The sequence below is a fragment of the Pseudorhodoferax sp. Leaf267 genome (assembly GCF_001422405.1).
In the GTDB taxonomy this organism is placed as follows: Bacteria; Pseudomonadota; Gammaproteobacteria; order Burkholderiales; family Burkholderiaceae_C; genus Pseudorhodoferax.
The window spans coordinates 111138-224299 of record NZ_LMMV01000025.1 but is presented as its reverse complement, the minus strand read 5'-3'; the positions used below and the strand labels follow the sequence as shown (position 1 = coordinate 224299).

The 113162-nt window shown below is 68.7% G+C and carries 102 protein-coding genes, 1 tRNA gene and 9 pseudogenes (2 of these 112 cut by a window edge); 48 read left to right on the top strand and 64 right to left on the bottom strand.

Annotated features, from left to right (window positions below; translation table 11 throughout):
• From ASF43_RS26195 to ASF43_RS26180, 4 genes are all read right to left on the bottom strand, one after another.
• Window positions 1-844: the 5' portion of a type II secretion system F family protein gene (locus tag ASF43_RS26195; RefSeq protein WP_056188013.1), read on the bottom strand. The gene continues 362 nt to the left of window position 1, outside the view; 844 of the gene's 1206 nt are visible here — the first part of the coding sequence; its start codon is at window positions 842-844; its stop codon lies off the left edge, out of view.
• A 16-nt stretch (window positions 845-860) separates the two neighbouring features.
• Entirely contained in the window at window positions 861-1328 is a 468-nt protein-coding gene (gene gspG / locus ASF43_RS26190; protein WP_056188010.1) for a type II secretion system major pseudopilin GspG, read from the bottom strand.
• A gap of 151 nt (window positions 1329-1479) precedes the next feature.
• Window positions 1480-3576, bottom strand: a complete 2097-nt coding sequence (locus tag ASF43_RS26185; RefSeq protein WP_056188006.1) for a TonB-dependent receptor — start codon at window positions 3574-3576, stop codon at window positions 1480-1482.
• Window positions 3577-3615: 39 nt separating this feature from the next.
• Window positions 3616-4404, bottom strand: a complete 789-nt coding sequence (locus ASF43_RS26180) for an IclR family transcriptional regulator (protein ID WP_056188003.1) — start codon at window positions 4402-4404, stop codon at window positions 3616-3618.
• Between the two features lie 116 nt (window positions 4405-4520).
• Between ASF43_RS26180 and ASF43_RS26175 the strand changes: the two genes are divergently transcribed.
• Genes ASF43_RS26175 through ASF43_RS26155 form a run of 5 tightly spaced genes read left to right on the top strand, consistent with a single transcriptional unit; the run spans window position 4521 to window position 9959 of the window.
• Window positions 4521-5528, top strand: a complete 1008-nt coding sequence (locus ASF43_RS26175; RefSeq protein ID WP_082498183.1) for a TRAP transporter substrate-binding protein — start codon at window positions 4521-4523, stop codon at window positions 5526-5528.
• A 31-nt stretch (window positions 5529-5559) separates the two neighbouring features.
• Window positions 5560-6003 (top strand): type II 3-dehydroquinate dehydratase, encoded by a 444-nt coding sequence (locus ASF43_RS26170; RefSeq protein WP_056188000.1) that lies wholly within the window; start codon window positions 5560-5562, stop codon window positions 6001-6003.
• Window positions 6004-6008: 5 nt separating this feature from the next.
• Entirely contained in the window at window positions 6009-6572 is a 564-nt protein-coding gene (locus ASF43_RS26165; protein ID WP_056187997.1) for a TRAP transporter small permease, read from the top strand.
• Window positions 6569-7849, top strand: a complete 1281-nt coding sequence (locus ASF43_RS26160; protein WP_056187994.1) for a TRAP transporter large permease — start codon at window positions 6569-6571, stop codon at window positions 7847-7849. Before ASF43_RS26165 ends, ASF43_RS26160 begins: the two co-directional genes overlap by 4 nt.
• A 34-nt stretch (window positions 7850-7883) precedes the next feature.
• Window positions 7884-9959, top strand: coding sequence for a hypothetical protein (locus ASF43_RS26155; RefSeq protein WP_056187991.1), 2076 nt, complete (start codon window positions 7884-7886; stop codon window positions 9957-9959).
• 28 nt (window positions 9960-9987) lie between these two features.
• Here the strand turns inward: ASF43_RS26155 and ASF43_RS26150 are convergent, their stop codons facing one another.
• The 5 genes from ASF43_RS26150 to ASF43_RS26130 form a co-directional block, all read right to left on the bottom strand.
• Entirely contained in the window at window positions 9988-12948 is a 2961-nt protein-coding gene (locus ASF43_RS26150; RefSeq protein ID WP_056187988.1) for an AAA family ATPase, read from the bottom strand.
• Between the two features lie 81 nt (window positions 12949-13029).
• On the bottom strand, window positions 13030-14013 hold the full coding sequence (locus ASF43_RS26145) for an MDR family oxidoreductase (RefSeq protein ID WP_056187985.1): 984 nt from the start codon (window positions 14011-14013) through the stop codon (window positions 13030-13032).
• Between the two features lie 50 nt (window positions 14014-14063).
• Window positions 14064-16028 carry a TRAP transporter large permease subunit gene (locus tag ASF43_RS26140; protein WP_056187982.1) on the bottom strand — a complete coding sequence of 655 codons (1965 nt, stop codon included), beginning with the start codon at window positions 16026-16028 and terminating at the stop codon, window positions 14064-14066.
• Complete coding sequence (locus ASF43_RS26135) at window positions 16025-16645, bottom strand: TRAP transporter small permease subunit (protein WP_056187979.1); 621 nt, start codon at window positions 16643-16645, stop codon at window positions 16025-16027. Before ASF43_RS26135 ends, ASF43_RS26140 begins: the two co-directional genes overlap by 4 nt.
• 86 nt (window positions 16646-16731) lie before the next feature.
• Entirely contained in the window at window positions 16732-17853 is a 1122-nt protein-coding gene (locus ASF43_RS26130) for a TRAP transporter substrate-binding protein (RefSeq protein WP_056187977.1), read from the bottom strand.
• Window positions 17854-17993: 140 nt separating this feature from the next.
• Here ASF43_RS26130 and ASF43_RS32360 point away from each other — a divergent pair.
• From ASF43_RS32360 to ASF43_RS26120, 3 genes and pseudogenes are all read left to right on the top strand, one after another.
• Window positions 17994-18716, top strand: a pseudogene (locus ASF43_RS32360) (MBL fold metallo-hydrolase); the annotation flags it as partial.
• 18 nt (window positions 18717-18734) lie between these two features.
• Window positions 18735-19106, top strand: coding sequence for a rhodanese-like domain-containing protein (locus ASF43_RS31870; RefSeq protein WP_369803351.1), 372 nt, complete (start codon window positions 18735-18737; stop codon window positions 19104-19106).
• A 16-nt stretch (window positions 19107-19122) separates the two neighbouring features.
• The gene (locus ASF43_RS26120) at window positions 19123-19413 is read left to right on the top strand and encodes a DUF2277 domain-containing protein (RefSeq protein WP_056187971.1); all 291 of its coding nucleotides are present in this window, start codon (window positions 19123-19125) and stop codon (window positions 19411-19413) included.
• Window positions 19414-19435: 22 nt separating this feature from the next.
• On the opposite strand, the gene ASF43_RS26115 is transcribed toward ASF43_RS26120, so the two are convergent.
• On the bottom strand, window positions 19436-20419 hold the full coding sequence (locus tag ASF43_RS26115; protein ID WP_162241857.1) for a response regulator: 984 nt from the start codon (window positions 20417-20419) through the stop codon (window positions 19436-19438).
• A 56-nt stretch (window positions 20420-20475) separates the two neighbouring features.
• Here ASF43_RS26115 and ASF43_RS26110 point away from each other — a divergent pair, with 56 nt between their 5' ends.
• Window positions 20476-21162, top strand: a complete 687-nt coding sequence (locus ASF43_RS26110) for a helix-turn-helix transcriptional regulator (protein ID WP_056187965.1) — start codon at window positions 20476-20478, stop codon at window positions 21160-21162.
• A gap of 9 nt (window positions 21163-21171) precedes the next feature.
• Here the strand turns inward: ASF43_RS26110 and ASF43_RS26105 are convergent, their stop codons facing one another.
• On the bottom strand, window positions 21172-22605 hold the full coding sequence (locus ASF43_RS26105; protein WP_056187963.1) for an amidase: 1434 nt from the start codon (window positions 22603-22605) through the stop codon (window positions 21172-21174).
• A 48-nt stretch (window positions 22606-22653) separates the two neighbouring features.
• On the opposite strand from ASF43_RS26105, the gene ASF43_RS26100 reads away from it, so the two are divergent.
• Genes ASF43_RS26100 through ASF43_RS26070 form a run of 7 tightly spaced genes read left to right on the top strand, consistent with a single transcriptional unit; the run spans window position 22654 to window position 31442 of the window.
• Window positions 22654-24231: an ABC transporter substrate-binding protein gene (locus ASF43_RS26100; RefSeq protein WP_056187961.1), complete on the top strand. Its 1578-nt coding sequence runs from the start codon at window positions 22654-22656 to the stop codon at window positions 24229-24231.
• On the top strand, window positions 24231-25184 hold the full coding sequence (locus ASF43_RS26095; protein WP_056187958.1) for an ABC transporter permease: 954 nt from the start codon (window positions 24231-24233) through the stop codon (window positions 25182-25184). Before ASF43_RS26100 ends, ASF43_RS26095 begins: the two co-directional genes overlap by 1 nt.
• Window positions 25184-26050, top strand: coding sequence for an ABC transporter permease (locus ASF43_RS26090; RefSeq protein WP_056187955.1), 867 nt, complete (start codon window positions 25184-25186; stop codon window positions 26048-26050). The genes ASF43_RS26095 and ASF43_RS26090 overlap by 1 nt, the downstream gene beginning before the upstream one ends.
• Complete coding sequence (locus ASF43_RS26085; RefSeq protein ID WP_056187952.1) at window positions 26047-27651, top strand: ABC transporter ATP-binding protein; 1605 nt, start codon at window positions 26047-26049, stop codon at window positions 27649-27651. Before ASF43_RS26090 ends, ASF43_RS26085 begins: the two co-directional genes overlap by 4 nt.
• Before the next feature lie 37 nt (window positions 27652-27688).
• Window positions 27689-29176, top strand: a complete 1488-nt coding sequence (locus tag ASF43_RS26080) for a M81 family metallopeptidase (RefSeq protein ID WP_056187949.1) — start codon at window positions 27689-27691, stop codon at window positions 29174-29176.
• Window positions 29177-29186: 10 nt separating this feature from the next.
• Window positions 29187-30614, top strand: a complete 1428-nt coding sequence (locus tag ASF43_RS26075; protein ID WP_056187946.1) for an amidase — start codon at window positions 29187-29189, stop codon at window positions 30612-30614.
• Window positions 30615-30674: 60 nt separating this feature from the next.
• Window positions 30675-31442: a type III pantothenate kinase gene (locus tag ASF43_RS26070; RefSeq protein WP_056187944.1), complete on the top strand. Its 768-nt coding sequence runs from the start codon at window positions 30675-30677 to the stop codon at window positions 31440-31442.
• A gap of 3 nt (window positions 31443-31445) precedes the next feature.
• Here ASF43_RS26070 and ASF43_RS26065 read toward each other — a convergent pair whose 3' ends face one another.
• Window positions 31446-32534, bottom strand: coding sequence for a M14 family metallopeptidase (locus ASF43_RS26065; protein ID WP_056188582.1), 1089 nt, complete (start codon window positions 32532-32534; stop codon window positions 31446-31448).
• Window positions 32531-33727 (bottom strand): M20 aminoacylase family protein, encoded by a 1197-nt coding sequence (locus ASF43_RS26060; protein WP_056187941.1) that lies wholly within the window; start codon window positions 33725-33727, stop codon window positions 32531-32533. The genes ASF43_RS26065 and ASF43_RS26060 overlap by 4 nt, the downstream gene beginning before the upstream one ends.
• Before the next feature lie 68 nt (window positions 33728-33795).
• On the opposite strand from ASF43_RS26060, the gene argE reads away from it, so the two are divergent.
• Together argE and ASF43_RS26050 are read left to right on the top strand one after the other, a co-directional pair.
• Entirely contained in the window at window positions 33796-34953 is a 1158-nt protein-coding gene (argE, locus tag ASF43_RS26055; protein ID WP_056187939.1) for an acetylornithine deacetylase, read from the top strand.
• A gap of 4 nt (window positions 34954-34957) precedes the next feature.
• On the top strand, window positions 34958-37057 hold the full coding sequence (locus ASF43_RS26050) for a molybdopterin-dependent oxidoreductase (RefSeq protein WP_235578369.1): 2100 nt from the start codon (window positions 34958-34960) through the stop codon (window positions 37055-37057).
• Here the strand turns inward: ASF43_RS26050 and ASF43_RS26045 are convergent.
• Window positions 36961-40407 (bottom strand): EAL domain-containing protein, encoded by a 3447-nt coding sequence (locus ASF43_RS26045; RefSeq protein WP_056187936.1) that lies wholly within the window; start codon window positions 40405-40407, stop codon window positions 36961-36963. The genes ASF43_RS26050 and ASF43_RS26045 overlap by 97 nt on opposite strands.
• A 252-nt stretch (window positions 40408-40659) precedes the next feature.
• On the opposite strand from ASF43_RS26045, the gene tssA reads away from it, so the two are divergent.
• Complete coding sequence (tssA, locus tag ASF43_RS26040) at window positions 40660-41700, top strand: type VI secretion system protein TssA (protein ID WP_056187934.1); 1041 nt, start codon at window positions 40660-40662, stop codon at window positions 41698-41700.
• A gap of 10 nt (window positions 41701-41710) precedes the next feature.
• Here tssA and ASF43_RS26035 read toward each other — a convergent pair whose 3' ends face one another.
• From ASF43_RS26035 to ASF43_RS31865, 6 genes are read right to left on the bottom strand one after another with little or no spacing between them, the layout of a single operon-like run.
• Entirely contained in the window at window positions 41711-42553 is an 843-nt protein-coding gene (locus tag ASF43_RS26035) for an OmpA family protein (protein WP_056188580.1), read from the bottom strand.
• 5 nt (window positions 42554-42558) lie between these two features.
• A complete protein-coding gene (gene tagF, locus ASF43_RS26030) occupies window positions 42559-43542 on the bottom strand; it encodes a type VI secretion system-associated protein TagF (RefSeq protein ID WP_056187930.1) in 984 nt (327 codons plus the stop codon).
• 7 nt (window positions 43543-43549) lie between these two features.
• On the bottom strand, window positions 43550-47515 hold the full coding sequence (tssM, locus tag ASF43_RS26025) for a type VI secretion system membrane subunit TssM (RefSeq protein ID WP_056187927.1): 3966 nt from the start codon (window positions 47513-47515) through the stop codon (window positions 43550-43552).
• The gene (locus ASF43_RS26020; RefSeq protein ID WP_056187924.1) at window positions 47512-49014 is read right to left on the bottom strand and encodes a hypothetical protein; all 1503 of its coding nucleotides are present in this window, start codon (window positions 49012-49014) and stop codon (window positions 47512-47514) included. Before ASF43_RS26020 ends, tssM begins: the two co-directional genes overlap by 4 nt.
• A 54-nt stretch (window positions 49015-49068) precedes the next feature.
• Window positions 49069-49335 (bottom strand): PAAR domain-containing protein, encoded by a 267-nt coding sequence (locus ASF43_RS26015; protein WP_056187920.1) that lies wholly within the window; start codon window positions 49333-49335, stop codon window positions 49069-49071.
• Window positions 49336-49381: 46 nt separating this feature from the next.
• Window positions 49382-49579, bottom strand: coding sequence for a M15 family metallopeptidase (locus ASF43_RS31865; RefSeq protein WP_369803336.1), 198 nt, complete (start codon window positions 49577-49579; stop codon window positions 49382-49384).
• Here ASF43_RS31865 and tssF point away from each other — a divergent pair.
• From tssF to ASF43_RS31855, 10 genes and pseudogenes are all read left to right on the top strand, one after another.
• The gene (gene tssF, locus ASF43_RS26010; protein WP_369803335.1) at window positions 49499-51007 is read left to right on the top strand and encodes a type VI secretion system baseplate subunit TssF; all 1509 of its coding nucleotides are present in this window, start codon (window positions 49499-49501) and stop codon (window positions 51005-51007) included. The two genes, ASF43_RS31865 and tssF, sit on opposite strands and share 81 nt — an antisense overlap.
• A complete protein-coding gene (gene tssG, locus ASF43_RS26005; protein ID WP_056187917.1) occupies window positions 50971-52080 on the top strand; it encodes a type VI secretion system baseplate subunit TssG in 1110 nt (369 codons plus the stop codon). Before tssF ends, tssG begins: the two co-directional genes overlap by 37 nt.
• Before the next feature lie 46 nt (window positions 52081-52126).
• Window positions 52127-52423, top strand: a pseudogene (locus ASF43_RS32355) (Clp protease N-terminal domain-containing protein); the annotation flags it as partial.
• 2 nt (window positions 52424-52425) lie between these two features.
• Window positions 52426-53079 (top strand): annotated as a pseudogene (locus tag ASF43_RS25995) (AAA family ATPase); the annotation flags it as partial.
• A 305-nt stretch (window positions 53080-53384) separates the two neighbouring features.
• Window positions 53385-53756 (top strand): annotated as a pseudogene (locus ASF43_RS31010) (AAA family ATPase); the annotation flags it as partial.
• Between the two features lie 341 nt (window positions 53757-54097).
• Window positions 54098-54529: pseudogene (locus ASF43_RS25985) on the top strand (integrase core domain-containing protein); the annotation flags it as partial.
• A gap of 368 nt (window positions 54530-54897) precedes the next feature.
• Window positions 54898-54989, top strand: a pseudogene (tnpB, locus tag ASF43_RS32350) (IS66 family insertion sequence element accessory protein TnpB); the annotation flags it as partial.
• 143 nt (window positions 54990-55132) lie between these two features.
• A complete protein-coding gene (tnpB, locus tag ASF43_RS32345; RefSeq protein WP_369803350.1) occupies window positions 55133-55291 on the top strand; it encodes an IS66 family insertion sequence element accessory protein TnpB in 159 nt (52 codons plus the stop codon).
• A gap of 68 nt (window positions 55292-55359) precedes the next feature.
• A pseudogene (locus ASF43_RS25975) lies at window positions 55360-56829 on the top strand (IS66 family transposase); the annotation flags it as partial.
• Window positions 56830-56917: 88 nt separating this feature from the next.
• A pseudogene (locus tag ASF43_RS31855) lies at window positions 56918-57100 on the top strand (transposase domain-containing protein); the annotation flags it as partial.
• Between the two features lie 999 nt (window positions 57101-58099).
• On the opposite strand, the gene ASF43_RS25965 reads toward ASF43_RS31855, so the two are convergent.
• From ASF43_RS25965 to ASF43_RS25850, 26 genes and pseudogenes are all read right to left on the bottom strand, one after another.
• Window positions 58100-58176, bottom strand: a tRNA-Met gene (locus tag ASF43_RS25965).
• A 24-nt stretch (window positions 58177-58200) separates the two neighbouring features.
• On the bottom strand, window positions 58201-58599 hold the full coding sequence (gene rplQ / locus ASF43_RS25960) for a 50S ribosomal protein L17 (protein WP_056187907.1): 399 nt from the start codon (window positions 58597-58599) through the stop codon (window positions 58201-58203).
• 85 nt (window positions 58600-58684) lie between these two features.
• Complete coding sequence (gene rpoA / locus ASF43_RS25955; RefSeq protein WP_056187904.1) at window positions 58685-59674, bottom strand: DNA-directed RNA polymerase subunit alpha; 990 nt, start codon at window positions 59672-59674, stop codon at window positions 58685-58687.
• A gap of 105 nt (window positions 59675-59779) precedes the next feature.
• Window positions 59780-60403 (bottom strand): 30S ribosomal protein S4, encoded by a 624-nt coding sequence (gene rpsD, locus ASF43_RS25950; RefSeq protein WP_056187901.1) that lies wholly within the window; start codon window positions 60401-60403, stop codon window positions 59780-59782.
• Window positions 60404-60496: 93 nt separating this feature from the next.
• Window positions 60497-60901 carry a 30S ribosomal protein S11 gene (rpsK, locus tag ASF43_RS25945; RefSeq protein ID WP_056187900.1) on the bottom strand — a complete coding sequence of 135 codons (405 nt, stop codon included), beginning with the start codon at window positions 60899-60901 and terminating at the stop codon, window positions 60497-60499.
• A gap of 18 nt (window positions 60902-60919) precedes the next feature.
• Window positions 60920-61285, bottom strand: a complete 366-nt coding sequence (rpsM, locus tag ASF43_RS25940; protein WP_056187897.1) for a 30S ribosomal protein S13 — start codon at window positions 61283-61285, stop codon at window positions 60920-60922.
• A 22-nt stretch (window positions 61286-61307) separates the two neighbouring features.
• Window positions 61308-61421: a 50S ribosomal protein L36 gene (gene rpmJ, locus ASF43_RS30185; protein ID WP_082498177.1), complete on the bottom strand. Its 114-nt coding sequence runs from the start codon at window positions 61419-61421 to the stop codon at window positions 61308-61310.
• 60 nt (window positions 61422-61481) lie between these two features.
• On the bottom strand, window positions 61482-62792 hold the full coding sequence (gene secY / locus ASF43_RS25935; protein WP_056187894.1) for a preprotein translocase subunit SecY: 1311 nt from the start codon (window positions 62790-62792) through the stop codon (window positions 61482-61484).
• A 27-nt stretch (window positions 62793-62819) separates the two neighbouring features.
• On the bottom strand, window positions 62820-63251 hold the full coding sequence (gene rplO, locus ASF43_RS25930) for a 50S ribosomal protein L15 (RefSeq protein WP_056188571.1): 432 nt from the start codon (window positions 63249-63251) through the stop codon (window positions 62820-62822).
• Between the two features lie 10 nt (window positions 63252-63261).
• Window positions 63262-63444 carry a 50S ribosomal protein L30 gene (gene rpmD / locus ASF43_RS25925; protein WP_056187892.1) on the bottom strand — a complete coding sequence of 61 codons (183 nt, stop codon included), beginning with the start codon at window positions 63442-63444 and terminating at the stop codon, window positions 63262-63264.
• A 13-nt stretch (window positions 63445-63457) separates the two neighbouring features.
• Window positions 63458-63982, bottom strand: a complete 525-nt coding sequence (rpsE, locus tag ASF43_RS25920) for a 30S ribosomal protein S5 (RefSeq protein WP_056187888.1) — start codon at window positions 63980-63982, stop codon at window positions 63458-63460.
• 17 nt (window positions 63983-63999) lie between these two features.
• Window positions 64000-64365, bottom strand: a complete 366-nt coding sequence (gene rplR, locus ASF43_RS25915) for a 50S ribosomal protein L18 (protein ID WP_056187885.1) — start codon at window positions 64363-64365, stop codon at window positions 64000-64002.
• Window positions 64366-64376: 11 nt separating this feature from the next.
• Window positions 64377-64910 carry a 50S ribosomal protein L6 gene (gene rplF / locus ASF43_RS25910; RefSeq protein ID WP_056187883.1) on the bottom strand — a complete coding sequence of 178 codons (534 nt, stop codon included), beginning with the start codon at window positions 64908-64910 and terminating at the stop codon, window positions 64377-64379.
• Between the two features lie 25 nt (window positions 64911-64935).
• Window positions 64936-65331, bottom strand: a complete 396-nt coding sequence (rpsH, locus tag ASF43_RS25905; protein ID WP_056187881.1) for a 30S ribosomal protein S8 — start codon at window positions 65329-65331, stop codon at window positions 64936-64938.
• Window positions 65332-65349: 18 nt separating this feature from the next.
• Window positions 65350-65655 carry a 30S ribosomal protein S14 gene (gene rpsN, locus ASF43_RS25900; protein ID WP_056187878.1) on the bottom strand — a complete coding sequence of 102 codons (306 nt, stop codon included), beginning with the start codon at window positions 65653-65655 and terminating at the stop codon, window positions 65350-65352.
• An 8-nt stretch (window positions 65656-65663) separates the two neighbouring features.
• Window positions 65664-66203: a 50S ribosomal protein L5 gene (gene rplE, locus ASF43_RS25895; protein WP_056188569.1), complete on the bottom strand. Its 540-nt coding sequence runs from the start codon at window positions 66201-66203 to the stop codon at window positions 65664-65666.
• A 2-nt stretch (window positions 66204-66205) separates the two neighbouring features.
• A complete protein-coding gene (gene rplX, locus ASF43_RS25890) occupies window positions 66206-66529 on the bottom strand; it encodes a 50S ribosomal protein L24 (protein WP_056187875.1) in 324 nt (107 codons plus the stop codon).
• 9 nt (window positions 66530-66538) lie between these two features.
• The gene (rplN, locus tag ASF43_RS25885; RefSeq protein WP_056187872.1) at window positions 66539-66907 is read right to left on the bottom strand and encodes a 50S ribosomal protein L14; all 369 of its coding nucleotides are present in this window, start codon (window positions 66905-66907) and stop codon (window positions 66539-66541) included.
• A 186-nt stretch (window positions 66908-67093) separates the two neighbouring features.
• A complete protein-coding gene (locus ASF43_RS32340) occupies window positions 67094-67450 on the bottom strand; it encodes a glycerol-3-phosphate dehydrogenase C-terminal domain-containing protein (protein WP_369803349.1) in 357 nt (118 codons plus the stop codon).
• Window positions 67451-67567: 117 nt separating this feature from the next.
• Window positions 67568-68674, bottom strand: a pseudogene (locus ASF43_RS25880) (FAD-dependent oxidoreductase); the annotation flags it as partial.
• A gap of 103 nt (window positions 68675-68777) precedes the next feature.
• Entirely contained in the window at window positions 68778-70508 is a 1731-nt protein-coding gene (locus tag ASF43_RS25875; protein WP_056187867.1) for an ABC transporter substrate-binding protein, read from the bottom strand.
• Between the two features lie 76 nt (window positions 70509-70584).
• Window positions 70585-70893, bottom strand: a complete 309-nt coding sequence (locus ASF43_RS25870) for a DUF2160 domain-containing protein (protein WP_056187864.1) — start codon at window positions 70891-70893, stop codon at window positions 70585-70587.
• Window positions 70894-70895: 2 nt separating this feature from the next.
• Window positions 70896-71708, bottom strand: coding sequence for a carbohydrate ABC transporter permease (locus tag ASF43_RS25865; RefSeq protein ID WP_056187862.1), 813 nt, complete (start codon window positions 71706-71708; stop codon window positions 70896-70898).
• Window positions 71701-72588: a carbohydrate ABC transporter permease gene (locus ASF43_RS25860; RefSeq protein WP_056187858.1), complete on the bottom strand. Its 888-nt coding sequence runs from the start codon at window positions 72586-72588 to the stop codon at window positions 71701-71703. The genes ASF43_RS25865 and ASF43_RS25860 overlap by 8 nt, the downstream gene beginning before the upstream one ends.
• The gene (locus ASF43_RS25855; protein WP_056187855.1) at window positions 72585-73664 is read right to left on the bottom strand and encodes an ABC transporter ATP-binding protein; all 1080 of its coding nucleotides are present in this window, start codon (window positions 73662-73664) and stop codon (window positions 72585-72587) included. Before ASF43_RS25855 ends, ASF43_RS25860 begins: the two co-directional genes overlap by 4 nt.
• Window positions 73664-74740, bottom strand: a complete 1077-nt coding sequence (locus ASF43_RS25850) for an ABC transporter ATP-binding protein (RefSeq protein ID WP_056187852.1) — start codon at window positions 74738-74740, stop codon at window positions 73664-73666. The genes ASF43_RS25855 and ASF43_RS25850 overlap by 1 nt, the downstream gene beginning before the upstream one ends.
• Before the next feature lie 166 nt (window positions 74741-74906).
• On the opposite strand from ASF43_RS25850, the gene ASF43_RS25845 reads away from it, so the two are divergent.
• The 5 genes from ASF43_RS25845 (at window position 74907) to proC (ending at window position 80268) form a co-directional block, all read left to right on the top strand.
• Window positions 74907-75671 (top strand): DeoR/GlpR family DNA-binding transcription regulator, encoded by a 765-nt coding sequence (locus ASF43_RS25845; protein ID WP_056187850.1) that lies wholly within the window; start codon window positions 74907-74909, stop codon window positions 75669-75671.
• Between the two features lie 13 nt (window positions 75672-75684).
• Entirely contained in the window at window positions 75685-77178 is a 1494-nt protein-coding gene (gene glpK / locus ASF43_RS25840; protein ID WP_056187847.1) for a glycerol kinase GlpK, read from the top strand.
• Window positions 77179-77319: 141 nt separating this feature from the next.
• Window positions 77320-78210 (top strand): FxDxF family PEP-CTERM protein, encoded by an 891-nt coding sequence (locus tag ASF43_RS25835; protein WP_156373525.1) that lies wholly within the window; start codon window positions 77320-77322, stop codon window positions 78208-78210.
• Window positions 78211-78313: 103 nt separating this feature from the next.
• Window positions 78314-79444, top strand: coding sequence for an esterase-like activity of phytase family protein (locus ASF43_RS25830; RefSeq protein WP_056187841.1), 1131 nt, complete (start codon window positions 78314-78316; stop codon window positions 79442-79444).
• Window positions 79441-80268 (top strand): pyrroline-5-carboxylate reductase, encoded by an 828-nt coding sequence (gene proC / locus ASF43_RS25825; RefSeq protein WP_056187838.1) that lies wholly within the window; start codon window positions 79441-79443, stop codon window positions 80266-80268. The genes ASF43_RS25830 and proC overlap by 4 nt, the downstream gene beginning before the upstream one ends.
• On the opposite strand, the gene ASF43_RS25820 is transcribed toward proC, so the two are convergent.
• Genes ASF43_RS25820 through ASF43_RS25810 form a run of 3 tightly spaced genes read right to left on the bottom strand, consistent with a single transcriptional unit; the run spans window position 80269 to window position 83794 of the window.
• Window positions 80269-81066: a VOC family protein gene (locus ASF43_RS25820; protein ID WP_056187834.1), complete on the bottom strand. Its 798-nt coding sequence runs from the start codon at window positions 81064-81066 to the stop codon at window positions 80269-80271. It lies immediately after the preceding gene.
• Window positions 81066-82064 carry a tripartite tricarboxylate transporter substrate binding protein gene (locus ASF43_RS25815; RefSeq protein WP_056187831.1) on the bottom strand — a complete coding sequence of 333 codons (999 nt, stop codon included), beginning with the start codon at window positions 82062-82064 and terminating at the stop codon, window positions 81066-81068. The genes ASF43_RS25820 and ASF43_RS25815 overlap by 1 nt, the downstream gene beginning before the upstream one ends.
• A 35-nt stretch (window positions 82065-82099) precedes the next feature.
• Complete coding sequence (locus ASF43_RS25810) at window positions 82100-83794, bottom strand: thiamine pyrophosphate-binding protein (protein ID WP_156373524.1); 1695 nt, start codon at window positions 83792-83794, stop codon at window positions 82100-82102.
• Between the two features lie 53 nt (window positions 83795-83847).
• Here ASF43_RS25810 and ASF43_RS25805 point away from each other — a divergent pair, with 53 nt between their 5' ends.
• The 5 genes from ASF43_RS25805 to ASF43_RS25795 all read left to right on the top strand — a co-directional run bounded on the left by ASF43_RS25805 (window position 83848) and on the right by ASF43_RS25795 (window position 88292).
• The gene (locus ASF43_RS25805; protein WP_056188556.1) at window positions 83848-84543 is read left to right on the top strand and encodes a GntR family transcriptional regulator; all 696 of its coding nucleotides are present in this window, start codon (window positions 83848-83850) and stop codon (window positions 84541-84543) included.
• A 131-nt stretch (window positions 84544-84674) separates the two neighbouring features.
• On the top strand, window positions 84675-86222 hold the full coding sequence (locus ASF43_RS25800; protein ID WP_056187828.1) for a Fic family protein: 1548 nt from the start codon (window positions 84675-84677) through the stop codon (window positions 86220-86222).
• A gap of 220 nt (window positions 86223-86442) precedes the next feature.
• Complete coding sequence (locus tag ASF43_RS32070; protein WP_255358163.1) at window positions 86443-86565, top strand: hypothetical protein; 123 nt, start codon at window positions 86443-86445, stop codon at window positions 86563-86565.
• 499 nt (window positions 86566-87064) lie between these two features.
• Entirely contained in the window at window positions 87065-87703 is a 639-nt protein-coding gene (locus ASF43_RS31005) for a DUF5343 domain-containing protein (protein WP_156373523.1), read from the top strand.
• Entirely contained in the window at window positions 87696-88292 is a 597-nt protein-coding gene (locus ASF43_RS25795; RefSeq protein WP_056187825.1) for a Swt1 family HEPN domain-containing protein, read from the top strand. The genes ASF43_RS31005 and ASF43_RS25795 overlap by 8 nt, the downstream gene beginning before the upstream one ends.
• Before the next feature lie 68 nt (window positions 88293-88360).
• Here the strand turns inward: ASF43_RS25795 and ubiA are convergent, their stop codons facing one another.
• The 5 genes from ubiA to ASF43_RS25770 form a co-directional block, all read right to left on the bottom strand.
• A complete protein-coding gene (ubiA, locus tag ASF43_RS25790) occupies window positions 88361-89278 on the bottom strand; it encodes a 4-hydroxybenzoate octaprenyltransferase (RefSeq protein WP_056187822.1) in 918 nt (305 codons plus the stop codon).
• A 4-nt stretch (window positions 89279-89282) separates the two neighbouring features.
• Window positions 89283-89792, bottom strand: a complete 510-nt coding sequence (locus ASF43_RS25785) for a Dps family protein (RefSeq protein WP_056187820.1) — start codon at window positions 89790-89792, stop codon at window positions 89283-89285.
• Between the two features lie 108 nt (window positions 89793-89900).
• Complete coding sequence (locus tag ASF43_RS25780; protein WP_056187817.1) at window positions 89901-90857, bottom strand: LysR substrate-binding domain-containing protein; 957 nt, start codon at window positions 90855-90857, stop codon at window positions 89901-89903.
• Between the two features lie 22 nt (window positions 90858-90879).
• Window positions 90880-92955: an ATP-dependent DNA helicase RecG gene (gene recG / locus ASF43_RS25775; RefSeq protein WP_056187815.1), complete on the bottom strand. Its 2076-nt coding sequence runs from the start codon at window positions 92953-92955 to the stop codon at window positions 90880-90882.
• A gap of 68 nt (window positions 92956-93023) precedes the next feature.
• On the bottom strand, window positions 93024-94001 hold the full coding sequence (locus tag ASF43_RS25770) for a TIGR01777 family oxidoreductase (protein WP_056187812.1): 978 nt from the start codon (window positions 93999-94001) through the stop codon (window positions 93024-93026).
• A 70-nt stretch (window positions 94002-94071) separates the two neighbouring features.
• On the opposite strand from ASF43_RS25770, the gene queA reads away from it, so the two are divergent.
• The 5 genes from queA to ASF43_RS25745 all read left to right on the top strand — a co-directional run bounded on the left by queA (window position 94072) and on the right by ASF43_RS25745 (window position 98105).
• A complete protein-coding gene (gene queA / locus ASF43_RS25765; protein WP_056187808.1) occupies window positions 94072-95139 on the top strand; it encodes a tRNA preQ1(34) S-adenosylmethionine ribosyltransferase-isomerase QueA in 1068 nt (355 codons plus the stop codon).
• A gap of 10 nt (window positions 95140-95149) precedes the next feature.
• On the top strand, window positions 95150-95365 hold the full coding sequence (locus tag ASF43_RS25760) for an AbrB/MazE/SpoVT family DNA-binding domain-containing protein (protein ID WP_056187805.1): 216 nt from the start codon (window positions 95150-95152) through the stop codon (window positions 95363-95365).
• Complete coding sequence (locus ASF43_RS25755) at window positions 95362-95760, top strand: type II toxin-antitoxin system VapC family toxin (RefSeq protein WP_235578366.1); 399 nt, start codon at window positions 95362-95364, stop codon at window positions 95758-95760. The genes ASF43_RS25760 and ASF43_RS25755 overlap by 4 nt, the downstream gene beginning before the upstream one ends.
• Window positions 95760-96923, top strand: coding sequence for a tRNA guanosine(34) transglycosylase Tgt (tgt, locus tag ASF43_RS25750; RefSeq protein WP_056187802.1), 1164 nt, complete (start codon window positions 95760-95762; stop codon window positions 96921-96923). The genes ASF43_RS25755 and tgt overlap by 1 nt, the downstream gene beginning before the upstream one ends.
• A gap of 105 nt (window positions 96924-97028) precedes the next feature.
• Entirely contained in the window at window positions 97029-98105 is a 1077-nt protein-coding gene (locus ASF43_RS25745) for an AI-2E family transporter (protein ID WP_056187799.1), read from the top strand.
• Between the two features lie 14 nt (window positions 98106-98119).
• On the opposite strand, the gene ASF43_RS25740 is transcribed toward ASF43_RS25745, so the two are convergent.
• The 5 genes from ASF43_RS25740 to ASF43_RS25720 all read right to left on the bottom strand — a co-directional run bounded on the left by ASF43_RS25740 (window position 98120) and on the right by ASF43_RS25720 (window position 103105).
• Window positions 98120-98506, bottom strand: a complete 387-nt coding sequence (locus ASF43_RS25740) for a DUF3597 domain-containing protein (RefSeq protein ID WP_056187797.1) — start codon at window positions 98504-98506, stop codon at window positions 98120-98122.
• 154 nt (window positions 98507-98660) lie between these two features.
• Window positions 98661-99710, bottom strand: coding sequence for a zinc ribbon domain-containing protein (locus tag ASF43_RS25735; protein ID WP_056187794.1), 1050 nt, complete (start codon window positions 99708-99710; stop codon window positions 98661-98663).
• A gap of 12 nt (window positions 99711-99722) precedes the next feature.
• Entirely contained in the window at window positions 99723-100529 is an 807-nt protein-coding gene (locus ASF43_RS25730; protein ID WP_056187791.1) for a DUF2145 domain-containing protein, read from the bottom strand.
• Window positions 100529-101017, bottom strand: a complete 489-nt coding sequence (locus tag ASF43_RS25725) for a hypothetical protein (protein ID WP_056187788.1) — start codon at window positions 101015-101017, stop codon at window positions 100529-100531. Before ASF43_RS25725 ends, ASF43_RS25730 begins: the two co-directional genes overlap by 1 nt.
• A 159-nt stretch (window positions 101018-101176) precedes the next feature.
• The gene (locus ASF43_RS25720) at window positions 101177-103105 is read right to left on the bottom strand and encodes an MFS transporter (RefSeq protein WP_056187784.1); all 1929 of its coding nucleotides are present in this window, start codon (window positions 103103-103105) and stop codon (window positions 101177-101179) included.
• Between the two features lie 139 nt (window positions 103106-103244).
• Between ASF43_RS25720 and ASF43_RS25715 the strand changes: the two genes are divergently transcribed.
• Complete coding sequence (locus tag ASF43_RS25715) at window positions 103245-103976, top strand: helix-turn-helix transcriptional regulator (protein WP_056187781.1); 732 nt, start codon at window positions 103245-103247, stop codon at window positions 103974-103976.
• Window positions 103977-103979: 3 nt separating this feature from the next.
• Here the strand turns inward: ASF43_RS25715 and ASF43_RS25710 are convergent, their stop codons facing one another.
• From ASF43_RS25710 to ASF43_RS25690, 5 genes are all read right to left on the bottom strand, one after another.
• Window positions 103980-106820 (bottom strand): DUF11 domain-containing protein, encoded by a 2841-nt coding sequence (locus ASF43_RS25710; protein WP_056187778.1) that lies wholly within the window; start codon window positions 106818-106820, stop codon window positions 103980-103982.
• Between the two features lie 334 nt (window positions 106821-107154).
• Complete coding sequence (locus ASF43_RS25705) at window positions 107155-108423, bottom strand: FIST N-terminal domain-containing protein (RefSeq protein ID WP_056187775.1); 1269 nt, start codon at window positions 108421-108423, stop codon at window positions 107155-107157.
• Between the two features lie 73 nt (window positions 108424-108496).
• On the bottom strand, window positions 108497-109171 hold the full coding sequence (locus tag ASF43_RS25700) for a PhaM family polyhydroxyalkanoate granule multifunctional regulatory protein (RefSeq protein WP_056187772.1): 675 nt from the start codon (window positions 109169-109171) through the stop codon (window positions 108497-108499).
• 69 nt (window positions 109172-109240) lie between these two features.
• Window positions 109241-109741, bottom strand: a complete 501-nt coding sequence (locus tag ASF43_RS25695) for a copper chaperone PCu(A)C (RefSeq protein ID WP_056187769.1) — start codon at window positions 109739-109741, stop codon at window positions 109241-109243.
• Window positions 109742-109963: 222 nt separating this feature from the next.
• On the bottom strand, window positions 109964-110977 hold the full coding sequence (locus tag ASF43_RS25690; protein ID WP_056187768.1) for a fumarylacetoacetate hydrolase family protein: 1014 nt from the start codon (window positions 110975-110977) through the stop codon (window positions 109964-109966).
• 93 nt (window positions 110978-111070) lie between these two features.
• On the opposite strand from ASF43_RS25690, the gene ASF43_RS25685 reads away from it, so the two are divergent.
• The 3 genes from ASF43_RS25685 to ASF43_RS25675 form a co-directional block, all read left to right on the top strand.
• Window positions 111071-112210, top strand: a complete 1140-nt coding sequence (locus tag ASF43_RS25685) for a DUF3108 domain-containing protein (protein ID WP_235578365.1) — start codon at window positions 111071-111073, stop codon at window positions 112208-112210.
• A 121-nt stretch (window positions 112211-112331) separates the two neighbouring features.
• Window positions 112332-112664 carry a DUF3567 domain-containing protein gene (locus ASF43_RS25680; protein WP_056187763.1) on the top strand — a complete coding sequence of 111 codons (333 nt, stop codon included), beginning with the start codon at window positions 112332-112334 and terminating at the stop codon, window positions 112662-112664.
• A 72-nt stretch (window positions 112665-112736) separates the two neighbouring features.
• A protein-coding gene (locus ASF43_RS25675; protein WP_056188552.1) for a ChaN family lipoprotein crosses the window boundary here: on the top strand, window positions 112737-113162 show its 5' portion. Its footprint extends 396 nt past the window's final position; the window shows 426 of its 822 coding nt (coding positions 1-426); the start codon lies at window positions 112737-112739; its stop codon lies off the right edge, out of view.

The following is a 113162-nucleotide window of genomic DNA, read 5'->3' as shown; positions in this document are numbered from 1 at the left end:
CGCCGCGCAGCAGCATGCCCAGCGAGCGGTAGAAGCGGGCCAGGTGGTAGGTGGCCAGGCGCGAGCCGATGCTCGGGATCCGCGTGAGCAGCGTGACGACGCGCGGCAGCAGGCGGCGCGCCGTGGCGATGGCCAGCACGGTGGCTGCGACCCCCACCGCACCGATGGCCGCGCCATGCTGCTGCACGCCCTGCCCCCACTGCAGCAGCAGGCGCGACATCCACGGCAGATCGCGGCCCGACTCGGCATAGATGGCCGAAAAGCGCGGCACCACGTAGCCCAGCAGGAACAGGATCACGAGGCCGCCCAGCACCAGCAGCGCGGCCGGGTAGATGGAGGCGGAGACGACCTTCTTGCGCACCAGGTCCAGCCGCTCGTGGTAGTCCACATAGCGGGCCAGCGACTCGACCAGGTCACCGCTGCGCTCCGAGGCGCGCACGGTCGTCACGTACAGCACCGGGAACGCCTGCGGCAGCGACTCCAGCACGCGCGAGAACGACTGGCCCTCGAACATGCGCGCGCGCATGGTGGCCAGCACGGGGCGCACGTCGGCGCGGGTTTCCTTCTCCAGCAGCGTGTCCAGCGTCTCGGGCAGCGACAGGCCGGCCTGCAGCAAGGCCATCAGCTCATGCGTGAACTGCAGCAGCGGAAAGCGCGCGGCGCGCCGGCCCAGTCGCAGGCCGCCCAGGCCACCGAAACCGCCGAAGCCGCGCCGGGGCTGGGCCGACATCACGGCCAGGCCCTGCTCGCGTGCGCGCAATGCGGCGCCGGCAGCGTCGTCGGCCTCCACCACCAGGCGCACCACGCCTTGGCTGGACCGGAAACCTCGCACGTCGAAGCGCATGGGGGGCCGCCGCGCCCTACCAGCTGGTCACGTCGGCGGCGTCGCCCGTGCCGCCGGCCTGGCCGTCCTTGCCATGCGAATACAGGTCGAACTCGCCATGCGTGCCGGGGGATTTGTAGAGGTAGGGCCGGCCCCAGGGGTCGGCCGGCACGCCCTTTTGCAGGTAGGGGCCGTCCCACTTGGCCACGCCGGCCGGGCGGGCCGTCAGCGCGGCCAGGCCCTGGTCATCGGTGGGGTAGTGGCCGACGTCCAGCCGGTAGGTGTTGAGCGCGCTGGTGAGCGCAGAGATCTGGGCCTGGGCGGCGCGCACCTCGGACTTGCCGACCTGCGAGAAGTAGCGCGGCGCCACGTAAGCCGCCAGCAGCCCGATGATGACCATGACGACCAGCAGTTCGAGCAGCGTGAAGCCGGCGGCGCGCCGGCCGTTGCACCCTGTCGACCGCGCGCGAACCTGCCCGCCCTGGCATGGGCCACTTGCCTGCATCCCTGTCTCCTTGAACTTGCTTCACGGACATGACAACGATGCCCAGCGAAGTTCATCATATGCTTTGTGGAAACTTATTCCAATAAGGAAAAGTTTCTAGAAAGCGTTTCCTAGGGCAAATCCCTAGGCCCGCCGCCAGGGTGGCGCGGGGCTAGAACGCGCGGCTGGCTGACAGGCCGGCGAGCCAGGTGCGGCCGGGGGCGGGCTCGAAGAAGCGGGCATTGCCCTCGTTCACGATGACCGAGCCGGCGTAGCGCTTGTCCAGCAGGTTGTCGCTGCGCACGAAGCCTTCGAGCTGCCAGCCCACGAGCTGTGTCGCGTAGCCCACGTAGGCCGAGGCCACGCCCTGGCCGGCCGCCGCGTCGCTGTTGGCATCGTTCACATAGACGCGGCTCAGCGCGCGCCACTCCACGCCGCCGCGCCAGCCCTGGGGCGGCTGCCAGCCGGCGCTGGCGAAGACGCTGTTCTTGGCCAGGCCCGGGATGCGCGCGCCCGCAGCCACGCCTTCGCCGTAGCGCGCGTCCAGTGCCGTGTAGGCGACGCGGGTGCGCAGGTGCTTGTAGAAGTCCTGCGACCAGGCCAGCTCCAGGCCGTTGCGGCGCGTGCGGCCGGCGTTCTGGAAGGTGGTGCGGCCGCCGGAATTGGTCAGCGTCGTGATCTCGTCTTCGGTGTTGGTGCGGAACACCGCGGCCGTCCATTCGCCGAAGCCCGCGCTGCGCGACTTCAGGCCGAACTCGAAGCTCTTGCTGCGCGCGGCCTGCAGGCCGAAGTTCAGCCCTGTCTGGCCGCCCGGGCGGTACGAGAGTTCGTTGAGCGTGGGCGTCTCGAAGCCCTTGCCGGCCGAGGCGTAGACACGCAGGCCCTCGGCGATCGCGAAGCTGGCGCCCAGCACGGGCAGCGTGGCGCCGTAACGCGCTTCGCCGCTGTCGTCGGGGTTGGCGCCTGCGATGTAGCGGTCGCGCGAATCGAAGTCGATGCGGCTGTGGCGCAGGCCGGCGTTCAGCGTCCAGCGCTGCGTGGGGTGCCACTCGGCCTGCAGGTACTGGTCGAAGCTGGTGACGCGGTTGCGCTCGTCGCGCCGCAGGGCGCCCTGCACGCCCAGCTGGCTGCCCACGAAGTTCTGGTAGCCGCGGCGGTCTTCGTGCAGGCCGTCGTAGGTCAGGCCGGCGACCACGGTCAACGGCGCGCTGGCCAGCTGCGTGCGCCAGGTCCAGCGCAGGTCGGCACCGGCGTAGTCGCGGTCCAGTTCGATCATGCCGCCGGGGTGCGTGGGGCTGTTCTGCGGGCCGACGGGGATGGCCTGGTACTGCGTCGTGCCGCGCTGGCCGCCATACAGGCTGGCCTGCAGCGCATGGGCTTCGCTGAAGTAGTGCTCGTAGACCAGGCCGGCCTGGGTCTGGTCCATGTTCTTGCGCGTGTTGAAGTTCAGCGCGGCCGGGTCGACGCCGCGCGGGTTGGCCTCGTACTGCGCGCGGTTCAGGCCCAGCGGGTCCTGCGCCTTCGGCAGCACCACCCGGTTCGCCACCAGCGTCAGCTTGCCGTCCTCGTGCGGGCGCAGCGTGAGCTTGGCGTTGGCGATGGTGCGCCGCGTCTCGCTGTGCTCGCGGTAGCCGTCGGTGCGGAACTGGCTAGCCGACAGCACGTAGCCCACGCCGCTGTCGTTCACGCCGCTGTTGCCGCTGGCCTTCAGGCCATAGCGCAGCAGGCCGTCGCTGCCGGCAGCGGTGCCGAGCGTGAGGCGCGGCGCGCCGCGCCCCTCCTCGGTGAACACCTGCAGCACGCCGCCCGACGAATTGCCGTAGAGCGCCGAGAACGGGCCGCGCAGCACCTCGATGCGCTCGGCCGACGCCAGGTCCACATGCGAGATCTGGCCCTGGCCGTCGGGCAGCGTGGCGGGGATGCCGTCCACGTACAGCCGCACGCCGCGGATGCCGAAGGTGGCGCGCGCGCCGAAGCCGCGCACCGAGACCTGCACGTCCTGCGCGTAGTTCTGCCGGTCGCGCGCCTGCAGGCCGGGCACGGCGCCCAGGGCCTCGGAGATGTTGACCTGGGCGCGGCCGCGCCGCATGTCCTCGCCCTCGATGCGGTCCACGGAGGCCGGCACGTCCAGCGCCTGGGCTTCCGTACGGGTGGCGGTGACGACCACGGCGCCCAGCGCGGCGGGCGCCGCATCCTGTGCCGAGGCGGCCCAGGGTGCGCCGCACAGGGCCAGCATGGACGAGGAAACGAGGCGCAGCGTCAGGGTCATCTTGCATGTCTCCGGATCAGGGGTGGGGCAGGCCCGGGCTCATGCCAGCGGCCGGCGCACGAAGATCGGCGATGCCGTGCTGGCCAGCGCGAGCTCTTGTGCGGCCGCCAGCAAATGCGGGCCGAGCTGGAGCATACGTTCTTCCCCGAGCCGCACCGACGGTCCGGCGATGGTGATCACGCCGATGGTGGCTTCGCCGCGACGCCGCACGGGCGCGGCCATGGCGCCCATGCCCGGCGCATACATCTCCTGGATCATCGCGAAGCCGCGCGCGCGGTCGTCCTGCAGGATCTGCACCATGGCCTTCCAGCCCGTGGGCGCGCCCGGCCCGTAGTCGCGCGGCTGGCCGAAGCCCTGCCTGACGACCAGCTCCAGCGCGCGCTCATCGTCCAGCGTCATGAGCCAGGCATGGCCACCGGCGCTGCACGACAGGCGCACGTCGATGCCCATGTCGGGGTCGTAGCGCAGGCCGAACCTGGCGCCCTGGGCCTTGGCGACGAAGGTCAGCCGGTCGCCGTCGACGATGGCCAGGCGCACCAGCTCGCCGCTGTCCTCGGCCAGCCGGTCGATCACGGGCTGGGCGATGTCCACGATGCCCGAGCCGCCCAGATAGCTCAGCCCCATTGCGGCCAGCTTGGTGGTCAGCGCATAGTCGCCGTGGTCGCGCATCTGGCGCACGTAGCCGCACCGGGCCAGCTCGGTCAGCAGCCGGTGGCAGGCCGACAGCGGCAGCGCGAGATCGGCCGCGATGGCCGACAGGGTCATGCCCTCGGGCCGCGCGGCCAGGTACTCGAGCAGGGTGAGCGAACGTTCCAGGGTGCTTGCCATGCGGCGGATTGTGTCCGCGCCGAAACGCTTTATTGGAAGGGTTTTCCTTAATGGAAACATTTTCCTGAAACCGTAGGATCAGCCCTACTTTCTCACCACCTCCCAAGGACACCACCGTGAAATTCGCCCTCCGCTCCGTGCTCGCCTGCGCCGTGCTCGCCCTGTCCGGCACCGCCGTCCTGGCCCAGGACATCCAGGAACGCACCATCAAGTTCGGCCACCTGAACAACGCCGACCATGCCGTGAGCTTCGGCGTGAAGCGCTTCGCCGAGCTGCTGGCCGCCAAGAGCGGCGGCAAGCTCAAGGTCAACGAGTTCCCGGCCAACCAGCTCGGCAACGAGATGCAGCAGCAGTCGGCGCTGCAGGGCGGCGTGCAGGAAATGTCGGCCCCGGCCACGACCTCGCTGGCCGGCATCGTCAAGGAATTCGGCCTGATCGACTTCCCGTTCGCCGTCTCCACCTTCGACCAGGCCGACGCGCTGCTCGACGGCCCGCTGGGCCAGGCGCTGATCGCCAAGCTGCCCGAGAAGGGCCTGGTCGCGCTGGGCTACTGGGACCTGGGCTTTCGCAACGTGACCAACAGCAAGCGCGCCATCACCAAGCCCGAAGACCTGGACGGCCTGAAGCTGCGCGTGATCCCGAACCCGGTGTTCCTGGAATCGTTCAAGGCCTTCAAGGCCAACCCCGTGCCCATGCCTTTCGCCGAGCTGTACGGCGCGCTGGAAGCCAAGGCCGTGGACGGCCAGGAAAACCCGTTCGCGGTGATCCTGTCGAACAAGTTCTTCGAGGTGAACAAGTTCGTGAGCGCCACCAACCATGTCTACGCGGCCAACATCGTGCTGGTCAGCAAGCGCTTTTGGGACAAGCTGTCGCCCACCGAGCAAAAGATCATGCACGAGGCCGCCAACGAAGCGCGTGGCTACCAGCGCTCGGTGAGTCGCGCGGCCGCGCAAAAGGCCGTGGGCGATCTGCAGGCCAAGGGCATGCAATACAACGAGGTCGCGCCCGCCGAACAGGCCCGCATGCGCGCCATCGTCAAGCCCGTGACCGACAAATTCGCCGCCAGCTATGACGCCGGGATCGTGAAGCTGTACAACGACGAACTTGCCAAGGTGCGCAAGTGATCGGCAGCCCCACGAACAGGCGAACAACACCATGAAGATTCTTGTCCTGCACGGCCCCAACCTGAACCTGTTCGGCCGCCGTGAACCGCACATCTACGGCACGACCACGCTGGCGCAGATCAACGAGCAGATCGCCGCACTCGCGAGCGAGCTGCAGGTGCAAGTGGAGACGCTGCAGTCCAACCACGAGGGCGCGCTGATCGACTTCCTGCACGCCCACATCGACACCGCCGCCGGTGCGCTCGTGAACCCGGCCGGGCTCACACAGCACGGCGTGCCGCTGCACGACGCCATCAAGGCCATGCCGTTCCCGGTGCTGGAAGTGCACATGTCCAACATCGCCGCGCGCGAAGCCTGGCGTGCGCACTCCATCATCTCGCCGGCCGTCAAGGGCACGATCCAGGGCCTGGGCCCGCAGTCCTACCTGCTGGGCCTGCGCGGCGTGGTCGCGCTGGCGCAGGCCGCCAAGGGCTGAACCCCGTGAACCGCATGATCGACGGGCTCTGCAAAGGGCTCGAGGGGATGATCGCGCTCGCGCTGGCGCTGATGGTGCTGCTGGTGTTCGGCAACGTGGTGCTGCGCTACGGGTTCAACACGGGCATCACGGTGTCCGAAGAGGTGTCGCGCTGGCTGTTCATCTGGGCCACCTTCCTGGGCGCCGTGGTGGCGCTGCGCGAACACGGCCACCTGGGCGTGGACATGGTGGTCAACCGGCTGCCGGCCTGGGGCAAGCGCCTGTGCCTGGTCGCCGGCCATGCGCTCATGCTGTTCATCGTGGCCCTGCTGTTCCAGGGCAGCCTGGAGCAGACCAAGATCAACTGGGACGTGACCGCGCCGACCACCGGCTGGTCCATGGCCTGGGTGGCCGGCGCCGGCCTGGTGTTCTCGGTGCTGGCCGGTGGCCTCTTGCTGCGCGACCTGCTCCGCGCGCTGAGCGGCCGCCTGCGCGACGACGAGCTCGTCATGGTGCAGGAATCCGAAGAAGCCACGCAGATGCGCCAGGTGCTGGCCGATGCCAGCGCCGGCAGGGAGCTCGTGCGATGACCTTGATCGTCTTCGTCGGTGCCCTGCTGGGCACCATGGCCATGGGCATCCCGATCGCGTTCGCGCTGCTGGGCTCGGGCGTGGCGCTGATGTGGCACCTGGACCTGTTCGATTCGCAGATCCTGGCGCAGAACCTGGTGGGCGGTGCCGACAGCTTCCCGCTGCTGGCCGTGCCCTTCTTCATGCTGGCCGGCGAGGTCATGAACGTGGGGGGGCTGTCGCGCCGCATCGTGAACCTGGCGCTGGCGCTGGTCGGCCATGTGAAGGGCGGGCTGGGCTATGTGGCCATCATGGCCGGCTGCCTGCTGTCGGCCCTGTCGGGCTCGGCCGTGGCCGATGCCGCCGCGCTCACCGCGCTGCTGCTGCCCATGATGGTGCAGGCCGGCCACGACAAGACGCGCGCCAGCGGGCTGATCGCCTCCATCGGCGTGATCGGGCCGGTGATCCCGCCCTCGATCGGGCTCGTGATTTTCGGCGTGGCGGCCAACGTGTCGATCTCCAAGCTGTTCCTGGCCGCCATCGTGCCGGGCCTGCTGATCGGCGGCGCGCTGTGGATCACCTGGGCCTGGCTGGTGCGGCGCGAGGCCATCGTGCCGCCGCCGCGCAAGCCCATGGCCGAGGTGCTGCGCACCGCGCGCGAGGCCACTTGGGCGCTGCTGCTGCCGGTCATCATCCTGGTGGGGCTGCGCATGGGCGTGTTCACGCCGACGGAAGCCGGTGTGGTGGCGGCGGTCTACGCGCTGTTCGTGGCCACCGTCATCTACGGCGAGCTCAAGCCCGCGCAGCTGTACGGCGTGTTCGTGGCATCGGCCAAGACCAGCGCGGTGGTGATGTTCCTCATCGCCGCGGCCATGGTGAGCGCCTGGCTCATCACGGTGGCGAACCTGCCAGCCGCGGTGATCGAGCTGCTCAAGCCCTTCCTGGACAGCCCCATCCTGCTGATGTTCGCGATCATGGTGCTGGTGATGCTGGTGGGAACGGCCATGGACATGACGCCGACCATCCTGATCCTGACGCCGGTGCTGATGCCGGTGGTGCAGGCGGCCGGCATCGACCCGGTGTACTTCGGCGTGATGTTCATCATCAACAACTCCATTGGCCTGGTGACGCCGCCGGTGGGCACGGTGCTGAACGTGGTGGCCGGCGTGGCGCGCATGCGCATGGACGAGGTCACGCGCGGCGTGCTGCCGTTCATGGTGGCCGAGTTCGCCATCATGTTCGTGATGGTGGCGTTCCCGGCGCTGGTGACAGTGCCGGCGCGCTGGCTCGCCGGCTAGTTTGCAGATTCGATCTACAACACAGGAGACAAGCATGGGAAAGCGTGAACACCAGGAAACGACGCAGGTGGCAGCCACCGGGGTGATGGCACAGGACATGTCCCGCAGGGCCTTCACCCGGGTCTTCGGCCTGCAGGCCGTGCTGCTGTCGTCGCTCTCGCTCGCGGCCTGCGGCGGCAGCGACGACGAGCCACCGGTGGAGCCGCCGGTGCAGCCGCCCGCGCCAACCGCGACGCCCATCGCCGACGCGCCCCTGCAGCCAGCCACCATCGGCAGCTACCAGCGCAAGAACGGCTACTTCAACTGGTCCGTGGCCGTGGGCGATGCCAGCCGCGACATCGAGGTCTACATCCCCGCGGGCGCGCGCCAGCGCGAATACTGGATCACCATCGCCGTGCCCGACGGCGTGCGCGCCAACGAGTTCCTGGCCAAGGCCGGCTGGTTCGGCATCGCGGACGAGAACACCGTCTGCCTGCTGATCCTCAAGCCGGGCAGCGCGGGCGCCTGGGGCGACGTGGCAGCGGAATCGGCCTATGTCGCCGCCGCGATGGCCACGCTGGCCAGCAGCGGCACGCACTACTCGGCCTTCCTGTACCACTACGCCGTGGGCTACGGTGCGGGTGCGGCACCGCTGCAGCTGCATGCCGCCAGGACGCCGCTGTCCATGATCAGCCAGGCCTATGTCGAGGCCAAGGCCGACGCGGCCTACAGCGCGCTGCTGTCCGCGGCCGGCAACACCCAGGTCGGCCAGACGCTGCAACCGGTGCACATGGACTTCGCCGGCGCCGTGGACATCGCCGGCAACCCGGTCACGCAGCAGCGCACGTTCGCGGCGCAGTACCACCGCGACGTGCCCATCCCGACCTGGTTCGTCGGCACGACCGCGCCCGCGCTGCTGTCGTACTGGGCCGGCGTGAACGATGCCGACGTGCTGCCGCTGGCGGACAGCGACTTCGGCCAGGTCTTCCGGCAGAACAAGGAGCTGTCCAACGCCATCGCCACGGCCGGCACGGACGTGCGCTCGCAGGTGGCGGTGGGCGCGGCCGGCGCCGACGTGGCCAGCCCGCAGGTGGCCCGCAACATCTACCGCTTCCTCACGCAGTACAGCGGCTACGACAACAACTCCGTCTACGGGCACTTCATCACCCGGCGCCTGGACTACAAGCAGGCAATCGCCAGCCGCAACATGGTCGTCAAGGACCATGCCTGGAGCGGCAGCCCGAACCAGCAGACCTACATCGTCTATGTGCCCGAGAGCGTCAAGCGGGCCTACAGCGCGACCAGGCCCGCGCCCGTCGTGTTCGCCACGCATGGTGCGGGGCAGACGGCGTTCGTGTTCTTCGAAGCCACCGACATCAAGCAGGCGGCCGAGCGCTACGGCTTCGTGGCCGTGACCTACGACACCACCACCACGCCCTACCTGACCGACCTGGTGCAACGGGTGAAGCCCGACATCGAGGGCCTGGGCGTGGGCATGGATGCGAGCCGCCTGTACGTCTACGGCCATTCCGCCGGCGGCGGCGCGACCACCGGCTTCGCGCGCGACGAGACGCTGGTGGCCACCTTCGCTGCGTTCGGCATCACCTCGGGCACCTTCCCCGCGGCCACCGCGACCGCGTCGAACAAGCTCGTGCCCGTCTACGCCATCTACGGCGAATACGACTACTGGCCGATGAAGGTCGGGCCGCTCGCCGCGGGGGACTTCCGCGGCTCGCAGGGCGGCCAGTTCGCGTTGAGCGCCAACGTGCAGAACTACTGGCTGAACCGCCTGATCGGGCGAACGCTGGCCGAGGAGATGGCAGCGCCCACCTATGCCTTGACCGATGGCATCGGCGCCAGCCTCGTGCCGCAGAACACCCCCATCACGCTGCTGGTCAACCCCAGCGCCACGGTGAACCGCTACAGGACCTTCCGCTGGAGCCGTGCCGGGGTGCCCTTGTTCGTGTGGGGCCAGAACTTCGGCCGCGGCCACAACATGATCCCGGCCGACCTGAACAAGATCTGGGAGGAGTGGTTCAGCAAGTGGCAAAGGGGCACGGCCGCCGGCACGCTGCTGTACTGGCCCGACGGGGTGGGAACGGGCGCGGCGGTGACGGTGCCGCAGGCCTGAACGTCCGGCGCCGGGCCTGCGCGCGCGCTCAGCGCCCGGCGTTCAGCAGCGAGCGCACCGGCAGGGTGACCTGCATGGCGTCGAGCGCCTGGCGGCCCGCGTCGAGAAGCGCGCCGCCGTCGCCACCCAGCATCTGCAGCGCGCGGCCATGCGCCATGCGGTTCAGCGCGGCCTCGCGCGCCGAGCCGCGCACGCTGGAAGAATGCACGGCGCGCGCCATCCAGCGCTCCACGCCCTTGGGGTTCGCATCGTGCGCCGACAGGATGGCCATGGCACGGCAGACGATGGCCTCGCCCATGCGCTCGCCCTGGCGCGCGCGGCCCAGCACATGGGCCACCAGCGGGCGTGCCTGCTCCCACTGGCCCTCGGCCATCAGCGCCTCGGCCAGCCAGCCGAAGATCAGCGAGGTGAACATGCGGCCCTTGCGGCCGGCGATCCAGCGCACGGCGTCGCCCATGCGCTTGAGGCCCTCGGCGTCGCCACTGGCGCACCAGTCCACGAAGCCCTGCGTGGCGCGGCTGATGGCCACCAGGTACAGCGCGCCGGTGTTCTCGGCCAGGCGCACGCTGTCGGCGGCGATGTGGCGCGCCTCCTCCCAGCGGCCCTGCCAGATGCAGGCCACGGTGATCCAGTCGCGCACCGAGCTGCCCATGGGGTGCATGGAGTCGCCCAGCAAGGCCAGCGCCTCGTCGAAGCAGCCTTGCGCGTCGGCGAAGGCGCCCCGGTCGGCCAGCGCGCTGCCCTTGCAGGCCAGCGCATAGCACGAGCCGATGGGCAGGCCACGGCCGCGGCCGCCGGCGGCGCGGCGCCGCTTGGCCTCAAGCGCCGCGTCGATGCGCGCGATGGCCTCGTCGTATGCACAGGCGCCGACCAGGATCTCGCCCAGCGAGGCCTCGACCTGCGAGGCCAGAGGCGCGTGGCCGGCCTGCTCGGCCAGGCGCAGCGCCAGCCGCGCGCGGCCGGCGGCCTCGTCGAAGCGGCCGAAGCCGTACAGCAGGTAGGCCAGCCAGTGCGTGCACTCGGCCTGGCGCGCGAGGTCGCCCTCCTGCGTGGCCATGGCCACGGCGCGCTCCAGCAGGCTGGCGTCGTTGCCCAGGGCCAGCGGGTCGAAGATCGAGGCCATGGCGAAGCGGCAGGCCAGGTCGCACCACTGCAACCGCTGCTGCGAGCCCATCGGCTGCAGCTGCTCCAGCGCATGCATGGCCTGGCGGTAGTGGTTGCGCGCCAGGTCCATCGAGAACGCGGCCAGCGCCTCGTGGCCGGCCAGCTCGGCGAAGCGCGCGGCGTCGGCGAAGTCGCCGGCGCCCGCGCAGTGGTAGGCCAGCACGCCGGGCGCGGTGCGCTCGGTCTGGTGCGCCTGCAGCGCGCGGCGCGCGCGTCGGTGCAGGGCCTGGCGCAGCGACAGGCTCACATGCTCGTAGACCGCGTCGCGCGTGAGCCCGTGCTTGAAGCGCAGCGCACCCGCGTGGGCAGACGGGTACAGGAAGTCGGCATCGGCCAGCGCCTGGCGCTGGTCTTCGTCGAGCGCCGCGCCCAGCACCTCCTGCAGCAGCCACTCCGGCAACTCGTTGCCGACAACGGCAGCGGCCTGCACCACCAGGCCCAGCTCGGGCGCGAGCTGGTCCATGCGCGAGGCGACGAGCAGCTTCAGGCCCGCGTCGGGCGAGGTGCCGCGGCCCTCCAGCTGCTGCCACAGCCGCAGCGCCGAGGTGGAGTTGCACAGCTCCTCGACCAGCAGCGGCACGCCGCCCGCGTATTGGTGCAGCTTGGAGACCAGCAGCGGGTCGGACGAGCCCAGCAGGTGTTCGACGGCGCGCGCGGTTTGCGCCAGCTCCCAGGGCTCGATGCGCAGCTGCAGGCCTGCGGGCATGCAGCTGCCGCCATCGGCCGCGGGCCGCGCGGCCAGCAGCAGGCGCGGGCCTTGGGGGATGTCGAGCAGGGCTTGCAGCAGCCGGCGGCTGGCGTCGTCGGCCCACTGCCAGTCGTCCACGATCAGCAACAGGCGCCGCGCGGCGGTCATGGCGGCCAGTGCATCGCGCAGCGATTCGGGGCTGGGCCGGGCCAGGGCGGCCTCGGCGGCGGCGCGGCCGGCCGTGTCGCTGGCCAGCAGCGCGCCGTGCAGCATCTCCACGAACGGCTGCAGCGGCTCAGCCTGGCGGTAGCCCACGCACAGGCCGGACAGCACGCGCCAGCCGGCCGCCGCCGCGCTTTCCATGACCTCGTGCAGCAGCCGCGTCTTGCCCATGCCGGCCGAGGCCGTGACCACGGCCACGCGCTCGCCGTCCATCGAGGTGGCGTTCATGAAGTCCTGCAGCGCGGGCAGCGCGGGGCAGGTGATGAGCGGCGTGAGCCCGCGCATGGCCGTGCCCTCGAAGCGGTGCGTGCTGTCGGCGCGCGAGACCACGTGCGCCACGGCCGTCGGCCCGGCGCCATGCTCGGCCAGGTCGTCCTTGACCATGGGCAGGTGCCGGCTCTCCAGCACGAACAGGCTGTCGTGCGGCTTGAGCGAGCCGGTGGTCACGAGGATGTCGCCAGGCCGCGCCAGCTTCTCCAGCGTGCCGGCGATGTTGGGCGCCTCGCCCATGATGTTGAGCAGGCCCTGGGCCGCGTTGCCGCTGCGCACCAGCGCCACGCCGGTGTGCACGCCCGAGCGCGCCTGCAGCCGTGGCAGGCCGGCCCGGGCCAGCTCGGCGTGGATGTACAGCGCGGCATCGACCGCGTTGACCACGTCGCGCTCGCCCGCGCGCGGGTGGCCGAACAGCACCATGGCGCCGTCGCCCTGCATGCGCGAGACCAAGCCGTGGTAGCGCTGCGCGGCCTCCTGCCACACGGCCTCGATGCGCGCGAACAGCTCGCCGTAGTCCTCCATCTCCATCTGCCGGCTCAGCTGGGTGGAGCCGCAGATGTCGGTGAACAGCACGGTCAGCGTCTTGCGCTGCCAGGCCGGCGCGGGCGTGGCGACCTCAGGAGGGCTGGACTCGGTGTGCACGGGTGGGCTGCGGGTGTGCGCTGATGCTGCATTGCACCACCGATGCCCGCATGCAGGCAAGCCGGCCGCCGCGCCGCAGCCTCAGCGGTTCACATCGACCACCAGCCGCCCGCGCACACGCCCTGCCAGGATGTCGGTGCCAGCCTGCACCGCCTGCTCCAGCGTGATCTCGCGCGTGAGCGCCTCCAGCTTCGCCAGGTCCAGGTCGCGCGCGAGCCGCTCCCAGGCCGGCATGCGCACCGAGGGCTTGGCCATCACGCTGTCGATGCCATAGAGCGTGATGCCGCGCAGAATGAAGGGCGCGACCGAGCCCGGAAAGTCCAGGCCCTGGGCCAGCCCGCAGGCCGTGACCGCGCCGCCGTAGCGCGTGCCGGCGCAGGCATTGGCCAGCGTGTGGCTGCCCACCGAATCGACGACGCCGGCCCAGCGCTCCTTGCCCAGGGGCTTGCCGGGGGCCGACAGCTCGGCGCGGTCGATCACCTCGGCAGCGCCCAGCGCCTTCAGGTGCTCGGCCTCTTCGATACGGCCCGTGGACGCCACGACGCGGTGGCCCATGCCGGCCAGCAGGGTGATCGCCACGCTGCCCACGCCGCCGTTGGCACCGGTCACGAGGATGTCGCCCGCGCCGGGCAGCAGGCCGTGGCGCTCCAGCGCCAGCACGCTGAGCATGGCCGTGTAGCCAGCCGTGCCGATGGCCATGGCCTGGCGCGTGGTCAGCCCATCGGGCAGCGGCACCAGCCAGTCGGCCTTCACGCGCGCCTTCTGCGCCAGGCCGCCCGAATGCGATTCGCCCACGCCCCAGCCGTTCAGCACCACGCGGTCGCCGGGCTTGAAGCGGGGGTCTTCGCTGGCCTCGACCACGCCTGCGAAGTCGATGCCCGCATGCAGCGGGAAGCTGCGCAACACGGGCGACTTGCCGGTGATGGCCAGGCCGTCCTTGTAGTTGACGGTGGACCACTCCACGCGCACCAGAACATCGCCGGCAGGCAATGCGCTGTCGTCCACCGTCTGCACGCCGGCACGGTAGCCGGCTGCGTCCTTCTCGATCACCAAAGCCTTGAACATGGGAATGCCCTCCTGCGGGGCATTCTTGCAGCAAGCCGCTCGCCCTGATGTCACCGCGCGTACAGCAGCTGCGGCAGCCACAGGCCGATGGCCGGCCAGGTGTAGAGCAGGACGATGGCCAGAATCTGGATGCCCATGAACGGGATCATGCCCAGGAAGATCTGGTTCAGCGTCACGTGCGGCGGCGCCACCCCCTTCAGGTAGAAGGCAGACATCGCCACCGGCGGCGAGAGGAATGCGGTCTGCAGGTTCAGCGCCACCAGCAGGCCGAAGAACAGCGGGTCCACGCCGAAGTGGTCCAGCAGCGGGATGAAGATGGGCATGAAGATCACGATGATCTCGGTCCACTCCAGCGGCCAGCCCAACAGGAAGATCACCACCTGCGACAGCACCATGAACTCGATCTTGGACAGGTTCATGGACAGCACCCAGCGCTCGATCAGCTCCTGCCCGCCCAGCAGCGCGAACGCCGCCGAGAAGATGGCCGAGCCCACGAAGAGCCAGCACACCATGGCCGTTGTCTTGGCCGTCAGGTACACAGACTCCTTGAGCACGCCCATGTTCAGCCGCTTGTAGGCCGCCGCCAGCAGGAAGCCGCCCAGCGCGCCCATGGCCGCAGCTTCTGTCGGTGTGGTCAGGCCGAACACGATGGAGCCCAGCACCGACAGGATCAGCACCAGCAGCGGGAAGAACGAGGCCAGCAGCATCTTGAAGATTTCAAGACGGGCAAAGCTCAGGAACACATAGAACAGCGCGACGAGAACGCCCAGCACACCGAACACCACCCACCACCAGGTGGGCGCGGGCTGTCGCGCCGGCGCGTCGCCCTCGGCCACGGCGGCGGCCGATGCAGCGGCAGCAGGCTCGGCCACGGCAGGATCAGGCTCGGTAGCGGCGGGCTGCGCGCCCGCAGGCTCCTGCACGCCTTCGGACGGGGGCTCCTGCAGCCCACCCGATTCCGACGGCGGCTCTTGCAGGCCACCAGAGGGCGGCTCCTGCAAACCACCCTCGGACGGCGCGCGGTTGCTGCCCGTGGCACCGATCTCCTGGATGTCGTATTGCGCCTGGACTTCCACCGTGGTCGCAGCGCGCCAGCTGCTGGTGGCCAGCAGCAGAAACAGCAGGCCCGGAAGCAGCACGATGCCGAGCTGGCGCAGCACATGGCCCAGCGGCACGTCGGCATTGCGCTGGCCCTTGAGCGCGTTCACCAGGCGCATGGGCGCGTAGTGCCCGGTCTCCGCCGGCAGCGCGCGCGTGCGCGGCGGCAGGTCCACGCGCCGCTCTTCGGCCGACAGCGGCGGCGCCCAGTGCGGCTTGATCTTGGCCATCAGGATCACGTAGAGCACATAAAGCCCGGCCAGCATGAGCCCCGGGAAGAAAGCGCCCGCGTACAGCTGCACCACCGACACACCGGCCGTGGCACCGTACAGGATCAGCAGCACCGAGGGCGGGATCAGGATGCCCAGACAGCCGCCTGCCGTGATGGCCCCCGCGGCCATGGACGTGTTGTAGCCGGCGCGCAGCATGGCCGGCAGCGCCAGCAGGCCCATCAGCGTGACCACCGCACCGACGATGCCGGTCGCCGTCGCGAAGATGGCGCAGGTGACCAGCGTCGCCACGGCCAGCGAGCCCGGGATGCGCGCCATGGCCAGGTGCATGCTCTTGAACAGCTTCTCGATCAGGTTGGCGCGCTCGACCAGGTAGCCCATGAACACGAACAGCGGGATCGCGATGAGCACGTCGTTGGCCATGCTCTTGTAGGCGGCCTGCACCATCAGGTCCAGCGTGCGCGTGATGTCGCCGTCGTAGGCCAGCCAGGTGAAGATCATGCCCATGCCCATCAGCGTGAACGCCGTGGGAAAGCCCAGCATGATGGCGATGACGACCAGCGACAGCATCAGCAGGCCCTGGTGCCCGTGCGTGATCTTGTCCACGCCCAGCAACATCCAGACGATGGCCACCAGCACGGCGGCCATGATGGAGAAGCCGAACCACAGTTCCTTGCGCATCTTCATCGTGCACCTTCCTTGGCGGCGATCTGGCGGTCCAGGGCTTCGATGTCGCTGTCCTTCACGTGCACCATCTCCTTGAGTTTCTCGACGTCCACTTCCTGCACGTCATCACCGCGCCGCGGCCAGGCGCCGGTCTGCAGGCAGATCACGCAGCGCGCGATCTCGGCCAGGCCCTGCAGCAGCAGCGCCGCACCAGCCGCCGGGATCACGAACTTGAACGGGTACAGCGGCAGCGGTGTCGCCGAGAAGGTCTGCTCGCGGATCGCCATGGATTCCTGCGCATAGGTCCAGCCGGCCCAGGTCATGGCGACCACGCCGGGCAGAAAGAAGATGATGTACAGCGTGAGGTCCACGCAGGCCTGCGCGCGCGGGCTGAAGAAGCCGTACAGCACGTCGCCGCGCACATGGCCGCCCTTGGCCAGCGTGTAGGCGCCAGCCAGCATGAACAGCGTGCCGTACAGCATGATCTGCGCGTCCAGCACCCAGGCATGGGGCGTGTTCAAGGCGTAGCGTGAGAACACCTCCCAGCTGATCAGCAGCGTGAGGCCGACGACGGCCCAGGCCGCGGTCTTTCCGATGAAGGTCGAGATGGCATCGATCGCGAGCAGGAGCTTTTGCATGGGCGGCTTGAAGGCTTGGGCAGGAATCGGAACGACAAGGGCGCCGCACCGGGCGCCCTTGCCAGCGAGCAGGCTTCAGGCCCGCATCAGCCGCCCTTCTTCGCCGCGAAGTAGTGGTTGTAGGCCATCTTGAAATCGACGGTGTAGTCGTTCTGCCACTGGCCGGCGCGCTGCGCGAAGGCGCGCTGCGAGTCCATGACCTTCTTGAACATCGGGTTCTCCTTGGACTTGGCGGCAACCGTCTTGTCCCAGGAGGCGAGCTGCGCCCGCAGGATCGCGTCGGGCGTCTTGTAGAACTTGATGCCCTGCTTCTTGAGCTCTTCGTAGTCCTTGGAGTTGCGCTCGATGGCCTTCCAGCTCATGTCGGCGCTGGCGGCCTGTACGCCGTAGTCGATGATGGCTTTGAGCTCGGGCGGCAGCGCGTTGAGCTTGGTCTTGTTGAACAGCACCTCGAACTGCTCACCGCACTGGTGGAAGCTTTGCAGCATGCAGTTCTTGGCCACGTCGGGAAAGCCCAGCACGCGGTCACTCGACGCATTGTTGAACTCGGCCGCGTCGATCAGGCCGCGATCCAGCGCGGGCACGATCTCGCCGCCGGGCAGCGGGTTCACGGCGGCGCCCATGTCGGTGAACACGTCGACCGCCAGGCCCACGGTGCGGAACTTCAAGCCCTTCATGTCGTCGACCTTGGACACGGGCTTCTTGAACCAGCCCAGCGGCTGCGTGGGCATGGGGCCGTACAGGTACGAGGTGACGTCCAGGTTCAGGCTCTTGTAGATCTCCTCGATGAGCGCCTTGCCGCCACCGTAGTTGTGCCAAGCCAGGATCATGTTGGCGTCCATGCCGTAGCCCGGGCCGGAGCCCCACAGCGCCAGCGCCGAGTTCTTGCCGTACCAGTAGGCCACCACGCCGTGGCCGCCGTCCAGCGTGCCTTTGGCCACCGCGTCGAGGAGCTGAAACGCGGGCACCACCGAGCCGGCCGGCAAGACCTCGATCTTCAAGCGGCTGCCGGCCATGTCGTTGATCTTCTTGGCTAGGTCCTGCGCGTACTCGTGGAAGATGTCCTTGGCCGGCCAGGTGCTCTGGAAACGCAGCGTGGTGGTCTGCGCGTGGCTGACCATGGGGACCGACATGGCGCCGGCGGCGACCGCGGCGCCCTTGAGCAGGCTGCGGCGGCGGGAAGTGGCGGTGGGCTTGGTCTCGCTCATCAGGTGGTCTCCAGCGGTTGTAACAAAGGTCGGCGCATGTTGGGTCATATGACAACTTGGGCCAACCGGAATGTCCCCGACAGGGATAACCACTACGAAACTACACTGAGATGCGACCCGTTCCAGCGAGCCCCTGCACCATGCAACCCATCCAGCTTTTCGACCCCGCTTCCAGCACCTACACCTACATGCTCGTCGACGAGGCCACGCGCAGCGCCGTGCTGATCGACCCCGTGGACCAGCAGCTCGCGCGCGACCTCGCCGTGCTGAAGGCGCGTGGCCTGCAACTGGCCTGGACCATCGAGACCCACGCCCATGCCGACCACATCACGAGCGCCGGCCTGCTCGCCGAGCACGCGGGCGCCAGGACCGCCGCGCCGGCCGGCTGCGGCATCGCGACGGCGGCCGTGCAGCTCGCGCATGGCGACACGCTGGCCTTCGGCCACGAGACGCTGCAGGTGCTGCACACGCCGGGGCACACGGCCGGCAGCATGTGCTACCTGTGGCGCGGCCAGGTGTTCACGGGCGACACGCTGCTCATCGGCGGCTGCGGCCGCACCGACTTCCAGTCCGGCAGCGCCGAGGCGCTGTACCACAGCATCACGCAGGTGCTCTTCGCACTGCCGGACGACACCGTCGTCTGGCCCGGCCACGACTACCAGGGCCGCCAGCGCTCCACCATCGGCGAGGAAAAACGCAGCAACCCGCGCATCGCCGGCAAGAGCCTGGCCGAATTCGTGGCCACCATGCAGGCGCTGGACCTGCCGCACCCCAAGCGCATCGACGAGGCCGTGCCGGCCAACCTGCAATCGGGCCTCGGGCAGACGCCGGCGCCGACCGGCGACGCGCAGCCGCGGCCTGCGCAGGGCTATGCCGGCGACGTGACGGCCGAGCTAGCGCACCGCTGGTGGCAGGCCGGCGAGGCCGTGCTGGTCGACGTGCGCACCGATGCCGAACGCGAGTGGGTGGGCTTCGTGCCCGGCGCGCTGGCCGTGGCCTGGAAGCAATGGCCGGGCATGGCCATGAATGAAGACTTCGACAGTGCGTTGCGCGCGGCCGTGCCCGAAGGCGGCAAGGTGCTGCTGCTGTGCCGCAGCGGCGTGCGCTCGGTGGCCGCGGCCAGGCGCGCGACGGAACTGGGCATCGAGGCCTACAACATCCTGGAAGGCTTCGAGGGCGACCCGGACGGCGAGGCGCACCGCAACCGCAAGGGCGGCTGGCGCTACCGTGGCCTGCCCTGGCGCCAAAACTGAGCGGGGGGCTGACGCCATGTGCCGCAGCATCAAGACGCTGTTCAACTTCGAGCCGCCCGCCACCGAGCTGGAGATCCGCGCCGCGGCCTTGCAGTTCGTGCGCAAGCTCAGCGGCTTCAGCGTACCGTCCAAGGCCAACGAGGCGGCGTTCGATCAGGCGGTCGAGGCCATCACGGCATCGGCAGCCGACCTGATGGCGGCGCTGGTCACCACGGCCGAGCCCAAGAGCCGCGACGAGGAGGCGGCCAAGGCGCGTGCGCGCTCGCAGATCCGCTTCGGCACGGCGAGCAGCAAGCCAGGCGGCTGAACGGCGCCCCGGCTGCCGGCGCTCAGCGGCGCACGGCGCGCGCCGGCTGCTGCGCGAGCCAGGCCGCGTAGCTGGTCGCCACGTCCGGCACCAGCGCGGCGTCGATCGGGAAGTAGGCGCCCAGCAGCGCATCGTCTCCGATCGCGAACGCCGGGCGCAGCTGCGGCAGGTCGTCACGGCCCAGGGCCTGGCGCAGTTCCAGGTCGATCAGCTGGCGGCCGCTGCGGATCTCCTGCAATGTGGCCGCGTCGGTGCCCACGGTCTCGGCCAGGGCTTCGAGCTCCTCCAGGCCGTCGACGGGCTCCAGTTGCAGCCAGCCCACGGCACCGTCGGCCGTGCGCCCGAGCACGCCGAACGGGTCGCCCAGCACCACGTGTTCGACCAGCCCGTGCGCCGCGATCTGCGCCTGCAAGGCATGGGCCACGGCAGGCGCGCGCAACTGCGCATGCTGGACCGGGTTCAGCGTGGCGCGCCAGATCTGCGAACCGCGCGCGCTGGCGTTGGACGGCATGCTGCGCAGCACGCTCAGCAGGCGCTCGGCCACGTCGGCCGCCTGCTTGGGCAGGAACTGGTCGATCAAGGCCCGGTTGAAAGCCTGCACCGCGATCTGCTCGTCGGCCTGGCCGGTCAGCAGCACGCGCAGGCCCGGCCAGTCGCTGAGCTCGGCCAGCACCTGCAGGCCGTTCATGTCGGGCATGGAATAGTCGGCGACGCAGGCATGCGTCATCGCGTAGCGGCTGTGCGCATGCCCGGCCCAGTACTGCAGCACCTGTGGCACCAGCGGCGTGGCGCCCTGGCGCCAGCGGTCGATGATCTGCTGCTGCGTCCAGGCGTCGGCCTCCCACTGCGCCGACTCAGGCTGCAGCTGGGCCAGGCAATCGCCAGCGCGCACGAACAGCCGCACGTGCCAGGCGTCGGGCAACATCAGCGACAACATCTGCAGGTAGTCGGCGTCGTCGTCGAGGAATGCGATGCTGCCAGGGCAGTGAAACAGCGAGAGACTCATGGCGTGCGGGTGATCATCAACGAAGGCCAGTGGTATTGTCATGGCAGGGTTTCCCCATGTCGCCACGTTTACCTGCTAGAACTTACAGCGCCTCGCTGATCGACCTCATGGGCGACTGGTTTCGCTCACTCGCGCACGCCGGTGTGCGCGGCCTCGTCGTGCTGGGCCCCGACCTGTTCGGCGGCGCGCAGGACCGGCTGGTGCTGGCCGCGCACCCGCTCGATGCCCAACCCGCGGCCTATGCGCTGGCCGGCAGCCGCGATTTCGGCGAGAACTGGAAGCGCTCGGGCGCGCCTGCCGTCGCCTGGCAGCGGCTGGGCACGCCGCCGCCGGGGGTGCACGACGCGCACGACGCGCTGTGGCGCGCCCCCTGGCTGGCGCGCGGCGCACAGAGCGTGGTGCGCGTGGGCTTCGGCCTGCCGGCCGGGCGCAGCTTCGAGTGCTTCGTGTTCACGCAGGCGGCTCTGGAGCACGGCGACCAGGCCGCGGCCCTGGGCTGGTCGACGCTGGGCATCTGGCCCGCGTTGAAGAGCGCACTGGTCGCCGCCTACAGCCCGCTGACGCCGCGCGAACTGCAGTGCCTGGTGCTGGCCTTCGACGGGCTCACGGCCCGCGCCAGCGCCGAACGCATGGCCTGCACCGAGCGCACGGTGAACTTCCACCTGGCCAATGCCATGGCCAAGCTCAAGGCGGACAACAAGATCACCGCCATCCAGCGGGCCTGCTGGCTGGGCGTGATCTAGCGCTTCTGTTCAGGCCGTCCCGGGCCGGCGCTGCAGCAGGGGCTGCACGGCAGCTTCGTACAGCGCAGCCAGGCGCAGCAGGCCGGCGTCGTCGCGCGGCCGGCCGATCAGCTGCAGGCCCATGGGCAGGCCGCGCGTATCGAAGCCGGCCGGCACGCTGATGGCCGGCAGGCCGGCAAAGGTGGCGTAGATCACGACCTCCATCCAGCGGTGGTAAGTGTCCATCGTGCGGCCGGCGATCTCGGCGGGCCAGCGCAGGCTGGCGTCAAACGGCCAGACCTGGGCCACGGGCAGGGCCAGGAAGTCGTGGTGCGCGAACAGGGTCAGCAGGTGCTGGTAGAACGCGCTGCGCCGCGCGCTGGCGGCGGCGAACTGGGCGCCGGTGAGGCTGGCGGCCTGGTCGTGTTCCCACAGCGCCTCGGGCTTGATCTTCGCGCGGTTCGCCGGCTGCACAACGAAGGGCGCGATGCGCGCGGCCACCAGCGCGCGGCGCCAGACGAGCCAGGCGTCCCACACGGGTTCGGGCGGCGTGCCGAGCGCGGTGGGCTCGACGGCGCAGCCCAGGGACTGCAAGGTCTTCAGCGCTTGCTGGCACACATCCAGGATGCCGCTCTCCATCGGCAGGTAGCCACCCAGGTCGCCGAGCCAGCCGATGCGCACGGTGCGCGCATCCAGCCCGCCCAGTCCCTCGGCGAAGCGCGCGCCATCGTCCAGCGACAGCGGCACGCGCGGGTCGTAGCCGGCCTGCGTGTCCAGCATGCGGGCCAGGTCGCGCACGGTGCGCGCCATCGGGCCTTCGGTGCCGAGCTGCGCGGTCCACACGTCCTGGGCCGGCCACATGGGCACGCGGCCCTGGCTGGGGCGCAGGCCGAAGATGTGGTTCCAGCCCGCCGGGTTGCGCAGGCTGCCCATGAAGTCGCTGCCGTCGGCCACGGCCACCAGGCGCAGCGCCAGCGCCACCGCCGCGCCGCCGCTGCTGCCGCCGGCCGAGCGCGTGGGGTCGTACGCGTTGCGCGTGGTGCCGAACACCTCGTTGAAGGTGTGCGAGCCCAGCCCGAACTCGGGCGTGTTGGTCTTGCCGATCACGATGGCGCCGGCGCCGCGGATGCGCTGCACCATGAGCCCGTCTTCCTTGGGCACGAAGTTCTGCAGTAGCGGCGACCCCAAGGTGGTGGCGATGCCGGCCGTGGCCGACAGGTCCTTGATGGCCTGCGGGATGCCGTGCAGCCAGCCCCGGGACTGGCCACGCGCGAGCAGCGCGTCGTGTGCATCGGCTTCGGCCAGCAGCGCGTTTGCGTCGCGCAGGCTCACGATGGCGTTGAACTTCGGGTTCAGCGCGTCGATGCGGGTCAGCGTGGCCTGCATGACTTCGCGGCATGAAATCTGCTTGGCGTGGATGGCCTGCGACAGCCCTGTCGCATCGAAAGATTCGGTGATGTCCATCCAGGCTTTATATTGCAGCCGCTTTCAAACCCCAGCAGGAGTTGCCCGATGAAACGTCGTTCCCTGTTCGCGATCGCATCCCTGGCCGCCGCGCTGCTCGCGCCGCTGGCCGCCCAGGCCCAGGCCAGCACGCTGCGTGTGGTACCCCACGCCAACGTGACCATCCTGGACCCGATCTGGACCACGGCCTTCGTCACGCGCAACCACGGCTACATGATCTACGACACCTTGTTCGGCACCGACGCGGCCGGCAAGGTCAAGCCGCAGATGGTCGACAAGTGGTCCCTGTCCAAGGACAGCCTGACCTGGACCTTCACGCTGCGCGACGGCCTGGAATTCCACGACGGCAAGCCCGTCACCAGCGAAGACGTGGTCGCCTCGCTCAAGCGCTGGGCCAGCCGCGACAGCTTCGGCGGCGTGCTGGCGCGCAGCGTGGACAGCTACGCCACGCCCGACGCCAAGACCTTCACGATCAAGCTCAAGGCCCCGTTCGGCGTGATGCTGGAGGCGCTGGGCAAGCCCTCGTCCAACGTGCCCTTCATCATGCCGGCGCGCATCGCCGCCACGCCGGGCGCCGAGCAGATCAAGGAGCACATCGGCTCGGGCCCGTTCAAGTTCGTGCCGGCCGAGTACAAGCCCGGTGAGCGGCTGGTCTACGTGAAGAACGAGAAGTACAAGCCGCGCGCCGAGGCGCCCGATGGCACGGCCGGCGGCAAGCCGGTGTTCATCGACCGCGTGGAATGGGTGGTGATCCGCGACCCGCAGACGCAGTTCAATGCGCTGCTGGCCGGCGAGGTCGACATCATCGAGCAGCCCACCTTCGAGCAGTACGCCTCGCTGAAGGCGGCCAAGGACATCAAGCTCGTGGACGCGCAGCCCGACGGCCTGCAGTACATCCTGCGCTTCAACCACCTGCACCCGCCGTTCGACAACGTGAAGATCCGCCAGGCCGCGATGGTGGCGCTGGGGCAGGAGGCCTTCCTCAAGACCCAGGTCGGCGCGCCCGGCATGTACCGCTTCTGCAAAAGCATGTTCCCGTGCGGCACGCCGTTCGCGAGCGACGCGACGGGGCCGCTGTTCACGGGCGCGGCCAACCCCAAGAAGTCGCAGGAGATGCTCAAGGAAGCCGGCTACAACGGCACGCCCGTGCTGCTGATGCGCCCGACCGACCTGGCCTCGATCAGCAAGCTGCCGCTGGTGGCCAAGCAGCAGTTGGAGGCCGGTGGCTTCAAGGTCGACATGCAGCAGATGGACTGGGCCACGCTGGTGGCACGCCGCGCCAAGAAGGACGCGCCCTCGGCCGGCGGCTGGAACGCCTTCCTCACGGCCTGGACGGCGGGCGACATCCTGAACCCGCTGACCATGGCCATGATGAACGCGGCCGGCGACAAGGGCTGGTTCGGCTGGCAGGACGACGCGCAGATCGAGGAGCTCAAGGTCAAGTTCTCGCAGGCCGGCACCGACGCCGACAAGAAGAAGCTGGCGGAGCAGCTGCAGCTGCGCGCGTTCGAGACCGCCACGCATGTGCCGCTGGGCCAGTACAACAACCCGGCGGCCGTGCGCAGCAACGTGAGCGGCATCGTGCCCGGCGGCGCGCAGGTCTACTGGAACATCAAGAAGAACTGATGCTGCGCTTCCTGGCCCAGCGGCTGGCCGCCATCGTGCCGGTCCTGCTGGTCGTCGCCGTCATCGTGTTCCTGATCCTGCGGCTCACGCCGGGCGACCCGGCGGCCGTGATCGCGGGCAACAACGCGACTAACGACGACATCGACCGCATCCGCGAACAGCTGGGCCTGGCCAAGCCGCTGCTGGCGCAGTTCTGGATCTGGGTCTCGGGCGTGCTGCAGGGCGACCTGGGCTATTCGTTCTACCTCAACAAGCCCGTCACCGAACTCATCGGCCAGCGCATCGAGCCCACGCTGTCGCTGGCAGCCGGCACGCTGCTGCTGTCGGTGCTCATCGCCGTGCCGCTGGGCGCGCTGGCCGCCTGGCGCATGGGCGGCTGGCTGGACCGCATCCTTTCGGGCTTCTCGGTCGCGGGCTTTTCCATCCCGGTGTTCGTGGTCGGCTACGTGCTGATCTACGTGTTCGCCATCGAGCTGCAATGGCTGCCGGTGCAGGGCTACCGCCGGCTGTTCGGCCCCTCGTCGCAGGGCGTGGGCGCCTGGGCCCTGCAGCTCGTGCTGCCCTGGGTCACGCTGTCCACCATCTACGTGGCGCTGATCGCGCGCATCACGCGGGCCAGCGTGTCCGAGGCGCTGACCGAGGACTACATCCGCACCGCGCGCGCCAAGGGCCTCCGAGAGAGCGCCGTGCTGGTGCGCCATGCACTGGCCAATGCGGCCGTGCCGATCACCACCGTGATCGGCATCGGCGTGGCGCTATTGATCGGCGGCGTGGTCGTGACCGAGACCGTGTTCGCGATTCCGGGCCTGGGCTCGCTGACGGTGGACGCGGTGCTGAACCGCGACTTCCCGGTGATCCAGGGCGTGGTGCTGTTCTTCAGCGTGCTGTATGTGCTGGTCAACCTGATGGTGGACCTGTCGTACCTCGCACTCGACCCGCGGATCCGCTATTGATGTTGAAAAAGCTCTGGCGCAACAGCGCGTTCCGCTTCGGCATCCTGGTCCTGCTGGCCCTGCTGGCACTGGCCCTGGCAGCGCCGCTGCTGGGCACGGTCGACCCCTCGGCCATGGACTCTGCCCACATCAACACCGTGCGCGGCACGCGCGGCGAGTTCGCGCTGCTGGACGGCAGCAGCGTGGCCCACACCTTCTGGATGGGCGCTGACAACTTCGGCCGCGACATCTACAGCCGCGTGCTGTATGGCACGCGCACCTCGCTGCTGGTGGCCGCCTTCACGGCCGCGCTGGCGATTGGCCTGGGCGCCGTGCTGGGCATGCTGGCCGGCTACTTCCGCGCGGTCGACATGCTGCTCATGCGCGTGATGGACGGGCTCATGGCGATCCCGGCCATCTTGCTGGCCATCGCGCTCGTGGCCGCGCTGGGCGCGCAGCTGTGGACGGTGGTCGTGGCCATCGCCATCCCCGAAGTGCCGCGCGTCACGCGGCTGGTGCGCGCGCTGGTGCTGACCTTGCGCGAGGAGCCCTTCGTCGAGGCCGCCCGCGCACTCGCCACGCCCACGCCGCTGGTGCTGGCGCGCCACATCCTGCCCAACGCGCTGGCGCCGCTGATCGTGCAGGGCACCTTCATCGCCGCCTCGGCCGTGCTGACCGAGGCCATCCTGTCCTTCCTGGGCCTTGGGTTGCCGGCCGACATCCCGACCTGGGGCAACATCATGGCCGAGGGCCGCGTGCAGTTCACGCAGTACCCGGGCAACGTGCTGTTCCCTGCGCTGTTCCTGGTGCCGACGGTGCTGGCCATCAACCTCCTGGGTGATGGGCTGCGCGACGTGCTCGACCCGAAGTTTGCGAAGCGCATATGACCGCACCCGTGCTGCAGATCGAGAACCTGCGCGTGGCCTTGCCCGGCGGCGGCGACCGCGCGTTCGCGGTGCAGGACGTGAGCCTGTCCATCGCACCCGGCCGCACGCTGTGCGTGGTGGGCGAGTCGGGCTCGGGCAAGTCGGTCATGGCCACCGCCGTGATGGGCCTGCTGCCGCGCGAGCTGAAAGCCGTGGCCGGCCGCATCGTGCTGCAGGGCGAGTCGCTGCAGGGCGCCTCGGCCCTGCGCCTGCGCCAGTTGCGCGGCAAGGCCATGGGCATGGTGTTCCAGGAGCCGATGACGGCGCTGAACCCCGTGATGCGCTGCGGCGACCAGGTGGACGAGCTGCTGCGCGCGCACACAAACTGGCCGGCCGCGCAGCGCCAGCAGGAGGTGCTGCGCATCTTCGAACGCGTGCGCCTGCCCGAGCCGCCGCGCATGCTGCGCAGCTTTCCGCACCAGCTCTCGGGCGGCCAGCGCCAGCGCATCGTGATTGCGATGGCCATGATCCTGAAGCCCGCGCTGTTGATCTGCGACGAGCCCACGACGGCGCTGGACGTGACGACGCAGAAGGAGATCCTGAAGCTCATCGCCGAGCTGCAGGCCGCCGAAGACCTTGCCAGCGCCGTGCTGTTCATCACGCACGACATGGGCGTGGTGGCCGAGATCGCCGACGAGGTGCTGGTCATGCACCAGGGCCGCTGCGTGGAGATGGGCGCGGTTGATGCCGTGCTGCGCGCACCGAAGGCCGACTACACGCGCATGCTGCTCGACGCCGTGCCCAGCATGACGCCGCCCGCACCGCGGCCCGAGGCCACCGGCCCCGCCCTGCTCGCCGCGCAGGCGCTGGACAAGACCTACCAGAGCCGCAACTGGATGGGCCAGCGCCGCGAGACGCATGCGCTGCGCGAGGCCGCGCTGGCCGTGCGCGCGGGCGAGACGCTGGGCATCGTCGGCGAGTCGGGCTCGGGCAAGTCCACGCTGGCGCGCTGCCTGATCCGGCTGATCGACCCCAGCGCGGGCAGCATCCGCTGGGGCGATGCCGAGGTGGCGCACCTTGCCGAATCGCGCCTGCGCCCGCTGCGCAACCGCGTGCAGGTGGTGTTCCAGGACCCGAACCGCTCGCTGAACCCGCGCCGCACCGTGGGCGAGTCCATCGTCGAAGGCGCGATGAACCTGGGCCTGGCGCGCGCCGCCGCGCTGGCGCTGGCCGAAGACCTGATGGACAAGGTGCGCCTGCCGCGCGAGGGCCTCAACCGCTACCCGAGCCAGTTCTCGGGTGGCCAGCGCCAGCGCATCGCGATCGCGCGGGCGCTGGCCTGCAAGCCCCACGTGCTGGTGGCCGACGAGGCCGTGAGCGCGCTGGACGTGAGCGTGCAGGCGCAGATCCTCGCGCTGCTGCGTGACATCCGCGACGAGCTGGGCCTTGGCGTGCTGTTCATCACGCACGACCTGCGCGTGGCCGCGCAGCTGTGCGACCGCGTGATCGTGATGCACCAGGGCCGCATCGTCGAGCAAGGTGCGACGGCGGCGCTGTACGCCGACCCGCAACACGACTACACCCGCACCCTGCTGCAGGCCGCGCCCGCCGGCATCCGCTAAGCGGCCAGTACCGGGCAGTGGCTACCATGCGCCCACCATGAACATCCTCGTCGCCGGCTACCAGCACGAAACCAACACCTTCGCCCCGACCCTGGCGGACTGGGCGGCCTTCAACCGCGGCGACACCTTCCCGGCCTATGTGCACGGGCAGGCGATGCTGGACCAGCTGCGCGGCGTGAACATCCCATTGGGCGGCTTCATCGACGCGGCCGCCACGCGCGGCTGGCGGCTGGTGCCCAGCTGCTGGGCCGGCGCCATCCCTTCCTCTTTCGTGACGCAGGACGCCTTCGAGCGCATCGCCGGCAGCATCCTGGCCGACGTGCGGCGCGGCGGCTTCGACGCGGTCTACCTGGACCTGCACGGCGCGGCCGTGGCCGAGCATGCGGCCGACAGCGAGGGCGAGCTGATCGCGCGCATCCGCGCCATCGTTGGCCCCGGCCTGCCCATCGTCGCCAGCCTGGACCTACATGCCAATGTCACGCAGCGCATGTTGCGCGAGGCCGATGCGCTGGTGGCCTACCGCAGCTATCCGCATGTGGACATCGCGGCCACGGGCGAGCTGGCGGCCGAGCTGCTGGCGCGCCGCGTGCACGCCGGCCGGCGCGAGCCGATGCGCGCGCAGCGCCTGCCGTTCCTGATCCCGCTCAACGCGCAGAGCACCTGGATGGAGCCGGCCAAGAGCCTGTACGACGCGCTCGTGGCCATCGACCGGCGCCACGGCACCGTCAGCAGCTTCTGCATGGGCTTCCCGGCCGCCGACTTCGACGAATGCGCGCCCATGGTCTGGAGCCACGGCGCCGCCGCGGCGGCCGCCACGGCCGAGTTGTTCGCGCTGGTGTCGCAGCCCGCGCAGTGGCAGCCCGACTACCTGGACGCGGCCGACGCCGTGGCCCAGGCCCTGGTGCTGGCCGCGCATGCCGAGCGCCCCGTGGTGCTGGCCGACACGCAGGACAACCCCGGCGCCGGCGGCGACAGCAACACCACCGGCCTGCTGCACGCGCTGCTGCAGCAGGGCGCAGGCAAGCGCCACCCGGGCCGCGTGGCGCTGGGGCTGATGTTCGACGAGGCCGCCGCCGCGCGCGCGCATGCGGCCGGCATCGGCGCCACGCTGGAACTGGCGCTCGGCACAGCCGTGCCCACCTTCACGGGCCAGCCCAGCGACCCGCCCGTGCAAGGCCGCTACACGGTGCGCGCGCTGGCCGATGGCCGCGTCACGCTCAAGGGCGCGATGATGACCGGCGTGGCGCTCACGCTGGGGCCCAGCGCACTGCTGGAGATCGAGGGTGTGCTGGTGGCCGTGGTCAGCGGCAAGATGCAGCTGCTGGACCGCGAGCTGCTGGCCATGCTGGGCGTGCGCGCCGAGGCCATGAAGATCATCGTCGTGAAAAGCTCCAACCATTTCCGCGCCGACTTCACGCCGATCGCCAGCCGCATCCTCGTGGCCAAGGCGGCCGGGCCGATGGCGGCCGACCCGGGCGACCTGCCCTGGAAGCATCTGAACCCCGGCGTTCGTCCCCGACCCTGAAGGAGGCCCCATGTCCACCCACCGCACCGACCAGCACGCCCTTGCCGACTGCACCGCGCACGAGCTCGTGCAGCTCTACCGTACCGGCCAGGCCTCGCCGCTGGAGGCGGCCAGCGCCGTCTTCGCGCGCATGGACCGCGTGGACAGCAAGCTCAAGGCCTTCTGCCGCATGGACCCGGAGGGCGCCGCCCAGGCGGCCAAGGCCAGCACCCAGCGCTGGCAGCAGGGCACGCCCATCGGCCCGCTGGACGGCGTGCCGGTGTCGATCAAGGACATCATCCTGACCAAGGGCCTGCCCACGCTGCGCGGCAGCCGCACCGTGGACCCCAACCAGGCCTGGGACGTGGACGCACCCGTGACGGCGCGCCTGCGCGCGGCCGGCGCCGTGATCCTGGGCAAGACCAGCACGCCCGAGTTCGGCTGCAAGGGCGAGACCAATTCGCTGCTGACCGGCATCACGCGCAACCCCTGGAACCCGGCCAAGACGCCAGGCGGCTCCTCGGGTGGCGCGGCGGCGGCCGTGGCGGCGGGCATGGGACCGATTGCCATCGGCACGGACGGCGCGGGCTCGGTGCGCATCCCCGCCGCCTTCTGCGGCAACTTCGGCTTGAAGCCCAGCTTCGGCCGCGTGCCCGCCTACCCGCTGTCGCCGTTCGGCACGGTGGCGCACCTGGGGCCGCACACCATGAGCGTGATGGACGCGGCCACGGTCATGAACTGCATCAAGCAGCCCGACGCGCGCGACTGGACCGCCCTGCCCTACGACGCACGCGACTACCTGGTGGGCCTCGCCGACGGCGTGCGCGGCCTGCGCGTGGCCTGGTCGCCCACGCTGGGCTATGCCAAGGACGTGCACCCCGAGGTGGCCGCCGCGACGCGCTGCGCCGCCGAGGCCTTCGTGGAACTCGGCGCGCGTGTGGAGCAGGTGGACCATCTGTTCGATGACCCGCTGGACATCACCACCGGGCTGTGGTTCCTGGGCGCCTGGCAGGTCTGGAACCAGCTCACGCCCGCGCAGCAGGCGTTGACCGACCCGGACTTCGCGGCCGAGGCGCAGCTCGGTGCGCGCCTGTCCGCGCTGGACGTGCAGCAGCTGCACCTGCGACGCGGCGCGCTCGGCTCGCTGATGCGCCAGTTCATGGGCGGCTACGACTTGCTGCTGACACCCGCGGTGTCGGTGCCGGCCTTCGACGCCAAGCCGGCCGGCCACACGCCCATGGACGCGCAGGCCATGCTGGGCTGGTCGCCGTTCAGCTACCCGTTCAACCTCACGCAGCAACCGGCCTGCACCATCCCTTGCGGCCTCACGCAGGGTGGCCTGCCGATCGGCCTGCAGATCGTCGGCCCGATGTTCGGCGACGCGCTGGTGCTGCGTGCCGCGCGGGCCTACGAGAGCATGCGGCCGATCGCGCGGCCCGACCTGAACCCGCTGCTGTAGACACGCACCCATAATGCCGGCCGGAGACAGCACAGTGCGTGCAGCACGGAGGAGACAAGCGTGACCTTTCTGGCGATCGACATCGGCAACACCCGGCTCAAGTGGGCGCAATACGACGCACCGCGGCCCGGCGCGCAGCTCATCGCCCATGGCGCTGAATTCCTGGAAAACATCGACAAGCTGGCCGACGGCAGCTGGGCTGCGCTGCAAGAGCCGCAGCAGATGCTGGGCTGCCAGGTCGCGGGCGATGCGCTCAAGCGCCGCACCGAAGAGCAGATGGAGCTGTGGGCCGTGAACCCGCAATGGGTGGTCTCCAACAGCGAAGAGGCCGGTCTGCGCAACGGCTACGAGCACCCCACGCGCCTGGGCGCGGACCGCTGGGTGGCCATGGTCGGCGCACGCCACCGCGTGCTGCGGCGCGACGGTCCGCGGCCCATGGTGGTGGTGATGGTGGGCACGGCCGTGACGGTGGAAGCCGTGGACGCCGAGGGCACCTTCCTGGGTGGGCTGATCCTGCCGGGCCACGGCATCATGCTGCGCGCGCTGGAATCCGGTACGGCCGGGCTGCACGTGCCCACGGGCGACGTGTGCGACTTCCCCACCAACACCAGCGACGCGCTCACCAGCGGCGGCACCTACGCCATCGCCGGCGCGGTCGAGCGCATGGTGCAGCACCTGCAGACCCGGTGCGGCGAGGAGCCGGCCTGCATCATGACCGGCGGCGCCGGCTGGAAGATGGCGCCGCACATGACCCGTTCGTTCGAGCTGGTGGACAACCTGCTGTTCGACGGGCTCCTTGAGCTGGGCCAGGCCCGCTTCGGGGGCTGAGCTTCAGCCCGCCGCCAGGCCATCCACGGCCTGGAACATCGCCTGCCGCGCCTGGCTGATGACCTGCCCCTTCCACGCGTCGGTGTCGGTGTAGAACGCCGCCAGCATCTGGGCGTGGATCTGCTCGGCCAGCGCAGCCGGGGCCTCGGGGTGCCCGTGCAACCAGTGGTCGGCGCGCAGGGCGCCCATCACGTCCCCGAACGGCACGGTGCCGTATTCCAGCGCCAGGCCGGTGTACTCGGCCTGTGGGCATTCGTCGTAGACGGCCTGGAAGGCCATGCCGGTCAGCAGGGCAGAGGTCGACGAGCCGTCGTAAATGGAGGTCACGCCCGCGCCCCACCAGGCGCGTGCGCGCTGCAGCGCGGCGGCGTCGTCACGGCAGGCGAAGATGCGCTCGCCGATGCCGCTGGGGCCCAGGCCGGTGTGCAGGTCGATCCAGCCCAGCCGCCGCGCACGGCCGGCGTGGCGGCGCAGCACCTGGCGCCAGGCGCCGTTGCTCCAGGTCGGCGCGGTGCCGCCGAAGAACAGGCCGTCGGCAAACGCATGCTGGCCGCGGCTGACGGCGGCCTGCAGCGCACTGGCGCCGTGGCGCGCGATGTAGGCCGCGATGGCGGCGTCGTTCTGCGCGGTCGGCGGCCACTGCGCGGGCAGCATCAGCGCGTGCACCTCGGCGTAGGCGCCATTGGCCGGCAGCGGCTGCGTGAAGTCCTGGAAGTTGCGGTTCAGGTCCACGTTCTCCTGCGTGACGCGGCGCGTGAACGAGAAGCCGTGCGGGTTCAGCGCGTGCACGTAGAGCACGGTGACGCCAGCCGCGCGGGCCTTGTCGCGCCATTCGTCGTCGTGCAGCGCGAACACCTGCACGCCGCTGCCGCAGTGGCCTTCGACACCGTGGCAGGCGCTGGTGACGATGAGCAGGCGCTCGGCGTCGGTCGGGCCATCGCGCGCGATGTCCATGGCCAGCGCCTCGCCCTGGCGCCCCGGCAGCGGGTGCGGCAACGATTCGATGGCCATGCCGGCGCGCGCCGCGCCTTCGAGGAACTTGGTGCGCGCCTCGCCGTAGCGTGACGAAAACGCCTGGACGACGCCGATCATGCGGCGGGCTTGGCCAGCCATTCCTCGGCCAGGCGCACCCAGTAGGTGCCACCCAGCGGGATCAGGTCGTCGTTGAAGTCGTAGCTGGGGTTGTGGATGGTGCAGGGGCCGCCGCCATGGCCGATGTCGCGGTGCGCGCCGTCGCCGTTGCCGATGAAGCAATAGGCGCCGGGCTTGGCCTGCAGCATGTAGGCGAAGTCTTCGGCGCCCATGGTGGGCTCCTGCACGCGCACGTTGTCTTCACCCACGATGCTGGCCATGACGTCGCGCGCGAAGGTGGTCTCCGCCGGGTGGTTGACGGTGGGCGGGTAGTTGCGCACGAACTCGAACTCGCAGGTGGCGTCGAACGCGGCGCAGATGTTCTCGGCGATCTGCTGCATGCGCGCCTCGATCAGGTCCAGCACCTCCAGCGTGAAGGTGCGCACCGTGCCCTGCAGCTCGCAGCTGTCGGGCACCACGTTGGTGGCCTCGCCGGCATGGATCATGGTGACCGAGATCACGCCCGCATCCACAGGCTTCTTGTTGCGGCTGATGATGGTCTGGAAGCCCTGCACCATCTGGCAGGCGATGGGCACCGGGTCGATGCCGTTGTGCGGCAGCGCGGCGTGGCCGCCCTTGCCGCGGATGGTGATCTTGAACTCGTTGCTAGACGCCATGACCGGTCCCGTGCTGAGTGCGAAGCTGCCCACCGGCAGGCCGGGCCAGTTGTGCATGCCGAACACGGCCTCCATGGGGAACTGCTCGAACAGCCCGTCCTTGATCATCTCGCGCGCGCCGCCGCCGCCCTCCTCGGCGGGCTGGAAGATCAGGTAGACCGTGCCGTCGAAGTTGCGGTGCTTCGCGAAATGCTGCGCCGCGGCCAGCAGCATGGCGGTGTGGCCGTCGTGGCCGCAGGCGTGCATCTTGCCGGCGTGCTGGCTGGCATGGGCGAAGGTGTTGAACTCCTGCATGGGCAGCGCGTCGATGTCGGCACGCAGGCCGATCGCGCGGCTCGACGTGCCGTTCTTGACGATGCCGACCACGCCGGTCGTGCCCATGCCGCGGTGCACGGGGATGCCCCAGGCCGTGAGCTGCGCGGCGACGACGTCGGCCGTGCGGACCTCTTCGAAGCACAGCTCGGGGTGGGCATGGATGTCGCGGCGGATGGCGGCGATGCCGGCCGCCTGGCCAACGATGGAGTCGATGATCTTCATGAGGGGAATCCTGTGCGGGGGGTGCCGGAAACAGTGCAGTCTAGCGAGGATGGCAGGACAATGCCCGCATGCTTTCCACATCTGCCCTGCAGCTGGCCCAGACCCTGGTGCAGCTGGACACCGTCAGCCGCAACTCCAACCTGGAGCTGATCCACCTGGCCCGCGATCTGCTCGCCCGCATCGGCGTGAAGAGCCGCCTGACGTGGAACGCCGACAAGACCAAGGCCAATCTGTTCGCCACGTTGGGCGAGCACAAGCCGGCCGGCGTGATCCTGTCGGGCCACACCGACACCGTGCCCTGGGACGGGCAGGACTGGTCGGTGGACCCGCTGTCCGCCACGGTGCAGGGTGGCCGGCTGTACGGCCGCGGCTCGGCCGACATGAAGTCCTTCATCGCGATCGCGCTGGCCCAGGCCGAGCACCTGGCGCATAGCGCGGCGCCGTTCGCCGTGCACCTGGCCCTGAGCTACGACGAGGAAGTGGGCTGCTTCGGCGCACGCGAGCTGATCGCCGACCTGCGCGACGCCGGCATCGCGCCGCTGGCGTGCATCGTGGGCGAGCCCACGGGCATGGTGCCGGCCATCGCGCACAAGGGCGTGTACCGCTACAAGTGCTGCGTGCGCGGCAAGGAGGCGCATTCGTCGCTCACGCCGCAGTCGGTCAACGCGATCGAGATGGCGGCGCGCATGGTCGCCGGCCTGCGTGACATGGCCGAGGGCTTCGAGCGCAACGAGCCGCGCTACGAGGGCTTCGACGTGCCGTTCTCCACAGCCAGCGTGGGCCAGTTCCATGGCGGCATCGCCGACAACGTGGTGCCGCGCGACGCGGAGTTCCGTTATGAGTTCCGCGACCTGCCGACGGCCGACGCGCGCGCCATGCAGCAGCGCATGCGCGACCACGCACGGGCGCTGGAGCCGGCCATGCAACGCGTGGCGCCCGAGACCGGCTTCAGCTTCGAGACCATCTGCGAGGTGCCGAGCTTCCTGGGCTCGGCCGACGACGCCGTCACGCGGCTGGCGCTGCGCCTGGCGCGCGAGCAGCGCACGACGCTGGTGGCGTTCGGTACCGAGGCCGGGTTGTTCAAGAACGCCGGCATCCCGACCGTGGTCTGCGGCCCGGGCAGCATCGAGCAGGCGCACCAGCCCGACGAGTACGTGAGCCTGGACCAGCTGGCGCGCTGCGAGGAATTCATCCGCGGCCTGGCCTCGACCCATGCACTCGACTGACACCATGCAAGCCATCCAGGTTCGCGGCGCCTGCCCGCACGACTGCCCCGACACCTGCGCGCTGCTGACGACCGTGGTCGACGGCGTGGCGACCAAGGTGCAGGGCAACCCTGACCATGCGCACACGGGCGGCGTGCTGTGCACCAAGGTGTCGCGCTACACAGAGCGCAGCTACCACCCCGACCGCTTGCTGCAGCCGCTCAGGCGCAGCGGCCCCAAGGGCGCGGGCCAGTTCACGCCCGTGAGCTGGGACGAGGCGCTGGACGAGATCGCCGCGCGGCTGGCGCCGATCGCCGCGCGTGAGCCTGAGGCCATCCTGCCCTACAGCTACGCCGGCACCATGGGCCTGGTGCAGGGCGAGAGCATCGCGGCGCGCTTCTTCCATACGCTGGGCGCCTCGCTGCTGGACCGCACCATCTGCGCGTCGGCCGGTGCCGAGGGCCTGACGCAGACGCTGGGCAGCAAGGTCGGCATGAAGGTGGAGTTCTTCGCCGAGTCGAAATTGATCCTGATCTGGGGCAGCAACGCGATCGCGAGCAGCCTGCATTTCTGGCGCTACGCACAGCAGGCCAAGCGCGATGGCGCGCGGCTGGTCTGCATCGACCCGCGCCGCACCGAGACGGCCGACAAATGCCATGAGCACATCGCGCTGCGCCCGGGCACGGACGCCGCGCTGGCGCTGGCGCTGATGCACGAGCTGGTGGTGCACGACTGGCTGGACCACGACTACCTGCGCGCGCACACGCTGGGCTGGGAGGCGATGCGCGCACGCGCGCTGGAGTGGCCGCCCGCGCGCGCGGCCGAGGTCTGCGGCATTGCGGTGGAGCAGATCGAGCGCCTGGCGCGCGACTACGGCGCCTGCCGCCACGGCCATGGCGGGCCGGCGGCGATCCGGCTCAACTACGGCATGCAGCGCGCCCGCGGCGGCGGCAATGCCACGCGCGCTGTGGCCAGCCTGCCCGCGCTGATCGGCGCCTGGCGCCATCGCGGCGGCGGCATGCTGCTGAGCAGCTCGGGCCAGTTCCCGGTCGACCGCGCGGCGCTGCAGCGCCCCGACCTGCTGGCCGGGCGGCGCCCGCGCACCATCAACATGAGCACCATCGGCGATGCGCTGCTGGACGAGGGCGCGCCGAAGATCGAGGCCGTCATCGTCTACAACAGCAACCCGGTGGCGGTGGCGCCCGAGTCGGCCAAGGTGGTGCGGGGCTTTGCGCGCGAGGACCTGTTCACCGTGGTGCTGGAGCATTTCCAGACCGACACGGCGGACTACGCGGACTTCATCCTGCCGGCGACGACGCAGCTGGAGCACTGGGACATCCACGGCACCTACGGCCACACCGACGTGATGCTGAACCGCCCGGCGATCGCGCCGCTGGGGCAGGCGCGGCCGAACACGCAGATCTTTCGCGACCTGGCGCGGCGCATGGGGCTTCCCGACGCCTCGTTCGCGGACGACGACGAGGCGCTGTGCCGCATGGCCTTCGGCGCGCGCGTGGACTTCGGCCGGTTGCTGCGCGACGGCTTCGCGCCGCTGGCCATCGACGATGCGCCGTTCGCGCACGGCGGCTTTCCGACCCCCTCGGGCCGCTGCGAGTTTTTCAGCGCGCGGCTGGCCGCGCAGGGGCTGGACGGTCTGCCGCAGCACCTGCCGAACCACGAGGCCATCGGCAGCAGCGCGCTGTATCCGCTGGCCATGATCTCGCCGCCGGCGCGCAACTTCCTGAACTCCAGCTTCGTGAACGTAACCAGCCTGCGCGCGATCGAGGGTGAGCAGCTGCTGGAGATCCACCCCGACGACGCTGCAGCGCGCGGCATCGCGGACGGCGGTATCGTGCGCGTGTTCAACGCGCGCGGCGCCTACCGCTGCCGCGCCGTGGTGTCCACGCGGGCGCGCATCGGCGTCGTGCACGGGCTGGGCATCTGGTGGCGCAAGCTGGGGCTGGACGGGCGCAACGTGAACGAGCTGACCAGCCAGGCCCTCACCGACATGGGCCGCGCGCCGACCTTCTACGACTGCCTGGTCGAGGTGTCGCCGGACGTGGGCGCGGGCGGCGACAGCAGTGCGACGATGCCGTCTTCCGGCAGCGGTAGGCTGAACAGGTAACCCTGGTAGGCGCGGCAGCCGGCCTGCAGCAGGAAGTCGCGCTGCGCCGCGGTTTCCACGCCCTCGGCCATGACCTGCAGGTTCAGCGTGGCGGCCAGTCCGATGATGGTGCGCACGATGGCGCTGTCGTTGGCGTCCTCGACCACGTCGCGCACGAACGATTGGTCGATCTTGAGCTGGTCCAGCGGCAGCCGCTGCAGGTAGCGCAGCGACGAGTAGCCTGTGCCGAAATCGTCCAGCGCGAAGCCCAGGCCATGGGCTCGCAGCGCGGCCATCTTGGCGGCGGTGGTGTCGATGTCTTCGACCAGCAGGCTTTCCGTCAGCTCCAGCTTCAGCAGGCGCGCGTCGGCACGCGTGCGGCCCAGCACGCTGCCGACCTGGGCCACGAAGTCCGGGTGGCGGAACTGCCGCGGGCTGACGTTGACGGCCATGGTCAGTGCCGCGGTCTCGGGGCGGTCGGCCCAGCGCGCGAGCTGGAAACACGCTTCGCGCAGCACCCAGCGGCCCAGCTGCAGGATGAGGCCGGTGTCCTCGGCCAGCGGCACGAACTCGGACGGTGCGATCGCGCCTCGCTGCGGGTGCTGCCAGCGCACCAGGGCTTCCACGCCGGTGACGCGGCCCTCTGCATCGACCTGGGGCTGGTAGTGCAGCGACAGCCCGTCGTGCGCCAGCGCCAGCCGCAAGTCGGCCTCCAGGGCGGCACGCGCGGAGACGGCGGCTTGCAGGTCGGGGTCGAAGAAGCGCAAGGTGTTGCGGCCAGCGGCCTTGGCCTGGTACATGGCGATGTCGGCCTGCTTGAGTAGCTCGCCGATGCTGCAGCCCTGTCCCTTGAACGGCGCGATGCCGATGCTGGACGTGGACACATGCTCGTTGCCGGCCAGCTGGTAGGGCGCGCTCAGCGCCGTGAGGATCTTCTCCCCCACGTGCCGGGCCTGCATGGCCACGTCGCGGTCGTGGGTGCCGAGGTCTTCCAGCATGACCACGAACTCGTCGCCCCCCAGCCGCGCCACGGTGTCGATCTCGCGCACGCAATGCGACAGGCGGTAGGCGACCTGCTCGAGCAGCAGGTCGCCCATGTCGTGACCGAGCGTGTCGTTGAGCATCTTGAAGTTGTCCAAGTCGATGAACAACAGCGCGCCGCCGCGGCCGGTGCGGTGCCCGGCCGCCAAGGCCTGCTGCAGGCGGTCCATCAGCAGCAGGCGGTTCGGTAGTTGCGTCAGCGGATCGTAGAAGGCCAGTTGCTGGATCTCACGCTCGGCCTGCTTGCGCTCGGTGATGTCGGTGTGGATGGCGAGCACGGATTCAGGCTGGCCCTGCTCGTCCCGGACCAGCGTCCAGCGCGCGCCGACTGTGAAGGTCGAGCCGTCGCGGCGCATCTGGACCAGCTCGCCGCTCCATTCGCCGTGCGCGCGCACAGCCTGCGCGGCGTGCTCGAACGCTTCGAGCTCGCCGTACAGCTGGGTCACGCGGAACTCGCCGTCGACCTCGGTGCTGCGCCAGCCGTACAGCCGCTCGGCGCCCTGGTTCCAAAAGCGCACGCGGTGGTCCATGCCGTGCACGACGATGGCGTCCTGCGCCAGGTCCAGCAGCGAGGCCTGGTGGCGCAGCCGGCGGTCCTTGTCCTGGCGCTCGATCTCGGAGGCCGCGCGCGCGGCGAAGATCTGCAAGGTGGAATTGACCACGTCCACATGGGCCGGGCGTGCATCGAACAGCGTGATGAGCACGCCCAGCAACTGGCCGGCCGAATCGTCCAGGCGTACGCCGGCATAGGCCACGGGCCTGAATTCGCCGAGCACGCGCGCCATGGCCGGCGACGGCGCGGCCACCGCGGGCCGGTACCAGCTGGTCCTGGACAGCAGCATCTCGGCCGGCGTGCCGGCCAGCGGCAGCATGAAGTTGCCGACCGACTGGCCGTCCACCACCACGGCGATGGTCTGCACCATGGCCGGGTCCTGGCTGTTGATGCGGCCGATGAACGCCGCGCGCGCGCCGACCGCCTGCGTCATGTGGTGCACGAGCTGCAGGAAGAACGCATCGCCCGTGGCCGCCGACACGGCCACGGCCACCTGCAGCACGGCAGCGTGCAGGCTGCGCTGCTGCTGCTGGGCGCGCAGGTTGCCGATGCCGAAGGCGAGGTTGTTCGCCAGCTCCTGCAGCAAAGCGATCTCGTCGTTGCCGATCTGCACCACGTCGGGCGCGTACAGGTAGAAGAAGCCGAAGGTGCGCTCCTTGTCGCGCAGCGGCAGGCAGGCCACGCCACGAAAGCCGCTGGCCAGGGAGTCCTGCAGCCATGGGGCGAACGACGGGTCCTTAGCGATGTCCTCGACGATCACGAGCTCGCCGCTGCGGACGGTGCGGGCCGCCGGGCCCTGGCCATTGGGGCCGTTCTCGTCCCAGGACATCGCGATGCCCTTCATGAAGTTCGCGTCGTCGCCGGCATGCGCGACCACGTCGATGCTCTTGTCCGCGTCGTCGTGCGCATAGCCGACCCAGGCCATGGCGTAGCCCCCGATCTCCACCGACACGCGGCAGACGCCACGCAGCAGCATGCTCTCGGACTCGGCCCGGATCAGCGTCTCGTTGCAGGCGCTGAGCATGCGCTGCGCGCGGCTCAGGCGCGCGAGTTCGCGGTCGGCCTGCAGGCGCAGCGTGACGTCCGTCATGCCGCCGACCATGCGCCGCACCACGCCCTTGCCGTCGCGGATCAGGAAGCCGCGGCTGCTGACCTGGGCGTAGCTGCCGTCCAGGCGCTGCAGGCGGAAGTCGTCGGCCCAGTTCTCGGCGCTGCCGGCCAGGGCGGCGCCCAGGCGCTGGCGCACACGATCACGCTCCTCGGGGTGGACATGCTCGATCCATGCCTGGCCGCCGCCGAACCAGCCTACGGGGTGGCCGCCCAACAGGGCATGGACGCCCTCGCTCCACCACACGGTGCTGGCGACCAGGTCCCAATCCCAGACCGCGTCCGCCATGGCGCGGATCAGGTGGCGCAAGCGCTCGTCGCTCTGGCGCAGCGCGTCGGATGCCTGCTTGCGCCTGGACACGTCGCGAAAGCGCAGTTCCAGCCCATCGTCGCCCAGCGGCCGCGCATGCAGCTCGATCCATAGCTTCAGATGGACGGCGTAGGCCTCGAAAGCGACGCTGCAGCGTTCCTGCAGGGCCCAGGCGCATTCCGTGGCGAAGACCGATTCCTCCGGCTCGCCGAAGGCGGCGTGCACGGGCTTGCCAGCCAGCGAGGCGACCGAGCGCTGCAACAGCCGCGCAGCCTGCGCGTTGGCGTCCAGCACACAGCCGGCACGGTCCAATGCCATGCAGGCATCTGCCGGTGTCACGCCGATCTGTCCGAACGTCATGGGGGGCCTTGTTCCCTCGGGACCGCCGGTCGCAAGCCGGCCGGCTTTGCGCGCCTGATGTCGACGCATGCGGCTGCGAGTGTAGAGCGGTGTGTCGGCGCGACGGCCGTGGTCCTGATGCTTAGTCACGCTCCCGCTACCGCGTTTCTAATGGAAGCGACTGTGCACAAAAACCATGACTGCATACGATGCCTGCTGATACGCTTGCCGACTTCGCTGGCGCCGTGCGCCACACTTCGACGACAACGCCGTATGCACACCGACCACGACCTTCTATTCCGCCTGTTCGACGGCGATCACCCCTGCGGCCCCGACATGAGTTTCTCGGTCGAGTTCGACACCCTGCGCGAATTGCGGCGAGAGGACGACCCTTCGCTCAACCAGGGCGAGTGGGTGACCGAGCTCAAGCGGGCCGACTGGCCTGGCGTGCTGGCTGCCTGCGAGACGCTGCTGCGCGAGCGCTCGAAGGATCTGCGGGTGGCTGGCTGGTACACCGAGGCGGCCACCCGCCTGCGTGGCTATGCAGGGCTCGCCGATGGCCTCGCGCTGTACGCCGGCCTGGTCCGCGTCGCCTGGGACGGCGTGCATCCGCAGCTGGACGAAGACGACCACGAGTTGCGCATCGGCAGCATCGTCTGGCTGTTGTCGCTGGTGCAGCAGATGAGCGATCGGGTGCCGGTGCTACACGACGGCGTTCTGCGCTTCAGCTTGGCCGACCTGGAAATGATCCGCCAGCGCCTCCCGTCGGGCGACGAGACGGCCCAAGGCCAGTCCACACCCCAGGAGCTGCAACGCGTGCAGCGCAAGACGCCCACGGCCAGTGTCGCGGCTGTGCTGGCCGACGCCCGGCGCGCGTCGCTGGCGCTGGAGCAGCTGCAGGCCGAGGTCGACGCGCGCCTGGGCATGGACGGCCCGGGTTTCGTGGCGGCGCGCGAGGCGCTTGCCGATGCGGTACGGGCGCTGGAACGGCTGCTGCGCGACATGGGTGGCAGCAGCGCGGTGCCGGCAGCAGAGGCGTCCACCCCGGCAGCGGGCGCACAGCCGACGGTGACGACGCACGGCGCTGCACTTGGCGATCGTGCGCAGGCGCTGGCGCAGTTGCGCGAGGTGGCGGAATTCTTTCGCCGTACCGAGCCGCACAGCCCCGTAGCCTACCTGGCCGAGCGGGCCGCAAGCTGGGGCGAGATGCCGCTGCACATCTGGCTGCGTACCGTGATGCAGAGCAATGCCACGCTGGCGCAACTGGAAGAGCTGTTGGGTGTAGCGCCCGCGTCCGCGGACGCGGGGCACTGACCACGCCGCGCTACTGGCCGACGCGCAATTCGATGCGCCGGTTGCGCGCGCGGCCTTCAGGCGTTTCGTTGCTCGCCACGGGGCGGTCCGGCCCCACGCCCGACGTGCTGAAGGCCGATGCCTGCATGCCCTTGCCCACCAGATAGGTCTTCACGCGGTCGGCGCGCGCAGCAGACAGCGCGACGTTGGTCGAGCGTGCCCCCTGCGCGTCGGTGTGGCCAATGATCTCGAAACTGCGGCCGGACAGCTGGCTCAGCACGGGAACGAGCTGGTCCAGCGCCAGTTGGCCGCTGGGCGTGAGATCGCTGCTGCCGGCCTCGAATTCAATGGTGCGGCTGGCCAGGGCCGAATCCACCTGTTCCTGCCCGGCGGCCGCCACGCGCAGGCCATTGCGCACGGTGTAGGTCGGGTTGTTGATCTGGGTGGACAGCGTGCTCACGAGTTGCTGCCGGACGGCTTCGTTCGCCACCTCGCCCTTGATCTCCACCAGATTGCCCTGGATGGCGATCTGCCCGTGGCGCACTTGCTTGAGCTCGGGTGAGAGCATGCGCTGAACCTTCTCGGCCCAGCCCGGCGGCGCCACCAGGTTGGCAACGCCGAGCTGGTCGACCACGCGATCGGCCCCGTACAGCTCGCGTACGCGGGCCAGGATGGCCTGGCGCGCGCCCTCGTCGGGCACCGTGCCAGCGACGACGACCATGCCGGGGCGCGGTGCCGGCATGGCCGCACCCGTGCCACGCGCCGGCACTGCCTGGGCCGCAGCGGCCAGCGGCGCCGCGACGAGCACGGCGGCGATCAGTCGGCGGCGCAGCGCAAGCGTGCGGGGGGCCGCCAGGGCACTGGGGATGGTCATCGACATCAGCTCCCGAGGAAAACTTCTTTGAAAGTGGACATGGCCTGGCGCAACGACAGGTTGCTCTGCGCCAGATAGGTGGACAGCTTGTGCACGGCATAGTCCTGGCCGAGGTGGTCTTCGACCCACTCTGCCTCGCGGATGTCGATGTAAATCTCACGGCTGACCTGCGGGTCCAGCAGCGCATGCAACGTGCGCGGCGACGCTCCGTCGAAGCCGAGCAAGGCCACGGGGGCCTCGCCGCGCCGGGGCTCGGGCAATAGCAGCACCAACTCGAAATCGGCACGGGCGACGAAGCCGCTCAGCAGGTCCAGCCAGAGCGAAGCCACCAGCGGGAGGTATAGGGGGTCGGCCGGCAGTGGCAGCATCAGGCCCTTGGCCAGCGATCGCGCGCCACTGGTGGGCAAGGGTTGCAGCAGCAGGCCCAGGCCCAGCATGAGTTGGCGGATGTCCAGCGCGTGGCCGGCCTGCGCCAGCATCGAGGCCAGCCCCGAGACGGTCTGCATCTCCAGAAAGTCGCGCAGGCTGGCCTGGTAAGCACTGGCCGCACTGTCCACCTCGATCTCGGCGGCCGCCAGTTCCGCCAAGACAGCGGTAGCGTCCGGCGCGGCATGTGCACGCTGCGCCGCCTCGGCAAGGCGCGACCAGCCGCGCCCCAGGGCCAGGGGACAGCAGGAGAGAAATCCCAGCGGCTCGGCAACCTCCAGCCGCGCCGCGGTGATGAAGGGAAAACGCCGGCCGGACGCATCGTGGCTGACCATCAGGTAGCCGACGAGCCCCAGCGTCTTGCGCGGTCCCAGGATGGCCAGGCGCGCAGCGCCAGCCTGGTCGTACAACTCCTTCCAGCGCGGGTCGACCGTCAGCGCTTCGACGCCGGCAGACAGCCAGCGGTCCAGCGTGTCGATCAGGCCTGGTGCGTGGGCGCTGCGCACGAAATCACCGCGCGACGGGAGTTTGCCGAAGTGGACCATGCGTTCGGAGGTCAGCATGGCGTTCTCACGGACGACGGGGCGAGCCGGGCTCGGAGACAGCAGAGGCGGCGCCGGCCGGCGCCGTACGGACCGGGGCTGGTCGGGCCGCGCCGGAGGCACTGGAGGGACTGACCGGCCCAGCTGCGATCTGGCTGGCGCCCTGGACGGGCGCGTCGGAGCCGACCACCAGCGCTGGCAACGCGACGCCACGCAGTCGGTTGCCGGCCACCGCCACCGCAGAGGATGCGCCCCCTGGAGCGACGCCGGTTCTCGGCGCTTCACCAGGCAAGCGCAGCACCTTCAACACCAAGGCCACGCGGTGCGCGCCCTTGGTCCAGGCCAGTTCGATGTTGCCATCGGGCAGCTTGCGACTTTGCGCGCTCTCGAACAAGCGGGTCAGCCCATTCGCGCCGGGTTCGTTCACCAGCTCGACACTGTGGCCCTCGTTGGTCACGCCATGCAGGGACGCTCCGGCCACCCCGCTGGGATTGGGCCAGACCATCTGCATCCACTCCGGCGCCGTGTTGCGGTAGCGCAGGCGCTGGCCATCGATCACCAGCGTGTACTCGGCAAAGCCGGGCGCGCCCTGGGGCTGCACCTGGAACACGGTTTGGTCGGCCACTGCGGCACCGGCTGACGGCCCCGCGGCGCCGGCGCCACCGCTCCCTGCGGCGACCGCTGCGGCATTGGAGCCTTCCAGCGGACTGACCCAGACGCCGAAGCCCTGGGTGAACTCGGACCGCAGGCGAATGCCGATGTCGGCCCAACGCCGCGCTTCGACCGTGTCGCCACGCCGCACGACCAGCGGGCCCAGAGTCTCGCCGGCGTACTTGGCCACCGCGCCATCAGGCCCGAAGACCTTGGCAATCTCGGAGGGGCCGGCTTCCACGCGGGATGCGGCATCGAACGGAAACTTGCTGGCCAGCGTGCGCTGGAACGGGTCGCCCACCTGCGCGACCCAGATGCGGTTCAACTCGATCTCGGCCGGCGGTACGGCCACCGTCATGGCCTGGATCAGAGGACGCACCAGCAAGGGCCGCAGCGCGGCCTTGGCGCTGTCGGTCATGCCGACCAGCATGCGCTCGTCGACATAGCGCAGCGTCTCGGTCAGCTCGGAATCACCGCCTTCGAGGGTCTTGGCGATCAAGGCGCGCGCTCCAGGCCCTGGATCGCCCTGGTTCTTGATCTGGTTGAAGCGCGTGCGCACCTTGGCAAGCGATTGCAGGTACTCGATGACAGGAGGCGCACTGTTGTCCTGCGTCATCATGAGCTGCGCCAGCGGCGCGAACTCGCGGCCGATGGGCCCCAGCGGGATCAAGGCCTTGTCGGCGGACAGCTTGAGGTTCACGTCCACGCGCGCTGGGCCCATGCGCAGCAGGCGCTGTTTGATCCACTCCAGCACGCCTTGCTGTGTGGTGGCGAGCCGGCTGTTGAGCAACGATGGGTTGTCCCAGGATGTCTGGTCGAACAGCTTTTGCAACAGCTTGCGGATGGGCGACTGCTGCGCGTCGCCCAGCCTGTTGAGGCGCTCCACCGCCACATCGAAACTGCTGAACTCGCCGACTGCAACGCCTTGCATGAAGCGCTGCCACTCGGCCACATATTCGGTCTTGTACTGGTCGGTGAGCTTCTTGCGGATCTGCTCAGGGCTGCCTTCCAGCGTGATGTCGTCGGTGGCCCGGGTCTTCAGCACCCAGTCCACACTCTGCATCTCGTTGCTGGCCGCGTCCTTGAAGGCCTGCTCGATGTAGCCGTCCCAGGCTTCGCGCGTGAACGGCCCGGACACGGCGTGGCTTCCGGTCAATGTACCCTTGTCCGCGTCGGCCAGCAGGCCGGCCACGGTGATGGGGCCATAGCGAGTGGCGGCGCGCGCCTTCACGTTGGCATAGACCCGCTCGATGCCGCGCATGCCCTTGACCATCTCGCGCAGGTTCTCGCGCGTCTGGTCGACCAGCGCAAACTGGGTGGACAGCAGTGGGAAGGCCGGATCGCCCACGTTGCTGGTGACGAAGCTGATCAGGTTTTCCGCACTGCGGATCATCTGCTCGCGTGGCATGGTGCCCCGGTTGTCGTCCAGCCAGCCTCGCCAAAAACGCGTGATCTGGTCGGTCAAATGGTTCGGCTCGAGCCGCTCGCGGTCCGCCAGCATCAGGTAGGTCTTGAGCGCGTTGTAGGCCTCGGCCGAATCTTCCGGTGAAGCGTCGACGAAACGCGCGCCCGACAAGGTGCGCCGCGTGCCACTGTCTGCGGACAGCGCTCCCGACCCGGGCGTGCGCGCCATGGGCTTGAGGCGGTCCGGGTGGGCATTGACCTCGCCCAGATAACCCTCGATCGTCTGCACCACTGGCTGCAGCATTACCTGGCGCACACCGTTGAAGTACTCCTCGCGCAGGCGGCGCTCGATCTCGTCTCCCTGGTACAGCCCGAGAGACAGACCCACTGGCGGCGCTGAGCGGTGCTTCGTCAGCTGGACGATGCGGTCCTGCAGCAGTTCCAGCGCTTCCAGCCGCGATGCCAGGTCGCTGCGCTCGGCCTGCAGCTTGACCGCGTAGTCGAGGTCGGCCTGCACGCTGCGCATCAGCTGGCGATTGCCGAGGTAGGCCCAGCTCCAGCCGCCCAGGGCCACGGCCAGGGTCAGCACGCCGACACCCAGCGCTGCGGCACGCCATTGAAGCTTGCGTCTGCTCGCGTACTGCTTGACCAGGTTGCGATCGGCGAAGACCACCTTGCCGAACAGGTCGCGCAGGAAAAAGCCAGCTTCGGAGACCGCCTTGCCAATGCCGTCCTCCCCGCCTGCGGCATGTAGGCCGAAGTGCTGTGCGATCTGCGCGCTGGCCAGGCTGGTCGATGCGCCCTGCTGGACGGCACTCGTGAAATAGAAGCCGCGGAACACCGGGCGGAACTGGTAAGGGTTCTCTTCGAACAACGTGGCCACGAAGGCGCGCAGTGCAGGCTTGACCGCCGCAAATTCCAGCGGGAAGGCCAACACCGCTGGCGCCAGGGGCTGGCCGCGTGCCAGTGACATGCGCGCCAGCGACAGCTCGCGCAGGCCTTCTGCCAACTCGTCGAAACGCGCATCGAAGAGGGCCGGTGCGCTCTGGCCTTCGCCTTGCTCGTACGGCAGCGTCGCGCCCCACACCCGCTCGCGCTCGGAGCGCTCGCTGTCGTCGAAGAACTCGGTGAAGCCGGCAATCAGATCGGCCTTGGTGAGCACCAGGTAGACCGGTGCGACGACCTCGAGTCGCTCCGTCAGTTCCTGCACACGCTGGCGCAGACTCTTGGCTAGTTGGATCGCCTGCTCGGGCCGCCCCTGCGCCAGCTCGGCGGCGCTGGCCGCGATGATGATGCCGTTGATCGGAGCCTTGGGCCGGTGCTTTTTGAGCAGGTCGAGGAAGCCGAGCCACTCACCACGATCCTCCTCGTGCACGGAATAGCGGCCGGCCGTGTCGAGCAGGATGCCCTCGCTCGTGAAGAACCAGTCGCAGTTGCGCGTGCCGCCGATGCCCTGGATGATGTTGCCGCTGCCTGACGCTGCGTCCTGTTCGGCGAAAGGGAAGGTCAGGCCGGACTTCACGATGGCGGTGCTCTTGCCCGCCGCCGGATTGCCGATGACCATGTACCAAGGCAGCTCGTATAGCGCACCGGCTCCCGTGAGTTGACCCAGCTTGGAGTGCTTGATGGTCTTGATGGCCTGCTGCATGCGACCGCGCAACACGGCTTCGGCGCGGCGGCCGTCCGGCGCCGTGGTGGCGCCCTTCGCGGCCTGGTCGTCGATTGCCTGCTCCAGCGCGCGCGCCGCGCGATGGGCCCTGAACTTGCGCACTGCCCACCCCACAACCCAGAGAACTATGGCCGCCGCCAAGGCGATGCCGGCCCACACCACAGCAATCTTCAGCGTTTCGGCGCCAAGAAACAGGAAGGCGGCCAGCGATGCCAGCCCGATCACGGTCAGCACCCGTGTGTCAGAAAAAAAGGTCCAGATGCGGTTCATGCGGCGGTCTTGTCATCGTGCACGGCTTGGTCGGTCGCCGCGGTGGCAGGGTGGGGAGCGGGCGCTGGTGCGGGCCGCGCCAGCAAGGCCAGCCGCCAATGCGGATCGGCCACGCTGAGTGCGGCCCAGGGCCGCTGGGTCTGCGCACAGCGTTGCGCGGCCATCGCCACCGTGAGCAGGGTTGCGACGGGCCCGGTGCGGCCACTCAATTGGCCAGCCATGCACAGGTCTTCGCCGACATCGAGATCGGGCAGCTGTGCCAGCATCGCCCCGTACATCTCGGGTCCACGTGCGCTGTGCTGGTCAGCGTCACTGGCCAGGCCTGCGAGCGTGCCAGCCTCAACACCGGCAGCAGCCAACGACTGGCGCAGCAACTCTTGCGCCAGTTCGGACCCGACGCGTCCGGCCGCGTCGACCGCTTTGTCACGCCGCCCAATCGCTGCGCGGTGCAGATGAGGCGCGAACGGTGCATCGGCCTTGGCCGGTGGCCAGTGCGCGCCGGCCAGCACCAACACGGCCGCGCCTTCGCCGGGAATGCAGCCCTTAGGTTGGGTCGCGCAGAACAATGCGCCTGCTTCTTCCAGCCTCTCGATGCTCGCGGCATCCAGATCGCTGTGGCATGCCGCGAGCAGGACCAGATCGTCCTGCTCTTCACGCGCCATGGCAGCGAGTAGCCGATCGGCTTCCAGCCAGAGTTCCGGACCGCTACCTGCCGTTGTCGCGTGCAGCAACCATGCGTCGGGAGCGACCACGCCTTCGGCATGCGTGCGCAGCCAGGTGTCGAGCCAGGCTTGCAGTAACGCGCGTTGCGCTTCGGAGGTGCCGGCAGGCCAGGCCACCAGCACACGCACACGCGTGCGCACGGCTGCCGCTGTGTGGCGGAGCGTCTCCGCGGGCCGGCCCAGTCGCTCCGGCCATGCCGCCAGCGCATCGATGGTTGGCTCCAGCTGTGTGGTCAGCAGCGCCAATGCCCGAAACGTCGCGTCGTCCAGCGATGCGGCCACGGATGCCGGCCCGACGAGCCCGGCCTGCAGCGATTCCAGCTCCTGTGCAAGTGAGGCCGCGTCGACCTCCCCGACACGCGCAACCAGGACGGGCAGGCCTTGTGCATCGTGGAGTTCGGTATCGAGCACCGGCCGCGGTGCGCCGGCCTGCGCAGCTTGCAGTACATCGTCCACCGTGCCGCCCGCACCACTGACCGCGTGCGCAAGCAACAGCTGCACCCTGTCGTGGCCGGCTTCTGCGGAGGTGGGGGTCGACGTCGCCGCGCTGGGGAGGTCCGAGCGCGCGCTGGCGGTAGCCGTGCGCGTCGACACTCCACGCAAGGCCCAGGCCGACGCGACGCCCAGCACAAACACCGTGACCGGCAGCGCGCCCAGATAGAGGAGGATGTCTTGGGGCGACATGTCGCGCTGCGTGGCTTGCCAATGCCACAGCACGCCCACCCAGACCAGGCAGGTGATCGCAACGAACAGGCCAAGGCCGCGGAGTAGTTGCATCGGTGGAGCGTGTGGCTGGACGCCTGGGGCTGCGACGCACCCGGCGGACCTGCATCAGTCGGTGGTCACCGCCTGGCTGGAGATCAGCGTGGCACCGCAAGCCGTCACGTCGCCATGGCGGGCAGCAGCCTGGCCGTCGATGATGCAGGTGGCGTCGCCGGACGCGATCACGGTGATCTTGCCGTGGCCTTTTTTAGGGCAGGTGACCTTGTCGCCCACGCGCGCGATGGCCCGGCTTCCGGTATCGGTGGCGGGCGCACCCGCGATCACCACACCGCCATGGCTGGTCTTGTCGCCAATGACAATGAAAGGTCGGGTCATATTTCGGTTCTTTCGTAGTGCAAGGGTTGGCTGGCACGGCCGCCGTTCACGGTGGGGCCGCCCGCGTGGGCGTGGCGCCGCGAAGGACGCCGGAGCGCCGCAGCTCGACGTGGCCGAGATCCTTCAAGCTACGCCAGCTGCCGCCCCAGACCAGGCCGGCGGATTGGGCAACGGCGCCGTACAGGTCATAGCCACGGGCGGCGCGCGGGTCCTTCTCGCTGATGACGATGCGGCCATCGATCACGAAGGCACAGTCGGCGGCGAGTCCGTACTGGTGCCTGAAGGCACGCCGGTACCAAGAGGCGCGACCAGCCTGCTGTCGCTGCGACTGGAATTGACGTCTCCGCAGGCCACGTGGGCGAGCCTCGGCAGCGACGCCATTCGCTTGCACCTGGACGGCGAGGCCTCGCAGGTGGCGGCACTGCGTGAAGCCATCTTTGGCCGCACGCGCGGCGTGCTGCTCCAGACGGCGCCGTACGGGCCCTGGCGCAGCGCACCTGACGCGCTGGCACGCGAGGTCGGCTTTGCCGACGAAGAAGCGCTGATCGATTTCGATGCGCGCTCGCATCCGGCCTACCGGTTGCTGACCGAATACTTTGCCTTCCCGGACAAGTTCAACTTCATCGACCTGCCGCTGCCCGGCAGCTTGCACGACAGCAACTCGACCAGCATCACCCTGCACTACGCGATGGATGGCGTGCGCGCGGACTCAGACGAAGCCCGCTTGCTGGAGACGGTTTCCGAGCGCAATCTGTTGACCGGTTGCACCCCGGTCGTCAACCTGTTCTCGCAACGGGCCGACCCCATTCGCGTCACGCACCAGACGCCGTCTTATCCAGTATTGCCGGATGGCCGGCGCGCGTTCGGGCATGAGGTGTATTCCATCGATCGGGTGTACCGCGTGCGGCAGACACCCCAGGGCGAGCAGATCGACGCGTTCCAGCCCTTCTACTCGCTGCAGCACGACCAACTGCTGGCTGAGGGCGAGGCCGGCGGCCGCTACTGGCATGCGCACCGTGACGAAGCCATCGCCCAGGCCAGCCCTGGCTACGAGACCGAGTTGTCCATCGTCGACATCGACTTCGACCCGGCCGCCCCGCAAACCGACACGCTGTCCCTGGAGGTCACTGCGACCAACCGGGATCTTCCGACCATGCTGCAAGCCGGCACCGCCGGTGGCGATCTGTTCCTCCAGGGCGGCAGCCTGGCGAAGGAGATCCGACTCCTGCGTCGCCCCACGGCCAGCCACCGCTTCGACCGTGGCCGCGGCGCGTTGTGGCGGTTGATTTCGCATTTGTCGGTCAATCATCTGTCGCTGTCGGGCGGCGGCATCGACGCGCTGAAAGAGCTGCTGCGCCTGTACGACCTGCCGCGCAGCCCCATTAACCGCCGCGTGCTCGATGGCCTGGTTGCCATCGAGTACCGGCCCGCCAGCGCCTGCCTACCCGGCGACCCGTTCCCCGCGTTCGTGCGCGGCGTGGAGGTCAGCCTGACGGTCGACGACCAACATTTCGCCGGCATCGGCCTGCGCCTGTTCGCCCAGGTCATGGACCACTTTTACGGCCTCTACGTCCACGCCAACAGCTTCGTTCAGCTGAAAATCGTGTCGGCCCGCACCCACGAGGAGCTTCTCGCATGTCCACGCCGCAGCGGCCAGAGCCCGTTGCTGTAGTCGCGCAGCTGCTCGACGATCCGTACCGCTTCGGCTTCTTCCAGGCGGTGCGGTTGCTGCAGCGCTGGCTGCAGCAGGGCCAGGGGCTGGACGCAGCCCAGGTCCTGCGCCAGCGCATCGGCTTTCGCAACAGCCTCTCCCTGGCGTTCGCTCCGAGCGAGATTGCGGCACTGAAGCTGTTGCACAACGCACCGGCGCATGACCAAGCGAACGCACCTGCCGCCGGCACCGACCCGCGTCGGCCTGACGCCGCTGCGGTGCAACGCATCGAGTTGACACCGGCGTTCTTCGGCCTGCTCGGTGCCGGAGGCGCGCTGCCCACGCACTACACCGAGCAACTGGCCGAACGCGAAGCTGGGCAGCGTGGCCCTGACCGCGACGCCCCGCGCGCTTTCTACGACATCTTCCTGCACAGGGCCACGGTTCTGTTCTACGAGGCCTGGCGCAAGCATCGCCTGCCCGTGCAGTTCGAGGCCGACCGTCGGAACCGCTACCTGCCGTTGATGCTGTCGATGGCCGGCCTCGGCCACCGGGGCCTGCGCGACCGGCTGCGCGCGCGCGATGGCGGCGTGTCCGACGACGCCGTGGCCTTCTATGCTGCGACGCTGCAACGCCGCCCGGTCTCCGCCGTAGCGCTGCAGCGCGTTTTGCAGCACTACTTCGACGTGCCCGTTCGTCTGGACAACTTCATTGGCCGCTGGTTCACGCTGCCCGAGGACAACCGCTCGCAGCTCGGCCTGGCCAACATGCGGCTCGGCCACGACCTGATCATGGGCGACCGCGTCTGGCAGCGTGACCTGCGGCTGCGCTTGCACTTCGGCCCCCTGCCATGGCGCAACTTCGAACGTTTCCTGCCAGGCGGTCCAGCCGCCATCGCATTGAAAGAGCTGCTGGCCTTGCTGACCGGCACCACGCTGGAGTACGAGGTCCGGCTGACGCTGCGAGCCGCCGAAGTCAAGGGCTCGCGGCTCGACAGCGGAGCACCACGCCTGGGCTGGAACAGCTTTCTGCTGACGCGCGCCAGCCTGACCGACCGCTCCGACGCCGGCTATGACCTTCTGGCCCTGACCTGATCCACCGACCACCTCCCGGGGCTTCGCTCCGAACGATCCACGCTCCATGGCCCACCATCTCAAGACATTGATCGGCAAGCTCAACGACACCACACGCCGCGCGGCCGAGCGCGCCGCCAGCCTCTGCATGGCCAACGGCCACTACGAGGTCGACCTGGAGCACCTGTTCCTGGCCCTGCTGGAGCAACCGCAGAGCGACTTCGTCCTGCTGTGCCGTCGTTTCGGCATCTCTGCCGATGCGTTGCAGAGCGACCTGCAAGCAGAGATCGGCCGCTTCAAGAACGGCAACACACGCACCCCGGTCTTCAGCCCGCATCTGCCCACGCTGCTCGAGCATGCGTGGCTGACACCGAGATCCGCCAGACCATTGACATCTTGATGCGCCGCCGCCAGAACAACCCCATCCTCACCGGCGAAGCCGGTGTGGGCAAGACCGCGGTGGTCGAAGGCCTGGCGCTGCGCATCGCAGCCGGTGATGTACCGCCGCCGCTGCAGGGCGTGGCGCTGCATGTGCTCGACATGGGCCTGCTGCAGGCCGGCGCCAGCGTCAAAGGCGAATTCGAGAACCGCCTGAAGAACGTCATCGACGAGGTCAAGAAGAGCGCGCATCCCATCGTCCTGTTCATCGACGAAGCGCACACCATGATCGGCGCCGGTGGCCAGGCTGGCCAGAACGACGCAGCCAACCTGCTCAAGCCAGCGTTGGCGCGTGGCGAGCTGCGCACCGTGGCCGCCACGACGTGGAGCGAATACAAGAAGTATTTCGAGAAGGACGCTGCGCTGGCCCGCCGTTTCCAGGTCGTCAAGGTCGAAGAGCCCAGCGAAGCGCTGGCCGCCGCCATGGTGCGCGGCATGGCCCCACTGATGGAGAAGCACTTCAACGTGCGCATCTTCGACGAAGCCATCACCGAGGCCGTGCGCCTGTCGGCCCGCTACATCAGCGGGCGCCAGTTGCCCGACAAGTGCATCAGCGTGCTGGACACGGCCTGTGCCAAGGTTGCGTTAGGCCAGGCTACTTTCGGTACTGATGCGTTCCGCGGCACTGGCGCCGCATTCGGAGTCAGGCCGGAGCCCTCACATGTAGCCATCGTGCTGGTGCAGCCCGGTAGCGCCACGGTGGCCATGCTGTTCAGCAGGCATTCGGATCGCTTGCTCCTCCGGCTTACAGGGCGTCGCATCGACAGTCTGGCGGCTGCCCTCGGGCAAGAGCGTCGATGACATCAAGCGCGGCGGTGACTCGCTGCTCCAGGCGGCCAGCAGTTCGTGCCATGACACGCTGCAGCGGACCGCCCTTCGGCCGGCCGCTGATCAGCGTCGTCCTGCTCGACGAAGTCGAGAAGGCCCACCCCGACGTGCTCGAGCTGTTCTTCCAGGTGTTCGACAAAGGCGTGCTGGACGATGCCGAGGGCCGCGAGATCGATTTGCGCAACTGCACCATCATCCTGACCAGCAACGTCGGCTCCGCGCAGATCATGCAGGCCTGCCTGAACAAGGCACCGGCCGAGCTGCCCGCGCCGGACGCGCTGCTGCAGGCGCTGCGCCCGGCCCTGTACAAGAGCTTCAAGCCCGCCTTCCTGGGCCGCCTGCAGGTCGTGCCCTACTACGCGGTGGGCGACGCTGTGCTGCAAAGCATCATCCGCCTGAAGCTGGACCGCATCGCCGCGCGGGTGGCGGCCACCCTTTACGGACTGGCCCGATCGCACGGCACTGCCTTCGTCCTCGTCGATCGTTTTGCCGAAGTGCCGCTGCAGGACGCCATCGACGCCTCGGGCGTTCCCGCAAAGCCTGACTGGCTGCCTTTGCACGACAAACTGTTCGACGAGGAACCGCAACGCTCCCCGGCCCTGCTGGCACTGCACCACCAGCAGCCTGGCCACATGGCGCTGCTCGACCGTAGCGTCGCGCTGGCCATCGCCCAGGCTCAAACGCCCGACAGCTTGCGCAGCCTATGCGGGTGGCTGTTCGTCGAGGGCGACACGCGCTTGCTGCAGCACACCCTGCGCCAACGCCTACAGGCTTCAGCCACGAGTGCGTGAGCATTGCGGTGGACTGGGCAATCTCGGGCCAGTACGTCACGCGACTGCTCGACCAAGCCGCTGTCTTTCGGGGCTACCCGCTGGCTGTGCGCACCGACAACGGCCCGGAGTTCACCAGTCGTGCCTTCATGGGCTGGGCCAGCACGCATGGCATCCGTCACATCCTGATCGAGCCGGGACGACCCATGCAGAACGGCTACATCGAGAGCTTCAACGGCAAGTTCAGGGACGAGTGCCTCAACGAACAATGGTTCGAGACGCTGCAGCAGGCCCGATCGGCCATCACGCTCTGGCGCCAAGACTACAACGAGGTGAGGCCGCACAGCAGTTGCGGGCGAATGCCGCCAGCGAAGTTCGCCCAGCTGCATCGCCAGCGCGCTGGCGATGCAGCTCGAGCCAGCTCATCAACGTAATAGTCCGACGTGGGCCGTCCTTGCCTGACCGCGGGATGACGGCAAGCATCTGCCTCTGATCGCAGACCCGCTTGGAGGTGTGCGCTTACGGGAGACGCCGGCAGTTCGCAGCCCGCTGTCTTGCTGCCGATCCAAGTGACGCCAGTAGTTGATGTCCAGGCACAAGAGCCGTCGCCGGCAACTGCACCGCCGTCGAGGCCGCCAGCGCGCGGTGGCGTCATCGAACTCGAGATCGCAGGGGTCCAGCTGCGCCTGAGCGGCCCGGTGGACGAGGACAGTCTGCGCAGCGTGCTGCGCGCGCTGCGCCACAGCGCGTGATCGGCCCACGCGCGGGCACCCGGGTCTGGCTTGCCGCCGGTGTGACGGACATGCGTTGCGGCATGGACTCGCTGGCCGCGAAGGTGCAGACCGTTCTGGCCGAAGACGCCTTCAGCGGCCACGTCTTCGTGTTCCGTGGACGNGACGGACATGCGTTGCGGCATGGACTCGCTGGCCGCGAAGGTGCAGACCGTTCTGGCCGAAGACGCCTTCAGCGGCCACGTCTTCGTGTTCCGTGGACGGCGCGGCGACCTGGTCAAGCTGCTGTGGAGCGACGGCGACGGCATGTGCCTGCTGGCCAAGCGGCTGGAGCGTGGCCGCTTCGTATGGCCACAGGCGCAATCGGGCGCGATCAGCCTGAGCGCGGCGCAGCTGTCGATGCTGCTGGAGGGCATCGACTGGCGCAGGCCCGAGCGCACCTGGCAGCCGCGGGCTGCGGCATAGCACTGCGCTGCGCGTTGACAGGACAACTCCCGTTGTAGCCACCCATCGCGCCCGGCACAGTCGTGCCCATGACCTCGCAAGAACTGCTTGCCCTGAACGCCGTGCTCAGCGGCGAAGTGCAGCGCTCGCAGGAGGCCTTGAAGATCGCGCTGCTGACGGTCGAGAAGCTCAAGGTCGAGTTGGCCTACCTGCGCCGCATGAAGTACGGCCGCTCCAGCGAGCAGCTTGCGCACGCGCAGCTCGACCTCGTGGGTGGCCAGCTCGCGCAACCTGCCGCCACGTCCGCTGAGCCCGTGTCTGGCGGTGAATGCGCACAGGGCAACKTCACGCCCATCGAGCAAGGCCGTCGCAAGAGGCAAGCGCGCGAGCAGGCCAGCGCCCGAGATCTCCCGGAGCACTTGCCACGGCGCACCGTGCAGCACACGCCGCAGGACGGCTGCARCTGCCAGGGCTGCGGTCAAGGCCTTCGGCAGATCGGCCAGGACGTCTCGGAGGTCCTGGATTACGAGCCAGGCCGCTTCCACGTCGTGCGCCACGTTCGCCCCAGGCTGGCTTGCAAACGTTGCAGCACGATCGTGCAGGCGCCGGCGCCAAGCCGTCCCATTGACCGCTGCCTGGCCGGCACCGGCCTGCTCACGCACGTGCTGGTCAGCAAGTATTGCGACCACACACCTTTGTACCGCCTGTGCCAGATCTACGGCCGCGAAGGCGTGCCGCTGCAGCGCTCGACCCTGGCCGACTGGGTAGCGCAGGCGGCCCGCTTGCTGAGCCCGCTGGCCCAAGCGATCGGCCTCTACGTGTTGGCGGCCGAGAAGGTCCACGGCGACGACACGCCGATCCGCGTGCTCGGCGGCGCCGGCGCGAAGGCTCGCACAGGACGCCTGTGGGTATACGTACGCGACGACCGAGCGAGCGGCGACGCGTCACCGCCGGCGGTCTGGTTCCAATACTCGGCCGACCGCAAGGGCGAGCATCCGGTGCGCCACTTGAAGGACTTCAGCGGCATCCTGCAAGCCGATGCCTTCGCTGGCTACCACGCGCTGTACGAGAGCGGCAGGGTCGTGGAAGCAGCGTGCTGGAGCCATGCACGCAGAAAGATGTGGGACATCCACGAACGCCAGCACAAGCTGGCCGGAACGCTGGCACACCAGGCACTGCAGCGCATCGGCGTGATCTTCCAGATCGAGGCGCAGATCCGTGGCAAGACGGCACCGGAGCGATGGCGGGCCCGTCAGGAGCAAACGCGACCAGCTCTACAAGAGCTCAGGGCRTGGTTGAACGCGACACTGGCACAGGTCTCGGCGAAGTCGCCCGTGGCGATGGCGATCGGCTACATGCTGAGCAACTGGACCGCGCTCACGCGCTTCGTTGACGACGGCCGCATCGAGRCGCACAACAACGCGGCGGAGCGTGCGTTGAGAGGCGTCGCGATCGGACGCAAGAACTTCCTGCACCTTGGCTCCGATGCCGGTGGGCGCAGCGCGGCGGTGATCTACAGCCTGATCGGCTCGGCCAAGCTGTGCGGCGTCGACCCGCAAGCCTACCTGTGCCACGTGCTCGATCGATGCCGGTGGGCGCAGCGCGGCGGTGATCTACAGCCTGATCGGCTCGGCCAAGCTGTGCGGCGTCGACCCGCAAGCCTACCTGTGCCACGTGCTCGATCGCATTGCCGACCACCCCAGCAACCGCCTGGACGAACTCCTGCCGTGGGCGGTGCGACGCAACTGGGCCAAAGCGAGCACGCGGCTGAGCCAGCCTCCCAGCAGGCCGCCTGAAGGCGGTGCGCGCTTCGAGCGCTGGGCACAATGAGCCCATGCGCGTCAAGCTCATCGAAGACCTCCCCATGGCGACCAGCGCCGAGCTGTACCAGCTCAGCTGGGTCATCGAGCAACTGTTGGCCGATCCGCGGCGCATCGTGCAGGCGCGCCAGCAGCTGCACCTGGGCCAGATGGTTCAGTTCTGGGAATGGGGCACTGGAAAGCTGCGCCCGGCCCGAATCGTGTCCATGAANCATCGTGCAGGCGCGCCAGCAGCTGCACCTGGGCCAGATGGTTCAGTTCTGGGAATGGGGCACTGGAAAGCTGCGCCCGGCCCGAATCGTGTCCATGAAGGACAGCCAGGTCACGCTGCTGGACGAGCAGAGCCAGCACCGCATCAGCGTCTCGTACGCGGCAATCGTGCTRGGTCAGGAACAGGCAGCGGCAAGCGGCTCGCATACGCCCGGTTCAACAGCCAGCGCACCGCTGCAGCCGCCTCCCGAAGTCCACCGAAAGGAGGACTTCCGCGTCGGTCAGAAGGTCAGCTTCTCTGACCAGAGCCTGAAGCGGCACGTCGGCCAGATCACGCGCATCAACCAGCGCACCGCGACCGTTCACTGCGACGGCCGGGCATGGCGGATCTCCTTCGCGCTGCTCCAGCACGTCGTCGACGTGACTGCCTGACGTTCATCGCCGTCGCCGAGGATGGCACTGGGCGGACTATTACCTTGGGCATGGCGGATCTCCTTCGCGCTGCTCCAGCACGTCGTCGACGTGACTGCCTGACGTTCATCGCCGTCGCCGAGGATGGCACTGGGCGGACTATTACTCATCAACCACAGAGATCAATTAATCTTGCAACCCGGACTTCCTCGTTATGAACGGTACGGCAGAAGGGGGCAGGTCAGACACATCAGCCCAACGGTCAAGGCCAGCACTGCAGCTCATACAGGCGGGCACATCGGGGGCACAAGATGGGCACAGGTCACCCAGAAACGACGAAGCCCGCATTAAGCGGGCTTCGTAAGTGACTGTGACCAATCACTTTATTTGGTTGCGCGAGCAAGATTTGAACTTGCGACCTTTGGGTTATGAGCCCAACGAGCTACCAGGCTGCTCCATCGCGCGACAAGACAGTTAGTATAGCAGCTTTTAAGCCTTGGATTCGTCAGCTGCTTCGGTTTCTACAACTTCTGGCCGATCCACCAGCTCGACCAGTGCCATAGGGGCGTTGTCGCCCACACGGAAGCCCATCTTCAAGATCCGGGTGTAGCCGCCCGGACGCGCCTTGAAGCGCGGGCCCAGGTCGTTGAACAGCTTGGTGACGCTGTCGCGGCTGCGCAGACGGTCGAAGGCCAGGCGGCGGTTTGCGACCGTGGCTTCCTTGGCCAGCGTGATCATGGGCTCGACGACCCGGCGCAGTTCCTTGGCCTTAGGGACCGTGGTCTTGATGACTTCGTGCTCGATGAGCGAATTCATCATGTTGCGCAGCATCGCCAGGCGGTGCGAGCTGGTGCGGTTGAGTTTGCGGAGTCCGTGTCCGTGACGCATGGTGCTTTTCCTTTAGCTTATTAAAAGGATGGCCGTATCAGGTACCACCCGTGCACATTCCCGCCGCAGCGGGTTCTTCAAAATGTCAGCGCTTGTCCAGACCTGCGGGCGGCCAGCTTTCCAGCTTCATGCCCAGGGTCAGCCCACGCGAAGCCAGCACTTCCTTGATTTCGTTCAAGGATTTGCGGCCGAGGTTCGGCGTCTTCAACAACTCGTTCTCGGTGCGCTGAATCAGGTCGCCGATGTAGTAGATGTTCTCGGCCTTCAGGCAGTTGGCCGAGCGCACCGTCAGTTCGAGTTCGTCGACAGGACGCAGCAGGATGGGATCGAACTGCGCATTGCCGCGCGGTGCGGGTGCGTCGAACGCTGCCAGCTCGCTGCCTTCCAGCTGTGCGAACACGGCCAGCTGTTCGACCAGGATCTTGGCCGATGCACGCACGGCATCTTCTGCAGTGATCGCACCGTTGGTCTCGATCTCGACAACCAGCTTGTCCAGGTCGGTGCGCTGTTCGACGCGGGCGCTTTCGACCGTGTAGCTCACGCGCTTGACAGGCGAGAACGAGGCGTCCAGCACGATGCGGCCGATCGACTTGGTCTGCTCGTCGCCATGGCGGCGCATGCTGCCCGGCACATAGCCGCGGCCCTTTTCGACCTTGATCTGCATGTCCAGCTTGCCGCCTTGCGACAGCGTAGCGATGACATGCTCAGGGTTGATGATCTCGACGTCGTGCGGCGTCTGGATGTCGGCCGCCGTGACCACGCCTTCGCCGTCCTTGCGCAGGCTCAGCGTGACCTCGTCACGGTTATGCAGCTTGAACACCACGCCCTTGAGGTTCAACAGGATGTTGACCACATCCTCTTGCACACCGTCGATGGACGAGTACTCGTGCAGCACGCCGGCGATCGTGACTTCGGTTGCCGAATAGCCCACCATCGACGACAGCAGGACCCGGCGCAGCGCGTTGCCCAGCGTGTGACCATAGCCGCGCTCGAACGGCTCCAGAGCGACCTTGGCCCGGTTCAGGCCCAGTTGCTCGACATTGATGGCTTTGGGTTTCAGCAAATTCGTTTGCATGCAGCTTCCTCTCAATACCCCCAGCTCGTTACACCGGTAAGGCTGGTGAAGTGCCTGGGCCGCAGTGCCCTGATGGCCCAGGAATGAAATCAGTCGATATTCGACTTAGCGCGAGTACAACTCGACGATCAACGATTCGTTGATGTCGGCGCCGAACTCGTCGCGGTCAGGAACCTTCTTGAAGGTACCTTCAGCCTTGTCCAGGCTGACTTCCACCCACGCCGGGATGCCGACCTGCTGGGCCAACTGCAGCGCTTCGACGATGCGGTTCTGCTTCTTGGACTTGTCGCGCACAGCCACGACGTCGCCGGTCTTGACCATGTACGACGGGATGTTGACGCTCTGGCCGTTGACCGTGATCGCCTTGTGCGACACCAGTTGGCGTGCTTCGGCGCGGGTCGAGCCGAAGCCCATGCGGTAGACGACGTTGTCCAGGCGCGATTCCAGCAGGAACAGCAGGTTGGCGCCGGTGTTGCCACGGCGACGGTCGGCTTCCTCGAAGTAGCGGCGGAACTGCTTTTCCAGCACGCCGTACATGCGCTTGACCTTCTGCTTTTCACGCAGTTGCAGGCCGAAGTCGGAGGTGCGCGAACCAGAGGTGCGGCCGTGCTGACCCGGCTTGGAGTCGAACTTCGCCTTGTCGCTGATCGAGCGGCGGGCGCTCTTCAGGAACAGGTCGGTGCCTTCGCGGCGGGAAAGTTTGGCCTTGGGGCCGAGGTAGCGTGCCACTTGGTGTCCTTTATCTCTGCTGCCATGGCATGCGCCATGGGAGCCGCCGGTCAGTGGCCGGCGGCGGTGGGCTTAGTTGTGAAAACGAAAAACTCAGATGCGGCGGCGCTTTTGCGGGCGGCAGCCGTTGTGCGGAACCGGCGTCACGTCGGAGATCGACGTGATGCGGATGCCCAGGGCGCCCAGGGCGCGCACGGACGATTCGCGGCCAGGCCCGGGGCCCTTGATCTCGACGTCCAGGTTCTTGATGCCTTGTTCGATCGCGGCACGGCCAGCGACTTCGGAGGCCACCTGGGCAGCAAACGGCGTCGACTTGCGCGAGCCCTTGAAGCCTTGACCACCCGACGAGGCCCAGGACAGAGCGTTGCCCTGGCGGTCCGTGATCGTGATGATCGTGTTGTTGAACGACGCGTGCACGTGCGCAACACCGTCGGAGACGTTCTTGCGGACCTTCTTGCGCACGCGTTGCGCGGCGTTGTTCGACGGTTGCTTAGCCATGGTGTTCTCTCAATCTCTTTACTTCTTCAGGGCCTGGGCGGCCTTGCGCGGACCCTTGCGGGTACGGGCGTTGGTGCGCGTACGCTGGCCACGCATGGGCAGGCCACGGCGATGGCGGAAACCGCGGTAGCAGCCGATGTCCATCAAACGCTTGATGTTCATCGTGGTTTCGCGGCGCAGATCGCCTTCGATCGTGAACTGGGCGATCTGGTCGCGCAGCTTCTCCAGGTCGCCGTCGGTCAGGTCCTTGACCTTCTTCGAGTAAGCGATGCCAGTGGCTTCGCAGATCTGGCGCGCACGCGTGCGGCCGATTCCGAAGATAGCGGTCAGGCCGATCTCAGCGTGCTGATGCGGCGGAATGTTGATACCAGCAATACGTGCCATAACGTCCTCTTGTAACTCTCGCTTAGCCTTGGCGCTGCTTGTGACGCGGATCGGTGCAGATCACACGAACCACACCCTTGCGGCGGATGACTTTGCAGTTGCGGCAAATTGCCTTGACCGAAGCCGAAACTCTCATAACTCTCTCCTAAAACTGTTTAACCGTTTCAACCCACGCCATGTGGGTGACATGTCAATCTCAACCGCCCTTGAAGTTGGCCTTCTTGAGCAAGGACTCGTACTGCTGCGACATCATGTAGTTCTGTACCTGGGCCATGAAGTCCATGGTCACCACCACGATGATCAGCAAGGACGTGCCACCGAAATAGAACGGCACGTTGTACTTGAGAATCAGAAATTCCGGCAGCAGGCAGACGAAGGTGATGTAGATCGCGCCCGCCAAGGTCAGCCGCAACAGGATCTTGTCGATGTAGCGTGCGGTCTGCTCACCCGGGCGGATGCCTGGAATGAACGCGCCGCTCTTCTTCAGGTTGTCCGCTGTCTCACGGCTGTTGAACACCAACGCTGTGTAGAAGAAACAGAAGAAGATGATCGCCGCAGCGTAGAACATCACATAGATCGGCTGGCCGGGGCTCAGCATGCCTGCGATGTCCTTGAGCCAGCGCATGGAGTCGCCGGAACTGACCCAGCTCACCACCGTTGCCGGCAGCAGGATGATAGACGACGCGAAGATCGGCGGGATCACGCCAGCCATGTTCAGCTTGAGCGGCAGGTGCGAGGACTGGCCCCCGTATACCTTGTTGCCCACCTGACGGCGTGCGTAGTTCACCAGGATCTTGCGCTGCCCGCGCTCCACGAACACCACGAAGTAGGTCACCAGGGCAACCACGATCACGATCAGCAGGGCCACGATGATGCTCATCGCACCGGTGCGCACCAACTCCAGCAGACCACCGATGGAGCCGGGCAGGCCCGCGGCGATGCCGGCGAAGATCAGGATCGAGATGCCGTTGCCCAGACCACGCTCGGTGATCTGCTCACCCAGCCACATCAGGAACATGGTGCCCGCCGTCAGGCTCACCACCGCCGTCATGCGGAAGCCGAAGCCCGGAGAAATCACCAGGCCTGCCGAGCTCTCGAGTGCGATCGCGATCGACAGCGACTGGAACAGCGCCAGGCCCAGCGTCCCGTAGCGCGTGTACTGCGTGATCTTGCGACGACCTGCCTCGCCTTCCTTCTTCATCTGCTCGAAGGTCGGCACGACGTAGGTCATCAACTGCATGATGATCGACGCCGAGATGTACGGCATGATGCCCAACGCGAACACGGTGAAGCGCGACAAAGCGCCACCCGAGAACATGTTGAACAGGCTCAGGATGCCGCCCTGCTGGCCGCTGAACAACTGCTGCAGCTGCTCGGGGTTGATGCCGGGCACGGGGATATGGGCCCCGGCACGGTAGACCACGAGCGCGAGCAACAGAAAGACCAGCCGGCGACGCAGGTCGCCGAACTTGCCGGTCTTTGCAATATTGGCTGCGTTAGTGGCCACCGGGCAGATCCTTGTTCACGACCGCGTTCAGGCCAGGCTGCCGCCGGCTGCTTCGATCGCAGCCTTGGCACCTGAGGTGGCGCCGATGCCCGTCAGCTTGACGGCACGTGCCAGCTTGCCCGTGTTGATGACCTTGACGACCTTGGCCAGCTGGCCAACCAGGCCGGCTTGCTTCAGCGTCAGGATGTCCACTTCGGCCGCGTCCAGCAGCTCGAGCGACGTCAGCGTGACCTCGGCGTTGAACTGCAGCAGGTGCGACTTGAAGCCACGCTTGGGCAGGCGACGCTGCATGGGCATTTGACCGCCCTCGAAGCCCACCTTGTGGTAGCCACCGGCGCGCGACTTCTGACCCTTGTGACCACGGCCTGCGGTCTTGCCCAGGCCGGAGCCGATGCCACGGCCGACACGGCGCTTGGCGTGCTTGGCGCCTGCGGCCGGCTGGATGCCATTGAGTTCCATCATCGACCTCTCAGAGAACCTTGACCAGGTAGCTGATCTTGTTGATCATGCCGCGCACTTCGGCCGTGTCCTGCAGTTCACGCACGCCGTTGAGCTTGCGCAGACCGAGACCACGCACGGTGGCGCGGTGCGATTCCTTGGTGCCAATGGGGCTGCGCACCAGTTGCACCTTGACGGTTTGTTGGGTAGTCATATCAGTCCCTTGCTCAGCCGAGGATCTCTTCGACCGTCTTGCCGCGCTTGGCGGCAATTTCTGCCGGCGTGGTGGAGTTGCGCAGCGCATCCAGCGTTGCACGCACCATGTTGTACGGGTTGGACGAGCCGTGGCTCTTGGCCACGACGTCGGTCACGCCCAGGACTTCGAACACCGCGCGCATCGGGCCGCCGGCAATGATGCCAGTACCCTTGGGCGCCGGCGCCATCATGACGTTGGCCGCGCCGTGGTGACCGTACACCTTGTGGAACACGGTGCCGTTCTTCAGCGTGACCTTGACCATGTTGCGACGGGCTTCTTCCATCGCCTTTTGCACGGCTGCCGGCACTTCCTTGGACTTGCCCTTGCCCATGCCGACGCGGCCATCGCCGTCGCCGACCACGGTCAACGCGGCGAAACCGAGGATACGGCCACCCTTGACCACCTTGGTCACGCGGTTGACCGCGATCATCTTCTCGCGCAGGCCGTCCTCAGGCCCTTCAGCCTTGCCCTGCATCTTCCCTTGCATTCTTGCCATGATGGTGTCCGATCTCGTTAGAACTGCAAGCCGGCTTCACGGGCTGCATCGGCCAGAGCCTTGACGCGGCCGTGGTAGGCGAAACCGGAGCGGTCGAAGGCAACCTTCTCGACGCCGGCAGCCTTGGCCTTCTCGGCGATCAGCTTGCCGATGGCCTGGGCCGCGGCGGCATTGCCACCCTTGCCCGAGCCGCCGAGTTCCTTGCGCACGCCGGCTTCGGCCGTCGATGCGCTGGCCAGCACCGTGGCGCCGTCGCCGGAGATCACGGTGGCGTAGATGTGCAGGTTCGTGCGGTTCACGGTCAGACGCGCGACGCCTTGCGTGGCGATCCGGATGCGGGTCTGCCGCGCACGGCGCAAACGTTGTTCTTTCTTGGTCAACATGATGCTGCCCCTTACTTCTTCTTCGTTTCTTTGATCGTGATCTTCTCGTCCGCATAGCGGATGCCCTTGCCCTTGTAGGGTTCTGGCGGACGGATGGCACGAATCTCCGCGGCGATCTGGCCGACGCGTTGACGGTCAGCGCCCTTGATCACGATTTCCGTGGGTGCGGGCGTGGCGACCGAGATGCCCGCGGGCATGTCGACGTTGACGGGGTGGGAGTAACCCACGGCCAGGTTCAGCTTGGCGCCCTGGGCCTGGGCCTTGTAGCCCACGCCGACCAGGGTCAGCTTCTTCTCGAAGCCCTTGCTGACACCGACGACCATGTTGTTCACCAGCTGGCGCATGGTGCCGCTCATGGCATTGGCTTCGCGCGACTCATCGACGGGAACGAAGGTCAGCTTGCCGCCTTCGCTCTTGACCGTGACCAATTGGTTTTGGGTCAACGACAGGGCACCACCGGCACCCTTGACGCTGATCTGGTCGTCCTTGACGACCACATCCACACCCGAAGGGATGGACACCGGCATTTTTCCTACTCGAGACATTTGCTCTTACTCCTGGCTGCCGGGCTTAGGCGACGTAGCACAAGACTTCGCCACCCACACCGGATGCGCGCGCCTTGCGGTCGGTCATGACGCCCTTGGGCGTGGTCACGATCGCCACACCCAGGCCGTTCAGGACCTGGGGCAGTGCGTCGTGGCCCTTGTAGACGCGCAGGCCGGGGCGGCTGACGCGTTCGATGCGTTCGATCACGGGACGGCCGGCGTAGTACTTCAGCGCAATCTCGAGTTCGGTCTTGCCACCTTCGGTCTTCACGCGGAAGCCGTCGATGTAGCCCTCGTCCTTCAACACCTGGGCGATGGCGATCTTCACTTTGGAAGAAGGCAGCGACACCGTGGTCTTGGACACCATCTGCGCGTTGCGGATGCGGGTCAGCAGGTCGGCAATGGGATCACTCATGCTCATATCGAATCTCCTGCCTGCTTACCAGCTGGCCTTGGTCACGCCGGGGATGTCCCCAGCGAAAGCCAATTCACGGATCTTGGCGCGGGCCAGACCGAACTGGCGGAACGTGCCACGCGGACGGCCGGTCATTTCGCAACGGTTGCGCTGACGCGTGGGGTTCGCATTGCGCGGCAGCTTTTGCAGGGCCAAGCGAGCCACAGCGCGCTCTTCGTCGGACTTCTTGGCATCGTTGGAGATGGCCTTCAGTTCGGCGTGTTTCGTCGCGTACTTAGCAACCAGACGGTCCCGCTTCAGTTCGCGTTGGATCAAAGCTTGTTTAGCCACGGATGACCTCAGTTCTTGAACGGGAAACGGAAACCGGCGAGCAGTGCCTTGCACTCTTCGTCCGACTTGGCCGTCGTGGTGATGCTGATGTTGAGACCGCGCAAGGCGTCGACCTTGTCGTACTCGATCTCAGGGAAGATGATCTGTTCTTTGACGCCGATGTTGTAGTTGCCACGGCCATCGAAGGCGCGGCCGCTGATCCCGCGGAAGTCACGCACGCGGGGCAGTGCCACGGTGACAAAACGGTCCAGAAACTCGTACATCTTCACACCGCGCAGGGTCACCATGCAGCCGATGGCCTGGCCTTCGCGGATCTTGAAGCCGGCGATGGCTTTCTTGGCCTTGGTCACGACAGGCTTCTGGCCGGCGATCTTGGTCAGGTCGCCAACGGCGTTGTCCATGATCTTCTTGTCGGCCACGGCCTCGCTGACACCCATGTTCAGCGTGATCTTGGTCAGGCGGGGCACTTGCATCGGCGACTTGTAGCCGAACTTCGTGACCAACTCGGGTGCGATCTTGTCGCGGTAGATTTCTTGCAGACGTGCCATGCTCATGCCACCTTGATGTCTTGGCCGCTGGACTTGTAGATGCGCGAACGCGTCTTGCCGTCTTCGGACAACTTGATGCCCACGCGGTCGGCCTTGCCGGTCGCGGCATTGAAGATCGCCACGTTGGACTGGTGGATGGGCATGCCCTTTTCCACGATGCCGCCAGTGGTGCCCTTGAGCGGGTTCGGCTTGACATGCTTCTTGACGAGGTTGACACCCTCGACCAACAGATGCGAGTCATCCTTGCGAGCCAGCACCTTGCCGCGCTTGCCCTTGTCGCGCCCGGTCAGCACGATCACTTCATCGCCTGTGCGAATCTTGTTCATGGCGTCCCCTTACAGAACTTCAGGAGCCAGGGACACGATCTTCATGAACTTCTCGGTGCGCAGCTCGCGCGTCACCGGTCCAAAGATACGGGTGCCGATAGGCTCCAGCTTTGCATTGAGCAACACAGCCGCGTTGCCATCGAATTTGACGAGCGAACCATCACCGCGGCGGATGCCCTTGGCGGTGCGCACCACGACGGCGCTGTAGATTTCGCCCTTCTTGACGCGGCCTCGCGGCGCGGCTTCCTTGACGCTCACCTTGATGATGTCGCCCACGCTGGCATAACGCCGCTTGGAACCACCGAGCACCTTGATGCACAGGACGGATTTCGCGCCCGTGTTGTCGGCCACGTCCAGCCGGGATTCAGTTTGGATCATTTCTTTAATTTCCCAACTTGTACCGGGAAGACCCGCCGTACCGGCGCGTGCCCGGCACTTGCAAATCAACCTGATCAGTCTTGGGCCCGTCGTCCGCGCCCCGAACCACTCGGGACGCTTCGCGTTTGGGCAAGAACTACGCTTTTAAGGCGAAGCCCGCGATTATGTGCAACTCGAAATCGCCTGTCAAGCGCCTTGACGCGATCGTTGCACCATTTCCTTGGGATCCAGCAGATAGGACGCAGCCAGGGCCAGGAATTCATCGAGCTGCGGCGTGCAACCCTCTTCTTCCAGGATGGCGGCCACGGCGGGTGCCAGGTCGGCGGCCTGCCTGGCGTCCAGGAAGAGCAGGCGCACCCGCCGCGCCAGCACATCCTCCACCGTGCGGGCGTATTCGTGGCGCGCGGCAAAGCGCACCATGGCTTCGGTCAGGCCGGCGCCGAGCGTGCGGCCGGCGCCTTCCAGCGCCGCGACGGCCGGCCAGTCGCTGCCGTAGCCCTGTGCGCCCTGGGCCGCGCTCATGGCCGGGCGGTTCTGCGGCAAAACGTCGTCGGCGCCGACCAGGCGCAGGCGCTGCGTGCGGCAGGGCGCGCGCCCGGGCAGCAGCTTTTCGTCGTAGCAGCGCTCCAGCACGTCCTCGGCCATGGCGCGGTAGGTCGTCCATTTGCCGCCGGTCACGGTGACCAGGCCACTGCGGCTGACCAGGATGGTGTGTTCGCGGCTCAGCTTCTTGGTGGCGCCGGCCTCCTCGTCGGCCGGCTTGACCAGCGGGCGCAGGCCGACCCAGCAACTCAGCACGTCGCTGCGCTGCGGCGCCCGGGCCAGGTAGCGGGCCGATTCGCGCAGGATGAAGTCCAGCTCTTCGGCAAACGGCCGAGGCTCGCGCGGAATGTCCTGCCGCGGCGTGTCCGTCGTGCCCAGGATCAGCTTGCCCAGCCAGGGCACGGCGAACAGGACGCGGCCGTCGGCCGTCTTGGGCACCAGCAGGGCGTGGTCGCTGGGCAGGAACGACCGGTCCACGACCACGTGCACGCCCTGGCTGGGCGCCACCATGGGCTTGACCGGCCGGTCCAGCGCGGCGGCGTCCTGCTGGCGCAGGCCGTCGACCCACACGCCGGTGGCATTGACCACGCAGCGCGCCTGGATGGTGTAGGGCGTGCCGGTCTCGCGGTCCTCGACCGACAGGCCGGCGATGCGGCCGTTCTCGTGCGCCAGACCCGTGGCGGCGCAGTAATTGACCAACAGCGCGCCCTGGGCCGCCGCCGTGCGCGCCAGGGCCAGTGCCAGCCGGGCGTCGTCGAACTGGCCGTCCCAGTACAACACGCCGCCCTTCAAGCCGTCTGCACGCACATTCGGCAATGCCGCCAGTGTTGCGCTGCGCGACAGCAGCTTGGTCGCACCCAAACCGGCCGAGCCGGCCAGCAGGTCGTAGGCCTTGAGCCCGGCGCCGTAAAAAGGCCCTTCCCAGAACGCATAGAACGGCATCACGAAGGCCAGCGGCTGGGCCAGGTGCGGCGCGTTGTACAGCAAGGTCGTGCGCTCGTGCAGCGCCTCGCGCACCAGGCCCACGTTGCCCTGGGCCAAATAGCGCACCCCGCCGTGCACCAATTTGGTGGCACGCGAGGAGGTGCCCTTGGCGAAGTCGTGCGATTCCACCAGCACGACCTTCAGACCGCGCGAAGCCGCGTCCAGCGCCACGCCCAGGCCGGTGGCGCCGCCGCCGATCACGGCCAGGTCGTAGACCTGCGGCGCGGCCAGCGCGGCCATGAGTTCGGCGCGGCGCGTGGCCAGCAGGGAGGGCGTTGGGGAGGCGGATGTCATGGAAGGCCTGGCAAGGCGCGGCGCCGCAGCGCCGCGCAAAAGCACCGGATTATCGAACCTTGCCGTCCTTCCAGGCCTTGAGCAGCGTGTCGTAGGCAATCGTCTCGCCCTTGGGCTTCTCGTTGGCCAGCTTGGCCCAGGGCGCGCCCTTGTCGGACAGCCACTTCTTCGGGTCCTCCTTCTTGTTGAGCTTGGGCGCGCACTTGGCCATGCCGGCGCGCTCCAGCCGCGCCATGACCTGGTCCATCTCCTCGGCCAGGTTGTCCATGGCCTGCTGCGGTGTCTTCTCGCCGGTGACGGCCACGGCCACGTTCTTCCACCACAGCTGGGCCAGCTTGGGGTAGTCGGGCACGTTGGTGCCGGTCGGCGTCCAGGCCACGCGCGCCGGACTGCGGTAGAACTCGACCAGCCCGCCCAGCTTGGGGGCCATGTCGGTCATGGCCTGGCTGCGGATGTCAGACTCGCGAATCGGCGTCAAACCGACGATGGTCTTCTTGAGCGACGTGGTCTTGGCCGTGACGAACTGCGCGTAGAGCCAGGCGGCGGCCGTCTTGTTGGCGTCATGCCCGTTGAAGAAGCTCCACGAGCCCACGTCCTGGTAGCCGTTCTGCATGCCCTGCTTCCAGTACGGGCCGTTCGGGCCGGGCGCCATGCGCCACTTGGGCGTGCCGTCGGCGTTCACCACCGGCAGGCCGGGCTTGACCATGTCGGCCGTGAAAGCCGTGTACCAGAAGATCTGCTGCGCGATCTGCCCCTGGGCCGGCACCGGGCCGCTCTCACCGAAGGTCATGCCCGTGGCTTCCTTGGGCGCGTACTTCTTCATCCAGTCCACGTACTTGGTCAGCGCGTAGACAGCGGCCGGCGAGTTCGTGGCGCCGCCGCGCGAAACGGAGGCTCCCAGCGGCGTGCAGCCATCGGCGCTGGCGCGGATGCCCCACTCGTCCACCGGCTTGCCGTTCGGGATGCCGATGTCGGCCGTGCCGGCCATGGACAGCCAGGCGTCCGTGAAGCGCCAGCCCAGCGAGGGGTCCTTCTTGCCGTAGTCCATGTGGCCGTAGATCGGCTTGCCGTCGATGGTCTTCACGTCTTCGCTGAAGAAGGCGGCGATGTCCTCGTAGGCGCTCCAGTTCAGCGGCACGCCCAGGTCGTAGCCGTACTTGGCCTTGAACTTGTCCTTCAAGTCCTGGCGCGCGAACAGGTCGGCGCGGAACCAGTACAGGTTGGCGAACTGCTGGTCGGGCAACTGGTAGAGCTTGCCGTCCGGTGCGGTCGTGAAGCTGGTGCCGATGAAGTCCTTGATGTCCAGCCCCGGATTCGTCCACTCCTTGCCCGCGCCGGCCATGTAGTCCGTCAGGTTCATCATCTTGCCGTAGCGGTAGTGCGTGCCGATCAGGTCCGAATCGCTGACCCAGCCGTCGTAGATGCTCTTGCCCGACTGCATGGACGTCTGCAGCTTCTCGACCACGTCGCCTTCCTGGATCAGGTCGTGCTTGACCTTGATGCCGGTGATCTCCTCGAAGGCCTTGGCCAGCGTCTTGCTCTCGTACTCGTGCGTGGTGATGGTCTCGGAGACGACCGATATCTCCTTGACCCCCTTGGCCTGCAGCTTCTTGGCGGCGTCGATGAACCACTTCATCTCGGCCATCTGCTGCTCCTTGCTCAGCGTGGACGGCTGGAACTCGGCGTCGATCCACTTCTTGGCCTCGGCCTCGCCGGCCACGGCATGGCCCATCACCGCGCAGGCGGCGGCGACGGCCAGGACGGAATATCGCAATTGCATGACTTGTCTCCTCATAGAACCCCCTGGCTCACACAACGCTCGGCTACCGGGGGCAGCAAGCCGAATCTTCGAACCCTCAACCCTTGCGCATCACGATCGCCAGCAACAGCATGGACGCGATGAAACTGATCCAGATCGACGGGTCGGCCTCCAGGCCGAACCACTCGGCGAACCTGCCCGAGAGGCCCACGAAAGCCAGGTTCACGTAAGCCGCCGACAGCAGGCCGATGAACAGCCGGTCGCCGCGCGTGGTCGCGATCGGCAGGAAGCCGCGCCGCAGCGTGGTCGGCGACTTGATCTCCCACAGCGTCATGCCCACCAGCATCGCCACGATGCAGCAGAAGAACACCGCGACGGGCAAGGTCCAGGCCATCCACTCGAACATGCTCAGACCCTCCCCATCGCGAAACCCTTGGCGATGTAGTTGCGCACGAACCAGATCACGATCGCGCCCGGCACGATGGTCAGCACCCCCGCGGCAGCCAGCGTCGCCCAGTCCATGCCCGAGGCGCTGACCGTGCGCGTCATGGTCGCCACGATGGGCTTGGCGTTCACACTGGTCAGCGTGCGCGCGAGCAGCAGCTCGACCCAGCTGAACATGAAGCAGAAGAACGCCGCCACGCCCACGCCGGCCTTGATCAGCGGCAGGAAGATGGTCAGGAAAAAGCGCGGGAAGGTGTAGCCGTCGATGTAGGCCGTCTCGTCGATCTCGCGCGGGATGCCGCTCATGAAGCCTTCCAGGATCCACACCGCCAGCGGCACGTTGAACAGCAGATGCGCCAGTGCCACCGCCAGGTGTGTGTCCATGAGCCCGACGGTTGTGTAGAGCTGGAAGAACGGCAGCAGGAACACGGCCGGCGGCGTCATGCGGTTGGTCAGCAGCCAGAAGAACACGTGCTTGTCGCCCAGGAAGCTGTAGCGGCTGAACGCATAGGCGGCCGGCAGCGCGACCACGAGCGAGATCACGGTGTTGATGCCGACGTAGATCAGGCTGTTGATGTAGCCGCCGTACCAGGACGGGTCGGTGAGGATGGTGCGGTAGTTGGCCCAGGTGAACTCGCGCGGCACCAGCGAGAAGCTGGACAGGATCTCCGCGTTTGTCTTGAACGACATGTTGACCATCCAGTAGATGGGCACCAGCGCGAAGATGAGATACGCCCACAGAAAGAGCGTGCGCTTCTGGAATTTCGCCTCAGGCATGGTCGCCCTCCTTTTCCTCGGTGCCCACGCGCTGCATCCAGTTGTAGAGGATGAAGCACAGCAGCAGGATGATGAGGAAGTAGATCAGCGAGAAGGCCGCGGCCGGCCCCAGGTCGAACTGGCCCACCGCCTTCTGCGTGAGGTACTGGGAGAGAAAGGTCGTCGCGTTGCCCGGCCCGCCGCCCGTCAGCACAAAGGGCTCGGTGTAGATCATGAAGCTGTCCATGAAGCGCAGCAGCACCGCGATCATCAGCACGCCGCGCATCTTGGGGAGCTGGATGTAGCGGAACACCGCGAACTTGCTGGCACCGTCGATGCGCGCGGCCTGGTAGTAGGCGTCAGGGATGGAGCGCAGCCCCGCGTAGCCCAGCAGCGCGACCAGCGGCGTCCAGTGCCACACGTCCATCAGCAGCACGGTGAGCCAGGCATGTGTGGCGTTGCCGGTGTAGCTGTACTCGATGCCCAGGCCTTGCAGCGCCGCACCCATGAGGCCGATGTCAGCCCGCCCGAAGATCTGCCAGATGGTGCCGACCACGTTCCACGGGATCAGCAGCGAGAGCGACACGATGACCAGCACGGCCGATGCCTTCCAGCCTGTGGCCGGCATGGACAGCGCGAGCAGCACGCCCAGCGGCAACTCCACCAGCAGCACGGCCAGCGAGAACGCGAGCTGGCGCAGCAGCGCGCCATGCAGCTCCTCGTCGCGCATCACGGCGGCGAACCACTCGGTGCCGACGAACACGCGGCGCTCGGGGGAGATGATGTCCTGCACCGAGTAGTTCACCACCGTCATCAGCGGCACGATGGCGGAGAACGCGACGCAGACCAGCACCGGCAGCACGAGCAGCCAGGCCTTCTGGTTCACGGGCTTGATGGTCATGCTGCGGCCTCCACGAGTTCCTCGTCGCGGTAGAAGCAGGTGTGCGTGCCCAGCACCTGCAACCAGACGCGATCGCCCACCTGCGGCAGCGCGGCATCGGGGCCCAGCCTGGCCTTCACGGTCTGCCCGGCCGCGCTGGCCGTCAGCATCACATGCGTGCCCAGGTCCTGCAGCTTGTCGGCCGTGAACGGCAGCGCACCAGCGGCCTCGGCCGGGGCGAGGCGCAGGTACTCGGGCCGCACGCCTAGCTTGAGCGCGCCGCTGGGCAGGCCGGGCGGCAGTGGCAATGCACGGCCGGCGATCTGCAGGGCACCGCCCACCGCCTCGGCCGGCAGGAAGTTCATGCCCGGCGAGCCGATGAAGTTGCCCACGAAGGTGTGGCGCGGCCGCTCGAACAGTGCCGCGGCCGAGCCGGTCTGCACGGCGCGCCCGCGCGTCATGACCACCACCTGCTCGGCAAACGTCAGCGCTTCGACCTGGTCGTGCGTGACGTAGATCAGCGTGAGGTGAAGCTCGCGGTGGATCTGCTTGAGCTTGCGCCGCAGTTGCCACTTGAGGTGCGGGTCGATCACGGTCAGCGGCTCGTCGAACAGCACGGCCGAGACGTCGGGCCGCACCAGGCCGCGGCCCAGCGAGATCTTCTGCTTGGCGTCGGCCGACAGGTTGGCCGCGCGTTGGTTGAGCTGGCCGCTCATCTCCAGCATCTCGGCGATCTGGCCCACGCGCTGGTCGATCTGCGCCTGCGGCACGTTGCGGTTGCGCAGCGGAAAGGCCAGGTTCTCGGCCACCGTCATCGTGTCGTAGACCACCGGGAACTGGAACACCTGGGCGATGTTGCGCTGCTGCGGCGTGGCGCGCGTCATGTCGCGCCCGTCGAACAGCACCGTGCCGTGCGAAGGCTGCAGCAGGCCCGAGATGATGTTGAGCATGGTCGTCTTGCCGCAGCCCGAGGGGCCGAGCAAGGCATAAGCGCCGCCGTCCTCGAACACCATCTGCAAGGGCAGCAGCGCGTAGTCGCTGTCCTGCTGCGGGTTGGCGCGGTAGGCATGCGCCAAGTCGAGTGCGATGCGGGCCATCAGAGCATGCCCTCGCGCCGTGCCGGGGCGCGCAGCAGGGCGCCCTGGGCATCGAACAGGTAGGCCTGGGCCGGGCTCAGGTGCAGCGTCAGCACCGTGCCGAGCTCGAAGGCATGCACGCCGGTCAGTTGCGCGACCAGCTCGCCCACGGGGGTTTCCACGTGCACGAAGGTGTCGGAGCCCGAAATCTCGGCCAGCTCGACGCGGCCCGGCAGCGCCGCATCGCCGGGCTGCGCCTGCAGCCGCAGCGCGTTGGCGCGCACGCCCACCGTCAGCGCGCCGGGCGGCACGGCCGCGCCGTCCAGCGCCAGCACGGGGCCGCCCTGCAGCTGCACGCCGCCGGCCGTGGCGGCGCCCGCGACCAGGTTCATCGGCGGGTCGCTGAAGGCACGTGCCACGCGCAGCGACTGCGGCCGGTGGAAGACCTCGGCCGTCGGCCCGTACTGCAGCAGCTCGCCCGCATCGAGCACGGCCGTGTAGCCGCCCAGCAGAAGCGCCTCGCCGGGCTCGGTGGTGGCGTAAATCACGGTGGAATCGCCGGCCGCGAACAGCGCGCCCAGTTCGTCGCGCAGCTCCTCGCGCAGCTTGTAGTCCAGGTTCACGAGCGGCTCGTCCAGCAGCATGAGCGGCGCGGCCTTGGCCAGCGCGCGGGCCAGCGCCACGCGCTGCTGCTGGCCGCCCGACAGCTCGGCCGGGTAGCGGTCCAGGAACATCTCGATGTGCAGCTTGCCGGCCAGCGCCTGCACGCGCGCCGCGACGTCGGTCTCACGGCGCAGCTTGAGCGGCGAGGCGATGTTGTCGCGCACCGTCATCGACGGGTAGTTGATGAACTGCTGGTAGACCATGGCCACGTTGCGCTCGCGCACGGGCTGGCCCGTCACGTCCACCCCGTCGACGCGCACCGTGCCGTGGCTGGGCACGTCCAGGCCCGCCATGATGCGCATCAGGCTGGTCTTGCCGGCCTGCGTGGCGCCCAGCAGCACCGTCACCGCGCCAGGCTGCGGCGCCAGGCTCATGGCATGCAGCCAGGTCTCGGGCCCGACCCTTTTGCTGATCTGCTCCAGCGACAACTGCATGCGGCGCGTCTCCTGTGCCAAGCGTGAAAAAGTTCCGCCTGACGTTTTCGGTTTTGAGAATTATTGTTCGCCGATGGCGCGATTCGCTCGGTGCAAACCCTTGCGTGCTTTCCTTTTCGTTCGTTTTAAAGTGCCCGCTGCCCATGTCCGCCCGCCCCCTCCTCCCATGAGCCCCAATCCGCGCCAGATGCTGCTGCTGCAGGCTGTGCAGGCCCAGGGCTCGGTCATGCTGGACGCGCTGGCCACCACGCTGGACGTGACCCTGCAGACCGTGCGCCGCGACGTGCAGCGCCTGGCCGACGAAGGCCTGCTCACGCGCTTCCATGGCGGCGTGCGCGTACCCAGCTCCACCATCGAGAACATCGCGCACCAGCAGCGCACCACGCTCAACGCCGAGGGCAAAGCCCGCATCGCGCAGGCCGTGGCGCACGAGGTGCCCAACGACTGCTCGCTGATCCTCAACATCGGCACCACCACCGAGGCCATCGCCCAGGCCCTGCTGCGCCACAGCGGCCTGCGCGTGATCACCAACAACCTGAACGTGGCGTTGATCCTCTCGGCCAACCCGCAGTGCGAGGTGATCGTGGCCGGCGGCGTGCTGCGCGGGCGCGACCGCGGCGTGGTGGGCGAGGCGGCGATCGACTTCATCCGCCAGTTCAAGGTGGACATCGCGCTGGTCGGCATCTCGGGCATCGAGGCCGACGGCACGCTGCGCGACTACGACTACCGCGAGGTCAAGGTGTCGCAGGCCATCATGGCCCATGCGCGCGAGGTGTGGCTAGCGGCCGACCACAGCAAGTTCAACCGGCCGGCGATGGTGGAGGTGGCGACGCTGGCACGCATCGACCGGCTGTTCACCGATGCGCCGGTGCCCGAACCCTTTCCAACGCTTTTGGACAAAGCCCAGGTACGCTGCCACGTCGCCGCCTGAAAGAGACATTGCCATGACCTACCTGCTCGCCCTGGACCAGGGCACCTCCAGCTCGCGCAGCATCGTGTTCGACGCCCAGGGCCGGATCAAGGCGCTGGCGCAGCAGGAGCTGCCGCAGATCTACCCGCAGCCCGGCTGGGTCGAGCACGACCCCCTGGCCATCTGGCGCAGCCAGCTCGCCACGGCCCAGCAGGCGTTGCGCGAGGCCGGCATCTCGGCGCGCGAGGTGCATGCGCTGGGCATCACCAACCAGCGCGAGACCACGGTGCTGTGGAACCGCCGCACCGGCCAGCCCGTGCACCACGCCATCGTCTGGCAGGACCGGCGTGCCGAGCCCGCCTGCAGCGCGCTGCGCGAGCAAGGCCTGGACGAGCTGTTCCAGCGCAAGACCGGCCTGCGCATCGACGCCTACTTCTCGGCCACCAAGCTGCAGTGGCTGCTGGAGCATGTGCCTGGCGCGCGCGCGCAGGCCGAGCGCGGCGAGCTGGCCTTCGGCACCGTGGACAGCTGGCTGGTCTGGCAGCTCACCGGCGGCCAGGTGCATGTGACCGACGTGAGCAACGCCGCGCGCACCATGCTGTTCAACGTGCGCGAGAACCAGTGGGACGCGGAGCTGCTCGCGCTGCTGAACATTCCCGCCAGCCTGCTGCCCACGGTCCAGCCCTCGGCATCGGTCTTCGGCCAGGTCGATGCCGCGCTGCTGGGCCACGCCATCCCGATTGCAGGCATCGCCGGCGACCAGCAGGCCGCGCTGTTCGGCCAAGCCTGCTTCACGCCCGGCCTGGCCAAGAACACCTATGGCACGGGCTGCTTCATGCTGATGCACACGGGCGCCAACTTCCAGACCTCGCAGAACGGCCTCATTACCACCAGCGCGGCCCAGACCTCGGCCACGCCCGAATACGCGCTAGAAGGCGGCGTGTTCGTCGGCGGCGCCGTCGTGCAGTGGCTGCGCGATGGCCTGCAGGCCATCAAGAGCAGCGGCGAGGTGCAGGCCCTGGCCCAGAGCGTGCCCGACGCCGGCGGCGTGACGGTGGTGCCCGCCTTCACCGGCCTGGGCGCGCCTTACTGGAAGCCCGATGCGCGCGGCACCATCACCGGCCTGTCGCGCGGCAGCACGCTGGCCCACATCGCGCGCGCCGCGCTGGAAAGCATCGCCTACCAGAGCGCCGCGCTGCTGACCGCCATGAGCCGCGACGCCGTGGCCGCCGGCGCGCCGCCCGTGGCCGAGCTGCGCGTGGACGGCGGCGCTTGCGTGAACGACCTGCTGATGCAGTTCCAGGCCGATCTGCTGGGCATCCCCGTGCTGCGCCCGGCCGTGACTGAGACCACGGCGCTCGGCGCGGCCTACCTGGCCGGGCTGGCAACGGGCGTGTTCAGCGACCGGGCCGAGCTCTCGCGGCTGTGGCGCGTGGAGCGGCGCTTCCTGCCGACCATGTCGCGCGAGCAGGCGGGCGAGCGGATGGCGGCGTGGGAGCATGCCGTGCGGCAGGCGACGGCGGCGTAGCACGCGGGCGCCAGCCGGCGCTGAACATCCCGCGAACGCGGTATATGCCGTTCCATCCTGGCCGGCCGATGATGCGGCGCGGTCCAGCGGTCGGAGCCATCTCGTTCCCGGTCGGCCAAGGCCGAACTGGGAGATTGCGACTTGAAACTCTACCCCGCCATCGCTTTGTCCATGGCTTTGGGCAGCCTGGGCACCAGCACCTGGGCGGCACCCGTCGACCTGTCCTCGGGCAGCGCCGGGTTTTTCAGCACGCCCGTGGCCGGCGGCTTCTCCGACCTCTACACCTTCACCCTGGCCACGGCGCAGACCGTGAACGTGCTGTTGAGTTCGGTCATGGGCGGTGGCCAGGATGTGGACTTCACGAGCGTGGTGCTCGCGGGGTCCGGTGGCACCACATTCAACGCGGTCGCACTCACCAGCGACCCATTCGAAAGCTGGGTCATCGCCAACGCTTCGCTGGGCGCCGGCAGCTACACGCTGGCCGCGAATGGCACCAACAGCGCGGCGCGGGGGGGCTACGCCGGCACCATCGCGTTGTCGGGCAGCAGTGCACCACCGCCGGGCGTTGGCGGCGGGCCCCTGGATCTGTCCTCTGGCAGCACCGGCTTCGCGCACACGCTCGGCGCGGGCGGGTTCTCGGACGGCTACACGTTCACCTTGTCGTCGAGCCGCGCCGTCAACGTGATGTTCAGTGCCGTGGCGGGCGGCAGCCAGGACCTGGACTTGACCGACATCCGCATCACGGGGCCATCGGGCACCTTCACCGCAGAAAACCTCACGGCCGACCCGTTCGAGAACTGGACGCTGCGCACCCCCCTGCTGGCGCCGGGGAACTACACGCTCACCGCAGCCGGCACCAACGGCGGCGCTGCCGGGACTTATGTCGGCAGCCTCGCGGTGTCGGACACGGGGCCCACGGAGCCCAACCCGGTTCCCGAACCCGCCAGCGCGGCGCTGGTGTTGGCAGGGCTAGGGGCCGCGCTGGCCACGATGCGACGCCGCAAGCCCGGGGTCGGCAGCCCCCTCCTGTAGCCTGCGGGCGGCCACCGCCATGCCGCCCCAGGCATGGCTGGCCGCGTCGCCGTGCGCGCGCCCGGCCCGCGGCGCTGCAGCCTCGCCTAGACTTGCGCGCTGCATGCCCCGCTCGACCCCCCTCTCCCGCCGCCGCCTGCTCGCCGCCACCGCCCTCGGTGCCACGCTGGCGGGCTGCGGCGCCGCCCCTGCGGCCCCGCCCGCGTCCCGCAATCCGGCCCTGCGCCTGATCGGCGAAACCCGCCTGCCGCACCGGCTGCGCTTTCAGGACACCACCGTCGGCGGCCTCTCGGGCCTGGACTACGACCCGGTGCGCGACCTCTGGTACGCCATCAGCGACGACCGCGCGGCGCCGCGCTTCTACACGCTGCGGCTGCCCGTCACGGCCCAGGGCATCGGCCCGGCCGAGCTGTTGAGCGTGCAGCCCCTGCAGCCCAACGACCGGCCCGACCCCGAGTCCATCCGCTGGCGTGCCGCCACCGGCACGCTGCTGTGGTCCGGCGACGGCAACATCGCGCGCGGCCAGCCGCCCACGCTGCGCGAGTCCGCCACCGATGGCCGCACGCTGCGCAGCTTTGCGTTGCCGCCGCATTTCGCCATCGACCCGGCCGGCCTGAGCGGCCCGCGCGACAACCTGGGCTTCGAGGGCCTGACGCTGACGCCCGATGGCCGCGGCGCCTGGGCGGCGATGGAAAACGCGCTGCAGCAGGACGGCCCCATCCCGCGCGTGGGCGCCGTCGGCGGCCCCTGCCGCTTCACCTTGTTCGACCTGGCCAGCGGCCAGGCCATCGCCCAGCGCGCCTACGTCCCCGAGGCGATTCCGCAGGCGCCGCGCCTGCCGCTGACCTATGCCGACAACGGCGTCAGCGAGGTGCTGATGCTCAACGCGCAGACGATGCTGGTGCTGGAGCGCGCCTACATGGCCGGCGTGGGCAATGCGCTGCGGCTCTTCCGCGTGGACCTGGCCAGCGGCAGCGACACGCTGGCCCTGCCCGCGCTGCAGGGTGCGGCATTCACGCCGCTGCGCAAGACGCTGGTGGCCGACCTGTCGGCCTACCTGGGCCCTGGCCTGGCCAAGCTGGACAACAGCGAATGCCTGGCCTGGGGCCCGATGCTGCCGGCCGCGAACGGCCAGGCCCAGCAGCGCACGCTGGTGCTGCTCAGCGACGACAACTTCAACCCCATGCAGGTCACGCAGTTCGTGGCCTTCGCCGTTTCGGAATTCCTCACATGAACACCGCCACCCACTCCCCCATCGCCTTCATCGGCGGCGGCAACATGGCCAGCGCCATCATCGGCGGCCTGGTGCGCCAGGGCCTGCCGGCCGACCGCGTGCTGGTCGTCGAACCGTTCGCCGAGGCGCGCGCCAAGCTGGCCGCCGACCATGGCGTGCAGGCCCTGGAACAAGCCGGCCCCGCGCTGGCGCAGGCCACGCTGGTGGTGTGGGCCGTGAAGCCGCAGGTCTTCAAGGACGCGGCAGCGCCCGTGCGCGCCCATGCCGGCGGCGCACTGCACCTGAGCGTGGCAGCCGGCATCCGCAGCGACAGCATCGCGCGCTGGCTGGGCAGCGAGCGCATCGTGCGCGCCATGCCCAACACGCCCGCGCTCGTGGGCCAGGGCATGACGGGCCTGTTCGCGCGCAGCGCCGTCACGGCCGACGACCGCCAGCGCGTGGAGCAGGCCCTGGCCTCGACCGGCGAGTCGCTATGGGTGGCCGAGGAATCGCAGCTGGACGCTGTGACCGCGCTGTCCGGCTCCGGCCCGGCCTATGTGTTCTATTTCCTTGAAGCCATGGTGCAGGCCGGCGTGGCCATGGGCTTGCCGGCTGAACAGGCACAGCGCCTGGCCGTGGGCACCTTTGGCGGTGCGACCGAACTGGCCCGCCGCTCCGACGAGCCGCTGGAAACCCTGCGCCAGCGCGTGACGTCCAAGGGCGGCACGACCTACGCGGCCATCACGTCCCTGCAGCAGGCCCAGGTGGGCGAGGCCTTCGTGCGCGCCATGCAGGCGGCCGAGCAGCGCGCGCGCGAACTGGGCGACGAGTTCGGCGCGGGCTGATCAGCCTGCCACGGTGTCGATCGCGGCGCCGTGGCTCAGTGCCGCGTCCAACGCCTGCGCGGCCGGGCCGCGCAGCGTGAACGCGCAAGGGCCTTGCCCGCGCGCCTGCGCCCAGGTTGCCAGCACACCACCACCCGCCTGCGCGGCACCGGCAGGCTCGACCAGCACCAGGCTGGTGTTGCCCAGTTCCACCTGGACGATGCGCAGGCCACTGCCGGCCAGCACGAAGGGCGCACCGACCTGCGCCTCGGGGCCGAGCAGCGCCCGCCAGCGCTGGCGCGTGACCGCGAGGTCGGCCACGGCGATGGCCAGACCGGCCACGCCCGTGGCGCCATTGGCGTGTTCGCGCGCGGCGCCCCCGGGCACGCGCCAGTCGCGCGGCGTGATGTCGCCACACAAAAACGGCACATCGGGCGTGGCATGGCGGGCCGTCTGCCATTGCAGTTCGCGGCCATCGGGCCGCTTGCGCGCCCCGTTGCGCGCCTCCAGCGCCAGGCCGCGCTCACGTGCGGCCTGGGCCACGGCCACTGTGTCGTCCGGCAGCAGCGCGAAGTCGACCGGGCCTTCGCCGAACTGCTGCAGGTCGCGCCACCAGCGCTCCTGCGGCGCGGGCGCCTGCCAGGCGATCAGCTCCAGGTAGGCGCCGTCCGCGAACACCACCAGCGCGTTGTGCGAGGTGCGCCCCGGATGCTGGCCGCCGGGCGTGACGGTGAAGCCCAGCGCCTGGTAGTCGGCCACCGCCTGCGCCAGATCGTGCACGGCGATGACGATGTGGTCGAGCTGCAAGACAGCCGCCATCAATCCTCCAGCTTGAGGTTCGCGGCCTGCACGAAGGCGCGCCAGCGCTCGTACTGCTCGCGCGTGTAGCGGTCCACCGTCGGCCCGTCGGTGGCCATGACTTCGAAGCCCGCCGCCGTGAGCCGCTGGTGCACCTCGGGGTCGTGCAGCGCGGCCTGGAAGACGTCGGTCAGCTGCTTCAGCGTGCCGGCTGGCGTGGCCGCGGGCGCGAAGATGCCGATCCAGGAATAGGCCTCGAAGCCGGGGAAGCCGGACTCGGCGACCGTCGGCACGTCGGGCAGCTCGGGCAGGCGGCGCGCGCCGGTGACGGCCAGCGGCTTGATCTTGCCGGCCGCGATCTGGCCGCGCAGCGCTGCGTAGCTCAGCAGCGTGAGGCTGGAGACCTCGCTGAGCACGGCCTGCACGGCCGGGCCGCCGCCCGAGTACGGCACGTGCAGCAGCTCGGCGCCGGAGCGCTTCTTGATGTCCTCGGCCACCAGGTGGTTCATGGAACCGAGGCCCGTGGAGGCGTAGTTGAACTTGTTGGGCGCGGCCTTGGCGGCATCCAGGAAGGCGCGCAAATCCTTGCCCGGCACCGAGGCCGCGGCCCCGATCACGAGCGGGAAACGCAGCGCCAGCGTGACGCCAGCAAAGTCCTTGAAGGTGTCGTAGGGCAGCTTGGACTTGGCGACGGGGTTGATCGCGTGCGTGTCGAACCCCACCAGCACGGTGTTGCCGTCCGGCGCCGAGCGCGCCACGTACTGCGTGGCCAGCTGGCTGGCCGCGCCGGGCTTGTTGTCCACCACCACGGGCCGGCCCAGGCGCTCGGCCAGCTTGGGCTGGATGATGCGCGCCGCGATGTCGGTGCTGCCCCCGGGCGGGAAGGTGATGATGAGCTTCAGCGTCGCATCGCTGGCGGCCTGGGCGAAGGCCAGCGGCGCGCCCGCCAGGCCGGCGAACGCCAGGGCACCGGCCTGCAGGGCGCGGCGGCGGGAGGAACGAGAGGGAGATGAGGTCATCGGCTGGCTCGCTGGTCGGTTCAAGAAAAAAGGGCTCAACCCATCCACTGGCTGACGGGCACGGCCGTGTCCTGCAGCTCCTGGGACAGCACGTCGACCAGGGCCGGGCCGTCGTGGCGCAGGGCGGCGCGCAGCGCGTCTTCGAGCTGGGCCGGATCGCTCACGCGCCACGCCTTGACGCCGAAGGCCTCGGCCACGCGCGCGTGGTCGGTGCGCGTGAAGTCCACCGAGAAGTAGCGCTGGCCGTAGCCCTCTTTCTGGCTGGCCTTGATCCAGCCGAACACGGCATTGGAGAACACCACCATCTTGAGCGGGATCTTGCGGCGCACCAGCGTCTCCATCTCGCCGCAGGTGAAGCCGAAGCTGCCATCGCCCATCACCGAGACCACGGGCGCGTTCGGGCGCCCCACCTGCGCGCCGATGCCCGCGGCCAGCGAGAAGCCCAGCGCGCCCTGGGCCCGGTTGGTGATGAACTGGCGGCCCGATCGCGCGGCATTGAAGTAGGCCGAGAAATACGGGCACGGCGTGCCGGGGTCGGCCACGACCACCGCATCGTCGGGCAGCAGCTTGTTCAGCAGGTCGACCACGCGCTCGGGCTTGATAGGGGTGTCCAGAGATGCAGCCAGCGGTGCGAACTTGGCCTGCTTGGCGGCACGCGCCGCGCGCGCCAGCGCCACGCCCGCGCCCGCTTGCCGCGGCCGGCCGGCCAGGTGCGGCAGCAGCGCGCCGTGCAAGGCCTGCAGGGCCAGCAGGGCGTCGCCGACCAGCGCCACGTCGGTACGGTAGTTGGCGCCGATCACCATGGGGTCCACATCGATGTGCACGATGGTCACGCTGCGCGCCGGCACGCGCCAGTTCTCGGTGCTGGTGGAGCCGGCGCGGCAGCCGATGAACAGCACCAGGTCGGCCTGTTGCACGACCTCGCGCGTGGCCGTGATGCCGCCGTTGGCGCCGACCACGCCCGCGTTCAGCGGGTGCGTGTCGGCCAGGCTGCCCTGGCCGCTCACGGTGGTGCAGACCGGCGCGTCGATCAACGTGGCCAGTGCGTCCAATGCCTCGCAGGCGCCGGCGATCACCACGCCGCCGCCGCACACGATGACGGGCGCGCGCGCGGCGGCCAGGCGCTCGGCCGCCTGCTCGACGGCCGCCGGGTCGGGCGCGCTGCGCATCGCGGGGAAGCGGTCGTGCCCGGGCTGGGCCCACAGGTCGGCCGGGTCGGCCTCATGCTTCTGCAGGTCGTAGGGCAGGCAGATGTGGGCCGAGCCGGGCTTGCCCGTGGTCATGGCGCGGAAGGCGCCGCGCACCGCGCCGGGGATCTGGTCGACGCGGTCCACCGTGGTGTTCCACTTGGTCAGCGGGCGGTACAGGGCCTGCTGGTCCAGCTCGGTCAGCGGGTACTTGCCGCGCGAGCCCACCGACACATCGGAGGTGATGCCCAGCACCGCGATCGACGACTCGTTGGCCTCCACCAACGCCGGCAGCAGGTAGGTGGCGCCGCCGCCGCTGGGGCCTTCGCACACGCCCACCTTGCCCGTCACACGCGCATAGCCGTCGGCCATGTAGCCGGCGCTGCGCTCGTCGCGCGTGAGGATGTGGTCGATGCCGTGGTCCAGCCGCGCCATGGCGTCGTAGAACGGCAGGCTGGTGTCGCCACACAGCCCGAAGATGTGGCGCACGCCATTGAGTTGCAGCATGCGCACCAGCGCGTCGGCACCGTTGAGAGAGGTCATCAGGTCGCTCCGTGGATTCGCTTCAGTATCGTGCTCAGTATACTGAGCGGGCCATGAAGACCTCACCCGCCCCCATTTCCGCCGTGCGCCGCGAGCGCGGTTCCAGCGTGCTGAGCATCCTGCGCGACATGGCGATCTCCTACCAGTTGAAGCCCGGCGAGCGCCTGAGCGAGATCGAGCTGGCCGAGCGCCTGGGCGTGAGCCGCACGCCGGTGCGCGAGGCGCTGAACACGCTGGCGACGGATGGTTTCCTGGTGGCGTCCAGCCGCGGCTTTGTGCGGCGGCCGCTCGACATCCAGGAGATGCAGGACCTGTACGAAGCGCGCATGGCCGTGGAGCGCGAATGCCTGCGCCTGGCGATGGAGCGCGCCACGGCCGAGCAGGTGCGCGCGCTCATCACCTTCCTGGAACACAGCAAGTCGGTGGCGCCCGACACCCCGGTGCGCGAGCTGGTGGCGCTGGACGAGAGCTTTCATCTGCAGATCGCCGACATGGCCGGCAACGCCGAGCTGCGGCGCATGCTGGCCAGCCTGAACGAGCGCATCCGCTTCATCCGCTGGATCGACATGGAGACCGTGGGCCGCGACTCCACGCAGAAGGAACACCGGCAGATCGCGCGGGCGCTGAAGGCGCGCGACTGGGCGGCGGGGGAGAAGCACCTGGGCGCCCACATCGGCCTGCGCCGCGACCAGATCGTGGAGGCGATCACGCGGGGGTTGGCGCGGATTTATTTGGTGGAGGGGCTTTGAGCTGCTTGCGACAACAAGAGCCCCCTCTGTTCGACTACCGCTCCGTTTTAATCGAAATCTTGACGCACGCCTGAAATCTAATCAATATCTCACGCACCTAATCGTTTTCTGGGCTGTCCCCCAGTTCCTCAATGCCCGACTGGATCGGATACCGCTGGTTGGCCGACCGGTACGGCGTGGTGGCCGTCCAGGCGTTTCGCGTGGACAGTGCGATCGGCACATCGCGTGCGACCGTCCGGGACAACGGTTACGTCCATGAACGGTATCCGCCTGCTGCCCGGCCCGCGGCGTCCCTGGCGGGCCACCTGACCTTCGCCCTCAAGCACGAGGGCGTCCACCTGGAATTCCTCGCACGCCTGTTCGACGCCGCGCCGGCCGCTGAACTGCAAGCCTGGGTCGCCGCAGAACCCACCGGGCAGTACGCCCGCCGCGCCGGCTTCTTCTACGAGTACCTCACGGGTCGCAGGCTCGATGTCCCGGGCGTCGCGGCCGGCAACTATGTGACCGCGCTCGATGCAGAGACCTACCTGACCGCTTCCCGATCAACAAACAACCAGCGGTGGCGGGTGCGCGACAACCTGCCCGGCTCGCGCGACTTCTGCCCCATGGTGATGCGCACGCCCGCCGTCCGGCAGGCCGAGCAGTACGCGTGTGCGGAGCATCTGGCGGCCCTCGAGGCGGAATTCGGCGCCGACATCCTGCAGCGCAGCGCTGTCTGGCTCACCATCAAGGAAAGCCGCGCCAGCTTTGCGATCGAGCGCGAAGAGCAGCATGTCGACCGGGTGCGGCGCTTCGCCGCCGCGATGGAGCGCTGGTGCGGCCGGCACGAAGACCCGTTGTCGGAGGCGTCGTTAGGCGCATTGCAGGCCGAGATCCTGGGGCCGCGCGCGACGCGCTATGGCGTGCGGCGATCACCCGTGTTCGTCGGCGAGGTCGACGGATTCCGCGAGGTGGTCCACTACATCGCACCCCATTGGGACGATGCACCGCAGTTGCTGCGCGGATTGCGCGACTGCGCCGAGCGTACTGCGGGCGCCGCCGCCCTGGTCCGCGCCGCCGTACTGTCGTTCGGCTTCGTCTACATCCATCCGATGTCGGACGGCAACGGCCGCATCTCGCGCTTCCTGGTCAACGACGTGCTGCGGCGCGATGGCGCCGTGCCCGAGCCGTTCATCCTGCCGGTGTCGGCGACCATCACCAGCTCGGTGATCAAGCGCCGCGGCTATGACCAGGTGATCGAGCTGTTCTCGCAGCCCCTCATGCGCCGCTACACCGACGCCTGGCGCTTCGGGGCGGAGCAGCTGGCCGAGGACGGCGTGCGCACCAACCTGCAGTTCGACGGCTACGCGGACGCGTTGAACGCATGGCGATACCCCGACCTCACCGACCACGTCGAGTACCTCGCGGACATCGTGCGCGTGACCATCGAGCAGGAGATGCGCAAGGAAGCCGGCACCCTGCGAAGCCTTCGGCTGGCGCGCGAGCGCGTGAAGCAGGTGATCGAAGGCCCGGACACCGACATCGACCGCATCATCCGTTCGGTGCGCGATAACGGCGGCCAGGTGTCGAATACGTTGGTGAAGGAGTTTCCCGCGCTGGCGGACGACGCCATCGCAGCCGAACTCGTTGCTGCACTGCAGGTTGTCTTTCAGGGCGCGCCTGGGGACGGGACGCCGTGACCATGGCGCGCTCCTGGTCGCGTCGAGCCGCCGCTTCGCGCGCCGGCTGCTGTCCATCCAGGAAATGCAGGAACTGTATGAAGCGCGCATGGCCGGCAACGCGAGTGCCTGCGCCTGGGGATGGGGCGCGCCACGACCAAGCAGGTCCGCGCGCTGACCACTTTCCTGGAGCACAGCATGGCGGTGCCGACCGATACACCGGTGCGCGAGCTGGTGGCGCATGCTGGCCAGCCTGAATGAGCGCATCCGCTTCACCCGCTGGATCGACATGGAGACCGTGGGCCGCGACTCCTCGCATGAGGAACACCACCAGATCGCGCGCGCACTCAAGGCGCGCAACTGAGCGGCGGGCGAGCGCCACCTGGGCGCCCACATCGGCCTGCGCCGCGAGCAGATCGTGGAGGCGATCACGCGCGGGTTGGCGCGGATTTATTTGGTGGAGGGGCGGTCAGATGCTTGCGGTATCGAGAGCCGACCTCTCTGGTCCGCGCCTTTTGTTATTCGAAATTCTTACGTCTGGTCGAAATCCAATCAAGATCGCAGGCATTTATTCGTTTTCTGGGCGGTCCCCAAAATCCTCTACGCCGCCTGGATTAGTTATCGCTGGCTGGCCGAACAGCAGGGCGTCAGCACTGTCTAGGCGTTTCGCACGGAAGTGCCATCGACCCACCGCGTGCGCTCGTGCGCGAGCAGCGTTACGTCCACGAACGGTATGCCACGGCCACTCGCAGAAGGGGTTAACTTGTTCTGATAAGTCGTGCAGCCTTGCACCTTTGATCGCCGTGCCAGCGCTCTTGCTTGCTAAACTGCCGTTTTCCCAACCGCTAACCATAGGAATTTGCGTGGCCAATCTTCCCTACGTGACGTCTTCCAGTTCTTTGAAAACGGCGTTTGACAAGATACGCTCGGCAGCGACTCCGCCTCGTGTAACGACCGACTTCGTTAACACCGTCTTGCAGATCAAAGGTGGCACAGGCGGCGCAATCACGCCATTTCTCAAACGCGTGGGGTTTGCAGCATCAGACGGGACACCAACGGAGTTGTATAGGCGTTTCCGCAACCCCCTATCGGGTGGCCCCGCAATGGCTGAAGCAGTGCGCTTCGGCTACACCGAACTGGTGAAGGCGAACGAATACTTCTATCGCCTTTCCGACAAAGAGCTGTTCGCTTTGATAGTACAGGTTACTGGAGCGGATGCTGAAAATTCCGCCGCGAAGATGACCCTCGCTTGCCTGAAGGTTCTGAAGAGCTTTGCGGATTTTGAGTTGGTTGAAGCCAAGCCTACTATTGACGAACGAGCACGTGCGGACGAGCAAATCCGACAACCAATACAAGTACAACAGCAGCGGTCGCAAGACGGCCGCGTCGGCTTGAATCTATCTTATACAATTAACCTCAACCTGCCTGCGACAGCGGACCAGGCGGTTTTTAACGCAATCTTTCGGAGCCTGAAGGAGCATCTGCTCTCATCAAATGAGTAAAGACATACTGGAAAAAGTCAAAGCATTTGGAATGACTAATCAGATGCTTTCCGAAGATCTCAGTCGGATCGCTCGCGCAAACGGGGTCGAACTTGGGCACACAGCAGTCGCACCCCAGACAGTAGAAGACGACTACTATCCTCAGTTTGATCTTGCGGTCCGAGCTGAAGCCGCATCGATGGCTAAGCACTACGAAATTTTCTACTCCCTCGAAACCTCTATTAGAGTTCTTGTTTCACAGACAATAGAAACGGCCGAGAAGACAGACGAATGGTGGTCTTCCGCTCGAATTCCGCAAGCCATTAAAGCCGAAGTATTATCGCGCATCCAAAAGGAGATAGATGCAGGAGTAACCCGCCGCTCTATGGATGAACTGGACTACACAACATTTGGCGAGCTATCCGATTTAATTCAAACCAACTGGGACATCTTTGGGGGCAGCTTATTCACAAGCAAAAGAGCCGTCCAAAAAGTCATGGCGAGCCTCAACGCGCTCAGAAATCCGATAGCTCACTGCTGCCCGCTGGCCGAGGACGAGAAATTGCGGCTGCAGCTGACTGTTCGCGACTGGTTCCGGTTAATGGAATAGCCGGACTGCGCGCTGGCTAACAATAGTGACGGAGTTGGGGCGCCGATGACACGGTCGCCTTCATGTTTTCAGCGCAACGCATAGCTCCCCACAATCCCGGCAAACACCGCAAACCCCACCCAGTGGTTGAGCCGGAAGGCCTTGAAGCAGCCTTCGCGCGTGCGGTCCTTGATCAGCGTCGCGTGCCACAGCACCTGCGCGGCGGCCGCGGCGATGCCCAGCACGAACAGCCCGCCCGGCACCAGCGGGCGCAGCGCCAGCGTCCAGATCGCCAGGAACAACGCGTAGCTGATCAGCACGCCCGCCACGTCGAAGCGGCCCAGCGTGATGGCCGAGGTCTTCATGCCGATCTTGAGGTCGTCGTCGCGGTCAACCATGGCGTATTCGGTGTCATACGCGATGACCCAGAACAAATTGCCCAGCAGCAGCAGCCAGGCCAGCGCGGGCACGCTGGCCCAGGCGGCCTGCAAGCTCCAGTCGGCCGCGCCGCCGCGCACGGCCGCAAACGCCATGGGGATGCCGAAACTGAACGCCACGCCCAGCACGGCCTGCGGCATGGACACGAAGCGCTTGGCGAACGGGTAGACCAGCGTGACGGCCAGCGCCGCGAACGACCAGACGATGGTGGCCTTGTTGGTCGTGAGCACCAGGCCGAACGCGGCCAGCGCCAGCACGGCGCCGAAGACCAGGGCCTCGCGCACGCTGATGCGCCCGCTGGTCACGGGCCGCTGCGCGGTGCGCTTGACGTGCTTGTCGAAATCGCGGTCGGCCACGTCGTTCACGCAGCAGCCGGCGCTGCGCATGAGGATGGTGCCCAGCACGAACACGGCCAGCAGGTGCCAGCCGGGAAAGCCGCCGGCCGCCACCCACAGCGCGCTGAGCGAGGGCCACAGCAGCAGCAGCCAGCCAGCCGGGCGGTTCCAGCGGATCAGGTCGAGGTAGAGCTGCAGCCGGCTGGTGGGCGCGGCTGCGGTCGATGCGACCAAGGGCTCACTCCTCCAGCAGCGAGCGCAGCATCCAGGCGGTCTGCTCGTGCACGGTCAGGCGCTGGGTCAGCAGGTCGGCCGTGGGCTCGTCGCTGGCCTTGTCGGCCACGGGGAACAGCTCGCGCGCGGTGCGGGCCACGGCTTCGTGGCCCTTGACCAGGATGCGCACCATCTCCAGCGCGGCAGGCGGCTCGACGGGCGCATCGGGCAGGCTGGCGAGCTGGCTGAACTGCGTGTACGAGCCCGGCGCCTTGTGGCCCAGCGAACGGATGCGCTCGGCGATCGGGTCGACGGCGTTCCACAGCTCGGTGTACTGGGCCATGAACATCGCGTGCAGCGTGTTGAACATGGGGCCGGTCACGTTCCAGTGGAAGTTGTGCGTGGTGAGGTACAGGGTGTAGGTGTCGGCCAGCAGGCGCGACAGGCCCTTGGCGATGGCGGCGCGGTCCTTGTCGCTGATGCCGATGTTGATGCTGGGCGCGCCGGTGGCGCTGGTCTTGCTGCTCTTGGCCATGGAATCTTTCGGTTGGTGCAAAAGGGAACGGGGATTCTCAGACATGCGCGCGGGCCGGGGCAAGCCAGGCCGGGCCATGCCGGCGATCGCCTGGCCCTCGCCTTGAGCTCAAGACAGGCGCTTGACGCCTGGCAACTCGCAGGCGTAGATGGCATTGCGCAACGCGGCGATGGCCTCGTAGCGCGTGAAGCTGCGGCGCCAGGCCAGCACCACGCGGCGGGTGGGCGGGTCGCCGTCGAAGGGCAGGTATTTGACGTAGGGCTCTTCGTCGCGCCGGCGCTTGCTCTTGGGTGCGTCCAGCGCGCCGCGCGGCACGCCCAGGCGGGGCACCAGCGTGACGCCCATGCCGGCGGCCACCATGTGTTTGATGGTCTCCAGCGACGAGCCTTCGAAGCTGCGGCGGATGCCCTCGGCGTCGCTGGAGAAGCGCGCGAACTCGGGGCAGACCTCGAGCACGTGGTCGCGGAAGCAATGGCCGTTGCCCAGCAGCAGCATGGTCTCGGCCTTGAGCTGCGCGGCCGTGATGTGGTTCTGCGCGGCCAGCGGGTGGCTGGTGGGCACGACGGCCAGGAAGGGCTCGTCGTACAGCGGCGCGATGGCCAGGCCGGTGTCGGGAAAGGGCTCGGCCATGATGGCGCAGTCCAGCTCGCCGGTGCGCAGCGATTCGAGCAGCTTGACGGTGAAGTTCTCCTGCAGCATCAGCGGCATCTGCGGCGTGCGCTCGATGGCCTGGCGCACCAGGTCGGGCAGCAGGTAGGGTGCGATGGTGTAGATCACGCCCAGCTTCAAGGGCCCGGCCAGCGGGTCTTTGCCGCGCTTGGCGATCTCCTTGATGTTGGCGGCCTGCTCCAGCACGCTCTGCGCCTGGCGCACGATCTCTTCGCCCAGCGGCGTGACGGCGACCTCGTTGGCGCTGCGCTCGAAGAGCTTCAGGTCCAGCTCTTCTTCGAGCTTCTTGATGGCCACCGACAGCGTGGGCTGCGACACGTAGCAGGCCTCGGCGGCCTTGCCGAAGTGCTTTTCCCGGGCAACGGCGACGATGTACTTCAGCTCGGTCAGGGTCATGGCAGGTATTGTGACGCTGGCCCTAAGCCTTGAGGAACTCGGCCTTTCCCCCCAGCCAGCGATGGACGTGCCGCTCGGCCAGCTCCGGGTACCGGTCCAACATCACCGGGGCCAGCGCGCGCGCCCAGGCCAGCAGCTCGGCGTCGGTGCTGAGGTCGGCGAAGCGCAGCAGTGCCGCGCCGGACTGGCGCGCGCCCAGGAACTCGCCCGGCCCGCGGATCTCCAGGTCGCGGCGGGCGATCTCGAAGCCGTCGTTCGTTTCCACCATGGCCTTGAGCCGTTCGCGCGCGACCTGGCCCAGGCGTGGCGCATCGCCGGTGGAGAACAGCAGCACGCAGGCCGATGCCGCCGCGCCACGCCCCACGCGCCCGCGCAGCTGGTGCAGCTGCGACAGGCCGAAGCGCTCGGCGTGCTCGATGACCATCAGCGAGGCGTTGGGCACATCCACGCCGACCTCGATCACCGTGGTGCTGACCAAGAGCCCCATGAGCCCGTCGGTGAACAGCGACATGACGGCCTTCTTCTCGGCCGGGGCCATGCGCGAGTGCAGCAGGCCCACGAGCACGCCGGGCAGCACGTCGGCCAGCGCGGCATGTGTGGCCGTGGCGTTGGCCAGGTCCAGCGCCTCGCTCTCTTCGATCAGCGGGCAGACCCAGTAGACCTGCCGGCCTTCCTCGATCTGGCCGCGGATGCGCTCGATGACCTCGTCGCGGCGCGCGTCGTGCACCACGCGCGTGAGCACCGGCGTGCGGCCGGGCGGCAGCTCGTCGATGGTGGAGACGTCCAGGTCGGCGTAGTAGCTCATGGCGAGCGTGCGCGGGATGGGCGTGGCGCTCATCATCAAGAGGTGCGGCTCCTGGCCCTCGGCCGCGAGCTTGCCGCGCAGCGCCAAGCGCTGGGCCACGCCGAAGCGGTGCTGCTCGTCGATGACAGCCAGGCCCAGGCGCTGGAACTGCACCTTGTCCTGGATCACGGCATGCGTGCCGACGACGAGCGCGGCCTCGCCGCTGGCGATGAGCGCCAGCATGGTGTCGCGCTCCTTCTTCTTCTGGCCGCCAGCCAGCCAGGCGATGCGCTTGCCGTGCGCGGCCAGCAGCGGGTCCAGCCAGCCCACGAGCTTGCGGAAATGCTGCTCGGCCAGGATCTCGGTGGGCGCCATCAGCGCGCACTGCCAGCCGGCGTCCATGCAGACGGCGGCCGCCAGTGCCGCGACCACGGTCTTGCCCGAGCCCACGTCGCCCTGCAGCAGCCGGTGCATGGGCAGGGCGCGGGCCAGGTCGGCCGTGATCTCGGCCACCACGCGCTGCTGGGCGCCGGTCAGCGCGAATGGGAGCGCCTGCAGCAAGGCGGCGTGGAGTGCGGGGCCGTCGGTGCGCGGCTGCAGCACGGGCGCGCGCAGCCGGCCACGCTCGCGCTGCGCCGTCAGCTGCGACAGCTGCTGCGCAAGCAGCTCCTCGGCCTTGAGCCGCTGCCAGGCCGGGTGGCTGCGGTCGGCCAGGGCCTCCACCGACACGTCGGGCGTGGGGTGGTGCAGGAACTCCAGCGCCTGGCGCAGGCTCCAGGCCACGGGCGACTGGCCGGGCGGCAGCGTCTCGCGCAGCTCGGCCCGCGCCAGGCCCGCGAGCACGGCGCGGCGCAGGTAGTTCTGCGGCAGGGCGGCCGTCGTGGGGTAGATGGGCGTCAGCGCCGTGGGCAGCTCGCCCGTGGCGGCGCGGAACTGCGGGTGCAGCATGGTGCGGCCCATGAAACCGCCACGCACCTCGCCGCGCACCAGCACGCGCGCACCCGGCGCCAGCGCTTTCTGGTGCGAGGGGTAGAAGGTGAAGAAGCGCAGGGTGCAGGTGTCGCTGCCGTCGTCCACGGTCACCAGCAACTGGCGGCGCGGGCCGAGCTTGACTTCGCAGGCCTGCACCGTGGCCTCGATCTGCGCCACCTCGCCGTCGCGCACGTCGGCCAGCCGCACGATGCGCGTCTCGTCCTCGTAGCGCAGCGGCAGGTGCAGGGCCAGGTCGATGTCGCGTTGCAGGTCCAGCTTCAGCAGCGCGCGCTGGGGGGCGCTGAGCTTGGCCGAGGCAGCGGGTGGAACGGTCTTGGTCACCGCACCACCTCGGTTCTGCGCACTGCGGGACTGCGCCTCCTCGGGCGACGGACGAGGCTCACGGGCACTCAGCGCAGGTCGGCCAGCGCGGCCTGCGCATCGGCGAATCGGAACGCGAAGCCGCTACGCAGCAACGCTGCCGGCACGACGCGCTGGCCCTTGCGCAGCAGATCGGCCTGCTCACCCAGCAACAGGCGCAGCGGCAGGCCCGGCGTGGGGAACAAGCTGGGCCGGTGCATCAGCCTGGCCGCAATGCGGCTGAACTCGGCCTGCCGCACGGTGCCCGGCGCCGTCACGTTGTAGACCGGTGTGGCGGGCGGCTGGCCGGCGTCATGCGCCTGGCGCGCCAGCGTCCAGGTGTGGGCGATGGCGCGCAGCAGGTCCTCCACGTGCACCCACGAGAACCACTGCCGCCCACCGGCCAGCGGCCCGCCCAGGCCCAGCGAGATCGGCAGCAGCAGTTGCGGCAGCGCGCCGCCGCGGCCCAGCACCACGCCCAAGCGCAGGCGCACGACCTCCACACCCAGCGGCGCCGCGCGCAAGGCCGCCTGCTCCCAGCGCTGGCACAGCTGCGACATGAAGATGGGCTGCGGTGGCGCGTCTTCGGCCAGGGCCGTGTCGTCGCCCGGCGCCTGCACGCCGTAGTAGCCCACGGCCGAGGCCGACACCAGCAGCCAGGGCCTGCGCGCCAGCCCCGCCATCCAGTCGACCAGCCGGTTCGTCAGCCCTTCGCGGCTGGCGAGCAGCTGAGCGCGGCGCGCGTCTGTCCACGGCAGGCCCAGGATGCGCGCGCCGGCCAGGTTGATGACCACGTCGCAGGGCTGCTGCTGCGCGACGTCCTGCAGCCGCGCCACGCAGCGCACCCCGGTGCCGAGGTGGCGCGACGCAGCGGCCACGTCGCGCGTCCAGACGGTGACCTGGTGGCCGTCACGCAGCAACTGCTGCACGAGCAGCCGGCCGATGAAGCCCGTCCCCCCGGTCACGAGCACATGCTGCGGCACGGGGCCAAAGCGGATCGGGGCAGGCGTCGTGGTGGTGGAAGGCATCGGGGGATTTTGCATGGCGTGGGAGAATCGCGCCCCTCACTTGGAACGGGCCTGTCCAGCCCTCAAGGCCATGCGCTCCTTCACGCTCTCCGATTTCGATTTCGACCTGCCGCCCGCACTGGTGGCGCAACACCCCGCCCTGGAGCGCAGCGCCTCGCGCCTGCTGGACGGAACGGCCGCCACCCCCATCGACCGCATCTTCCGCGAACTGCCCACGCTGCTGCGCGCGGGCGACCTGCTGGTGTTCAACGACACCCAGGTCGTCAAGGCCCGGCTGTTCGGCGAGAAGCCCACGGGCGGCAAGCTGGAGCTGCTGGTCGAGCGCGTGCTGCAGGGCCAGGAAGTGGTCTGCCACATGAAGGTCAGCAAGAAGCCGGCCGTGGGCACCACGCTGCAGATGGTGGGCGGCTTTCGCGCCACCCTGCTGGGCCGCTGGCCAGCGGACGACGGCCCGCTGTTCCGCTTCGCGTTCGAGAGCGACCAGGGCGAAGACCCCTACGCGCTGATGGCCCGCTGCGGCCATGTGCCGTTGCCGCCCTACATCACGCACGCCGATTCATCGGAAGACGAGCGCCGCTACCAGACCGTGTTCGCGCGCGTGCCCGGCGCCGTGGCCGCGCCCACGGCCGCGCTGCATTTCGACGAAGCGCTGCTGGCTGCGCTGGACGCGCGTGGCGTGCAGCGCGCCAACGTCACGCTGCACGTGGGCGCGGGCACGTTCCAGCCCGTGAAGACCGAGAACATCGCCGAGCACCACATGCACGCCGAACGCTACGAGGTGCCGCCCGCCACGCAGCAGGCGATTGCCGACTGCAAGGCACGCGGCGGCCGCGTGGTGGCCGTGGGCACGACAACCGTGCGCACGCTCGAATCGTGGGCCAAGAGCGGCGAGCCGCGCGGCGACACGACCATCTTCATCACGCCGGGCTTTGCGTTCCGGCATGTCGACGTGCTGGTCACGAATTTCCATTTGCCCAAGAGCACGCTGATGATGCTGGTGTCCGCCTTTGCGGGCTACGAGCACGTGATGGCGCTGTACCGCCATGCGGTGCACGAGGGCTACCGCTTCTTCAGCTATGGCGATGCCATGCTGCTGGAGCGGGCTTCCACTATCGATCAAACAACCGTACAACGATAAAACCATCGATATGAAAAGCAACATCGTCACCGTGTCGCCCAAGTACCAGGTGGTGATTCCGCAGTCGGTGCGCGAGCACCACGACATCCAGCCTGGAACGAAGATGGCCGTGCTGGACTTCGGCAACTTCATCCGCCTGGTGCCGGTCAAGCCTGCCGCGGCCTGCATCGGCATTGCCGCGGGCCTGCGCAACACCGACATCGACGACGACCCGGAGCGCTTTTGAGCCGCGCGGCCAAACGCAGCCCGGTGCCCGGGCCGCTGGTGCTCGACAGTTCCTGCTGGCTGGAGTTCTTTGGCCAGACGGATCGCCTGGAACTGTTCCGCGCGCCGATCCTGGCGGTCGAGCAACTGATCGTGCCCGTCATCACGGTCTACGAGGTCTACAAGAAGATCCACCGCGAACTGGGCGAAGACACGGCCAACGAAGCGGCCGCGCTGATGCAGTGCGGCGACGTGGTGGAATTGAGCCTGCCGCTCACGCTCTCGGCCGCCTCCAACGGCCTGCCCCTGGCCGACGGCCTGATTTACGCCATCGCCCAGGCGCGTGGCGCCACGTTGTGGACCCAGGACGCCCATTTCCACGGCCTGCCGGGCGTGCGCTACTTTTCCAAAACCTGATGCTCGACTTCAACCTCCTCGCCACCGACCCCACCAGCCACGCCCGCCGCGGCACGCTGACGCTGAACCACGGTGTGGTGCAGACGCCCATCTTCATGCCCGTGGGCACCTATGGCACCGTCAAGGGCGTGATGCCGCGGTCGCTCGAAGAGATGGGCGCGCAGATCATCCTGGGCAACACGTTCCACCTGTGGATGCGGCCGGGGCTGGACGTGATCCGCCAGTTCGGCGGGCTGCACCGCTTCGAGGTGTGGGACAAGCCCATCCTCACGGACTCGGGCGGCTTCCAGGTCTGGAGCCTGGGCGCCATGCGCAAGATCAGCGAAGAGGGCGTGAAGTTCGCCTCGCCCGTCAACGGCGACAAGCTGTTCCTCACGCCCGAGGTCAGCATGCAGATCCAGACCGATCTGAACAGCGACATCGTGATGCAGTTCGACGAGTGCACGCCCTACGACACCAAGGGCCACATCACGACCGAGGCCGAGGCGCGCAGCTCCATGGAGCTCAGCCTGCGCTGGGCCGAGCGCTGCCGCGCAGAGTTCGCGCGCCTGCAGAACCCCAACGCCCTCTTCGGCATCGTGCAGGGCGGCATGTTCGAGCACTTGCGGCAGGAGTCGCTGGACCAGCTCGTGGCCATGGACTTCCCCGGCTACGCCATCGGCGGCGTGAGCGTGGGCGAGCCCAAGGACGAGATGCTGCGCATCATGGCGCACACGCCGCACCGGCTGCCGGCGCACAAGCCGCGCTACCTGATGGGCGTGGGCACGCCGGAGGACCTGGTCGAGGGCGTGGCCCAGGGCGTGGACATGTTCGACTGCGTGATGCCCACGCGCAATGCGCGCAACGGCACCATCTTCACGCGCTACGGCGACCTGAAGATCCGCAACGCCAAGCACCGCAGCGACGAGCGTCCGCTGGACACCACCTGCACCTGCCATGCCTGCGCCGGCACCAGCGGCGTCGCCATGGGCAGCGGCGGCTTCTCGCGCGCCTACCTGCACCACCTGGACCGCTGCGGCGAGATGCTCGGCCCGATGCTCACCAGCATCCACAACCTGCACTACTACCTGAACCTCATGCGTGAGGTGCGCGAGGCGCTGGACGCGGGGGACTTCGCGGGATTCCGCAAGCGATTTGCGGCGGACCGGGCGCGCGGGGTGTAGCCGCTCCAGCGCTTGATTTGGGCCTGAGTCCGCAACGCGGTGGGGCTTCTGGATACCGCCACATGTGCATGGTTATATTGGCCGCTCCCCAATCTTCCGCCATCGATGCGCCCCGTCCTCCAAGCCCCCCTGATCGCGCGCTTCCTGCTGCTGCTGGTGCTGGCCGCCGGCGTCTACTTCTTCCGCGGCTTCCTGGTGCCGGTGCTGGCGGCGCTGATCATCGGCTTTGCGAGCTGGCCCCTGTACGAGCGGCTGGTGCGGCGCTGCGGCGGGCGCACGCCGCTGGCGGCCAGCCTGGCGACGCTGCTGGTGGTGCTGCTGCTGGTCGTGCCGATGACGCTGGCCTTGCACTATGCGCTGCAGGAGGCCGGCACCTTCATCCAGTGGCTGCTGCGCGCCAACCGCGACGGCGCGCCCGTGCCGCGCTGGATCGAGGCCTTCCCGCTGGCCGGTGAGCGCATGGCCGCCTACTGGCGCGACCACCTGGGCGAGCCCGGCGCGCTGGGCGAGTGGGTGCAGATCCTGAGCGGCCAGCACATCGGCAACATCTACCGGCTGGCGCTCGCCACCACGGGCAATTTGCTGCAGCTGGCGCTCACCATTTTGTTCATGCTGATCACGCTCTTCTTCCTGTTCAAGGACGGCGCGCGCTTCGCCGCGCAACTGGACGTGGTGGGCGAGCGCACCCTGCCGCTGCGCTGGCAGCGCTTCTCGCGCGTGGTGCCAGCCACCGTCAGCTCCACGGTCACCGGCATGGGCCTGATCGCGCTGGGCGAGGGCCTGGTGCTGGGCGTGGCCTACTGGATCGCCGGCGTGCCCTCGCCCGTGCTGCTGGGCGTGGTGACGGGCTTCATGGCGCTGATCCCGGGCGGCGCGCCGCTGGCCTTCACGCTGGTGTCGCTCTACCTGGTCGGCGCGGGCCACCTGGCGGCCGGCGTGGGCCTGTTCGTCTGGGGCTCGGTGGAGCTGTTCATCGTCGACAAGACGCTGCGCCCGCAGCTGGTCGGCGGGCCGGTCAAGCTGCCGTTCCTGCCGACCTTCTTCGGCCTGGTCGGCGGCGTGAAAACGATGGGTTTCGTGGGCCTTTTCGTCGGCCCGGTGCTGATGGCGCTGCTGGTGGCCATCTGGCGCGAGTGGCTGCACAGCATCCAGGCCGAGACGCCAGCGCCGCCACGGCGCTGACGCGGCCCGGACGATCAGTCGCGCAGTTCGGCCGGCACGGTGCCGCCGTTCGCGGCGATGCGCGTCATCACCTGGCGGTGCAGCCACAGGTTCCAGCCGGCCGAGCCGGGCTCGTCGCTGCCGGTGTAGATCAGCTCGTTGGCCAGTTCCTTGCGCGCCGCCAGGCTGCTGTCCAGGCCCAGCAGCTTGAGCAGGTCGACGATGGAGGTGCGCCAGTTCAGCGCGGCCGCGCCGGGCATCGCGTCGAGGATGGGCGTCACGTCACCCAGGGGGATGGACGGCGGCGGTGCGGGGGTGGCCGATGCCGTGGTCGAGGTCGTGGCCGCAGGCGGCGCAGCGACGACTTCAGCCGCGTTGGCAGAGGGAAATATCTTGGAAAAAATCTTGCCGAAAAAGCTCATGTGGGGTGCTCCTGTTGGATTGGACTGAGGTCTGCTGCGCGCGACATGCGACGCAGGTGGTGCTTCTAACACGCCCCATGGCGCCAAACCGGCGCCAAGGCCGGCAGGCCCGTGCGCAACTGCCCAATCGCGCAGATGTTGCATCCGCTTACCGTCAGGTGGTGGGCGCCGCAGCGGCAGCCGTGCCGCAACCAGGGCAGAAGCGCGCGAACGCACTCTTGCGCCGGTCGCACGCGCGGCAATGGTCGAACAGGCCGATGCCGCAGTGCGGGCAGAAGTCGATCGCCGGGTCCTTCAGGTCCACGCCGCGCTCGCAGCCCGGGCACACGCCCTTGCCCAGCCGTGTCAACGCCACGTCGTAGCTGAGCTCGTGGCGGCGCACGATGTCGGGCTGGTCTTCGGCCAGCTTCTGGCGCGCGAGGTAGCGGTTCAGCGCCACGATGGCGTAGCGGCCGGCCAGCACGGTGAGCACGATGCCCACGATGTAGCGCACATAGCCGCCGTAGCTGGGCAGGTAGGGCACCAGCTCGACGAAGAACGCGAACAGCGCGAAGAAGATGAAGCCCCAGACGAAGGGCCACCAGGTGCTCTTGCGCTTCTTCACGAACAGCCAGCCGGCGATGGCCAGCAGCGGCAGCGTCAACGCCAGGCGGTAGCCGAACACGCGCAGCTCGATCCGGCGGTGTTCAGCCTGCAGGCCCTGCTGCGCCGCGGACTCCAGCTCGCCCAGCTGCTGGCGCACCCGCTCGAGCGACTGCTCGGCATCGAGCGACGACTGCCGCAGCGCGTCGATGCGCTGCTGGGCCTTGCCCTCGCGCGCCTTCAGGGCGTCGAGCGCCTGCGTGCGCGCGATCAGCTCGGCGTCCTGGTCGGGCTGCGAGGTGGCGCGCCGCGTGGCCAGCCAGTTGGTGAAGGTCTCGCGCGCCGCCGCCGTGGCCTGCTGCGCCACCTGCAGCGCCAGCTCGGCCTGCTCGCGCGCGGCGCTGGTCTGCCGCTCGGCGCGCTCGCCTTCGCGCAGCTGCGCCCGCAGCGGCTCGGCCGCCGCACGGTCGATGAAGTCGTCGAGCCGCAACGTGCCCTCGACCTGCGGCAGGTCGCCCACCAGGCTGCCGCCCAGGCCGATCAGGAAGCTGGCGAACACGAAGGCCACCAGCCACAGGCCGCGGCGGAACCATTTTTCGGAAAGACGTAGCGCGTTGCTCATGGGAGTCTCAGGTCAAGGTGTCAATGTGACCGGTGCGGCGCCCAGGCCGGCCGCGGTCATCCAGGAGAAGACAGAGTCCACCGTCACGGTCTCGATCTGGTCCGAAAAGCGCTTGCTGTTTGGATGGTCGTCGAAGGCGATGTTGGCCGCCGTCATGCGCCCGCCCAGCCGCGTGAGCGGCCTGAGCGTGAGTACGGTGGGTGCATAGCCACTGGACTGGAGCCAGGCCTGGGCCTGCTGGCGGCTGGTGATCGTGCCGGGTTCCATGGCCATGGCCAGGGTCTCGATGGCCCACTGGTTGGACTGCTGGTATTTGTCGCCCCAGGCGTAGCTGACCAGGCTGTAGGGCTGGGCATGCAGGCGCGTGACCAGTGGCGGGCTGTCGATCAGCAAACGCAATTGCGCCTGCACCGCCGCACTGGGCACCACCCAGGCCGCCTCGTGGCGCCACAGGTCGTCCAGGAAAAAATCCGCCAGGCCCTGCCGGTAGATCGACGCGACTGCCTGCCCGCACTCGTTGAGCTTGTGGACCACGCGCCAGGGCCCGGCCTCCGTTTTGTACGCCAGGCCGAGGTGGGAGTAGCGCAGCCCATACTTCTCCAGGTTCCGGCCCGCGCGGGCCAGCACCACCACCCGTGCGCCGCTCGCGTCCAGTTGCTGCGAGGTCTTGAGCGCCAGGTCCAGGCCCGCCTGCACCGTGGCCGCCGTGAGCTTGAGCGGCTCGCATGAACGCCCGGCCTGGGCTGGCGACGGCAGCATGAGCAGGGCGGCGACCCACGACGCCACCAGGGCGCCGCCGATGCTTGCAGCGCCGCGCATCACAGCTTCTCGTTGTGCAGCAGGGCTTGTCCCACTGCGTTCGGGATGAAGGCAATCGCCTCGCCGGCAGCGGACAGCACCGTACCCGTGGCCATGGCGCTGGTGGTGACGACCGTGCCCAGCGCCAATGACGCGGTATCTGCGGCCTGGATGCCCAGCCGCACGCTGAACCGGGCACCGTCGGATGCGCGCTCCAGCACGTAGGCAGTGCCATCGGCCATCTTCTCGATGGCCATCACGGTCAAGGACATGGCCGCCTGCGCGGAATGCAGCGGTGCCGTGGAGGGCTTCTTCTCGTAGGCGGCAAATGCCGAGCCGGCCACGACAGCCACCGAGGCGATCGGCAACACAGACACCGCGAGCGAAACCTCGCTCTGCGCATGTGCCGTGGCCGGGGTGACCACCGCGGACAGGCTGGCGACCGCCAGCACGGCGGTGGCCACGGCACGCGTCCACGCGCTGGAATGCTTGGCAAGAAGTGTTTGCATGGTTTCTCTCCGGATGTAGTGAAGGAGCCGCAATGGTTGTGCACCGCCATCAGAAAGCATCAAGATATGTCAATCAACCACCGTCATGATGCCGCGAGTATCCCCATGCGATACCCGTCCGTGATGTCGCGCGGCCGGTCGCACTGGATGCTGTCGGCCTCAGGCGGCCGATCGCAGCAAGGCGGCCACCTCGCCCTGCAAGCCCTGTGGCGTCACCGCCCGGCCCACCACCGCCGGCCCCACGTCCAGCCCCACCCGGCTCCACACCCCGCGCCGGAACGGCCGCACCATGGCCCCGCCCTGCTCGATGCGGCTGAAGTACGAGCCCCACAGGTTGCTGAGCGCCATGGGTACCACGGGCACGTCCAGGCAGTCCTGCTGCGCCTGCGCCAGGATCTTCATGACGCCGCCCTTGAACGGCTGCAGGCTGCCGTCGCGCGTGATGCCGCCCTCGGGGAAGATGGCCAGCAGGTCGCCTTCGCGCAGCACGCGGGCCGCGGCATCGAAGGCCGCGGCGTAGGCGGCCGGGTCCTCCTTCTGCGGTGCGATCGGAATCGCCTTGGCCAGGCGGAATAGCCAGCCCAGCACCGGCACGCGGAAGATGCGGTGGTCCATCACGAAGCGGATCGGCCGCGGGCTGGCCGCCATGAGCAAGATGGCGTCGACGAAGCTCACGTGGTTGCACACCAGCAGCGCCGGCCCCGTGGTCGGGATGTGGGCATCGCCGCGCACCTGGAAGCGGTAGACGAAGTGCGACATCACCCACGCGATGAAGCGCAGCAGGTACTCCGGCACCAGCAGGAAGATGTAGGCCGCCACGAGGGCGTTGGCCAGGCCCGTGAACAAAAAGATCTGCGGCACCGTGAAGCCGGCCCCGAGCAGCGCGCCGGCGATCAGGCTGCTGGCGATCATGAACAGCGCGTTCAGGATGTTGTTGGCCGCGATGATGCGCGCCCGGTGCGTGGGCTGGCTGCGCAGCTGGATCAGCGCGTACATCGGCACGCTGTAGAGCCCTGCGAACAGCGACAGCAGCAGCAGGTCGGCCATCACGCGCCAGTGCGCGGCCTGGGCCGTGAACGCGCCGATGCCCATGATCTCGCGCGCCGGCAGGCCGCGCAGCGCGAAGTACAGGTCGATGGAGAACACGCTCATGCCGATGGCGCCCAGCGGCACCAGGCCGATCTCCACCTGGCGCCGGCTCAGCACCTCGCACAAGAGCGAGCCGGTGGCGATGCCGATGGAGAACACCACCAGCAGCAGCGAGGCCACCTGCTCGTTGCCGTGCAGCACCTCCTTGGCCAGGCTGGGGAACTGGCTCAGGAACACGGCGCCGAAGAACCACATCCAGCTGATGCCCAGCAGCGAGCGGAACACCACGATGTTGCCGTGCGCCAGCTTGAGGTTGCGCCAGGTCTCGGTGACGGGGTTCCAGTTGATCCTGAGCCCCGGGTCGGTGGCCGGCAGGCTGGGGATTCCCTGCGCAACCAGCCGGCCCAGCACGGCCAGGCCCAGGCAGCTGGCGGCCACCGTCGTGCGGCCGATCTCGGGGATGGCGATCAGCAGCCCGCCCGCGATGTTGCCCAGCAAGATGGCGACGAAGGTGCCCATCTCCACCATGCCGTTGCCACCGGTGAGCTCGCGCTCGGTCAGCACCTGCGGCAGGTAGGCGAACTTGACCGGGCCGAACAGCGTGGAGTGCAGGCCCATGAGGAAGGTGCAGCCCAGCAGCACGGGCACCTGCACGGCCACGCTGTCGCTCATGAAGCCCCAGGCGGCCAGCGCCATGATGGCGATCTCCAGGTTCTTCACGAAGCGGATCACGCGGGTCTTGTCCAGCTTGTCGGTGAGCTGGCCGCTGGTGGCCGAGAACAGCAGGAACGGCAGGATGAACAGCGCGCCGATCACCAGCCCGGCCATGGCCGGCGGCAGCCAGGACACGCTGAGCTGGTAGGTCACCATCACCGTGAAGGCGAACTTGAAGAGGTTGTCGTTGGCCGCGTTGGAGAACTGCGTCCAGAAGAACGGGCCGAAGCGGCGCTGGCCCAGCAGGGCGAACTGGTTCGGGTGATCGGCGTCGTGTGGGCCCATGGGCTGCGTTCCTGGAAAAACTTGCGGGCGATTGTGCCCGGGGGGTGGGCGCGCAGTCTGCCCCGGCCCGGCCGTGCGGCATCGGATACCGGCCGCCTCAGCACCAGCCGGTACGCCCGGTATCCATAATCGATACCGCATGAGCACCACCGCCGATCTCGTCGACGTCCTCAAAAAGGAACTCAAGGCCGCGCGCATGACCTATGCCGACCTGGCCCAATCGCTCGGCATGGCCGAGTCCAGCGTCAAGCGCATGCTGGCGAAAGGCGAGATGCCGCTGTCGCGCATCGATGCGATCTGCCGCGCGCTGCGGCTCGATTTCGCCGACCTCGCACGCCAGGTGGCCGACCAGCAGCCGCTGCTGGCCGAGCTGCGCGAGGACCAGGAGCGCGCCGTCGTGGCCGACAAGAAGCTGCTGCTGGTGGCCATCTGTGTGCTGAGCCAGTGGACGCTGGAGCAGATCACCTCCACCTACCGGCTGACAGAGGCCGAGTGCATCCGCCACCTGGCGCAGCTGGACCGCATCGGCATCATCGCGCTCAAGCCGCTGAACCGCTACCGCCTGAAGCTGGCCAAGACCTTCCGCTGGCGGCCGCATGGGCCGGTGATGCAGTTCTTCCGCGAAGACGCGCTGCTGGACTACTACGGCGGCGGCTTCGACGGCGCTGGCGAGGGCCTGCTGCTGGTGCACGGCAGCATCGGCCGTGCGCTGGCGCCGGCCTTCGTCGAGCGGCTGCAGCGGCTGGCGCAGGACTTCGCGCAGCAGCACCTGGCCGACCAGAAGCTGCCCGAGGCCCAGCGCGAGGGCTACACGCTGCTGCTGGCCATGCGCAGCTGGGAGTTCGCGGCCTTCACGGCACTGCGGCGCTGAGCCTCACTGCCCGCTGGCCGTGACGCGGCACTGCAGCGTGACGGCCAGGCTGGAGTTGGCCGGCAGGCTGGGCAGCGTCACACCGCCACCGGAGAGCAGCGCGGCCGCCGTCACCGACGCCGGGCATTGCGCACCACCACTGAGCGGGGTGCAGATCGGCGCCGCCAGTCCTGCCTGCGTGCAGTCCAGCCCTGCCCCCGGCGCATCGCGCAGCACGGCGTTCGCCACGGCCGGGCCGCCCGCGGGGTTTCCGACCGTCAACGTGTAGGTGACGACGGCTCCGGTCACGACGGGCGAGGGGCTGGCGGTCTTGGCCAGGGTGATCTGACCCACCAATCGCGCGTTGCTGAAGGTGCAGGTCAGGTCATCGCCGGCCACCGGGGTGATGCTGAAGCTCGTGCCGGTGCCACTGGGCGTCTGGCCACCGGACAACGCGTTGGTGCAGCTGTAGGTGGTGACGTAGTTGGCCAGCAACGCGCCCCCGGCTCCCGCCTCGGACAGCGTGTAGGCGCTGCCCGCGGTGGCAGTGCTGTGTGTGAGTACTCCAGTGGCCGTCGTGCCGCTGCCGGTGGTGGTCATGGCGGCAGGCGCCCCTGTTCCAGTCATCGCCAACGTGAACTGGTCGCCAGCGGCCACGCGGCCGTTGGGCAGGGTCTTTTGCAGGCGGATGACCGGCACGCGCGCATTGGTAAAGGTGCACACGATGTCGCTGGCGGTCGCACCCACCGTCAGCGTGCCGCTCAGCGCATTGGCCGTGTAGCCCAGTGCCGCGCCGCTGCCTGTGTTGCCGGTGCAGGACAGGGACTTGCTGTAGCTGCCGGCAGCGCCGGTGGTGAAGGCCTCGGTGACCGTGTAGGTCTGCCCGGGCTGCACGCCGTAGGACGCACTGGCCGTGTCGGTCTCGCTGGCCGTGTTGGCCACGGAGGCGAGCGCCCCCGTGCCGATCGGTGCCGGCGTGCCACTGACGCTGACGTTCACCGCGTCGTTGGGCGTTGCGCCCACCCAGGTCTTGGCCAGAGTGAGCCGGACCGCCGGCGTGTCGGTGTCGGTGGCGCTGTTGTTGCCCGGCGTGGGGTCGGTCACGCCTGCCAGCGCGATGCTCGCGCCATTGACCAGGTTGCCGCTGGCCGATGCCGAGACCGTGCCGGTCGCGGTGAAGGTGACGCTGGCACCCACGGGCAGGTTCACGCCGTGGTTGATGTTGCCGCTGCCCGAAGCTGTCGCGCAGCTGCCGCCACCCGTGCCCGCACCGCAGGTCCAGGTGACCGTGTCGAGGCTGGTCGGGAAGGTGTCGGTGACGACGGCGCCATTGGCTGGGCTGGGGCCGGCGTTGCTCGCCACGATCTGGTAGGTGACCTGCTGGCCGCGCAGGTAGCCGGTCTGGTTGTTGCTCTTGGTGATGGACAGGTCGGCCGCGCGTGCGTTGCGCAAGGTGCAGCTCAGATCGTCGCCCGCCACCGGCGTGATGTCGAAGCTGGCGCCGCTGCCGCTGGGCGTCTGCCCGCCCGCGCGGGTGTTGCTGCAGCTCCAGCCGCTGATGTACTGGGCCAGATTGGTGGTGCCGGCCGCCAGTTCGGACAAGGTGTAGACGGTGCCGGCCGTGGCCGGGTCCAGCACCGCGGCCTGGGCTGGCGTGACGGTCGCACCGGTGGTGGTGGCATTGGCCAGCACGCTGCCACCGCTGGCGATGCGCAGCGTGAACTGGTCGCCGGCCGCAGATCGCCCGTCCGGCAGCGTCTTGGCCAGGCGCACCACCGGCAGCCGCTCGTTGGTGAAGGTGCAGACGATGGTCGCACTGGTGCCCACCTCGGCAGCGCTGAGCCGCAGCCGGCGTCGTCGACGGCGTCGATGACCGCGGCGCTGACGGCCACGGTGGCGGTGGCGCTGTCGCACGTGGGGGGTGTGGTGGCTGCCAGCGGTGGTGCCCGCTGCCACGACGATGTTGCCGCCCGCGTTCATCGACACACTGCCATTAGCAGGCGGCGTCGTGACGGCGCGGGGGTTCAGGCTGGCGTTGCTGCCGAGCACGACCGTCGCGCCGTTGCTCGTGTCGTTGGCAATGACACTGCCAGCCGTGCTGCCGCCAGCGGTACCGCTGATCGGCGTGCTGGCGTAGTTGTCGTCCAGCGCATCGATGCTGGCGCTGGTCGTGACGGTCACGGTGACGGTGGCGTTGTCGCAGTTGGACGGGTTCAGCTGCTCGCAGATGCGGTAGACCAGCGCGTAAGTGCCGGCAGGTGTGCCGGCTGCAACGTTGACAGCGCGCGTGGTCACATCCAGTGTGATTCCGGGCTGGCTGGTGCTGACCTGGCTCAGCGTGACGGTGCTCAGGGTTGCCGGCGTCGCGTTCAGCAGATCGTTGCCCAGCACGTTGGCCACAGCGGTCCCGCCGAGCGCACCGTTGACGCTGGTGCCGGCGGTCGCCGTCGGCGTCACAGGCACCACGAAGCTCACCTGCGAGCCGCCGGCCGCAAGGCCCGCCGCGACCGTGCAGGTGACCGTCTGGCCGGTTGCCGAGCAGCCTGCCGGCATGGCCCCGAGCGCCAGCCCCGCCGGCACCGCGTCGGTCACGGTCGCGGCAGCCGTCGTGGCGGCGGTCCCGCTGTTCGTGACGCGCAATGTGTAGCTGGCGGGCGCACCCACGGTGAAGCTGGCGGGGCTCGCGGTCTTGGTCACCGTCAGCACGGGGGCCGTGACCTGCGTCGTGACCGTAGCGTCCCACGCGCACACGCCGCCGCCCGGGGACGCGCAGGTCATGGCTGCCGGCAGCGTGACCGTGGCGGTGTTGCCGACCGATGTCTGCGCCAGCGTCAGTGGCGCAGCAGCTGCCGCTCCAAGCCACAAGCTCCAAACGCTTGCGCGACGGAGCCAGCCCATGTCACCCCCCGCCCTTCCCTCGCGCCCGCAAGCTCAGGCAGGCGTGGGTCGGCGAACCCGACACCGTAAGGACATCGTGGCCACAGTCTTTCCACTGCTGGCAGATGGTCACAAGCACCACATCGCTCTTGTTCAAGCGCCGCCCACTTCGCCCGCGCGATCGATGGCGGCAACGCCCGATTCTTCAACCGATCGACGCCTGGTGATGGATGCAATAAACCGTTGGTGCCTGTGCTGTTCCCGCTCGTCAGTCCAACGCCTGGCATCGCGGCGCGCCGCAGTTACCTGCGGGCGCGGGGCATCAGGAGGGGCCTGTAAACACCGTCAGCACGCCGGTGTAGCCATAGAGATGGTGGCGTGCGATCTCGCCGCCCGCGAAGAAGCCGACCAGGGGCACGTCGCCCAGGGCATGGCGCACGATCTGCATCTCGGCGCTGGGGCCGCCGAAATGCGGGCCACCGCGCCCGGCGCAGCTGACGTAGATGGCGCCCGCCATGCGCCGCGCCGGGTGCGGCGCGGAGGCCGCGACGTTGGCCGCCAGCGCAACGGCGGCCTCGATCGCCATCTCCTCGGGCTCCAGTTCTTCGCGGATCTCAGCGCATACGCGCACCAGGTCGGCACGCGCGGCCACCGGGTTGCGCTGGCAGAAGGCCAGGCGCATGCCGGGCTCGACCGGCTCGGCGATCGCGACGCCCTGGCGCGCCGGGTCCAGGCCGATGATGTGGCGCACGCGCACGTCTGGGCCGAAGCTGCCGGGCCGTCGCACGGCGTCGCCACCGGCGGCGTTGGGCGCGGCGCGCAGGCCGGCCAGCGTGGCGCGCACGCGTTCGAGTGCGCTGCGCGGCTCGTCCAGCGACACGCCCAGGTCGCGCAGCAGCACCTGCAGCGCGGGTTCGTGGTCCAGCTCGATCACGACGTTGCCTTCGGCCCGCGTGACGGTGCGCTCGGGCGCGACGGGCTGGCAACCCTGGGTGACGCGCGAGACCAGCGCCACGTCCTGCGAAAACGCCACGCCCGACAGGCCGCCCTGGAACACGCCGCCGGCCGCGCCATGTCCCTTGATGTTGCCGTTGCCACCGATGGCGAACTGCACGACGTCGGACCGGCTGGAGGCCAGGCCACCGAACAGGTAGCCCGTGTCGGTGCGGCCGGCCATCTCGGCGATGAGCTCGGTCACGTCGGGCGTGTTCGCATCGGCATGGACCAGCGCCGTGTGCGCCTCAAATCCCATGCCCAGCGGCGCGACGCCCGAGAACACGCGGTAGTCGTGCGCCGGCACGCCGCACAGCATGACGGCCAGCGCGGGCTCGTCGAAATACTCGACGTTGTTGGCCGCGATGCCCACGCCCACGGTGCCGGACCAGTCCGTGACCTCGGGCAACTCGGCGCTCAGGTGGTCCAGGATGTCCTGCGCGGCAGACGCGTAGTGGTCGGTGATGTACAGCAGGCCCAGGCCGGGCGCGCTGGCGTAGTCCGGCAACGCCATCTGCGCGCGCAACTGGGCCAGCACCAGGCCGGCCGCCATGCGCCACTGCGGATGCGTGGCGTGGCCGTAGGGAAAGAGTTTCATGGACGCCATGCTGCCACGCGCCGCAGCGGTCCGGGCATGGCCGTATGCCGCGTAGTGGCGTAGGCGCTGCCGTTCAGCTGGGGCGCTTGCGGGCCGGTGCCTTCTTGGCCGGCGCGGGCTTGGCCCGCTTGCGCGCCGCGGGCTTGGCGCTGGTGGAAGCCGGGGCCGGCTTGGCGGCCTGGCTGCGCGCGACAACCGGGGCAGCGCGCTCGGCGGCGTCCTTCATCGCGGTGGCAGCGATCTGCTGGAACTGCTGTGTCAGCGCACCCCACCATTGCATGGGGTCGACCACCCCGGCGGCCGGCTTGTCGCTGGCCTCGGTGGCATCAGCGTCATCCGACGCGTCGGCCGGCGCGGCCTGGGTGGCGGGCGCGGGCGGCGGCTCGGGTGTGCGCTCGGGCACGCGTGGCGCGGGCGCGGCGGCCTCGGCGGGCTTGGGCGTGAAGGCCTTGGCCACCTCGGCCATGCTGACGTTCATGCCCTTGAGCGTGGCCAGCGTCATCTTCTGCACCTCCAGCGCCTGGATCGTGGCCTTGAGCGCCATGGCGTTCTGGTCGAGCCAGAACTGCACGGCCTTGAGCTCGGTGATGCGCTTGTCCAGCTCTTCCACGCTGAGCGTGGGCGCCACCCAGCCGCCCAGGCCGGGCATCTGCGGGATGCTCTGCGCCGCGCCCTTGGCAAGGCTTTGCAGGAAGTCGAAGCCGGGCACGAACTTGCCGAAGCCCGAACCGGTTGCGTCGTCGCTCATGGTGTCTCCAATCGTTGTGGCAATGCGGGGGCAGCTTACTGCAAGGCGATGGCGCCAACGGCCCGGGTGTCAATGTTTGTGGGCGCCATGGCCGGCATGGTCGGCCGCCGCGCCCGGCGCCGCACCGGGCGCCGTTGCCGCGACGGGCACCGTCAGCGCCAGTTCGCTGGCCGCACCCCTGGCGTCCGTGAAGCGCAGCGTCAGCGGCACGCGGCTGTCCTTGGCCAGCGTGGATTTCAGGTCCAGCAGCATCACGTGGTAGCCACCGGGCTTGAGCTCCACCGCCTTGCCGGCGGGCAGGTCCAGCCCGGGCAGGGCGCGCATGCGCATCACGTCGCCTTCCAGCCGCATCTCGTGCACCTCGACCACGCCGGCCACGGGGCTGGAGGCGCCGACCAGGCGCAGTCCCTGCCTGGCGGTGAGGGTCATGAAGGCGCCGGTGCCGCTCTGGCCGGGCACCGAGGCGCGCACCCAGGCGTTGCGCGCCTCGACGGGGGCGGCGGTCTGGGCGTGGGCGGCGGTCAGCAGCGTGAGGGCTGCGGTGGCGATGAGGGCGTGGCGAAGTGGCATGGGAGTCCTGGGAAGAAGAGACGAGCGTTCAGGCGATTTTGCGGGTGATCCGGCGCGGGGCCTGAGCAGCCCCTCGGCCCGGGTGGCATCCATCCTCGCCGAGCATGGTTCCTTGCGCGTCTCCACGGATCAAGGCTGATGTTTGCTCCCTTGGGAACAAAATGAGCGTTACGCGCGCCAATGGTTCAATTTTGACCCGCTGAGGTCGTTCTCAAGCGGCCGTCAATCCTCTTGCGCCGCAGGTGCTGCATGGCCGCGCCCGCGTGCCGAAGCCACGCCAGGTGGCGCCAGCGCCACCACCTCCTGCTCGATCGCGCCGAACAGGCTCAGGCCGTCGGCGTCCTTCATCTCGATGCGCAGGCTGTCGCCGAAGCGCAGGAAGCCGGTGGCGGCCTGGCCGTCCCGCAGGGCTTCGACGGTGCGCTTGTCGGCAATCGCGTGGAAGCCCTTGGGCCATTCCATGCGGCTTTTGCCCTCCACGCCGCGGTTGCGCACCGTGCCGGCGCCGACGATGCTGCCGGCCGCCAGCGGCCGCGTGGCGCACAGATGGGCGATCAGCTCGCCGAAATGCCAGCGCATGTCGGCGCCGGCCTCGGCCATGCCGACACGCCGGCCGTTCCAGTGGGTCTGCAATGGCAGCTGCAGGCGGCCCTGCGCCCAGGCGTCGCCGAGTTCGTCCAGCGTCACGGCCACGGGGCCGAACGCGGTGTGCGGCTGGCGCTGGGCAGCCGTCAGGCCGTCTGCGTGCAGCACGACGGCGTTGACCAGCAGGACGAGGCGCACGCCATCGAGGGCCTGCTCGGGGCTGGCGCGCTGGGGGATGTCGGCCGTGACCACCGCCAGGCCGGCACCGAAGTCGATGCCTTGCTGTTCGGACAACGCGGGCACGGGATCGCAGGCACCGGCCAGTCCATGGCCCGCTCCCAGCCGCAGGCCGGGATCGGCCGCCGACTCGGCCGGCAGGCCGGCGTCATAGGCGTCGGCCAGGGCCCACAGGCCGGCGCGCGGCAGGGGCGCCATGCACTGGCGCGGGTCGAACGGGAACGCATGGCGCGCACGGCCGGCGTTCAGCGCATCGGACAAGTCCTGCAATTGCGGCGCGAGGAAGTTCCAGTCGTCCAGCACCTGCTGCAAACGGCTGGCGATGGTGCTGGCGTAGTGGGCGATGGACAGGTCGCGCGCGACCACGACCAGTTGGCCGTCGCGCGAGCCGTCCTTGTAAGTGGCAAGTTTCATGGAGCGTGGCGCCGGCGCGGCCCGTGCTGCGCCGGCTTGGGGAATCAAGGAGGCCGGATGGCAGCCGCGCCGCATCCGTGGACAATCCAGCGGGTGCAACGGACTCGATCGGCCGCCGAGGGGCTGCAGGATACAACCAAGCCGCGCGGCGACCGCCGGGCGCTGGGCTTTCTGGCGCTGGGCGTCGTCGTGGCCCATCTGGCGCTGCTGCAGAACCTGCCCGACGCACTGGCGCCGCCCGATCCGCTGAAGACACGCGCCTTCACCACCCGCAGCATCGTGCTGCAGCCGCCCCCTGTGATGGCCGTGGCGCCGCCGCCGGAACCCGTGGCCGCGCCCGCTCCCCGGCCCAGGCCGCGCCCATCCAAGCCGCGCCCGCCCGCGGCGGAGCCTGCGCCCGAGCCGCTGACCCTGGCGCCGCCCGAGCCCGCACCGGACATCACTGGGGCGGAGCCAACTGTGGATGCCACGGCCCAGGCCGAGCCAGCCGAGCCGGCGGCGTCCCAACCCCAGGAGCTGGCGGCCATCGACCCCCAGCCGGCCATCCAGGCCCCGCCGCCCGCCGAGCCCACCCCGCCGGCCACGCTGGCGCTGGCCATCCCGGGTTCGATGCGCCTGAAGTACACGCTGACCGGCGAGGCCAAGAAGCAGACCTACCACGCCATGGGTGAATTCCTGTGGCTGCAGGACGGCAAGACCTATGACGCGCGGCTGGAATACAGCGCGTTCCTGATTGGCTCGCGCGTGCGCACCAGCACCGGCCAGATCACGGGCCGCGGCCTGGCGCCCGACCGGTTCTCGGACAAATGGCGCAAGCGCGACCTGGCGGCGCATTTCGAGCGCGACAAGAACCAGGTCAGCTTCAGCGCCAACACGCCTGTGGCGCCGCTGCTGCCCGATGCGCAGGACCAGCTCAGCGTGCTGCTGCAACTGGCCTCCATGGTGGCCGGAGACCCGGGCCGCTACGGCCCAGGCACCACGCTGACGCTGCCTGTGGTCGGCCCGCGCGATGCCGACACCTGGGCCTTCACGCTGCAGGGCGAGGAACGCATCTACCTGCCCTTGGGCGAGATGCCGACCATCAAGCTCACGCGCAACCCGCGCAAGGAGTTCGACCAGAAGGTCGAGGCCTGGCTGGCCCCCAGCCTGGCCTACATGCCCGTTCAGCTGCGCATCACCCAGCCCAATGGCGACTTCGTCGAGCAGCAGTTGCGCGCTGTCGACACGCCATGAACGGCGACACGGGCATCTTTTGACAGGCAAGTAGTCGCAGGACTACCGTGTGTCAGCCTTGAAACCGGCCCGGAAGTTGCAATCTAGGGTGCAGGATGAATCCAACGAAAGGACCCCAGTGATGAACATGCTCTACGACTCCGACTCGTTCGTGGTGGTCCACATGGAGCCCCACGCCGGTGATATCGACGTCCAGCAGAAGGAAGGCGGCGAGCTCGTGGCCCGCCCCAAGGAAGAGCGGCCGACCATCGGCGGCCACCCCGCGCTGGAACGGCACGGGTTCGAAATCGTGGACAAGCGCTCGGGCAAGGAGGTCTACCTGGACGGCTCCTGGGCCGAACTATTCCAACGCCAGATCACGGCCTGGCGCGACCACACCCCCACCCAGGAAGAGGTCGAGGACACGCTGGAACGCTACGCCGAGCTGGCCCAGAACCCGGTGGTCATGCACTGAGGTGCGCAGCGCCCCTGCGCCCGCCAGGGGCCGGCGCACCACGGCCTGCGCCCTGCAGGCATGATGCGCGGGATGCGCAAGCCCCGTTCTTCCCCCCTCTCTTTTCTCTCACGCCGCTGGGCCCTGGTGCTCGCCGCCGGCCTGCTCGCCGGCTGCGTCGGCCTGCCCGGTGCGCCCACGGCCAAGCCCTTGGCCTTGCTGCCCACCGACGCCATCCTGCTCGGCGAGCAGCATGACGCCCCCGAGCACCAGAACATCCACACCGAGGTCGTGAAAGTGCTGGGCCGGCGCGGCCATTTGACGGCGCTGGTGCTGGAAATGGTGGAACAGGGCCGCAGCACGGTGGGCGTCTCCTCGCGCAGCGACGCCACCGCCGTGCGCCGCGCGCTGGCATGGAACGATGCGGCCTGGCCCTGGAAGCTGTACGGCCCGGCGGTCATGGCGGCCGTGGTCGAGGACATCCCGGTCATCGGCGCCAACCTGCCGCGCAGCGAGATG

Excerpts from the sequence above, each read along its gene's own strand:
- ASF43_RS25820 (WP_056187834.1), bottom strand. The coding sequence starts at position 81,066 with ATGGCGGCTGTCTTGCAGCTCGACCACATCGTCATCGCCGTGCACGAT.
- ASF43_RS25715 (WP_056187781.1), top strand. The coding sequence starts at position 103,245 with ATGAGCACCACCGCCGATCTCGTCGACGTCCTCAAAAAGGAACTCAAG.
- proC (WP_056187838.1), top strand. The coding sequence starts at position 79,441 with ATGAACACCGCCACCCACTCCCCCATCGCCTTCATCGGCGGCGGCAAC.
- ASF43_RS26065 (WP_056188582.1), bottom strand. The coding sequence starts at position 32,534 with ATGATCGGCGTCGTCCAGGCGTTTTCGTCACGCTACGGCGAGGCGCGC.
- rpsK (WP_056187900.1), bottom strand. The coding sequence starts at position 60,901 with ATGGCTAAGCAACCGTCGAACAACGCCGCGCAACGCGTGCGCAAGAAG.
- ASF43_RS25875 (WP_056187867.1), bottom strand. The coding sequence starts at position 70,508 with ATGCAATTGCGATATTCCGTCCTGGCCGTCGCCGCCGCCTGCGCGGTG.
- ASF43_RS25860 (WP_056187858.1), bottom strand. The coding sequence starts at position 72,588 with ATGACCATCAAGCCCGTGAACCAGAAGGCCTGGCTGCTCGTGCTGCCG.
- rpmJ (WP_082498177.1), bottom strand. The coding sequence starts at position 61,421 with ATGAGAGTTTCGGCTTCGGTCAAGGCAATTTGCCGCAACTGCAAAGTC.
- ASF43_RS26045 (WP_056187936.1), bottom strand. The coding sequence starts at position 40,407 with ATGACGTTCGGACAGATCGGCGTGACACCGGCAGATGCCTGCATGGCA.
- ASF43_RS25780 (WP_056187817.1), bottom strand. The coding sequence starts at position 90,857 with ATGACCCTGACCGAGCTGAAGTACATCGTCGCCGTTGCCCGGGAAAAG.
- argE (WP_056187939.1), top strand. The coding sequence starts at position 33,796 with ATGCTTTCCACATCTGCCCTGCAGCTGGCCCAGACCCTGGTGCAGCTG.
- gspG (WP_056188010.1), bottom strand. The coding sequence starts at position 1,328 with ATGCAGGCAAGTGGCCCATGCCAGGGCGGGCAGGTTCGCGCGCGGTCG.
- rplR (WP_056187885.1), bottom strand. The coding sequence starts at position 64,365 with ATGTTGACCAAGAAAGAACAACGTTTGCGCCGTGCGCGGCAGACCCGC.
- rplQ (WP_056187907.1), bottom strand. The coding sequence starts at position 58,599 with ATGCGTCACGGACACGGACTCCGCAAACTCAACCGCACCAGCTCGCAC.
- ASF43_RS26105 (WP_056187963.1), bottom strand. The coding sequence starts at position 22,605 with ATGGACATCACCGAATCTTTCGATGCGACAGGGCTGTCGCAGGCCATC.
- ASF43_RS26095 (WP_056187958.1), top strand. The coding sequence starts at position 24,231 with ATGCTGCGCTTCCTGGCCCAGCGGCTGGCCGCCATCGTGCCGGTCCTG.
- glpK (WP_056187847.1), top strand. The coding sequence starts at position 75,685 with ATGACCTACCTGCTCGCCCTGGACCAGGGCACCTCCAGCTCGCGCAGC.
- ASF43_RS25855 (WP_056187855.1), bottom strand. The coding sequence starts at position 73,664 with ATGGCCCGCATCGCACTCGACTTGGCGCATGCCTACCGCGCCAACCCG.
- ASF43_RS25870 (WP_056187864.1), bottom strand. The coding sequence starts at position 70,893 with ATGTTCGAGTGGATGGCCTGGACCTTGCCCGTCGCGGTGTTCTTCTGC.
- tnpB (WP_369803350.1), top strand. The coding sequence starts at position 55,133 with ATGTGCCTGCTGGCCAAGCGGCTGGAGCGTGGCCGCTTCGTATGGCCA.
- rpmD (WP_056187892.1), bottom strand. The coding sequence starts at position 63,444 with ATGACTACCCAACAAACCGTCAAGGTGCAACTGGTGCGCAGCCCCATT.
- ASF43_RS26115 (WP_162241857.1), bottom strand. The coding sequence starts at position 20,419 with ATGAGTCTCTCGCTGTTTCACTGCCCTGGCAGCATCGCATTCCTCGAC.
- rpoA (WP_056187904.1), bottom strand. The coding sequence starts at position 59,674 with ATGCAAACGAATTTGCTGAAACCCAAAGCCATCAATGTCGAGCAACTG.
- ASF43_RS25745 (WP_056187799.1), top strand. The coding sequence starts at position 97,029 with ATGCGCCCCGTCCTCCAAGCCCCCCTGATCGCGCGCTTCCTGCTGCTG.
- tagF (WP_056187930.1), bottom strand. The coding sequence starts at position 43,542 with ATGCTGACCTCCGAACGCATGGTCCACTTCGGCAAACTCCCGTCGCGC.
- ASF43_RS25720 (WP_056187784.1), bottom strand. The coding sequence starts at position 103,105 with ATGGGCCCACACGACGCCGATCACCCGAACCAGTTCGCCCTGCTGGGC.
- rpsH (WP_056187881.1), bottom strand. The coding sequence starts at position 65,331 with ATGAGCATGAGTGATCCCATTGCCGACCTGCTGACCCGCATCCGCAAC.
- ASF43_RS26155 (WP_056187991.1), top strand. The coding sequence starts at position 7,884 with ATGGGAAAGCGTGAACACCAGGAAACGACGCAGGTGGCAGCCACCGGG.
- ASF43_RS26160 (WP_056187994.1), top strand. The coding sequence starts at position 6,569 with ATGACCTTGATCGTCTTCGTCGGTGCCCTGCTGGGCACCATGGCCATG.
- ASF43_RS25800 (WP_056187828.1), top strand. The coding sequence starts at position 84,675 with ATGCCCGACTGGATCGGATACCGCTGGTTGGCCGACCGGTACGGCGTG.
- ASF43_RS26135 (WP_056187979.1), bottom strand. The coding sequence starts at position 16,645 with ATGCAAAAGCTCCTGCTCGCGATCGATGCCATCTCGACCTTCATCGGA.
- ASF43_RS26100 (WP_056187961.1), top strand. The coding sequence starts at position 22,654 with ATGAAACGTCGTTCCCTGTTCGCGATCGCATCCCTGGCCGCCGCGCTG.
- ASF43_RS26170 (WP_056188000.1), top strand. The coding sequence starts at position 5,560 with ATGAAGATTCTTGTCCTGCACGGCCCCAACCTGAACCTGTTCGGCCGC.
- rplO (WP_056188571.1), bottom strand. The coding sequence starts at position 63,251 with ATGGAACTCAATGGCATCCAGCCGGCCGCAGGCGCCAAGCACGCCAAG.
- ASF43_RS25865 (WP_056187862.1), bottom strand. The coding sequence starts at position 71,708 with ATGCCTGAGGCGAAATTCCAGAAGCGCACGCTCTTTCTGTGGGCGTAT.
- ASF43_RS25740 (WP_056187797.1), bottom strand. The coding sequence starts at position 98,506 with ATGAGCTTTTTCGGCAAGATTTTTTCCAAGATATTTCCCTCTGCCAAC.
- ASF43_RS26140 (WP_056187982.1), bottom strand. The coding sequence starts at position 16,028 with ATGAAGATGCGCAAGGAACTGTGGTTCGGCTTCTCCATCATGGCCGCC.
- ASF43_RS26110 (WP_056187965.1), top strand. The coding sequence starts at position 20,476 with ATGTCGCCACGTTTACCTGCTAGAACTTACAGCGCCTCGCTGATCGAC.
- ASF43_RS25700 (WP_056187772.1), bottom strand. The coding sequence starts at position 109,171 with ATGAGCGACGACGCAACCGGTTCGGGCTTCGGCAAGTTCGTGCCCGGC.
- ASF43_RS25845 (WP_056187850.1), top strand. The coding sequence starts at position 74,907 with ATGAGCCCCAATCCGCGCCAGATGCTGCTGCTGCAGGCTGTGCAGGCC.
- ASF43_RS25760 (WP_056187805.1), top strand. The coding sequence starts at position 95,150 with ATGAAAAGCAACATCGTCACCGTGTCGCCCAAGTACCAGGTGGTGATT.
- ASF43_RS25725 (WP_056187788.1), bottom strand. The coding sequence starts at position 101,017 with ATGCAAACACTTCTTGCCAAGCATTCCAGCGCGTGGACGCGTGCCGTG.
- rplE (WP_056188569.1), bottom strand. The coding sequence starts at position 66,203 with ATGGCACGTCTGCAAGAAATCTACCGCGACAAGATCGCACCCGAGTTG.
- ASF43_RS26120 (WP_056187971.1), top strand. The coding sequence starts at position 19,123 with ATGTGCCGCAGCATCAAGACGCTGTTCAACTTCGAGCCGCCCGCCACC.
- ASF43_RS26050 (WP_235578369.1), top strand. The coding sequence starts at position 34,958 with ATGCAAGCCATCCAGGTTCGCGGCGCCTGCCCGCACGACTGCCCCGAC.
- ASF43_RS25735 (WP_056187794.1), bottom strand. The coding sequence starts at position 99,710 with ATGAGCAACGCGCTACGTCTTTCCGAAAAATGGTTCCGCCGCGGCCTG.
- ASF43_RS26080 (WP_056187949.1), top strand. The coding sequence starts at position 27,689 with ATGAACATCCTCGTCGCCGGCTACCAGCACGAAACCAACACCTTCGCC.
- ASF43_RS32070 (WP_255358163.1), top strand. The coding sequence starts at position 86,443 with ATGCTGGCCAGCCTGAATGAGCGCATCCGCTTCACCCGCTGGATCGAC.
- ASF43_RS25850 (WP_056187852.1), bottom strand. The coding sequence starts at position 74,740 with ATGCAGTTGTCGCTGGAGCAGATCAGCAAAAGGGTCGGGCCCGAGACC.
- rpsE (WP_056187888.1), bottom strand. The coding sequence starts at position 63,982 with ATGGCAAGAATGCAAGGGAAGATGCAGGGCAAGGCTGAAGGGCCTGAG.
- tgt (WP_056187802.1), top strand. The coding sequence starts at position 95,760 with ATGCTCGACTTCAACCTCCTCGCCACCGACCCCACCAGCCACGCCCGC.
- rpsM (WP_056187897.1), bottom strand. The coding sequence starts at position 61,285 with ATGGCACGTATTGCTGGTATCAACATTCCGCCGCATCAGCACGCTGAG.
- ASF43_RS26020 (WP_056187924.1), bottom strand. The coding sequence starts at position 49,014 with ATGCAACTACTCCGCGGCCTTGGCCTGTTCGTTGCGATCACCTGCCTG.
- ASF43_RS25785 (WP_056187820.1), bottom strand. The coding sequence starts at position 89,792 with ATGGCCAAGAGCAGCAAGACCAGCGCCACCGGCGCGCCCAGCATCAAC.
- tssA (WP_056187934.1), top strand. The coding sequence starts at position 40,660 with ATGCACACCGACCACGACCTTCTATTCCGCCTGTTCGACGGCGATCAC.
- tssG (WP_056187917.1), top strand. The coding sequence starts at position 50,971 with ATGTCCACGCCGCAGCGGCCAGAGCCCGTTGCTGTAGTCGCGCAGCTG.
- ASF43_RS26035 (WP_056188580.1), bottom strand. The coding sequence starts at position 42,553 with ATGACCATCCCCAGTGCCCTGGCGGCCCCCCGCACGCTTGCGCTGCGC.
- ASF43_RS26130 (WP_056187977.1), bottom strand. The coding sequence starts at position 17,853 with ATGAGCGAGACCAAGCCCACCGCCACTTCCCGCCGCCGCAGCCTGCTC.
- ASF43_RS25680 (WP_056187763.1), top strand. The coding sequence starts at position 112,332 with ATGAACATGCTCTACGACTCCGACTCGTTCGTGGTGGTCCACATGGAG.
- queA (WP_056187808.1), top strand. The coding sequence starts at position 94,072 with ATGCGCTCCTTCACGCTCTCCGATTTCGATTTCGACCTGCCGCCCGCA.
- ASF43_RS25770 (WP_056187812.1), bottom strand. The coding sequence starts at position 94,001 with ATGCCTTCCACCACCACGACGCCTGCCCCGATCCGCTTTGGCCCCGTG.
- ASF43_RS25815 (WP_056187831.1), bottom strand. The coding sequence starts at position 82,064 with ATGACCTCATCTCCCTCTCGTTCCTCCCGCCGCCGCGCCCTGCAGGCC.
- ASF43_RS26015 (WP_056187920.1), bottom strand. The coding sequence starts at position 49,335 with ATGACCCGACCTTTCATTGTCATTGGCGACAAGACCAGCCATGGCGGT.
- ASF43_RS26185 (WP_056188006.1), bottom strand. The coding sequence starts at position 3,576 with ATGACCCTGACGCTGCGCCTCGTTTCCTCGTCCATGCTGGCCCTGTGC.
- rplN (WP_056187872.1), bottom strand. The coding sequence starts at position 66,907 with ATGATCCAAACTGAATCCCGGCTGGACGTGGCCGACAACACGGGCGCG.
- ASF43_RS25810 (WP_156373524.1), bottom strand. The coding sequence starts at position 83,794 with ATGACCTCTCTCAACGGTGCCGACGCGCTGGTGCGCATGCTGCAACTC.
- rplX (WP_056187875.1), bottom strand. The coding sequence starts at position 66,529 with ATGAACAAGATTCGCACAGGCGATGAAGTGATCGTGCTGACCGGGCGC.
- tssM (WP_056187927.1), bottom strand. The coding sequence starts at position 47,515 with ATGAACCGCATCTGGACCTTTTTTTCTGACACACGGGTGCTGACCGTG.
- ASF43_RS25805 (WP_056188556.1), top strand. The coding sequence starts at position 83,848 with ATGAAGACCTCACCCGCCCCCATTTCCGCCGTGCGCCGCGAGCGCGGT.
- ASF43_RS25695 (WP_056187769.1), bottom strand. The coding sequence starts at position 109,741 with ATGCCACTTCGCCACGCCCTCATCGCCACCGCAGCCCTCACGCTGCTG.
- ASF43_RS26180 (WP_056188003.1), bottom strand. The coding sequence starts at position 4,404 with ATGGCAAGCACCCTGGAACGTTCGCTCACCCTGCTCGAGTACCTGGCC.
- ASF43_RS25830 (WP_056187841.1), top strand. The coding sequence starts at position 78,314 with ATGCCCCGCTCGACCCCCCTCTCCCGCCGCCGCCTGCTCGCCGCCACC.
- ASF43_RS26090 (WP_056187955.1), top strand. The coding sequence starts at position 25,184 with ATGTTGAAAAAGCTCTGGCGCAACAGCGCGTTCCGCTTCGGCATCCTG.
- ASF43_RS25705 (WP_056187775.1), bottom strand. The coding sequence starts at position 108,423 with ATGAAACTCTTTCCCTACGGCCACGCCACGCATCCGCAGTGGCGCATG.
- ASF43_RS26145 (WP_056187985.1), bottom strand. The coding sequence starts at position 14,013 with ATGTTCAAGGCTTTGGTGATCGAGAAGGACGCAGCCGGCTACCGTGCC.
- ASF43_RS26085 (WP_056187952.1), top strand. The coding sequence starts at position 26,047 with ATGACCGCACCCGTGCTGCAGATCGAGAACCTGCGCGTGGCCTTGCCC.
- ASF43_RS26075 (WP_056187946.1), top strand. The coding sequence starts at position 29,187 with ATGTCCACCCACCGCACCGACCAGCACGCCCTTGCCGACTGCACCGCG.
- ASF43_RS25730 (WP_056187791.1), bottom strand. The coding sequence starts at position 100,529 with ATGCGCGGCGCTGCAAGCATCGGCGGCGCCCTGGTGGCGTCGTGGGTC.
- rplF (WP_056187883.1), bottom strand. The coding sequence starts at position 64,910 with ATGTCTCGAGTAGGAAAAATGCCGGTGTCCATCCCTTCGGGTGTGGAT.
- ASF43_RS26060 (WP_056187941.1), bottom strand. The coding sequence starts at position 33,727 with ATGAAGATCATCGACTCCATCGTTGGCCAGGCGGCCGGCATCGCCGCC.
- ASF43_RS25690 (WP_056187768.1), bottom strand. The coding sequence starts at position 110,977 with ATGAAACTTGCCACTTACAAGGACGGCTCGCGCGACGGCCAACTGGTC.
- ASF43_RS25795 (WP_056187825.1), top strand. The coding sequence starts at position 87,696 with ATGAGTAAAGACATACTGGAAAAAGTCAAAGCATTTGGAATGACTAAT.